The organism is Allobosea sp. 10L417, from assembly GCF_056395485.1.
In genome coordinates this window covers 1-113262 of the sequence record NZ_JBFTJP010000014.1, presented here as the reverse complement: position 1 = coordinate 113262, position 113262 = coordinate 1, and the positions used below count along the sequence as shown (strand labels likewise).

Here is a 113262-nt window from a genome sequence, read left to right as displayed (position 1 = left end):
AGCCCGAACCTGCTGGCGCAGCCGGGCGAGCAGATGGCCGCGCCATTCGTCGAGATTGACGATGAACGGCGCAAGCCCATCCGGGTGCAGCGACAGGCGCAGAACATTGACGGGTGGCTGCAATAGCGCCGCATCGGCGACGAGGCCGAGCAGCCGGGTCACCGCGCCATTGGCGGCGAGCAGCGTCCAGTGCCGGTCGACGGCGAGCGCCGGGTAGGGTTCGTGCCCCTTGAGGATCAAGTCGATCGCGCCCCTGGCGGCGTTCAGCGACGGATCTTCCAGGGAACGCTCGGGATAGACCGGCGCATAGCCGGCCGCCAGCAGCAGGGCGTTGCGCTCGCGCAGCGGCACCGTGAGATGCTCGGCGAGCAGCAGCACCATCTCGCGGCTCGGGCGCGAGCGTCCGCTTTCGACGAAGCTCAGATGCTTCTGCGAGATCTCGGCTTCGAGCGCGAGGTCGAGCTGGCTGAAGCGGCGCAGCTGGCGCCAGTCGCGCAGCAGCGTGCCGAAGGAGGGGGCGTGATGCTTGTTCATGGCAGGCAAGCTAGCGATCCCTGCGGGCCGTTCCAATTACCTCCCGCTTAATCGACGGGCTCTCCCGAAATCGGCAGCATTCCCCGCATCGAAACGGGCTGCCTGCCCATGAAACGGAAGGAGAATGCCATGTCGCTCATCCAACCCTCACCACTGCTTCGCAACGCCCTCGCGCTCGATGCCGCGGCCTGCGCCGGCATGGGCCTGCTGCTCGCTACGGCCGCCGGCCCGCTCGCCGTGCCCCTCGGCCTGCCGGAGGGGTTGCTGCGCGGAGCGGGCATCGTGCTGCTGCCTTGCGCGGCGCTGCTGGGCTTCCTCGCCAGCCGCACGATTCTGCCGCGCCTCGCCGTCTATGCGGTCATCGGCATCAACCTGCTCTGGATCGTCGACAGCATCGCGATCCTGCTGACGGGCTGGCTGGCGCCGACCGGGCTCGGCATCGCCTTCGTGCTCGCCCAGGCTGCGGCCGTCGCCATCGTCACCGAGCTGGAGGTGATCGGCTTCCGGCGCTCGCCGGCCCACGATAATGCCGCATTGGGCGCAAGTCTTGGCTGACGCTGTCACGCGGCTGTCGCATGGGCTCTCTAGCCGCGGATATCCTTTTCCGTCAGCGGGTCCGTTCCATGCGCCAGCCTTTCGTCCTCGCGGCTCTCGCCTCCCTCCTCCTCGCGGGCACCGCCGGCGCGGAGCCGATGTTCAATCGCATCGCCACCTTCTCCGTGCCGCAGAACCTGCCGGCCGACCGCGATCCCGCCAAGAAGACCGTCTCCGAGATCATCGCAGCCAGCGAGGACGGCATGCTGCTGGCCTATACCGATGGCGAGCAGAAGGCGCTCGGCATCATCGACATCGCCGACCCGGCCAATCCGAAGCCGGCCGGCTTCGTGCCGCTCGACGGTGAATCCACCTCGGTCACCATCCTCGGCGACAAGGCCTTCGTTGCCGTCGTCACCTCTGGCGACAATTTCAAGGAGCCGGCCGGCCACCTCGCCACGGTCGACCTAAAGACCAGGCAGGTCGTGGCGAAATGCGATCTCGGCGGCCAGCCGGACTCGGTGACGCTCACCAAGGACAAGGGCAAGGTCGCGATCGCGATCGAGAACGAGCGCGACGAGAAGCTCAACAAGGGCGCCTTGCCGCAGCTCCCCGCCGGCAACCTCACCCTGATCGGCATCAAGGATGGCGCCATCGACTGCGCCACCCGCCAGGTCGTCGACCTGACCGGCCTCGCAACCGTCGAGCCGACCGATCCGGAGCCGGAATTCGTCGACGTCAATCAGGACGGGCTCGTCGTGGTGACGCTGCAGGAGAACAACCACCTCATCGTCGTCGATTCGAAGACGGGCAAGGTGGTGACCCATTTCTCGGCGGGCAGCGTCGATCTCAAGAACATCGACAAGACCCGCGACGGCAAGATCAGCCCGACCGAGGAGCTGAAGGGCGTTGCGCGCGAGCCGGACGCCGTGCGCTGGATCGACAACGACCGCTTCGTCACCGCCAATGAGGGCGATTGGAAGGGCGGCTCGCGCGGCTTCACGATCTTCCGCAAGGACGGCACCGTCGAGTTCGATTCCGCTTCGGAGGTCGACCACATCGCCATGCGCCTCGGCCATTACCCCGAGAAGCGCTCGGCCGCCAAGGGCAGCGAGCCCGAGGGCATCGAGGTCGCGACCTATGGCAACGACCGGCTGATCTTCGTCGGGCTGGAGCGGGCGTCGCTGGTGCTGGTCTACAAGGACGAAGGACCCGGCAAGGCGCCGCGCTACCTGCAGGCCCTGCCGACCGGCATCGGTCCGGAGGGGCTTCTCGCCATCCCGCAGCGCGACCTTTTCGTTTCGGCTTCGGAAACCGATGCCGGCGAGAAGGGCGGCGCGCGTTCGGCGGTGATGATCTATCGCCGCGCCGAGCAGGCCGCGGCTTACCCGACCATCCAGTCGCAGAACGAGAACGGCCTGCCGATCGGCTGGGGTGCGCTCTCCGGCCTTGCAGCGGACCGCACCGCGCCGGGCAAGCTCTTCTTGATCACCGACAGCGCCTACACGCCCTCGCGCATCCTCGAGATCGACGGGACGCAGAAGCCCGCCCGCATCATCGGCGCGATTACCGTGACCAGGGACGGCAAGCCCGCTTCCTATGATCTCGAAGGCATTGCGACCCGCGAGGGCGGTGGCTTCTGGCTGGCCTCCGAGGGCAATCCCGAGAAGAAGGATGCGCCGCTCGCCGACATCCTGCTGCGCGTCTCGGCCAAGGGCGAGGTCGAGGAAGAGATCGTCCTGCCTGAGGCTTTGGCGAAGCATGCGGTCCGCTTTGGCTTCGAGGGCGTGGCGGTGACCGGTACGGGCCCTGAGGAGACCGTCTGGCTCGCGGTGCAGCGCGAGTGGAAGGACGATCCGAAGGGCAAGACCAAGATCCTCTCCTACAAGCCGGCGACCAAGGAATGGGGCGTGCTGCACTACCCGCTCTCCCAGCCGGCTGCCGGCTTCTGGATGGGCCTCTCCGAGCTGGTTGCCCTTGGCGACGACCGTTTCGCCGTGATCGAGCGGGACAACGGCTTCGGCGCCAAGGCGGCGAAGACGCTCCAGACCTTCTCGGTGAAGGGCCTGAAGCCCGCCGCCATCGGCGCGGCGGACATCCCGACCGTCACGAAGACCTTGCTGCGCGACCTGACGCCCGATCTGATGAAGGCCGGCGGCTACGGTCTCGACAAGGTCGAGGGCATGGCCGTCGACAAGGCCGGGCACCTCTTTGTCATCACCGACAATGACGGCGTCGACGATTCCTCCGGCGAGACCCAGTTCTTCGCCTTCGGCAAGATCGGCAACTGACGAGCCGCCCGCTCATTCCCGGGCGAAGCGAAGCGCAGACCCGAGAAACCTCATGACCGGAGGACGCTGGTTTCCAAGATGGTCGGGTCAGGCCCGACCATGACGCATGATAAAAAAAGCCCCGGATGCGATGCATCCGGGGCAAGGCGCCTGGCCCATGAAGAAGCCAGGTGGGAGGAGACGGTCACCAGCCGGCGAGCACGGCGCCCTTGTAGCGCTCGGCGATGAAGCTCTTGATCTCCGGGCTCTGATAGACTTCGACCAGCGTCTTGACCCAGGGCTTGTCCTTGTCGGCGGCGCGGACTGCGATCAGGTTGACATAGGGGCCTTTGGCATCCTCGCGCAGGATGGCCGAGGCGGGGTCGATCTTGGCGTCGACGGCGTAGTTGGTGTTGATCGCGGCGGCGGCGACGTCGGCCAGCGAACGCGGCGTCTGGGCGGCCTCGAGCTCGATGATCTTGAACTTCTTCGGGTTGCCGGTGATGTCGGCCACGGTCGGCTTGAATCCGACCCCGTCCTTCAACTTGATCACGCCCTTGTCCTGCAGCAGCAGCAGCACGCGCCCGCCATTGGTCGGGTCGTTCGGGATGGCGATGGTGGCGCCGTCGGGGAGCTCGGCCCAGCTCTTGTACTTCGACGAGTAGATGCCGATCGGGAAGTTCACGGTGAGGCCGACCTTGACGATTTTGTAGCCGCGATCCTTCACCTGATTGTCGAGATAGGGTTCGTGCTGGAAGGAGTTGGCGTCCAGCTCACCGGCGTCGAGCGCCTGGTTCGGCACGACATAATCGGAGAACTCGGTGATCTTGAGGTCGAGGCCCTTTTGCGCCGCCAGCGGCTTCACCTTCTCGAGGATCTCGGCATGGGGGCCGGGCGTGACGCCGATCCGAAGCACCTGGTTTTGCTGGGCGAAGGCGGGGCCGGCTGCGAGCGCCAGGGCGAGACCGGCTGCGAGCGCGGCGCGGCGGCTGAAAGAGGTCGTCATGATCGTGGTTTCCTTCGGTATGAAGCGGGTGAAAATGATCAGGCGTGGCGCAGGCGCTTGTTCAGGCGGCGCGCCAGGCGGTCGCCGAAGCTCTGCACGAGCTGGACGAGAACGATGAGTACGGCGACGACGGTCGCCATCACGTCGGGCATGAAGCGCTGGTAGCCGTAGCGGATGCCGAGATCGCCGAGTCCGCCGCCGCCGACCGCGCCGACCATCGCCGAGAAGCCGATAAGGCTGACCACGGCGAGGGTGAGGCCGAGCACGATGGCCGGCAGCGCCTCGGGCACCAGCACCTTGCGGACGATCTGGATGGGTGTTGCCCCCATGGCGCGCGCGGCCTCGACCAGACCCTGATCGACCTCGCGCACGGCGCCTTCGATCAGCCGGGCGATGAAGGGCGTCGAGGCAACGGTCAGCGGCACGATCGCCGCGGCGGTGCCGATCGACGTCCCGGCGAGCAGCCGCGTGAACGGGATGATCGCGACGACGAGGATGATGAAGGGCGTCGAGCGGGTGGCGTTGACCAGCACGCCGAGCAAGGCATTGGCGGCGGGTGCGGCGAACAGCTCGCCGCGCTTGCTGGTGGCGAGGAAGACCCCGAGCGGCAGGCCGAGCAGCGTGCCGATGCCGGCCGAGACGGCGACCATGGCGAGCGTGTCGAGCGTCGACTGCCAGATCAGGCGGATGAGTTCAGGAGACATGGCCGATAACCTCCGCCTTGAGCCCGAGGCTCTTCAGGGCGCCGAGCACCGCGTCGCTTTCCGGCGCGCGCGAGGGCACCGAGACGAGCAGGCTGCCGAAGGGCTGGCCGGCGATGGCGTCGATCCGCCCGGCCAGGATGTTGACGTCGACGCCGACGACCGCGCTGAGCCGGCTGATCACCGGTGCCGTCGCGTTCTCGCCGATGAAGGTGATGCGCAGCACGAGATTGTCGCCCGGGCGCGCCTGCGTGCGGATGCGGCCGGCGAGATGCTCGGGCACCTCGACGCCGGTGACGGCCTCGACGAAGCGCGCCGTGGTCGGGTGCTGCGGGTTGGTGAAGACGGAGAAGGTTTCGCCCTGCTCGACGATGCGTCCGCCCTCGATCACCGCGACGCGGTCGCAGATCTCCTTGATGACGGGGATTTCGTGGGTGATCAGCAGGATCGTGATCCCGAGCTCTCGATTGACTTGGCGCAGCAGCGCCAGGATCGAGCGGGTCGTCTCCGGGTCGAGCGCCGAGGTCGCCTCGTCGCAGAGCAGCACCTTCGGATCGGTGGCGAGCGCGCGGGCGATGCCGACGCGCTGCTTCTGCCCGCCCGAGAGTTCCGCCGGATAGCGCGCGCTCTTGTCGGCAAGACCGACGAGCTCGAGCAGCCGCTCGACCTTGGCGGTGATCTCGGCGCGCGGCGTGCCGGCAATCTCCAACGGCAGCGCGACATTGTCGAAGACGGTGCGCGAAGACAAGAGGTTGAAGTGCTGGAAGATCATACCGATGCGGCGGCGCTGCGCCCGCCAGCCGGCCTCGGTCAGGTTGGTGACATCCTGCCCTTCGATCAAGATGCGGCCGGCGGTGGCGCGCTCCAACCCGTTGACGAGGCGGATCAGGGTCGACTTGCCGGCACCGGAGCGGCCGATCACGCCGAGGATGCTGCCGGCGGGCACGTCGAGATCGATGCCGGCGAGCGCGCTCACGGGCTGCTGGCCGCTGCGTGCCGCATAGGTCTTGCCGACCTGCTCGAAACGGATCGCGGGCTCGGCCATGGCGACTGGCAGGGCGCCGGCGCTCAACGCGCCAGGGCTGACGGGGGCGTTCATCATGTCCTCAGAAATGGGTGTGGCAGGACCAGTGTGCGATACCGAGCTGCTCGATGGTAACGTCATGGATCGAGCGGCGCCGATCGTCCGAGCGCGCGGCGTCGAGCGGGTCGAAGGTTGCCGGCACCGCCCGGTTGAACCAGGCGGCGACGGCGTTCCAGAGCGATGACAGGACTTGCATCACCGCCTCACGAGGCCAGCCGGAGCGGGCTGTGGCGGGGCCGCCGGGCGAGGCGGCGCGCCGCGCTCTCTGCCGCGCCGGGCGTGGCGAAGCGCTGCCCCTCCAGGGCTCGGAAGGCCGAGGAGGCGGCGATGAAGGTGAAGTCGCGCTCATCGGCGCGCCGGCTGACGAGGCCGATCTGGTCCTCGCCAAGCTCGATGACATAGGCTTGCAGCGCCGGGCTAGGCCGGCTGGAAACGGAATGAAACTGGGACATGGCTCTGCCTTTTGCCGCATCTGGCGGCGTGTTCGTCGAAGCGATCGGGTGAAAGCGGCCTATCGGCCTTGCGATCTCAGCGTCGACAACAGCAGGGGGCGGGGTGGAAGCGCGTTTGGCTTCGGCTCATTCTCGCAACGGTCATGTCAGTCTCCTCAATCTGGAGCCCACGACCCAGTCGTGGCGCTTTAGCGTTTGGTGACGCGGCGCAAGCTGCTGCTCAAATCTCCGCGGTATCCGGATCGCTCCGGAGACAATGTGCAATCTGGCGGCGATCGTCCTCTTTGTCAATCGCTTCGTTCTTTTAAAGAAACCGCAGGCCAGAGAAGAATATTCTCCGGCGCTCGTTACCCGTCGGCGATGATGCGGCAATGAGCTGCTTGACGGAGCCCTGGAAGGGGCGCCATCTGCGGCCCATGCCGGCTCGTGCCACCTTTCTCGATCGCCTGCGCCGCTCCGGCCTCGGAGTCTGGCTTGCGGTCGCCTATGGCTGGGGCGCGCTTGTTCTGGCAATCGCGCCGGCTTCGGCGCTGGCGCCCTTTTCGGCAAGAGACGGCGCCGTCCTCTGTTCCGGCGCTCCGGTGCCCGCGGAAGGTGCGCCGGCCCCGGCCGGCGATCTCGCCCATTGCAAGGGCTGTCCGCTCAATCCCGTGCTGGCCGGTCCGCCATGGGGCGATCTGTTCTTCGCCGCGCGTTCCATCGCCAGGCTGGCCTCGCTGCACCCGGTCGCCGAAGGTGTGGCGCATGGTTTCGCTGTCGGCCTTGCGGATTCGCGCGCTCCGCCCGCAGCCTGACGCTTCCCACCGCCTGCCGATATCCCGCCGGCCATCGACGCCGGCGCATTTGCCATTCGGGCTGCTCAGCAGTCCTTTCCGCTCAGGACACAAGCCATGAAGCTTTCCCTTTTGCTCGCGACGGCCGTGCTCGCGCTTTCGGCCACCATGGCCTCCGCCCACGACTTCAAGGCGGGCGCGCTGAAGATCGGCCATCCCTGGTCGCGGGCGACCCCGGCCGGCGCCAAGGTCGGCGGCGGCTATCTCAGCATCGAAAACACCGGAACCACGCCCGATCGGCTGGTCTCGATCTCCGTTCCCTTCGCCGCTCGCGCGGAAATCCATGAGATGGCGACCAAGGACGGCATCATGACCATGCGCCCGCTCGAGCAGGGCGTTGAGGTTCCGCCCGGCGCCAAGGTCGAGTTCAAGCCCGGCGGCTACCACATCATGTTCATGGAGCTGAAGCAGCCGCTGAAGCAGGGCGAGATGATGAAGGGCACGCTGACCTTCGAGAAGGCAGGCTCGGTCGATGTCGAGTTCAAGGTGGATTCGATAGCCGCCAAGGGCGGCGAAGGCGAGCACAAGGGCCACTGAGCGCTGTTTCCCGCGCATCATGCTCGGGCGTGACCCGGGCATCTCTTGCGGGCGATTCCCGGGTCGCCGCCCTGCGGCGCCCGGGAATGACGGTCTGGCCGCTCAGAGCTTCGCGCGCGGATCGTGCTTCGCGATCCGGGACAGCAAATAATCGACCTCGGCCTTGGCAACTGCGCTCAAGGCGGCGCCCGGCTTGCGCTGGGCGTCATGGCTGAGGATGCCGCGCTTCATCATCGTGTATTTGCGCACGGCGAGCCCGACGCCCTGCTGCTGCTCGTAGCGCATCAGCGGCAGATGAGCGTCGAAGATGTCATGGGCCTCGTCGCGCTTGCCGGCCTTCTGCAGCTTGACCACGTCGATCAGGAGTTCCGGGAAGGCATAGCCGGTATTGGCGCCGTCGGCGCCACGTTCCATCTCGAAATCGAGGAAGAGCCCGCCATTGCCGGTCACGATCGAGATTGGGCGCAGCGAGCCCTCTTTCTGGAACTTGCGCAGCGCCGAAATCTTCTCCAGCCCCGGCCAGTCCTCGTGCTTCAGCATCACGCAGGAGGGGTTGTCCATGACGATCTTGCGGATCACCGCCGGCGTCATCACCACCGAGAGCGTCAGCGGATAATCCTGGATGACGAAGGGGATGTCGGTGCCGATCGCCTCGACAGCCTGGGCGTAGTAGCCGGTGATCTGGTCGTCGGTGCGCAGCGCGGGCGGCGGGGCGATCATCACGCCGCCGGCGCTGAGGTCCATCACCTGCCGCGCGAGCGAGCGCATCGCCGCGAAACCGGGCGCGGAGACCCCGACGATGATCGGCTTGCCGCCCATCTTGGCGACGGCGCGCTTGACCAGCTCGACCGACTCCTCGGGCTCGAGCTTGGGCGCCTCGCCCATGATGCCGAGCACGGTGACGCCGTCGGAGCCGATGCCCTGGTAGAATTCGAAGAGCCGGTCGGCCGAGGTCCAGTCGATGCTGCCGTCCGGGTTGAACGGCGTCGGCGCGATCGGGAAGACGCCGCTGGCGTCGGAGGTCAGGCGCATGGTTTCTGCTCTCGGTCTTGTCGGGGAGGAAGGCTGGAACCTCGTCATGGTCGGGCTTGACCCGACCATCTCGGAAACCAGCGGGGCTGGTCATGAGATTCTCGGGGCGAGCCCGAGAATGACGCCTCAGACGATGCGGGTTCGGACCGTGCCGACGCCGGCGATCTCGCCTTCGAGCACGTCGCCCTTGCCGACGGCGGCAACGCCTTCCGGCGTACCGGTGAAGATCAGGTCCCCGGGCTTGAGCTCGACCAGGCCCGAGAGATAGGAGATCGTCTCCTCGACGTTCCAGATCTGCTTGGCGAGGTCGGAGCTCTGGCGCACGACGCCGTTGACGGTGAGTTCGATCTTGCCGGCGCTCGGATGGCCGGCCTGGCTCGCGGGAACGATCTCGCCGATTGGCCCGGAGAGGTCGAAGCCCTTCGACATGTCCCAGGGGCGCCCGGCCTTCTTGGCGGCGGCCTGCAGGTCGCGGCGGGTCATGTCGAGCCCGGCCGCGTAGCCATAGACATGGGCGAGCGCCTCGGCTTCGGGGATGTCCTTGCCGCCTGTGCCGATGGCGACGACCAGTTCCATCTCATGATGGAGATCCTTCGTCTTCGTCGGATAGGGCATGTCGGCGCCGTTGACGAGCAGCGCGTCGGCCGGCTTGGTGAAGAAGAAGGGCTCTTCGCGGTCGGGATCGCCGCCCATCTCGCGGGTGTGCTCGGCGTAGTTGCGGCCGACGCAGAAGACGCGCCGCACCGGGAAGGAGCCGCCCCCAGCGACCGGAACGGCCGTGATGGCCTGCGGATCGATCACATAGTTGCTCATCGGACGGTTCCCTCGGTCGTTAAAGTTCAGAACATTGCTGCGGCAAAAAACCGGCATCCACCTTTGCGCGCAATGCCCTGGCACCTGCTTGCGCTGTTCATGCGGGAGGCGCGCGCCGTCCGCAAGCAGCTTGCACCGTCACCGGGCCTGCGTGAGCGGCATTGCAGGCGCTCTTCGCATGCGCGGAATGGTTTGTGCGGCGCGCCATTGCAACCACCGCGATTTGCCTCCTACACTGCCGTGCCGGGCTGGTCCGGCAAGTCTCAAGGAAGGAGCGGCATGTGAGTACGGGAACCGTGAAATGGTTCAACGAGACCAAGGGCTACGGCTTCATTACGCCCGACGAGGGCGGCGGCGACATCTTCGTGCATGTCAGCGCAGTGACGCGCGCGGGGCTGCGTGGCCTGAACGAAGGCCAGAAGGTCAGCTACGACCTCGAGCCTGATCGCAAGACCGGCAAGAGCGCTGCGGTGAATCTGAAGGTCGCTTAGGGCAGGCAGCGACAGCGGGAAGGCGATGGCGGCGCCGTTCCCGAGCCACGGCGAATCTCTTTCGCTCGCGAGCGGACTGAAGGCGATTCCAGGCATGCCCGTCGCCGTTGGCGACGGATTCGAAAGAGAGCCGCTCAGGCGCGGCCCGGCGCCGGATGGAACAGCCGGCCCTTTTCCACGATCAGCACGATGACGAGCGCGGCGATGCCGCAGAGTGCGAAGCCCAGCGTCAGCGGGATGACCGTGCCGTTGAAGTGCTGGCCGATATAGAAGCCCAGAAGCGCGCCGATCACTGTGGTGACGAAGCCCTGCACCGAGGATGCCGTCCCCGCGACATGGCCGAGTGGCTCCATCGCCATGGCTCCGAAATTCGGGCCGAGCAGGCCGAAGCAGAACATGGCGCCGCCCTGCAGGATCGCGAAGCTCCACAGCGACTCATGGCCCGCCAGGGCGAGGAGCGCATGCAGGCTTGTCAGCGCGATGTAGCCCAGCAGCGCGGTATGCGAGACCCGGCGCATGCCCAGCCGCCCGACGATGCGCGAGTTCAGCAGCGAGGATGCCGCCATGAACATCGCGATCAGCGCGAAGACGGTGGTGAACAGTTCGGGTGTATGGAAGACGTCGACGAAGACCTGCTGCGCCGAATTGATGAAGCCGAACAGCCCGCCGAGCACGAAGGCCATCGCCAGCATGTAGCCGACGCCGATGCGGCTCGTCAGCGTGGTGCGAAAGGCGGCGGCGACGCTCCGGGGGGCGATCGGCTTGCGGTCTTCCGGATGCTGGGTTTCGGGCAGCTTCACCGCGACCCAGACGAGCACGGTGGCGCCGAAGGCGGTCAGCACGCCGAAGATCCAGCGCCAGGGCGCCACCCACAGGATCGCCTGGCCGATCGACGGGGCGAGGATCGGCACGGCCAGGAAAACGATCATGGCGAGCGACATCACCCGCGCCATGTCGCGCCCGGAATAACAATCGCGCACGATCGAGACGACGAGCACGCGCGTCGCCGCGGCGCCGACCCCTTGCACCACGCGCGCCGCCATCATCGCCTCGAACGAGCCGGCGAATGCCGCGGCGATGCTGGCGAAGACGTAGACGATCAGGCCGGCGAGCAGCACCGGCCTGCGGCCGTAGCGGTCGGAAATCGTGCCGTAGAAGATCTGCGAGACGCCGAAGCCGAGCAGATAGGCCGTGATGATCCACTGCCGCTGGTTGGCCTCGGCGATGCCCAGCGCCTCGGCCATTTGCGGCAAAGCCGGCAGCATGGAGTCGATCGCCAGCGCGTTGGTGGCCATCAGCGCGGCGGTGAGGCCTACGAAGGGATAGAAGCCCATGCCGTGGCGCGGCCGGGCGATGGCGGACATGTCGTTCATGGCGATCGCGAAAGCTGGCCCGGCGGCTGCGAGCGGAGGGCAGCGGCAGGCAATGATCAGGCGGCAGCATTAGACCTCCCGACAGGGGGGCGGCAACCCGCCCTGCCAGCCATGCGCCATGCGCCGGGCGCGCTTCCCGCTTCAGCCGGCCTTTTGCATCTCGGCCATCAGCGCGTTGTCGATGTCGTCGGCCCGCTTGGCGGCTGGCCTGCCAGCCAGTCTTGCGCCATAGGCCTCAAAAGCCGGCCGCTTCTCGATCGTGCCGAACTGCAGCCCCCACTGGACCTGCGAGCCGACATAGACGTCGGCGGCGCTGAAGCGCTCGCCGAGCAGGTATGGCCCCTGGCTGACGGCCTGTTCGAGCGTGTCCATCACATCCGCATAGGTGCCGTAGCCGATCGCACGGGCCCGATCGGGCGGCACTTCGAGGCCGAAGGCCTTGTTGCTGACGGCGGCCTCGACCGGGCCGGCCGTAAAGAACAGCCAGCGATAGTAAGGGCCGCGCAGCCGGCTGGTCGGCTCCGGCGCCAGCCCCGCCTGCGGGAAGGCATCGGCGAGGTAGGCGCAGATCGCCGCGCATTCGGTGACCACGGTGTCGCCATGGACGAGCGTCGGCACCTTCCCCATCGGGTTGAGCGCCTTGTATTGCGCGCTCTTCATCGGCGCGCCGAAGCCGAGGATCTCGGTCCGGTAGGGTTGGCCGACCTCTTCCACCATCCAGCGCGCGATCCGGCCGCGCGACATGGGATTCGTGTACAGCACGAGTTCGTCTGTCATGGATATTGCCTCCTTGCGGTGCGGTGTCGCTCTAGCGCTGTCGCGATGCTGTCAGGATACATCGCCTGACGGCGCCGGTTTGAACTGCTATCCTTGCTGCGAAACAGGACGGGAGCATGAACGAATCATCGCCATTGCGCAGCGTCTCCGTGAGTGAAGGGCGGATGGCGATCGAGGGCTCGTTGGCCCGCTACGTCCAGGGCTCGGCCCGGCGCTTTCGGCTGCAGGCCGCGGCGCTTCGCATCGTCGGCGGCTTCGAGAGTCGCGAGGGGCGCCTCGAGGACGCGCGGCGCATCCTTGCCGAGGCCCATGTGGCGGATGGCGTGCTGCGGCGCGCCGGCTTCGACGGCGAGGCCGAGGCGATTGCCCTCACCTTGCGCCCGCTTGCCGCGTCGAGCGAACAGCCGCGCCTCCTGCTGATGCTCGGCTATCGCGAAGAAGGCGGGGCCGAGATGCCCTTTGCCGATGTGTTTCTGGCTCCCTTGGTGTTCGAGGCGCTCAAGGCCGACATGCTCGAAGGGCTTGCGCAGGAGCTCTCGCTCAGCGCCACGACGAGCCTCTGGGTACGGGAGGAGGATCGCGAGCTGCCCGCAGGGAGCCCGGTCGGCTGGTATCTCGCGCCTGGGAGCGATGGAAAGGCCGCTGTCCCGGCCCGTGGCTTCATCGATAGCATCGAATGGATGCCGAAGGCCCGTCCCGAGCCGTTGGCGGAGGCTGTGCCGGTGCACCGGGTTGCAGCCGAGCACGGTCACGAACCCGATGAGGATTGGCAGGAGAGCAGTGCCGAGCAGCTGCGCAAGATTAACTGGAGCTTCAGGCAGCTCCTGCTTCTCCTTGCCTTCCTGATGATCATCATCGCCCTGAAATAGCCGTGCGCCTCACGGCTCGTGGCGGCGGATCCGGCGGATGATCTCGTTCAGCGCCAGCATGGCCAGCGCCAGGATGAAGGGCAGGACGTAGTAGATCACCCGGAACATCAGCAGCGCTCCGAGCACCTGCTCGTAGGGAAGCCGGTTGAGCGCGACCAGCATCGTCGCCTCGAAGACCCCGAGGCCGCCGGGCGCGTGACTGGCGATGCCGATCAGGCAGGCGAAGATGTAGGCGGCCAGGAAGGTCGGGTAGTCGAGATTGTAGCCGCCCGGCAGCAGCACGAAGAGCACGGCTGCGGCGGCGCTGACTTCGCAGGCGCCGAGCGCCATCTGGCCGAGCGTGGTGCCCAGCCCCGGCAGATGAAGGTTCCATCCCCGCACGCGCAAGCTGCGCTCGTCCGTTGCGATCCAGATCAGGTAGCCGATGATACCGAGCCCGACGAGGCCGCCGACGATCTGGACGACGAGTGGTGAGGTCCGCGCGAGCATGGCGACCGAATCGGCCGAATAGACCAGGCTGGCGCAGAGGATGGCGCCGAGCCCGAGCCAGAAGGTGATGCCCGCGATCACTGTCAGGCTCGCGACCTCCGAAGCCCGCACGCCTTTCGGCGAATAGATCCAGTAGCGCACCGTGCCGCCGGTCACGATCGGGAAGCCGAGCGTGAAGGACACCGAATAGCTGGTGAAGGAGGCGAGCGCTGTGGTGCGGTAGGGGATCGAGAGTCCGAGCCGGCGCAGCGCCAGCGCATCGTATCCCGTGAGCAGCAGATAGCTCAGGGCCGTGAAACCGCAGGCAAGTCCGAGCTGGCGCAGGCTGGCATTGGCGAAGGCGCCGGCGAGCTGGCCCGGCTCCATCTGGCTGATGATGTGCCAGAGCACGACGAGCGAAGCGCCGAAGATGACCATGCTCGCCAGCGGGCCGAGCCACCACCAGCGGCTGCGCTTGCGCAGGTGCATTCCTGGCTCATGCGGGCCGAAAGACATGCGCTCTCTGGGTTGCGCGCCACAGCCGGATCGCGGCAGCACGGGGGGATGGGAGGGCGCGGCCGCGCCCCGGCCCGAGAGATAGCGCGTTGGCAGCGATGCACAAGCCGCTGCGGCGAATGAGCCCCATGAGGAGGCTGGTCGCGACAGCCGCCTCGGGCCGAGCCCCCGTGCCCGAGCGTCAGCGATGCGGGCCGGCAAGGTTGGAATGGGGGGAACAGCCGCTGCTCGCCGGCGTTCAACGCTCGACTCCAGCAAGGGAGGCTCATCATGCCGCGTGGCGACAAATCGGCCTATACGGACAAGCAGAAGCGCAAGGCGGAGCATATCGAGGAAGGCTACCAGGAGCGCGGCGTCTCGCACGAGGAAGCCGAGCGCCGGGCCTGGGCTACCGTGAACAAGGAAAGCGGCGGTGGCAACAAGTCGGGCTCCGGCCGGGGCAAGCCCGACACCAATGTCTCCGCCAAGCGTGGCGGTCGGATCGGCGGCGAGGCCGCGGCCGCGCGCCCGAAGTCCGAGCGCTCGGCCTCGGCGAAGAAGGCGGCCGAGACGCGGAAGAAAAAGGCGTCCTGAACCGGGGCGGCTTGCCGCCCCGGAGTTGCCTGCCTCAGCCGCCGATGTTGAAGGAGGCCAGCGCCGCCATGTTGACGATGTCGGAATCCTTCGCGCCGAGCGGCACGATCTGCACGGGCTTGTCGAGGCCGACGATCAGCGGGCCGATCACGGTTGCGCCGCCGAGTTCCTGCAGCAGCTTTGTCGAGATCGAGGCCGAGTGGAAGGCCGGCATCACCAGCACGTTCGCCGGTCCTGACAGGCGGCAGAACGGATACTGGGTCATGATCTCGCGGTTGAGCGCGACATCTGCCGCCATCTCGCCGTCATACTCGAAATCGACGCGCTGGCCGTCGAGGATCGCCACCGCCTCGCGCACCTTTTCGGAGCGCTCGCCGGCTGGATGTCCGAAGGTCGAGAAGGCGAGCATCGCCACCTTCGGCTCGTAGCCGAGCCTGCGGCCGACGCCGGCTGCCTCGATCGCGATCTCGGAAAGCGCCAGAGCTGTCGGCATCTCGGTGATTGCGGTGTCGGCGACGAGGACGGTGCGGTCGCGCGAGATCACGATCGAGACGCCGATCACGCGATGGCCGGGCTTCTCGTCGATGACGCGGCGAACCTCCTCCAGCGCGATCGAATAGTTGCGGGTCACGCCCGTCACCATCGCGTCGGCATCGCCGAGCGCCACCATCGCCGCGGCGAAATGGTTGCGGTCCTGGTTGATCAGGCGCTGGCAGTCGCGGAAGAGATAGCCCTGCCGCTGCAGCCGCTCGTAGAGATACTGCGCATAGGCGCTGTTGCGGTGGGAGAGCCGGGCGTTCTGGATCGAGATGCCCTTGGCTTCGAGATCGACGCCGAGGAAGGTCGCGGTCTCGTAAATGCGCTCCTCGCGGCCGACGAGAATGGCCTGGCCCAGCTCCTGATTGACGAAGGACGCTGCGGCGCGGATGACCTGCTCCTCCTCGCCTTCGGCAAAGACGACGCGCTTCGGATAGCGCTTTACCCGCTCGAAGATGCGGTTGAGCGTGCCGGCGACCGGGTCGCGGCGGGCGGAGAGCTGCGCCTTATAGGCGGTCATGTCGACGATCGGCTTGCCGGCGACGCCGGATTCCATTGCCGCCTTCGCCACCGCCGCCGGCACGACCTGGATCAGGCGCGGATCGAACGGCACGGGGATGATGTAGTCCTTGCCGTAGCGCGGCCGCGCGCCTTGATAGGCTGCGGCAACCTCGTCGGGCACGTCCTCGCGGGCGAGCATCGCCAGCGACTCCGCTGCAGCGATCTTCATCTCCATGTTGATCGTGGTCGCCCGCACGTCGAGCGCGCCGCGGAAGATGAAGGGGAAGCCGAGGACGTTGTTGACCTGATTGGGATAGTCCGAGCGGCCGGTCGCCATGATGGCGTCGTCGCGGATCGCATGGACCTCCTCCGGCGTGATTTCCGGATCGGGATTGGCCATGGCGAAGATGATCGGGTTCGGCGCCATCGCGGCGACCATCTCCGGCGTCACCGCGCCCTTTTGCGACAGGCCGAAGAAGGCGTCGGCCCCCTCCAGCGCCTGCGCCAGCGTCCGCCTGTCGGTGATGGCGGCATGGGCCGACTTCCACTGGTTCATGCCCTCGGTGCGGCCCTGGTAGATCACGCCCTTGGTGTCGCAGAGGATGACGTTGTCGGGCTTGAAGCCCATCGCCTTCAGGAGCTCGATGCAGGCGATGGCGGCGGCGCCGGCGCCGTTGATGACGAGCTTGGTCGATGTGATGTCGCGTCCGGTCAGATCGAGTGCGTTGACCAGGCCGGCGGCGGCGATGATCGCGGTGCCGTGCTGGTCGTCGTGGAAGACCGGGATGTCCATCAATTCGCGCAGGCGCTGCTCGATGATGAAGCACTCGGGCGCCTTGATGTCCTCGAGGTTGATGCCGCCGAAGGACGGGCCGAGATACCGCACCGCGTCGATGAACTTGTCCGGGTCCTCCGTGTCGACCTCGAGGTCGATCGAGTCGACGTCGGCGAAGCGCTTGAACAGGACGGATTTGCCCTCCATCACCGGCTTGGAGGCGAGTGCGCCGAGATTGCCGAGGCCGAGGATGGCGGTGCCGTTCGAGATCACCGCGACGAGGTTCGAACGGGTCGTGTAGTCATAGGCGCGCGACGGGTCCTCAGCGATCGCCAGCACCGGCACGGCCACGCCCGGCGAATAGGCCAGCGAGAGGTCCCGCTGCGTCGCCATCGGCTTCGTCGGGACGATCTCCAGCTTGCCGGGACGGCCCTGCGAGTGGAACAGCAGGGCTTCCTGGTCCGTGAAGGTCGGGCGCGTTCTCTTGGTCGTCGGGCGGTCGTTCATCGAAGAGTCTTTTCTTGAGCGTTTCCTCGGGGGAAGCGACCATACGGCCGCGCCCCACGGGACCACAAGCCGTTATAGGCCCACAGAACTCTTGCCGGGCAACGGTGGAATTGCGGCGGCGTCGGAAGGCTACAGCCGGTTGCGCACGCTGCGGACGAAATCACCGACATAGCGGTCGAGCGCTTCCGCCTGCTCGTCGACCCTGCGGGCGGCATCCGCCACGCCGACGGCGGCATCCCCGGTGACGCGCACCTCGGTGCCGACCGTGCTGACATTTGCGGTGACGGCGTCGGCGCTGAGAGCGACGGCCTGCGCATCGGCGGCAATGGTCGAGACGATGTCGGCCTGCCGGCTGACGACGGAGGCGATCGCGCCGGACGTCTGCTCGATCATGGTCATCGTGCCTTCGATATGGGCCACGGCCTGGACGGCGGCCGCGGCAGCACCGCGGATGCCGGAGAGAGTTTCGGCGATGTCGCGCGTCGCCTTCTGCGTCTGTTCTGCGAGCGTCTTGACCTCGCCCGCCACGACGGCGAAGCCACGCCCTGCGACACCCGCCCGCGCGGCCTCGATCGTGGCGTTCAGCGCCAGCAAATTGGTGCGGGCCGCGATCTCCTCGATGAAATCGAGCACCGCGCGTACCTTGTCGGCCGCCTCCGTCAACCCGGTGACGTCGCTTCGCGTGCTGCGGACATAGCTGGCGGCCGCGCGCACCGTCTCGTCGGCATGGCTGGTCTGGCGGGTGAGTTCCCGGATCGAGGCTTCGATCTCTTCCGCCGCGGTTGCGACGCTGCCGACCCGCTGCGATGCGCTTTCCGCCTCCCGGGTCACGCCTTCGGCACGCAGGGTCGTCGCGCTCGCGCTCTGCACCATCTGGCCGGCGGCGGCGCGCATGTCGCGCATCGAAACCCCGACATCGGCGAGCGCCTTGCCGACGGTGCGTTCCAGATTGCCGGCCAGTTCGTCGAGCGCGGTCTTGCGGAGCGTCTCGATTTCGGCACGGCGCGCCTCCAGCGTCTTCTCGGCGGTGATGTCGAGCAGGATGCCGTCCCAGATGAATGTTCCATCTGCAAGCCGGCGCCGCGTCGACTCGCTGCGAAGCCAGACCGTGCCGCCATCTGGAGCATGATAGCGCCCCTCGAAACGCCAGACATGGTCGTCGCCCGGCGTCTCGCGGCGCCGATCCTCGAAGCGCGCGCGATCCTCGGCGAACATCTTGCCGAGCCAGACTTCCGGATCCTTTTCGGCATCCTTCCGCGCGATGCCCAGCGCCTTGTCGATGGAGAATGACGCGAACTGGTAGGACAGTTTGCCGTCCGGCCTCAAAAGACATTGATAGAGCGTGCCGGGCGCCCGCTGGATCAGGGTCCGCAAGCGATAAGCCGTTTCGCGGCGGTCGTTGTCGTGGATGACGACGATGCCGGTGAGGATGATGCCGATCGTGCCCACCAGTATCATGGCTGGCACTGCCTCGCGCAGGAAGAGCTCTCCCGCATCGCCCGGAATGAAAGGGGCCGAGGCCAGCAGGCAGAGGGCATCGAGAGAACTCAGCAGGATAAGGTCGCGTGGCATCAGCGGGCGTCGGCGCCGCGCCAGCCAGGCCGAGAAGGCGATTCCGATCAGCATGCGCAGCACGATGCCGCCGATTCCGGTCGCCATGCCGACGCCGCCTGCCAGGAAGCGCGCGACGACCAGCGGAGTGGCCGTCAGGAGGGCCGCCCAGGGCCCACCGATAGGCCCGGCCAGGATGGCGAAGGTATTGCGTGAATCGATCAGCAGGCCGGGCTGGATCTCGACGGGGTTCGCCATGCTGACAAGCGCGCCGCCTGCGAACAACAGGCTCACGGCGCAGGGCCGTAGCCAGCCCCGTCCGCTGAACCTGGGGGCGATCACCGTCAGCACGAGCCCGGCGAAGAGCAGGAAGAACAGGCTCTGGACGAGATTGATCAGCAGCAATGTCGAGACCTTCGGCCGATTCGGCCGATGGACCTTGCTTTCAATTGTTGAAAGCCGTCCTAACGGATGGTCTTGGCGCCGCTTTTTGCTAGCGTGCCGGCCGATGCGTCACAGTTCCCCCAGCGAAGCCACCCTTTCCGCCGCGCCGGCCGCTGCCGCCGAACGCGTCACGCCGATGATGGCGCAGTACGTCGAGATCAAGGCTGCCAATCCGGACTGCCTGCTCTTCTATCGCATGGGCGATTTCTACGAGCTCTTCTTCAAGGACGCCGAGATCGCCTCGCGCACCCTCGGCATCGTGCTGACCAAGCGCGGCAAGCATCAGGGCGACGACATCCCGATGTGCGGCGTCCCCGTGGAGCGCGCCGACGACTATCTCCAGCGCCTGATCGCCGCCGGCCATCGTGTCGCCGTCTGCGAGCAGACCGAGGACCCGGCCGAGGCCAAGAAGCGCGGCGCCAAATCGGTTGTGAAGCGCGATGTGGTGCGCCTCGTCACCCCCGGCACCATCACCGAGGAGCGGCTGCTCGAGCCCGGCCGCGCGAGCCTGCTTGTCGCGGTCGCGCGCCGCAAGACGGGCGAGGCGGCCTCGCTCTACGGTCTCGCGGCGATCGACATCTCGACCGGTCGCTTCACGGTGATGGAGACGCCGCAGGAACGGCTCGCCATCGAGTTCTCGCGGCTGGAGCCGCGCGAGATCGTCTGCCCCGACGCGATCCATGATGATCCCGAACTCAAGGAGTTCTGGCGCGAGATCGCGGTGCCGGTGACGCCGCTCGCCCGCGACGGACTCGATGCGGCCTCGGCCGAGCGGCGCCTGAAGGAGTTCTTCGGCGTCGCCACGCTCGACGCCTTCGGCGCCTTCAGCCGCGCCGAGATCGCGGCGGCCGGTGCAGCGCTCGCCTATGTCGAGCGCACCCAGCTCGGAGCGCGCCCACCCCTTTCCGCCCCGGTGCGCGATTCCGGTTCGGCGACAATGCTGATCGACGCCGCCACCCGCGCCAACCTCGAATTGACGCGCACCCTCGGCGGCGAGCGGCAGGGCAGCCTGCTCGCTACGATCGACCGCACGGTGACGCCGGGCGGCGCGCGCCTGCTGGCCGAGCGCCTCGCCGGCCCGTTGACCGATGCGGCGGCGATCGCGGCGCGTCACGACGCGGTTGAATTCCTGGTGGCGGACGGCGCCCTGCGCGAGGATCTGCAGCAGGCGCTGGAGAAGGTGCCGGACGTCGCGCGTGCGCTGGCGCGGCTCTCGCTCGATCGCGGCGGCCCGCGCGACCTCGCTGCGCTCGGCGCCGGGCTCGACACCGCCCGCGCGATCGCCGCCTTGCTCGTCCGGCGCGGCGAGCTACCGGCGGAGCTCTCCGGCGCGATGCAGGCGCTGGGCGAGAGCAATCCCGATCTGGCGGTTCGCCTAAACGCGACACTGGCCGACGAGTTGCCGCTCAACCGCCGCGACGGCCGCTTCGTGCGCGAGGGGCATGATCCGGCGCTCGACGAGCTGCGCCTCCTCCAGATCGATTCGCGCAAGGTCATCGCGCAACTGCAGGCCCGCTACGCGAGCGAAACCGGCTGCCGCACGCTGCGCATCAAGCACAACGCCATGCTCGGCTACTTCGTCGAAGTGCCGCAGGCGATGGGCGAAGAGTTCCTCAGGGAGCCCTGGCGCGCGACCTTTGTGCATCGCCAGACCATGTCCGATGCGATGCGCTTCTCTTCGGTCGAGCTCGGCGAGCTCGAGGCCAAGATCGCCTCCGCGGCCGACCGGGCGCTCAAGCTCGAACTCGCCATCTTCGCCGGGCTCGGCGAAGCCGTGCTGGCTCAGGCCGAGCCGATCAAGGCCGCCGCGCTGGCATTGGCCGAACTCGACGTCGCCGCTGCCCTTGCCGATCTCGCCGCTCGCGAGGGCTGGAGCCGCCCGCTGATCGATGATGGCGTCGCCTTCACCATCGAGCGCGGCCGCCATCCGGTCGTCGAAGCCGCGCTCAAGCGGGACGGAAAGCCCTTCGTCGCCAACGATACCGAATTGTCGCCGCCCGGCACCGAGGCCAAGGGCGGGCGCATCTGCCTGATCACCGGCCCGAACATGGCCGGTAAATCGACTTTCCTGCGCCAGAACGCGCTGGTCGCGGTTCTCGCTCAGATGGGCTCCTTCGTGCCGGCGGCACGCGCCCATGTCGGCATCGTCGACCGGCTATTCTCGCGCGTCGGCGCGGCCGACGATCTCGCCCGCGGCCGCTCGACCTTCATGGTCGAGATGGTCGAGACCGCCGCGATCCTGAATCAAGCCGGCCCGCGCGCGCTCGTCATCCTCGACGAGATCGGGCGGGGCACCGCGACCTTCGACGGCCTCTCCATCGCCTGGGCGGCGATCGAGCATCTGCACGAGATCAACCGCTGCCGCAGCCTGTTCGCCACGCACTACCATGAATTGACCGCGCTCGGAGACCGGCTCGACCGGGTCGCCAACGCGACCGTCCGCGTCACCGAATGGAAGGGCGAGGTCGTCTTCCTGCACGAGGTCGTGCCGGGGGCGGCCGACCGCTCCTACGGCATCCAGGTCGCCAAACTCGCCGGCCTGCCGCCGGCCGTGGTCGAGCGAGCCCGCGCCATCCTCGGCGAATTGGAGAAGACCGAGCGCGAGAAGCCGGTTGCCTCGCTGGTCGATGATCTCCCGCTCTTCGCCGCGCCGCAGCGTCGTCCCGCACCAGTCGTCGCTGAGGACGAGCCCGACGGATTGCGTGATGCCCTGGCCGGGATCGATCCGGACGAGATGACACCGCGCGAGGCGCTGGAAGCGCTCTACCGGCTGAAAGGTTTGGCCTGAGTTTCTGTTCTAGCCCAGCCGCTTGATGCTTGTGATCGCGCCGAAGCTCTTCGTCAGGATGCGGTCGCGCGCTTCCCGCAGCGGCTCGCGATGGACCGTCATCGTGTAGCCGTTGGCATGCAGCAGCGTATCCGGGTCAGTCAGGATGCCGACATGGCCCTTCCAGAAGACCAGGTCGCCGCGTCTAAGCCCGGATAGGCTCTCATCGAAGGGAACGGGGCTGCCGAGTGCGGCTTCCAGCATGTCTGAATCGCGCGGCGAGGCGATGCCGGCAGCAGTGAGCGCAAGCTGTGTCAGCCCCGAGCAGTCGAGGCCCAGGCTCGTCTTGCCACCCCAGAGATAGGGTACGCCGAGGAAACGTTCGGCGACCGCGACGAAGTCGGCTTCGAAGCGGTCGGCCGGGACGAGGTGCTTCAGGAAGACGTGCCCGCCATCGGCGAGGATGGCGAAGTCGCCCTTGGTCTCCAGCACGGCGACGCCTGCATTCAGCGAAAGCGATGCAAGCGGCGGCAGTTTGATCGAGGGGCCGGGATAGACGAAGGTCCTGAGCGCCGCGACACGATGCGTCGGCGCCGGCTGGTCGGGGCGCAGCGCGTCGTCGGGCAGGTAGCCGACATAGCCGTCCGTGGCGAGCTGGACCCAGGCCCATCCCTCTTCGCGCTCGTAGACATCAACCAGCTCGCCCGCGAGCGCCTCGGTATCGAGCGCGGCGTCAGGGCGCGGCTCACGTCGCAGCGGCGCCGAGGGAACAACGACGCGCATTGACTGCGCATCGGCGAAGCGAGCGGTCTCGACCTTCCCCGCGAGCTGGCGGGCGGCGAGATCGGGGCGGAAGGCATGGATGCGGCGGTCGAGAATCGTCATGGGTGCAATCTAGAGCATCGTGCCGAAAAGTGGATCCGGTTTTCGGCGGAAAACGATGCGGCAACAAAGGGCTGCGGTATCGGACCGGATTCCTGAAGCAGGTCTGATGCTGTAGCGGCGGCGAGGCCAGTGCTGGGAGAGCCGTCAGCTTCCGCCGATCTCCTTGGCATGTTCGGTGACGAGGTCGGCCAGTCTTTCGACCGCGAGCGCACCGGCGACAGTGCGTTGGATTACGACGTTGCGGCGGTCAGCCTCGTCGCGCTTGCGCGTCAGCAGCCCGAGCTTGCCGAGCGTATCGAGCGCGCGGGTGATGACCGGCTTGGTCACGCCGAGTTGTTTCGCCAGCCCCCGCACCGTATGCGGCGGCAGCTCGAGATAGACCGTCAGCAGGATCGCCGTCTGGCGCGCCGAGAGGTCGGCTTCGCTGTCCCGTACCAGATCGAGATGGACCTGCCGCCACAGTTTGAGCGCCTGCGAAGGCTTGATCTCGAGGGGCATGAAGGCACGGTTCCCGATCGTTACGGAGCCGTATCATTATCCCACGGTCGTGATGGCGCAATCGCCTTTGGCGATCAGCCTTAACCGGTTGGATAGAGCTGCTGCACCAGCGCATGGATCAGCCGCGCACCCTGGCATTCACCGCCCTCGGGCCGTCCCGGCTTGGGCGAGGGGTTCCAGCCGTAGATGTCGAAATGCGCGTAGGATTCCGTCTTCTCGACGAAGCGGTTGAGGAAGAGCGCTGCCGTCACCGAGCCGGCCATGCCGCCGCTGGAAACGTGATTGACGTCAGCGATCTTGGAATCGAGCAGGCCGTCATAGGGCCGCCAGAGCGGCATGCGCCAGACCGGGTCGTTTACGGCCATACCGATCCGCGCGATTTCCGCGGCGAGCCCTTCATCATGGGTGTAGAAGGGTGGCAGCTCGGGGCCGAGCGCAGTGCGCGCCGCGCCGGTCAGCGTGGCGAAATCGATCAGCAGCTCCGGCATCTCCTCGTCGGCGAGCGTCAGCGCATCGGCCAGGATCAGCCGGCCTTCGGCGTCGGTATTGCCGATCTCGACCGAGAGGCCCTTGCGGCTCGCCAGCACATCGCCGGGCCGGAAGGCATTGCCTGAAACGGCGTTCTCGACCGCGGGAACCAGCAGCCGCAGCCGCACCGGCAGTTTCGCCAGCATGATCATCCGCGCCGCTGCGATCGCGGCTGCCGCCCCGCCCATGTCCTTCTTCATCAGCAGCATCGAGGCGTCGGGCTTGAGGTTGAGCCCACCCGTGTCGAAGGCGACGCCCTTGCCGACCAGCGTGACCTTGGGATGGGCCGGATCACCCCAGACCAGATCAACGAGCCGCGGTGCCCGCGTCGAGGCACGGCCGACCGCATGGATCATCGGGAAGTTCCGGGTGATCAGGTCGTCCCCGACGATACTGGTGATCGTTGCGCCGCATTCGGCGGCGAGCCCGCGGATCGCCGCCTCGATTTCGCCCGGCCCCAGCGCATTGGCCGGCGTGTTGATGAGATCGCGCGCCAGTGCGGCCGATTCAGCGATCAGGCTGATCTCCTGGCCGTGGACGCCGTCCGGCAGAGACAGGCGCGCCCGCGGCGGCTTCGGCTTGCGGTAGCGGTCGAAGCGATAGCCCTGCAGCAGCCAGCCGAGCGTGGCGAGCCCGGGATCGTCGATCTCGCCTTCCAGCGCATAGTCGCCCGCCGGCAGCAGGGCTGCCAGCCGCGCCGGCCCGAAAGGATCGCGCTGCCGCCGCGCGGTTTCGACACCAAGGAGGACGGCCGCGAGTGTCCCTTGCGAATCCGGAAGGAGGCAATGCTGGCCGGCACCGGCCGCGAAGCCCTGGGCGAGCGCGAAATTGCGGTGGGTGGGGGAAAGCCGCGTCTGTAAGGCCGGCCAGCTCTCGGCAGAAACCACGTGAATCGGAACGGCGGTGTCGGAGGTGGGGATCAGAAGACTGTTCACGGGGCGGTCGATCGGTTCTGGGACAGCGGCGGCTGCCGGAATTAAGGATGCATTAGGGTTAACGTTTTATCACCGAACCACCAGAGGAACCCAGTCAGACGACGTTGTCGCGAGGCGATCCGGCCCATGATTCGAACGAAGCTCGCCTCCGACCTGCCGGCCTTCCGTGCTCGCCGACTTGGATTGACGATCGCGGTCTGCCTCGGGGCGCTGGCCCTGGCGGGTTGCCAGAGCCGTGGCGGCCTCGGGGATGTCACGGGGTCCATCTCCCGCAGCCCGGCGGCGCAGCCACGCACCGCGGCCGAATGGCAGGCCGAGCGCGAGAACTGGGCGAAACGCTATGAAGCCAATCCGAAGGATCGCAACGCCGCCTTCGCCTATGCCCGGGCGCTCCGGGCGCTCGATCAGAATGCGCAGGCGCTGGCTGTGCTCCAGAGCGCCGTCCTGACTTTCCAGGACGATCGCGAGCTGCTGGGCGCCTATGGCCGCTCGCTCGCCGATAACGGGCGGTTTCGGGAGGCGGACGACGTGCTCTCGCGTGCCCATTCGCCGGAGCGGCCAGATTGGCGCATTCTCTCGGCGCAGGGCACGGTCGCCGACCAGCTGGGGGATCATGAGAGGGCCCAGCAGATCTATCAGGCGGCTCTGAAGCTCGCCCCGGGCGAGCCGACGGTCATGTCCAATTACGGCCTGTCGCTCGCCTTGTCCCGACATCTGCCGGAAGCGGAGCGCGTTCTCGCCGAGGCGGCGGCCTCGCAGGGCGCCGATGCGCGCGTGCGTCAGAACCTCGTGCTCGTGCTCGGGCTTCAGGGCCGCTTTGCCGAGGCCGAAGCCATGGCCCGGCGCGACCAGAGTCCGGCGGAAGCCGCCGCGACGATCGCCTATCTCAAGCGCAGCGTCAGCCAGCAGAACAGCTGGGACCTGCTCAAGGGCGCGAAGGGCAAGCAGCAACCCGCCGCCAAGCCTCCGCTGGCCCGGGCGCCCGATGGCTCGGCCGATACGGATCGCCGTAGCTGAGGCCGAGCTGAAGAAGCTTCCCCCGGTTCCCCTCGGCCGTATCGGCAAGCGTCGTGCATTGTCCCGGCTGGCCGGAAGCGGGCATTGGCGTCCCGGCAAAGCAGGCATTCAGGCCAACTGCCGAGGCGAGACGCGCAGATGCGCCAGGCGACGCCGACGAACAGCGTTCGCAGGGGCGGGGGCGGCTTGTGGACCCGATGCCCATGTGGGAAGCTGGCTGAACGACGCCCCCACCGAACGCCCATGAACATCACGCTGAAGCAGATCAGGGCGTTCCTCGAGATTGCCAGGCTAAACAGCTTCACGCGCGCCAGCGATCGGCTGAATACGACGCAATCGTCGCTTTCCGTGCTGATCCGCGAATTGGAGGCCGAACTCGGGACGCGTCTCCTGGATCGCACCACCCGCAAGGTCGAGATTACTGAGGCCGGCCGCGAATTCGCTCCCTTCGCGGAACGGATGCTGATGGAGCTTGAGAATGGCTTCACTGCGACCCGCGAACTTGCTGCTCGCAAGAAGGGGCGGTTGAGCCTCGCTGCCTCTCCGCTGGCGGCGGCTGCGCTGCTTCCGAAGATCATCGCGAGCTTCCGTAGCCTCTATCCGGGGATCAGCGTCGCCATCGAGGAGATTTCGCCCGAATTGCTGTCGTCCCGGGTGGCCGGCGGCCTGTTCGACTGCGGCATCGGCGTTTTCGACACGATGGATGACGGTTTGACCGCCATCTCCGCCTTCAGCGAGCGCCTGATGCTGATGTGCCCCCGCAATCACCCTCTGGCGGCGGAGCAGGAGGTCGAATGGCGGCAATTGGCCGATCACGACTTCATCTCGGTCAACCCGGACAACGCGGCGCGCCGGCGCATCGATCGCTATCTCGCGCTCGCCGGAGTCGAAATTCGCCCGGCCTTCGAGGTCAGGAACATGACCACGACGCTCGGCCTCGTGGCGGCCCAGATGGGCGTGGCGACCTGGCCGTCCTGGGCGGCGACGCTGGCAAGCGCCTATGATCTGGTGCTTCGCCCGCTGGTGCGGCCCGAGGCCTTTCATACGGTCTCGATCGTGATGTCGAAGGAACGGGCGCCCTCGCCGGCGGTCGAGGCCTTCATCGATGTCGTCAGGGAGCAAGGCAAAGCCCTGATCGACCCGTCCTGAGGCGCCGCCGGCGTGCCGCAGGCCGTCAAGGCGCGTTCGCACCCGGGAACCCGACATGGAACGCCACTCCGGGAACGGGATGGGTTGAGCCGCGGGGGGCGGGATGGCGTCACGTCCGCGCGGGATGAGGCGCCCCGAGCCGGCTCCAGGCCGGCGCACGACAGGCGTGGGTCGGTAACGCAGAGCCGTATGCCCGCGATCGCCAGAGCTCCATCCCATCCGGCGATTGATCGTGGAAGCCGATGCATTGAGCTGAAATCAGTATTTCCCCTGGCGGCCGGCCGCTGAGCATAATGCCCCCAAGAATAAAGATTTTGAGCGGCCGATACCGGGCATAGACCCGTCTCAATTCGCTGTTCTGGAATGATGTCGGCTCTTCTACTGGGTCCTAAAAACAACGCCGAGGGTGAAGAAGATGAAATTTCGGGATCACGTCAGGCCTGCATCCGTAGTCCTGGCATTTGCGGCCGCCATCTCTGCTTGCTGCGGCGTCTATGCACGGGAGTATTTGCCGCTCCCCAAGGAATTTGCCGGAAGAAGCTATTCCCCCGGCGTCGTCACGCATGGCGGCAAGCAGGTCTGGCTGGCGGGCGTGACCACGCTGCAGGACGAGCAGGGCAAGTCCCTGGCCGGTGATGTCGAGGGCCAGACCCGCTTCATCTTCCGCGAGATCGAGCGCCAGCTCGCAAAAGCGGGTGGCAAGCTCGAGGATGTCGTCACGATGACGGTCTACCTCACCGATGCGCGCAACGGCGCCCAGTTCCAAGCGGTTCGCAAGGAAGTGTTCCCGAAGAATCCTCCGGCTAGCGCGCAGATCACCGTGTCGGCCCTGGCTGTTCCCGGCTTCCTGATCGAGGTCCAGTGCGTCGCGGTGGTCGGCGACGAGAAGTAGCCGCCTCACGCCGGTGGGCGAGGGCTCAGCTTGTCGTCGCCCACCGGCCTCCTCTTGGCGGCAGGCGCCTTGCCGGCCTCTGCCGGCCTGCATTCACGCCGCCCGGCAAGCCGTCGTTCCGGCCGCGACGACGGTCCTCTGATCCATCACGCATCGGCCGTTCGATAGGCGGCCGGCAGGAGACCCAAAATGGGGCATGACGCCGTCCACGAACTGATGTGCAAGGCCGAGATCAACCGGCTGATCCACACCTATCCGCGCGGGCTCGACCGGCTCGACCGGGAGCTCCTGCTCTCGATGGCGCATGAAACCGCGACCGTGGATTTCCCGCCGCTCTTCTCCGGAAGCTGGGCCGACTATGTCGCCTTCCTGATGAAGGCGCATACGAGCATGCTCTACAACCGGCACAGCATGAGCAACATCCTCGTCGCGCTGAAGGGCGAGGGGGCGGTCAGCGAGACCTCGGCGACCGCGCATCTGATCGTCAAGCGTGACGACGGCGACATCGAGGAACGCACCGTTCACACTCGCTATCTCGACCGCTGGCGCTGCGATGGCGGGCGCTGGTCGCTGGCGCACCGCCGCACCATCCGCGACTACCGCCAGGTCAGGGTCCTCACCGCCGCGGAACTCGCCGCCACGACCGAGTACGCCAATGCCGGCGCGATCGGACGGCAGGATCCGTCCTACGCCCATTTCGGCGAATAGCCGGGCGCTGCACTGCGATCTCGAGGATTTACGGAGCGCCATCATGGGCAGGAAGCTGATCAGGAACGGGCAGGTCGTCACGATGGATCGGGCCATCGGCGATTTCGCCATCGCCGACGTTCTGCTGGAGGACGATCGCATCGCCGCGGTGGCGCCGGGAATCGAGGCCGATGCCGACGAGGTGATTGATGCCAGCGGCATGATCGTGATGCCCGGCCTCGTCAACGCCCATCTCCACACCTGGCAGACGGGTCTGCGCTCGATCGGAGCGGACTGGACCGGCCCGGACTACCACCGGATCATGCATGGCAACATGGCCACCCGCTTCCGGCCCGAGGACAACTATATCGGCACACTGGCCGGCGCCCTCGAGCAGCTCAATGCCGGCGTCACCACGCTCTTCGACTGGTGCCACAACATCACCTCGTTCGAGCATGCCGAGCGTTCGGTCGACGCGCTGGAAGAAAGCGGGCTCAGGGCCGTCTTCGGCCACGGCACTGCCAAACCGCTCAAGACCGTGTCCGACATCCCATTCACCCATGAGCCCCATCCGCGCGAGCGGCTGGTAAGGCTGCGGCGTGAGCGCTTCTCCTCCGACGACCGCCGCGTCACCCTCGCGGCGGCGATCCTCGGCCCGCAATTCTCGGTCCCCGAGGTGGTCGAGCAGGATTTCAGGCTGGTGCGCGAGCTTGGCCTGTTGTCGAGCTCCCATGCCGCGCGCCGGCCGGCCGATCAGGTCTCGCCGGAAGGGTATCGGATCCCGGCCCGGCTGGGCTTGCTCGACGAGAACCACAACGTCGTCCACGGCAATTACATCGACGACGAGCAGCTCAAGTTGATCGTCGATTCCGGCGCATCCTTCACGGTGACGTCGATGATCGAATTGCATGTCCACCCTGCCGATCCGGTGACCGGACGCATCCGTGCCCTCGGCGCGCTGCCCTCACTCGGGGTCGACAGCATTCCGGCGGCGAATAGCGACATGTTCAACGAGATGCGCTTCGCTATGCTCTACCAGCGGGCGCTCGAGCATCGCGCCAACTATGCGCAGGGGCTGCCGCCTTTGACGCAATTGCCGGTGCTCTCACGCGTTGCGCTCGAATGGGCGACGATCGGCGGCGCCAGGGCGATACGGCTAGAGCATCTGATCGGGAGCCTAACGCCCGGCAAGAAGGCGGATGTGATCCTGCTCAAGGCCACGGATTTCAACCTGTTTCCGGTGCACGACCCGGTCGGGACGGTCGTGCAGCAGGGCTGCGCGCATAATGTCGATACCGTCATCGTCGACGGGCAGGTCCTCAAGCGTGGCGGCGTGCTCGGGTATGATGCGGCTCTTCTGCGCCGCAAGGCCGGGGAGCTGGAAGCCTCCGCCGCCCGGATCATCCGGGAATCCGGCTATGTGCCGATGGCCGCATAACAAGAGCAAAAGCTCGATTTCATCACGGGAGAGATTGAGATGTCGGTGCGTACGCAATCGCAACGGTCGTCGGTTCGCGTCGTCGTCGCAGCCGCGCTGGGAAACGCCCTGGAGTGGTTCGATTTCATCATCTACGGCTATCTGGCCGTGATCCTGTCGCGGCTGTTCTTTCCCGCCGATGATCCGAATGTCGCCCTGATGCTGACGCTCGCGACCTTCGCCGTCGGCTTCGTGATGCGGCCGGTCGGCGCTCTTGTGATGGGCTACTACGCCGATCGGAAAGGCCGCCGCCGCGCCCTGACGATCACCATCTGGATCATGGCGCTGGCCACCGCCATGATCGGCTTCGCGCCGACCTATGCCACCGTCGGTCTGCTCGCCCCGGTGATCGTGCTGACGGCCCGCCTCATGCAGGGCTTCGCCGCCTCCGGCGAATATGGCAGCGCGGTCTCGCTCCTGGCGGAATCGGCGCCGCCGAACCGCAAGGCCACTTTCGTCGCCTGGCAGATGGCGAGCACGCTGCTCGCCGTCGTCTTCGCCGGCCTTGTCGGCTTCCTGCTGTTCAACACGCTGACGCCTCAGCAGATGGGCGATTGGGGCTGGCGGCTGCCCTTCATCTTCGGGCTGCTGATCGCCCCGGTCGGCTATTACATCCGGCGCCATGTCGATGAGACGCTCGACGTTGCGAGTGTTGCCAGGACGTCCTGGTCGGACGACATCCGCCAGATCTGGACGAAGCAGCGCCGCGCCTTCCTGGCGTCCTTCGCCCTGCTCGCCTTCGGCGGCGGCAATTTCTACATCATGTTCATCTACATGCCGACCTTCGCGGTCCGCGAGCTCAATCTCGGCCTGAATGCGCCCTTCATCAGCACGCTGGTGGCGGGTCTCCTCTCGGCCGCGGGCGCGATCTTCTGGGCCGGCCGCGTCGATCGCGGCGCCTCGCCGCGGCTGCTCTACGGTATCGCCACGGTCGCGATCCTGCTGATCGTCTACCCGCTTTATGCCTGGATCATCCAGGCGCCGACGCTCTGGGGACTTGTGGCCCTGCAGGTGGCGCTGGCGATTCCCGGCAGCGTGATCGTCGGGCTGGGAATCGTCATGAACGCCGCGCTGTTCGAACCGCGCATCCGCGCCTCGATCCTGGGCTTCAACTTCAACGTCTCGAACAGCATCTTCGGCGGCGCCGCGCCGCTGATGGTGAGCTACGCCGTCGCCACCACCGGCGACAAGGCGGCAGCGGCCTATTACGTCATCCTCGTCGGGCTGATCGGGCTCATCGGCGTCTGCTGCCTGCCCGGCAAGGCCCACACCCCGCGGCAGCATGAGGGGCTGGGCGAGCCCAACGGCGCTCCTGCCTGACCATGAGCAGGCGCCGGTTTCGACCGGCAACGACAACAATACCAAAAGGGGAATTTCGAAATGACCACCTCTGACGAAACCATGTCCCGCCGTGCCATGCTGCTGGGAACCGTCGCAGCATTCGCGGCGACGGCGACAGCGGGCGCCGGACTCGCGCAGGCGCAGCCGGAAGGCCGCTTCCGGATCGATACCCATCACCACATCTTCCCGCCGAAATACCTCGATGAGGTGCGCGAGCGGATCATCGCCCAGGCTCAGGGATTGCCGACCGAGACCATGATCGGCTGGACGCCTCAGCGCTCGCTCGACGAGATGGAGCGCAGCCGGGTCGACCAGGCGATCGTCTCCGTGGCGGCGCCGGGCATCTTCTTCGGGGATGTCGAGCAGGGCCGGCGGCTCGCCAGGGTCTGCGTCGACTACGGGGCGGAGATGATGCAGAAATATCCGGGCCGCTTCGGCATGTTCGCGCCGATCCCGCTGCCGGATATCGAAGGCAGCCTGAAAGCCATCGCATATGCGCTCGACGTGCTGAAGCTCGACGGCATCGGCATCCTGACGAGCTATGGCACGCGCTGGCCGGGAGACCCTGCCTTCGCGCCGGTCTTCGACGAGTTGAACCGGCGCAAGGCGACGGTATTCGTCCATCCGCTGGCGCCGGATTGCTGCAGCAATCTGCAGGAAGGCGTATCCTCGGCGCTGATCGAGTTCCCCACGGACACGACGCGCTGCATCACCAGCCTCCTGTTCAGCGGGACGCTGACCCGGTGCCCGGACATCAACTTCATCTTCGCCCAAGGCGGGGGAACGCTGCCCTTCCTGGCCGGGCGCCTGAACGCGGCGATGTTCTTCACGCCGGGACTGCCGGAGAAATTGCCGAAGGGCATGCTCTATGAACTGAAGCGGCTCAACTACGACGTCGTGTCGATGGCGAACCCGATTTCGGTCGCAGCGCTTCTCCAGCTGGTGCCTAGCCAGCAGCTCTTCTTCGGCAGCGACTTTCCCTATCTCTCCGGCAAGGTCGTCGCCGATGGCCTCCAGAAGATCAGCTTGCTGTCCCCTGCCGACCTCACGCAGATCGAGCGCGAGAATGCGCTTCGGCTACTCAAAAGGGCATGATGATCGCGATCCGGCACCGGCAGTCCCTCTGGCGGGAATATATCCACGCGGAGCGGTCATCCGCCCCATCAGTCGGTGCCGGAGCCGTTTCATAAGGTCAGGCCCTCGCAAGACGTCGACAGGCCGCGAAGTCGGTGTGGCGTGGCGTGGCAATTCGCGATACTGTGCCGGATACTTGCCATGAGGAGATTTGGGCTTTTTCTCAGGCAAAGCGGAGAAGTTATGGTTCGATAACGCCGTCAATGCAGGCGTCCTTTACATGCGCCACGCGATCGAGACCGCACCGAAAGACGGGCATTGCGTCGTCATCGAGGACGATGCAAGTGCTGATTGCGACGTCGGCGGCAGGTCGCCGGAAGCGGGCGATTGGGCCGACGGGAAGGACGATGGCCCTATCAGGCTCACGCGGACGCATAGGCATCCGGTCGCCCGCGGAGTTCATTTCCAGCCACACGGCGCAGGATCGGTTGACGCTGATCCTGCCGTAAAGCGGATGTGGCGAGGCTTCTTTACGCCCGTCGTCACTGTCATCGCTGCGGCGACGCTGCTGCTGTGCTGTGTAAAGCAAGTCGCTGCCGAGCCGCCTGCGGGCGATGGCGTGGTCGCTCAGGATGCGGGCTTGCCGAGCAGGGACTCGAAGACCGCCGTCCCTGAAGTCCTCCGAACCGTCGACAGGCAGCCCGGCCCGCCCGCGTCGGAGACGCCGACTATGCGGGAGCAACGAGCTGCGGCGGCGCCCGGGCCGGATGAGCCGCAACCAACGGGCCGGAACCCGCCGGAAGGTCTGGCGCGAGAGGCGGCCCTGGCGCAGGAGCTGGATCGAGCTCGGCGTACCATCGAGCGCTTGGAAGCGCAGTTGCAAGCGGGGCCGGCGGCCGAGCAGGTGCTGAAGCAGGAGCGCGAGCGGGCCGCGATCCTGGCGGACCACGCGGCGGCTGCGCGGCAGGAGTTGCTCGCAAGCACCGCGCAGCACCTCCGGGCCCTCGACGAGGAGCGCGCCCACAGCGCCGCATTGGCGAGCGAGCTGGCGATGGCGCGGCGTGAGATCGAGGCGCAGACGGCGCAATCGCACCAAGCCGACCCCGATACGGCGCCGCTCAAGCAAGCGGACACCGCCAACGCCGCGCAATCACTCGAACAGCAACGCCAGCAAATGGCTGCTGCCCTCGCGGATGCGGCGGCTGCGCGGCAGGAACTGACGGCTAACACGGCGCAGCTCCGTCAGGCGCTCGACGAAGAGCGAGCCCGGAATGGCGCCATGGCGAGCGAGTTGGCAACGGCGCAGCAGGTGAACCAAAAGCTGGCCGTGCAGTTCCGGCTGATCGGCGAACAGACGGAACTCCGCAGGCGAGCCTATGAGAAAGACGTGGCGGCGCTTCAACAGGCACTCAGCCAGGAGCGCGACAAGGCGGCAGCCGGGGCCGCCGATCTCGATGCCGCGCGAAGCGCGGCTGCCGCGCGCATTCAGCCGGAAGCGACGACAGGCAGTCCCGTTGCCCGGCAGGTCGCATCTGCCACCGGCACGGCCATCGCGTCGCCCGCTGCCCCGGACGTGCCGGGCGGCAGCGAGGCGGTGAGGATGATTGCGCGCGCTGCCGCGCTGCTCGGCCAAGGCGACATCGGTGCAGCGCGGATCGTGCTTGAGCGTGCCGCGGAGATGGGCAGTCCGCGCGCGGTCTTCATGCTGGCCGAGACATACGACCCCAACGTTCTCTCGACCTGGAAAACGTTTGGAACGCAGGGCGAGGTGGCGAGGGCGCGCGAGCTCTACGCGAAGGCGCATGCGGGCGGCATTCGGGAGGCGAAGGAGAGGTTCGAGACTTTGAGCCGATGATGCGCCTGCCAGGCCGTGCGGCTTCGGTTCATCGTCCGATTAGTGCGCTCGCGAGGGAGTTCGAGGATGACGAGGTTTGCCAGACGAAGCCTGCTCCTGCTGACTGCCTTGATAGCGCTTATGCCGGGGCTTCAGCCGGCTGATTTGTTCGCGCAGACAGCCAAGGTCGAGGCCCAGGCCACTCCCTCGTCGCGTCGCATCCCGGCGCAGGCGACGGAACAGGAGAAGATGAACGCCTGGACCGTCGGTCTTGCCGGCGGTTTGATTGAAGGAGCGCCCCTTCGTCTCGCGGCGGAGATGGCGCGCGTCGTCGATGACGGGCCGAATTTGCTTGTCCTGCCGATCGTTACGCGGGGCGCCACCGAGAACCTGAACTCGTTGCTCTACCTGCGCGGCGTCGATACGGCCATCATCAATTCCGACGCTCTGGACGAATACAAGGCGCAGCTGCCCCAGATCCGGCGTCGGATTACCTATGTCCTCAACCTCTTCCCGTCGGAGCTGCATATCTTCGTTCGGCCAGAGATCCAGAGCCTGGAGGATCTCGCCGGCAAGAAGGTGAACTTCAACACGCAGGGCACCGCTGCCGCCTATTCGGGGCCGCTGATCTTCAGCCGGCTCGGCATCAACGTCGACAAGACGTTCATCCCTCATCAGGTGGCGCTCGAGCAGATGCGCAAAGGTGAGATGGCCGGGGTCGTTTTCATCACCTCGAAGCCGGTCGACGCATTCGTGCGCGGGCGCTTCGAGCCCGGCTTCAAGTTCCTTCCGGTCAAATACGACAGCAAGTTCGAGGATTACTATCTTCCGGCCGTGCTGGAGGCGGGCGAGTATCCGGGGCTGATCAAGCCGGGAGAGCGCGTGCAGACGATTGCGGTGCCGACCGCGCTCGTCGCGTTCAACTGGGCGGCGCAAACGAACCGCTATCAGCGCGTAGCCCGTTTTGTGGATGTGCTGTTCTCCCGCATCGACAGGCTTCAGGGTCCCGGCTTCGACGCGAAATGGAAGTCAATCAACCTGGCCGCGACCGTCCCGGGCCTCGACCGCTTTCCGGCCGCCCAGGAGTGGTTGGACCGCCAAACGCGAGCACCGCGGGCTCTGCGATGAAGGCGGCCATGCTGTCCATCGTCTTCGAGATCGCTTGCGGAGCCGCGCTGGCGCAGGATGTGGTCGATCCGGTGATGCATCTTCGCGCTTGCGCCGTGCTGGAGCCCGCTGCGCGGCTGGAGTGCCTCGACAAGCTGTCGCGTAGCATCGCGCCGACCGATCGCCCGGCGCCTGGCGAAGACAACTGGATCGTCAGCGAGACCACCTCGCCGATCGACTATGCTCCCATCGTCACCGCGACGACGCTTGCGAGCGGCGGATCAGAAGGCGCGTTGACGCGGCTGTCCATCTATTGCCGTGGCGGCCGAACCGAATTGGCGGTTTCAGGGCCGGCCGTGGCCGGTGGCAGCGCCGACGGTATCATCATCTACCGCATCAACGGCGCTCAGCCACTGCAGGTCGCAGCCGGGGCGTCGTCATTCGGTTCCGGCACCGCATTCAGGGCCGATGTCGTGCATCTGTTGTATTCCTTGCCCGACGAAGGCGGCCTCAATATCCGCCTCGTGGCCCGAGCCGGCACCTATGAGGGGCAGTTTGCGCTGGCCGGGCTGAAGGTCGTGCGAGCCAAGGTCGCCGCAGCGTGCAAGTGGCCGAACGTCGTTGCCAGGCCAAACAGTCGATAATCCTCGAACCGACAAGGGAGAAGCAGTGATGACTGGCTATGTGAAAATCGCGCGGGCTGCACTGGCCGGCGTCGCTGCGCTCCTGATCGCCATGCCGCCGTCAGTGGCGCAGGAAAGGAAGCAGGCCACTGCGCAGGCATCAAAGCGAAACGCGTCGGAAACAAAAACGCACCGCCTTATCCTGCAGGTCAACTCCAACGAGCCTGCAACGATGAATCTGGCGCTCAACAACGCGACGAACGTTGCGCAATACTACAAGGATCTTGGAGAGCCGGTGGAAATAGAGATTGTCACTTTCGGCCCAGGCTTGCACATGCTTCGCGATGACACCTCCCCGGTCAAGGCACGGATCAAGGCGATCGCGGCGAGCACCCCGGCAATTTCCTTCAAGGCCTGCGGCAATACGCAGGAGAATATGGCCAAGGCTGAGAACAAGGAAATTGCTCTCGTGCCCGAGGCGTCGCTGGTGAAATCTGGCGTGGTGCGCGTGATGGAGTTGCAGGAGCGAGGCTGGACCTATGTCAGGCCGTGACATCCGTCATTGAAATCGATCGTAGATTTGCGTTGTTTCGTGTCGCGATGCGGTCGATCCGATGGATGAGATCTGCGAATTTCCAAGCGAGTCGGTGGCGAAGCCGATATCGAGGATGATCCGGCCAGCGTTTCCGAATGGAGGGAAGCGGAAGATTCGACAGCCATGCTCTGGAGCGAACGCCGAACGCTCGGTCGAAAGGTTGGCGAAAGGTTGGCGGGCTACTGGCCGATAACCCGGCGACAAGCCTCCTCATAAAGTGGGGCGAACCGGGTAGGAAACCAGACAAGGAGCCTCGCCATGCGCATGCGCGCTGCCATTCGTTCTATCGCCATCGTTTCGCTCTTCGCCGCCACCTCGGCTTTCGCCGCCGACAAGGTCACCATCATGGTCGGCGGCTACGAGAAGCAGATCTACCTGCCCGCGAAGCTTGCCGAGAGCCTGGGCTACTTCAAGGATGAAGGTCTCGATGTCGAGCTTCTCAATGAAGCCGCCGGTGTCGATGCCGAGAATGAGATGCTCGCCGGCGTGGTCCAGGGGGTCGTCGGCTTCTACGATCATTGCGTCGACCTGCAGGCCAAGGGCAAATTCGTTCAGTCGGTGGTCCAGTTCAGCCAGGCCCCGGGCGAGGTCGAGCTGGTTTCATCGAAATACCCCGACGTCAAGTCGATGGCCGATCTCAAGGGCAAGACCCTCGGCGTCACCGGCCTCGGCTCCTCGACCAATTTCCTGACCCAATATCTGATGGTTAAGTCCGGCGTGCAGCTCAGCGACTTCACCTCGTTGCCGGTCGGCGCGGGCGCCACCTTCATCGCCGCCATGCAGCAGGACAAGATCCAGGCCGGCATGACCACCGAGCCCACGATCTCGCGCCTGCTGAAGACCGGCGAGGCGCGCATTCTCGTGGACATGCGCACGATCGAGCAAACCAAGGCCGCGCTCGGCGGCACCTATCCTGCCGCTTCGCTCTACATGCCGACCGCCTGGGTGGAGAAAAACAAGCCGATCGTCCAGAAGCTGGCGAACGCCTTCGTCAAGACGCTGAAATACATCAACACCCACAGCGCCGCGGATATCGCCGACAAGATGCCGAAGGACTATTATGTCGGTGACAAGGACGGCTATGTGAAGGCGCTCGCCGACGGCAAGGCGATGTTCACCGCCGACGGCGTGATGCCGCAGGGCGGCCCCGAGACCGTTCTCGCCGTGCTTTCCGGCTTCTCGAAGAACATCAAGGGCAAGCAGATCGACCTGTCGAAGACCTATACGACCGAGTTCGTGAAGGCTGCGAAGTAAGCTTCGGCGCGGAGAGCGGCCGGAACAGGCCGGCCGCATCTCACCGCCCCCTCTGATCAAGCGCAATCGAGCGACGCCGCCTCGCGGCGAAGGAGGCCTCATGCCTGCAACCGACACGGCCAATAGCCCGGTCATCGAGCTCATCAACGTCTCGCGCCGCTTCATCACGCCGGATGGCAAGTCGATGACCGCGATCCGGGACTTCAACATGAGCGTGGCGCGCGGCGAATTCGTCGCCGTCGTCGGCCCGACGGGCTGCGGCAAATCCACGACGCTCAACCTGGTCACCGGCCTCGCGCGGCCATCGAGCGGCGAAGTTCGGCTGTTCGGCCAGCCGGTCACCGATATCGACCCGCGTATCGGCTTCGCCTTCCAGACGGACGCGCTGTTTCCCTGGCGCAGCGTCATCGACAATGTCGTCGCCGGCCCGCTTTTCCGCGGCAAGCCGCGCGACGAAGCCTACGCCAAGGCGCGTGAGTGGCTCGCCCGCGTGCATCTGAGCGGCCATGAGACCAAGTATCCGCACCAGCTCTCCGGCGGCATGAGGAAGCGCGTCTCGTTGGCGCAGACCTTCATCAACGAACCGCAAGTGCTGCTGATGGACGAGCCGTTTTCGGCGCTCGACGTGCAGACGCGCGTGGTCATGCACGAGGTGTTGCTCAACCTCTGGTCGGAGGCCAAGGCCTCGGTGATCTTCGTCACTCACGACCTTGAGGAGGCCATCGCGCTCGCCGACAAGGTCTATGTGCTGACATCCGGCCCCGGCACGGTGAAGGCGATCTACCCCGTCGAGCTGCCGCGGCCGCGCATTGTGAGCGAGATCCGCTACCAGGACGATTTCATCGCGCTGTCCCGCCGGATCTGGGACGATMTTCGCGCCGAAGTCGAGCGCGGCGCTGCCCGCGACGAAGCCCGCGCAGCCTGAGGAGGGCGCCATGACCGACGCAGTTCTCACCACTTCTACCGGCTTCCGCCCCGGAACGTCCGACGCCGAAATCGAAGCCGCCGCGGCCAAGGCTGCCCGCCTTCGCCGTCACAAGGTGCTGTTCTGGCGCTGGGCCATCCTGCTCGCCATCCTCGGCGGCTGGGAACTCGGGGCCCGTACCGGTATCATCGACGAGTTCTTCTTTTCGAGCCCCAGCGCGATCTGGAGCAGGCTCGTCGAATGGACGATCGAGGGCACTTCGGAAGGCTCCCTCTGGCTGCACCTCTACGTCACGATGGAAGAGGCGACGTTGGGCTTCGTCTTCGGCTCCGTCGCCGGCATCGTCGTCGGCATCGCGCTTGGCCGCAACCAGATGCTGGCGGACATCTTCTCGATCTATATCAAGGTGTTCAATTCGATCCCGCGCGTGGTGCTGGCGCCGATCTTCATCATGATCTTCGGGCTGGGCATCGGCTCGAAAGTGGCGCTCGCCTTCGTAATGGTCTTTTTCGTCGTCTTCGCCAACGCCTTCCAGGGCGTGCGCGAGGCCGACCGCAACCTGATGGCCAACGCCCAGATCCTCGGCGCGCGCGGCTGGCAGCTCACCCGCTCGGTGGTGATCCCCTCGGCGATGAGCTGGATCTTCGCCTCGCTGCATGTGAGCTTCGGCTTCGCCATCATCGGCGCGATCGTCGGCGAATTCGTCGGCTCGCGCCACGGCATCGGCCTGCTCATCAACATCGCCAAGGGCACCTTCGACTCCGCCGGCATGTATGCGGCGATCGTGGTGATCATGATCGTGGCGCTCGTAGCCGAGTATCTGATGACCTGGGTCGAGGGCCGGCTCGCGACCTGGCGCCCGAAGCCACTGCAGGATCAGCAGTGAGGCTCAAACCGAAGGTGACGGCTGGTCCTCGGCCATCGGTAGCCTGACTTCGACACGCAGCCCCGGCGGGGGCTGCGTTTCCGTGAGCGCGATCGTCCCGTCATGGGCCGCAACGATCTCCTTCACGATCGCGAGCCCAAGCCCGGTGCCCTCGACCGTCGAGGGGGCAAGGCGGTGAAACCGCTCGAAAACCCGCTCGCGATCGGCCTCTGGAATACCCGGGCCGTTGTCCTCGACGACGAGCAGAATCGCGGCGTTTGACGATGCCAGCCTCACGGCGACGCTGCCCCCTTCAGGGATGTGACGCAGGGCGTTGTCGACGAGGTTGGTCACCAGCTCGCGCAGCAAGGTGACGTGGCCGTTGATGGGCAGGGCGGCATCGGGAGCCTCGAAGGAAAGGTCGATGTCCTTATCGAAGGCAATGGCTCCAAGGCCTACGAGCACGTCGCGCGCGATTGCGCCGAAATCGAGCCGTTCCTTCCGCAGCGCCGCGCCGCCCGGTTCCGCCCGCGCCAGGGTCAGGAGCTGGTTCACGACCCGGCCCATGTTGTCGACGCCGCGCTCGATGGCTGAGAGCGCCTCGTGCCGCAACTGCGGATCGTCGTCGCGGCGCGCCATCGCAACCTGCGTTTTCAGGACGGCCAGCGGCGTGCGCAATTGGTGTGAAGCATCGGCCACGAAGCGCCTTTGGAGAAGGATGTAGACGCGCACGCGTTCGAGCGCATGGTTGAGCGCATCGATGACCGGCCTGAGCTCGCCTTGCACGCGATTGCGGTCCAGCGCTGTCAACGATTCCGGGTCGCGATTGCGCAGTTCGTCGCGCAGCCGGAGCAAGGGCGCCAGGCCGCGCCGCAACCCCAGCAGGGCCAGCAGGGCGGCGATGCCGACCAGCACGAGCTGGTCTCGCAGCGAGCTCTGCCAGATCTCGTTCACCAGCCGGTCACGGCCATGCAGGGTCGTCGCGACGATGACGAGCGCGTTGCCGCCTTCCACCTTCGAGATCACGGGTTGAGCCAGGGCGACCGCGCGCACGGGCTCTGTGCGGAATTGGCCCTCGTAATAGGCGGGCTCCAACCCTTGGGGCGGCGCTGGCGGCTCCACCACATCAGGAAAACCCGCAATGAGTTCCCCGGACGGCGATAGCACCCGGTAGATCACCTTTTCGCGGTCGGGCGAGGCGAACATTTCCAGCGCCGAGGGCGGGATCAGCGACTCGACCCGCCCATCGCTCTCCTTGACCTGCTCCGCGATGACGCGCGCCGAAGCGAGCAGGGTTCGATCGGTGATCAGATCTGCCGTCCGCGTCGCGTCCCGGCGCAGGGTCCAGCCGTTGAAGGCGACGACGGCGGCCAATGGCAGCAGCAGCCAAGCCAGAAGCTCGGCGCGCAGGCTCCTACTCACCTTTCAGCCTCAGGGCGTAGCCCAGGCCGCGCAAGGTGCCGATCGAGACCCCTCCGCCGCCGAGCTTCTTGCGAACGCGGTGAACATAGATTTCGAGCGCATTGTCGGTCGCATCATCGTCGAGGCCGAAAACGGTATCGATCAGGCTCGCCTTGGGGACGATGCGACCACCCGCTAGAACCAGCGCTTCAAGCACGCTGTACTCGCGCGCCGTCAGGTCAAGGGGAGCACCACCGAGCATGAAGCGGCGCGCATCCGTTTCCAGGACCAGGGGCCCGAAGCTGACATGTGCGGTGCGGCTATTCTGACGCCTGCGGAGCTGAGCCCGAATCCGTGCCTCCAGCTCATCCGGCTCGAAGGGCTTGACGAGATAATCGTCGGCGCCAGCATCGAGCCCTGCGACCCGGCTCGATACGGCATCGTTGGCTGTCAGGATGATCACCGGGGCCAATCCGCGCCGCTGACGGAAGCGGCGCAGCAGCTCAAGCCCGGTCATATTCGGCAGGCCGATATCGAGGATAATGAGATCGTAGCTGTGCGTCGCGAGAGCCGCATCGGCGTCGAGCCCGTCATGGACGCAATCAACCACGTAGCGGCTCTTCCGGAGCAGGCGCGAGAGCCAGTCCGCAAGCTCACGATTGTCCTCGACCAACAGGATGCGCACGTGCTCGGCAAACTCTTTCGCTGCGCGTCGGATTGACGCCTACCGTTGCCGGTCGGATGCCTCAAGGAACGCGATTGTCGCCGCGATGGCAAGGGACCGAACGGCAGCAGTCCTTCCGCCGCCAAGGGAGGCGATTTGAAGACAGCATCTGAAGCGGGCCTCGTCTCAGACCGAGCGAGTGCGGTATCGATCATGGCCCTCCCGCCGCGTAGCAGTTCAATCGCGCGGAACAGGCGCAGCCGACGCCCCCATGAACGGTGCAGCACAGCAATCTCTATTTCAAAATTTTGGCGGCCCGATCTCCAGCAGGTCGGCGGGAGGCGCAATCTCGCGCAGGCGGCGTGTGGCGTCGGCTTCGGAAGGAGCCGCAACGGCCTGCTCAGGCGTCCTCCCCAAATGCGCCAGGTTCGGCCAGCAAACGACCGCCGCCGTCACGCATAGCTGCACCAGGATGAAGGGAGCGAGCGACGCCATAGCGGCCCGCAACGGCGCACGCCGGGTCGAGGCCGCCCGGGTCATCGTCAGCGCATAGCCGAGAGGCGGAAGCAAGAAGCTCGTCTGGAGGATGAGCAGGGTCAGGACCGCGACCCATTGCGCATCCTCGACCCGCATCAAGATCGGCGGCAGCAGGATCGGAATCAGCACGAAGATGATCTCGAAGGCATCGAGAACGAAGGCCGCCAGGAAGATCAGGCCGAGACCCGCCCCCAGAATTCCCAGAGGGCCGCCTGGCACCGCCTCCATCCAGCCAGCGACGAGCCGGTCGCTTCCGAGCACGCGAAAGACGAGTGTGAAAGTCGTCGCCGCAACCAGCAGCGCCATCAATGCACCGGTCATCGCCAGCGTGTCGTCGAGGACCGCCTTGAGCCGCACAAGATCCAGCTGACGGCTCAACACTCCCGCGACCAGCAGGCCGACCGCGCCCATCGCCGCGGCTTCGACCGCGTAGAAATAGCCGAGCGCGACGCCGACGAGCAGGCCGCCGATGAAGCCGACGGTGAGGAGCGCGAGAGCGGTCTCCCCCAGCGTCGGCACCGGCAGGCGCCGGCCGGGTTCCCGGCGCAGAAACGTCAGGGCGAGACAGGCCGCGAGAAACAACCCGGCCGGCAACATGGCGCCGCGGAAAACGTCCTGCGTGTTGACGATGCGATCTACCCGCCCGGTCGCATTGAGCGCGATCGTATGAGCTGTCATCATCGCATCGCCGAGCAAGATCAGGACGAGCGAAGGCGGAACCAGCACGCCGAGCGTGCTGGCAACCGTCAACAATGCAACGCTCTCGGCGGGCGGGACCTCATGCTCGGCCAGTGCCGGATCGATCGCTCGTGTCAGGGCAATCGCATTGGCGCTGACGGAACCGTTCATCGGTCCCAGAATGGCGCCGAGCGCCAGCGTCGCTCCGCATGCGCCACCGAAGGGACGCAGCGCCGCGTGGAACAGAATGCGAGCGAGCGGCAAGCGGTTCAGCAGCGCTCCCATGAAGACGAACAGCGGCAACGCCTGCAGCAGATCGGATTCCAGCAGGCCGACGAGACGGCTCGGCAGCGCCGCAAAGAGCGCGATGCTGGAAGCATCGAGCACGGCCGACACGGCGGCACCTACCGCCGCGAGGCAAATCAGAACGCCCCAGACGGGCAGCCCGGTCGCGATCGCGCCCAGCGCGACGCCGCCGAGCATGGCAAGGCCGACCCACTGGCTCACGCGCGCCTCCGCAGCAAACCGAGCAAGCCGGACGCGAAGACGAGCGCAGCCAGAATGAAGCCCGAGGCGCGAATGAGGAAATAACCGGGATTGCCGGTATCCGGGAACGATTCGAGGACCCGAAGGCTGGCCAGCAACGCCGGCCACCCGACGATCAGCAGGAACAGGGACCAGGGCAGAAGCCCAAGCACGATGAGCCCGATCTCCAGCGCCCGCCGCAGCCTCTCCCCGTGCCGATGCGCCAGGGCATCGCTCGCCAGGTGGGCACCGGAGCGTGTGGTTGCCGTCAGTGATACCGCGACATAGAGGGCGAACACGCATTGTCCGAGATCGTTGGCTTCACGCGACCAACCTTTGAACAGATCGCGCAATGGCCATTGCAGGAACAGCAGAAGGATCAGCGGCAAGGCGAGCCATCGGGCCGCCAGACAGATCGCACCCAGGCCCCGATCGAGCCCGTCAACGATGACTTGCATGGAATCGCTCCGGAAGGGGCATCTTTCAAATATTTTCCGTCATGTCGGTAGGCCTGCGGCGCAGGGCTGTCGGCAACTGGCGCGTCGAGCGGCCTTTTCGCAGGCCGGGACGAGCCAGCTGACGGCCTGGCGCTCAGGGAGCGGGCTTCCAGTCGAGTTCGACCGCACTGCGGCCTTGCCTGGCATTGTAGCGAATGGCGGATTTGACGGAGGCCTCGACCTCGGAAGGATCGGCTCCGCGCGGACATCCGGTCGTATCGTATCGCAGCGCCTGCCGACCCAACCAGACGACCCATTTCCGCTCAAGGGTTTCCAAAGGTTCGGTCGTCGGAAAGGGCTGCGAAACGTAGAAATGACGGTCTTGCTCCGAGCCTGCATAGCAGAAGCGCCAGCCAGCCGCCGGGCCAGCTAGCGCAGGCAGGGCCGGCGCATACATCAGAAGAAGCGCAAACATCGCGAATCGGTGCTCGCCTCTCCCAAGCAAGTGCTTCATCCGGACGCTCCTGCTGATTGCGTTTTGCCTCGCACGGCAGGATCTAGACGAACAGTCCGGTCGCGACGGCCCACAGCAGGAAGATGCCCATCCCAGCCCGATAGATCACGAAGACCCAGCTCGACATCCGCTCCAGATACCGCATCAAGCCCCAGATCGCGGCGAAGGAAGCCAGCGAGCCCGCGATCAGGCCGACCGCCAGCAATGCTACGGCATGGGCGTCTATGCCGACCTTGGCGATCTCCCAGGCTTCCTTGAGCCCGGCCAGGGCAATGGCCGGCAGGCCGAGCAGGAAGGACAGCCGCGCGGCCTCGTCGCGCTTGAAGCCGAGCGCCAGCGCCGCCGTCAGGGTCGAGCCGGATCGAGAGACGCCCGGGATCAGGGCTCCGACCTGGGCCAAACCGACCAGCAGGAAATCCGGCCAGCGCGCCTGCTCCACCGAGCGGCGGTGGCTAGCGAACCATTCCGTCGCCGCCAGTAGCAATGCCATCACCAGCGATGTCGCGCCGATCACTTCCAGCGAACGCAAAGGCGAGCCGCAGCGGTTGAGCATGGGCGCGAGCGCGACACCAGCCAGGACGATCGGGACCGTCGCGACCACGATGCCGAGCGCCAGCCGGCCCGGGCCCGTGTCGAACTTGCGGGTCCTGAGCGCCGCGAGCCCCCCGACGGCGATGCTGCCGACATCGCGCCTGAAATAGCTGATCACGGCCGCCAGTGCGGCCAGCTGCATGAGCGCCGAGAAGGCGGAGCCGGGATCGGGCCAGCCGAGCAGGGCCGGCACGACCCGCATATGGGCCGTCGAGGAGATCGGCAACAACTCACTGACACCCTGGACCAGCCCGAGCACGGCGACCTGCCCGAAGTCGAGGGCGGCGAATCCGGTGTCGAGTCCGGCGGAACAAGCGGCGGCGGCCATCGTGATGGGTCTCGTGCGAAAAACGCCATGCGCTAAGCACGATCCGTTCCACGAACGGACGACTGGCTCGAGATGCCGAATGTGCCCGCGATCGGCCCCTTAATGCTTCTGACGGTACGCTTGCCCAATCCTGAGAGACCGGACGTCGATCTTGGCGAGTCTTGTTCTAGCTCCAAATTTTGCAGATTCACCTAATCTATGGGGCAAGCCGCGTCTCGGGCGCTATCCTCAGAGATCGACAAGAACCCACAGCACCACGGCGTTGGCGACCCCTTTTGAAGTCCAGGTGTGTTCCGTCGTGGCGTCGTAATACACGGAATCGCCCTTGTTCAGCTCAAGCGGCTCGTAGAGTCGGCTGTGCACGACGAGCGTGCCTTCCAGCACCATCACGAAGATCTCCGCTTCGGACTTCGCCCAGGCAGGATATTCATCCGGAGAACGCGCCGTCACTGTCGTCAGTATCGGCGTGGCGCGCTTGTTCTTGAGATCGGCGCAGAGCAGGACGTTGTTGCACGTGCCGGTCGTATGCTTGCTGCCGCTGCCGGCCCGGCTGATGGCGCGGCGTCCGGCGAAGCTCACCGTGCCGTTGTCCTGACCGCTCGACAGCAGTGTCACCAGCTCGACATCGAGCCCGTGAGCGATGCGTTGCATCGTCGAGATCGTCGGCGATAGCTCGTTGCGTTCGATCTTGGAGAAGGCCGAGGCGGAAACTCCCGTCATCGCGCTGACGTCCTGAAGCGTCAGCCCCCGGCTTTTGCGCAGCTTGAGCAGCCGGACACCGATATCGACGCCACCGCGCGACTCGTCGCCGGCCTGCCAAGCCTCAGGTGGTTCGATATCCCCGCGTTCCGCCGCCGAGATTTCCGGCATCCCGATTCTCCTCGCCCCCCTGATGGGGATCGTCCTGTCATAATCTCTGGTTGCGAGGAGGGAAAGAGAATCACGTCCCGCATGATCCAATAATTGTCGTATCCGACATTTATGTATTTTTGTGTTGACACTTTCCCGCCCCTGAAAGAGGCTCCATTCCCAACGATGCGCCGGCAAGAAACTGAGCGCGGTTGGCGAGGGGCCGACACGCGGGGAACCGGCAGCATCACTGCGGGGATGCTTAGATGACGCTTACGCACGACTCCCTCGGCGGTCTGTACACCGCGATCGTCACGCCGCTCGCCGCCGATGGGGCGGTCGATATCAAGGGGCTCCAGGCGCTGGTGCGCTTCCAGCTCGACGCCGGCGCCGCCGGCATCGTGCCGATCGGCGGCACGGGCGAATATCCAGTCTTCTCGCGTGCCGAACGCCGGGACATCGTCGCTGCCTGCGTCGACGCCGCGGACGGCAAGCCGGTGATCCCCGGCGTGCTCGCGACCGGCTATGAGGATGCGCTGGAGGCGGGCCGCGACTTCGCCAAGGTCGGCGCCTCGGCGGTGATGACGGTGACACCCTATTACGCGCCCGGCACCCAGGAGGGCATGCGCGCCTGGTTCGCCCGCTATCGCGATGCGCTGGATCTGCCGGTGATGCTCTACCAGATCCCGCGCCGCACCACGGTCGCCGCCTTCGCCGAGACCGTGCAGGCCATGGCCGAGGATGGTTCGATCATCGGCATGAAGTATTCGTCCTACGACATGCCGGACTTCATCCGCACGATGAAGCTCGCGGGCGATAAGATCGCGATCCTCTCGGGGGAGGAGCCGCTTTTCGCCACCCATGTCGCGCTCGGCGCGCGCGGCGGCGTGCTCGCTTCGGCGACGATCTATCCGCGAATCTGGATCGAGATCTTCGAACTTGCCCGTCAGGGCAAGCTGAAGGAGGCACTCAAGCTTCAGGACAAGATCGATCCGGTGGTCGACGCCATCTATGTCGAAACGAACCCGGGGCCCCTGAAGGAATATATGGCGCTAGCCGGCCGGCCGGTCGGCGGAGTCCGCCTGCCGCTGCTGGGGCCGAGCCCGGACACGCTGGCGAAGCTCAAGCTGGCCGCCGAGCGGGCCAAAGCCGTCAGCCTCGCCTGAGCGGAGACGGTGTCGTGATCGAGACGCTTCGTGGCATCGTTGGCGACAAGGGGCTGATCACCGATCCGGCGGAGATGGAGCCCTGGCTCACCGACTGGCGCCAGCGCCGTCGCGGCCGCGCGCTCGCCGTCGTCCAGCCGGCTTCGACCAAGGAAGTCTCCGCCGTGGTCGCGCTCTGCGCGGCCGAGGGGCAACCGGTCTTCCCGGTCGGCGGCAATACCGGGCTGTGCTTCGGGGCCGTGCCGGAAAGCGACCGCAGCGACAAGCCGGGTATCGTGCTCTCGCTGCGCCGCCTGAACCGCATCCGCGCCATCGACCGGGCGACCGGCATCGCCACGGTCGATGCCGGTGTCGTCCTCGGCGACCTGCACAACGCCGCCGCCGAGGCGGGGCGACAGTTCCCGCTGCATCTCGGCAGCGAGGGCAGCGCCCAGATCGGCGGGCTGATCTCGACCAATGCCGGCGGCACCGGCGTCGTCCGCTACGGCCCGATGCGCGATCTCGTCGCGGGGCTGGAAGTGGTGCTGCCGGACGGGCGGGTGCTCGCGGACCTCGCGGCGCTGCGCAAGGACAATACCGGCTACATGCTGCGCCATCTCTTCATCGGCGCGGAAGGCTCGCTAGGTATCATCACCGGTGCGGCACTCCGGCTGCATCCGCAGACCCCGAACACCGCCCATGCCTGGGTCGCTGCTCCAGATCCCGCTGCTGCAGTCGCCTTGCTCGCCTCCCTGCAGGATCGCGCCGGCTCGTACATCCAGGCCTTCGAGCTGGTCTCGGCCTCGCAATTCGAGCTGGTGCGTAAGCATGCGGAGCGAGCGCGGTTCCCCTTCGCGGAGATTCCGGCTTGGTCGGTGCTCATCGAGCTCGGCAGCGAGGACGCGACGGCGGCACTGTCGACGATCCTCGAAGAGGTCCTCGGTGCGGCGCTGGAGAAGGGCGATGTGCTCGATGCGGTGGTTGCGACCTCCGCGCAGCAGGCCGCCGATTTCTGGCACATCCGCCACTCCGTCTCCGAAGCGAACAAGAAGGAGGGCATGAGCATCACGCATGACGTCGCCGTGCGCTCCTCGGATGTCGCGCCCTTCATCGCGGCGGCCGACGAGGTCGCGGCGAAGCTGTTTCCGGAAGCTTACAGCGAGGTGGTCTGCCATCTCGGCGACGGCAACGTGCACTACATCCTGATGTTCACGCACGCATTCTGGGCGGCGCTGCCTGATGCGGAGGCCTTCGCGCTGGAGGTCGAGCGGGCGATCCATGACGTCGCGGCGCGCTTCGGCGGCACCTTCAGCGCCGAACACGGTGTCGGCCGCAAGCTGACGGAGGAGCTGGAACGCCTCGCCGATCCGCTGCGCTACGAGTTGATGAACAAGGTCAAGACGCTGTTCGACCCGCAGAACCTGATGAATCCGGGTGTTCTGCTCGCGCCGAAAGCGGTTTGAAAACGACGGAAAAATCCGCTGCCGCCTCCGGTGAGGGGCGGAAGATCACGGAAAGCCCGCGGGGGAAGCGGGAGCCTGCCTCACCAGACAGAACGGGGTTCGCCTCACAACGCCGGGAGAGAGAAAAATGACGACACGCAGGGATCTGGCCGGCCTTATCGGCGCTGGCGCGGTTGCTGCCGGCGCGCTGACGCTGGCTTCCAACGGAGCACGCGCACAGGCTGCCGGGCAGAACACATTCGACCGCATCATCGCCAACAAGAAGATGCGGCTGGGCGCTGTGACCTCGAGCGCCCCCTGGTTCACCAAGGACCCCGCCTCGGGCAAATGGAGCGGCCACTTCTATGCGATCGGCTCGGCGCTGGCCAAGGACATGGACGTCGAGCTCGAGCTGGTCGAGACGACCTGGGGCAACGCGGTGCTCGATCTGCAGGCCGACAAGATCGACATCATGTTCGGCCTCAATCCGACGCCGAAGCGCGCCATGGTCGTCGATTTCTCGAATGGCGTCTATGACAGCGCGCTGGTCGTCATCGCCAAGCCGGGCTTCGAGCCGAAGAGCTGGGCCGATCTGAACAAGCCGGAGGTCAAGATTTCGGTCGACGTCGGCTCGGCGCATGACCAGATCGCTACGCTCCTGTGCCCCAAGGCCCAGATCACGCGCTTCAAGACCATCAACGAGGCGATGCTGGCGCTGCGCAGCGGCCGCGTCGATGCGCAGTGCATCTTCTGGATGGGCGGCGTGCGTGCCGTGAAGGCGGACCCCAGCCTCGGCAAGGTGGTCGTGCCCCAGCCGTTCTTCGGATCGACATCGAATGCGGCGGTGCGCCGCGAGGCGGACAAGACCTGGCTCTTCTTCGTCAACACTTGGGTCGGCTATGCGCGCGGCCTCGGCCTCGTCCGCAGTGCCGTCGTCGAGAGCCTGGACCAGGTCGGCGTCAAGCCCGAGGACATCCCCGCGGGGATCACCCTCTAACGCTTCCTCGGCTTCCCGCGCTCGCCCGCGGGAAGCCCATCCATTCTTGTGAACGGCTTCGGTCCGCGAGGCCGCGCTGGGCGCGGGCAGGGTTGGCATGTCCTATACTTGGAACTTCGACATCGTCTGGAGTTACCGCTGGATCTTCCTCACCGGAACCGGCGTCACGATCGGGATCACGATCGCGGTCGTGATCCTCGGCCTGATCGTGGGTTTGGTCGCCGGCATCGCGCAGCTCTCGCGTTCCCCGGCGCTACGATGGTTGTCCTGGGCCTATATCGAAATGTTCCGGCTGACGCCGCTGCTCGTGCTGTTGCTGTGGTTCTACTACGCGCTGCCGATCCTGACCGGGATCAAGCTGGACGCGATCACCGCCGCGATCGTGACGCTGACGCTGTATGGCGGCTCCTTCTACGCGGAGGTCATTCGCGGCGGGATCGTCTCGATCGATCCCGGTCAAAGCGAGGCGGGGCTGGCTTTGGGCATGACGCCGGCGCGCGTGATGCGCCGCATCGTGCTGCCGCAGGCGATCAAGCGGATGATCCCGCCGCTCATGAACCAGTCGATCATCCAGTTCAAGAACACCTCGCTCGTCTCGGTCCTCGCTGTCCCGGACCTGCTCTATCAGGGCCAGGTGGCGGCGATGGACACCTACCGCGCGCTCGAAGTCTACACGGTGGTCGCTGCGATCTATGTGATCGTGCTGCTGCCGCTGACCGCGATCGTCAAGCAAGCCGAGAAGCGGCTTGCCCAGAGCAATTGAGGGCGCAGCGATGAGCTACAAGATCGAGGTCTCCGGCCTGCGCAAGAGCTTCGGCTCGCTCACAGTGCTGCGCGACATCAACCTCAGGGTAGAGGAAGCGCAGGTCGTCGCGTTGATCGGCCCCTCCGGCTCCGGCAAGTCGACGCTGCTGCGCTGCCTCAACCTGCTGGTCATGCCCGAGGGCGGCCGCATCCGCATCGGCGAGGACAGCTTCGCCTTCGGCGACGGCTCGAAGCTGCCCGGCACCCGCGAGCAGGCCCGCTTCCGCTCGAATACGGGCATGGTCTTCCAGCACTTCAACCTGTTTCCGCACATGACGGTGGTCCAGAACGTCATGGAAGGTCCGGTCTCCGTGAAGGCGATGCGGAAGCCGCAGGCCGAGGAACTGGCCCGCAAGCTCCTGGCCAAGGTCGGCCTGAGCGACAAGGTCGACGTCTTCCCCAACAAGCTCTCCGGCGGCCAGAAGCAGCGCGTTGCCATCGCACGCGCCCTCGCCATGGAGCCTGAGGTCATGCTCTTCGACGAGGCGACCTCGGCGCTCGACCCCGAGCTCGTGGGTGAGGTCCTCGGCGTGATGCGCGATCTCGCCGCCGAGGGCATGACGATGATCATCGTGACCCATGAAATGGGTTTTGCTCGCGAGGTCGCCGACAAGGTCGTCTTCATGCGCGATGGCGTGATCGTCGAGGAAGGCCCGGCACGCGATGTCATCGAGCAGCCTCAGCACGAAGCAACGCGGATCTTCCTCAGCCATTTCCACAATCGCGGCTGAGGCGGGCAGATGGAGAAGGATGCGCCCCTGACCGTCGCCGTGATCGGCGCCGGAATCGTGGGCTTGTGCGCGGCGCTGGAAATCCAGCGCGCCGGTCATCATGTGATCCTCATCGAACCAGGCGATCCCGGTGGCCGGCAGGCAGCCTCCTACGGCAATGCGACCTGGATCAACCCCGGCGCGATCGCGCCGATTTCCCTGCCCGGACTGTGGCGCAAGGTACCCGGCTTCCTGCTTGACCGGACCGGACCGTTCACCGTGCGATGGCGGGACTTGCCGCGGCATGCGGGCTGGCTCGCMCGCTTCATCGCGGCTGGCCGGGACTGGGATCGCATCGCGACGATCGCGCGCCGGCGCTACCCGCTTTGCAAGGATACGGTGACCGATCATCAGTCCTATGCGGCCGAGGCCGGCGTCGGCCACCTGATCCGGCAGCAAGGCCTGGTCTATGTCTATCCGGATCGGTCAGCCTTCGCTGCCGAGAGCCGGATCTGGACGATGCGGCAGGAATTGGGCGTGCGCTTCAGCGAGGTCGAGGAAGCCGAACTGCGCCGCCTCCAGCCGGAGCTGTCGCCGCGTTACCGTTTCGGCGCGCGGCTCGACGATGCCGGCCAGATCGCCGATCCCGGCGCTTATTGCGCCGCCCTTGCTCGGCTCCTGGAGGCGCGCGGAGCGCAGCGCGTCGGCGCGCGCGCGGCCAGCTTTGTTCTCGACGACGGCAAGCTGCGCGCCGTCATGACCGACCAAGGGCCGGTCGCCTGCCAGCGCGCCGTCCTTGCAGCGGGCATCGGCTCTGCCGGCCTGGCCCGGCTCGCCGGAGACCGCGTGCCGCTGATCTCCGAACGTGGCTATCACATCGTCATCCCCGAGCCGGGCGTCGAGCTGGGCGCCGGGCTGATGCCGTCGGATGGCCAGATGGGCGTCGTCTCGACGCCACAGGGGCTGCGGCTCGCCGGGCAGGTCGAACTCGCCGATCCTGCCGCCGAACCGGACTGGCGCCGCGCCGAGATCCTGCTCGGCTTTGCCCGCAAGATGTTTCCCGGACAGGCCGATCGATTCGGGACCCCCGCAATCGATCGCTGGATGGGCAACCGCCCCTCCACGCCCGATGGCCTGCCCTGTATTGGCTTTGCGTCCCGCTCGCCCGATATCCTGCACGCATTCGGCCATGCCCATACCGGGCTCACCCAGGCGCCGGCGACCGGCAAGCTCGTCGCTGCGCTGATCGACGGCCGCGAGCCGCCCTTCGATCCTGCTCCCTATTCCGCCCGGAGATTCGGCCGATGAGCGAGCGCCTGCTCTATCTTTCGCGTAACGATGTGAAGAGCCTCGCCGTCGCCCCCGGCGAAGCGCGCGAGGCCGTGCTCCGCGCCTTTCGCGACCATGCAGCCGGCCTCAACCGCAGCCTGCCCAAGAGCGCGCTGGGGCTCGGTCCCGGCCATGGCTTCCAGGCGATGACGGCCGCCTCGCAGGCGGACGGGATCGCCACGCTGAAATGGGTCGCGATGGCGCCGGTCGGCGCGGGCAGCGCGGTGCCCGGCATCAACGCCCTGATCTGCGTCAGCGACTACGCCAGCGGCGCGCCGCTGGCCGTGCTCGACGGCGACGAGATCACGCTGATCCGCACCGCAGCGCTCTCGGCCGCCGCCGCCGCGCGCATGGCGCCAGCCGCGCCCAAGACCATCGGCTTCGTCGGCTGCGGTCTACAGGCCCATGCCCATCTCGCCGCCTTCCTCGACCTTTATCCCGGCCTGACCACGGTGCTGGCCTTGAGCCGCAGCCGCTCCTCGGCGGAACGCCTGGCAGAGGCTGCCTCGGAACGAGGGCTCGCCACCGAAATCGTCGCGGAGGCCGACACGCTGCTCGCCCGCAGCGACATCGTTATCTCGATGGTGCCGGGCGCGCCGGGTTTGAAGCCCTTCCTCGATGTCCGGCTGATGAAGCCGAGCGCCTTTGCCGCCGCCGTCGATATCGGCCGCAGCTGGATGCCCGAGAACCTGCCGGCCTTCGACGTGCTGGTCACGGACAGCCTGGCGCAGTCGAAGGCGCCCTACGACATCGATGGCAACCCGGTGACGACGGTCCGCTTCGGCCACGATCTGGTCGAGCTTGCGAACGCAGCCCATCCCACGGCGCCGGGCAGCCGTTCCTTCTTCTGCTTCCGCGGCTTTGCCCTTGCCGATCTGGCGCTTGCGCATCTCGTCGTCGGCCAAGCGCGCGAACGCGGCATCGGGACGATGCTGCCGCGATGAATGCCAGGCCCGCCTTCGCCCATATCCTCAACGTTGCCGATGCGCGCCGCGCCGCTTCGCGGCGGCTGCCCCGCGGTCTGTTCGAATATGTCGATCGCGGCAGCGAAGACGAGGTCTCGATCGCGACCAATCGCAGCCAGCTCGATGCGATCAGGCTTTCTCCCGCCGTGTTGGTCAATGTCTCGCAACGTTCGACCGAGGCCGAGATCCTCGGCCGCCGCCAGCCGCTTCCCCTGGTCATCGCGCCAACCGCCGTCGCCGGCCTCGTCTGGCACGATGGCGAGATCGCGATCGCCAAAGCGGCGGCGGCCGCGGGCGTTCCGTTCTGCGTCTCGACCCAGTCGATCACCGCGATCGAACGCATCGCGGCGGAGTCAGGCGCCCGGCTCTGGTTCCAGCTCTATGTCTGGAAGAACCGGCAGCGCATGCTCGCTTTGCTCGACCGGGCCTGGGCTGCCGGCGCCGAGACGCTTGTCCTGACCGTCGACACCGCCGTCGGCCCGAACCGCGAATACAACCTCCGCAACGGCTTCGGCATCCCTCTCAAGGCCTCGTGGCGGGCCGGCCTCGACCTCGCGCTGCACCCGCGCTGGACCGCCTCTGTCATGCTGCGCGCGCTGGCGACGGGCGGCGTGCCGACTTATGCGCATTATCCCGATGAGTTCCGCACGAAGCTCGGGCGCGCCTCGCTTTCCGACGAACTCAGCCTGGCGACCGACGTGACCTGGAAGGACATCGAGCTGTTGCGCCGGCACTGGCGCGGCAAGCTCGTGCTCAAGGGCATCCTGCGGGTGGACGATGCGCAGGCGGCGGCGGCTCACGGCGTCGACGCCATCGTCGTATCGAACCATGGCGCGCGCAATCTCGACTGCGCCCCCGGCCCGACGCAGGTGCTGCCGGCGATCGCCGATGCGGTCGCCGGCCGGCTGGAGATCCTGGCCGATAGCGGCGTGCGCCGCGGCGCCGACATCGCCCGCTTCCTCGCGCTGGGCGCAAGCGGCGTCCTCATTGGGCGCGCGCCGCTCTATGGCGTGGCGATCGGGGGAGCGGAGGGAGCGGGCCGCATCCTCGACATCCTCGCCAACGAACTCGGGATCACCATGGGAATGCTGGGGGCGCCTGCCCTCGCCGATTTGCGTCGAGCGGCCGATCAGGCCTGAGAACCGGAGAGTGCGCAATGAACGTTGCCCAGGCCATGACCGCCATCCTCAAGAAGGAAGGGGTGGAACTGCTGTTCTGCTACCCGACGAACAAGCTGATCGACGAGGCCGCCCTCGTCGGCATCCGGCCGATCGTCGTGCGCCAGGAACGCACCGGCATGCATATGGCCGATGCCTATTCGCGGCTGTCTTCAGGCCGGAAGTTCGGCGTCTTCGCCATGCAGCACGGGCCGGGCATCGAGAACTCCTACGGCTCCGTCGCGCAGGCCTATGCCGATTCGGTGCCTGTTCTCGTGATCCCGCAGGGCTATCCGCAGCGGGTCTCCGGCATCAAGCCCAACTTCAACGCCGTCCAGAGCATGCGCGACATCACCAAGTCGGCGGAGCAGCTCAATCTCCCCGGCGAGGTCGTCAATGTGATGCGCCGTGCCCTGAGCCAGCTTCGCAACGGCCGCGGTGGGCCCGTGCTCGTCGAGGTGCCGAACGATCTCTGGACCGCCGAGCTGGCGCAGCCGGAGGACTACGTCCCGGTCCGCGGCCACCGCACGGCGCCCGATCCCGACGACATCATCCGCGCTGCCGAGTTGATCGGCGCGGCCCGCAACCTCGTGATCCACGCCGGCCAGGGCGTGCACTACGCCGAAGCCTGGGACGAGCTGCGCGCATTGGCCGAGCGCCTCGCCTGCCCGGTCGTCACCACGCTGCCCGGCAAGAGCGCGTTCCCCGAGGATCACCCCCTCTCGCTCGGCTCCGGCGGCCTGACCTATCCCATGCCGGTGAAGGCCTTCCTCGACGAGGCCGACGTCATCCTCGGCATTGGCTGCAGCTTCACCGAGACGCTGTTCGCCGTGCCGGTGCCGAAGGGCAAGCGCATCATCCACATGACGCTCGATTCGGGGCATCTCAACAAGGATGTGCCCGCCGACATCGGCCTCGTCGGCGATGCGAAACTGGCGTTGCAGGGGCTGCTCGCCGAGCTGGAGCGGCGCGGCGTACACTCCGACAAGGGCGAGGCCGTTGCCGCCCGCATCCGCGGGGCCCGCGAAGCCTGGCTCGCCGAATGGATGCCGAAGCTGACCTCGGCCGAGACGCCGATCAATCCCTACCGCGTCGTCTGGGAGCTGATGGCGGCGACGCGCAACGAGCCAACGATCATCACCAACGACGCCGGGCGCCCGCGCGACCAGCTCACGCCCTTCTGGGTCGCGCGCGACCCGCTGAGCTTCGTCGGTTGGGGCAAGACCACCCAGCTCGGCTATGGCCTCGGCATCGCCATGGGCGCAAAGCTCGCACGGCCGGACAAGCTCTGCATCAATGTCTGGGGCGACGCGGCGATCGGCTTTACCGGCATGGATATCGAGACGGCGGCGCGCGAGCGCATCCCGATCCTCTCGATCCTGTTCAACAACGGCGGCATGGCCACTGAGCTGAACAGCATCCCCAATGCGATACGCCTCTACGCCGCCAATCGCATCACCGGCAATTACTGCGAGATGGCGCGCGCCTTTGGCGCCTATGCGGAGCGCATCACCGACCCGTCCGAGATCCGCGGCGCGATCGAGCGCGGTATCGCCAGGACGAAGGAAGGCCAGCCGGTCCTGCTCGAGTTCATCACGGCGCAGGAAACCGCGATGTCGAAAGCCTGAGGCGATGGCGCTCGCGCGCTGCTTCGATGTCGAGGATGTGCGCCGCCTCGCAAAGCGGCGGCTGCCGAAGGGCCTGTTCAACTTCATCGACCGGGCAACCGAAGACGATCTGGCGCGGGACCGCAATCGCGCCGCGTTCCGCGCGCTGACGTTTCTGCCGCGCACGCTCGTCGACGTCGCGGAACGCTCGACCGAATGCGTGCTGTTCGGCCGGCGCCATGCCATGCCGCTCGCGGTCGCGCCAGCCGGGCCGGCCGGCCTGTTGTGGTATCGCGGCGAGCTTGCGCTGGCCAAGGCCGCGCAACGCGCCAATCTGCCTTTCACCCTCTCGACCTACTCCACCGTCGCCATGGCCGATGTCGCGGCGACGGGGGCGACCGTCTGGCAACAACTCTATTTCTGGAGCGACCGCTCGCTCACCGACGCCATCGTCGACCGGGCGCGCGATCTGGACTTTCGCGTCCTTGTCGTGACGGTCGACACGCCCGTGCTCGGCCGGCGCGAATATCTCCGGCGCGACCGGTTGCTACCGCCCTATGGCCCCTCGCTGGCATCCTGCGTGGAGATGCTGCGCCATCCCCGCTGGCTCGCCGGCGTTGCCCTGCGCTATCTCGCAACCGGCGGCTTGCCGCGCGTTGTCAATCGTCCACCGCCGGCTTCCGGCCTCGGAGCCGAGGAGATTGCCCGACGCACCTCGCTCTGCCCATCCGTGACCTGGGACGACATCGCCAGGCTTCGCCAGCGCTGGCCGCACAAGCTGCTGCTGAAGGGCATCATGCGCGAGGAGGAGGCGGGGCGCGCTTTCGCCCTCGGCTGCGACGGCGTCGTCGTCTCCAACCACGGCGGACGCAATCTCGACGGTGCCGCCAGCACGCTCGACGCTCTGCCCCGCATCGTCGCCGCGGCCGGCGGCAGCGGCTCCGTCCTGGTCGATGGCGGCATCCGCCGCGGCAGCGACATCGCGAAGGCGCTCGCGCTGGGCGCCCGAGCGGTGCTCGCCGGCAGCGCCCCGCTCTACGGCGTCGCGGCCGCGGGCGAGGCGGGCGCGAGTCACGTGCTCGGCCTGCTGCAAGCCGAACTGGACCGCACGATGGCGCTGACCGGAAGTCGCACCATAGGCGAGCTCACGCGGGATCTGCTCGGACCCGGCCAAACGGAGGACTGCCATGGCGCCTGAGAAGGGCAAGGACGCCGATGTCATCGTCGTCGGCGCAGGCGTGGCCGGCGCCAGCGCCTTCTTCGAAGCGGCGATGGCCGGTGCCGTCGTCATCGGCATCGACGCGGCTCCCGGTTTCGGCGGCACCGCCCGGCTCGCTGGCGGCGGCATGTGCGTGCCGGGGACATCGCTTCAGGCCGCGCGCGGCATCGTCGACTCGGCCGATCTCGCCCTCGCGGACCTCGAAGCCGGTGGTCATGAGTTCGACCGCGATTGGGCTCGCTGCTATTTCGAGCGTGGTTCCGCGGAACTGATCGATTGGCTCACCGGGCTCGGCGTGAGCTTTCCGGACATCAGGCATTTCGAAGGCGACAGCGTTCCGCGCTTCCACCGTCCGCTGGACGGGGGTGCCGGGCTCATGGACGTGCTCTGGCAGCGCATCAGGGAATGCGGCTCGCCATCGGCCTGGCGCTTCGGCTGGCGGCTGACCGAACTCATTATCGCCGATGGCAGGGTTGGCGGCGTGATCTGCCATGACGGAGAGGGGCGCGAGCAGCGGCTGCGCGCCCCGGCGGTCGTGATCGCCATCGGCGGCTTCGCTGGCAGCCTGGCGATGATCCGCCGCCATGCCCGCCGGCTCGCGGGCGTGCCGCAGGTTCTGGCGGGCGGCGGCCCCGGCGCCCAGGGCGAGGCGATCAGCATCCTGCAACGCCATGGCGTTCGCTTCGACCATCTCGACGAACTCTACTGCTACGCGACGGGCGTTCCGGATTATCGCGACCCGGCCGGCGAGCGCGGCGTCGTCTTCAGGGGCAATACCGGTTGGCTCTGGCTCAATCGGGTCGGCGCGCGCTTCCACGACGAAAGCCAGTCGACCAGCGGCAACCTCGCCGTGCCGCGCCTGCTGGCCCAGCCCGGTGCGACGGCATGGGCGATCTTCGACGAAGCCATGCTGCCTGCGATCACCGTCGACGACCATCATGTCCCGCCTGGCTCGGAAACCGGCAACGAGGCTGCGAGGCGCCATCTCGCACATTCCCCTTGGGCGTGGCAGGCCGATACGCTCGACGAACTCTTCCGCCGCGCCGGCATCGATGCGGATGGCGCCAGACATACCGTCGCGCAATGGAACGCCGCGCTTGCCGCAGGGCTGGCACGCGACCCCGCGACGCATCGGCCGCTCGCCGGCCTTTCGCCGCTGGCCGAACCGCCCTTCCACGCGGTCCGCTTCGTGCCGATCGGCCGCAAGGTGATGGGCGGGGTGCAGACCGACCGGCAATGCCGCGCCCTGCTGGAGCTCGGCGGAACTCTGCCCGGCCTCTATGCTGCGGGCGAGGTGGCGGGGATGGCCGGCGGCCATATCGGCGGCATCAAGCCGCTCGAAGGGATGATGGTCGGCCCCAGCTGCTTCAGCGGCCGCATCGCCGGACGGGAAGCGGCGGCTTTCGCCCGCTTCGCCTGAGTGCCCCCCGCCAACGACGAGGCGGACACTGGCGTAAGAATCGGAGTATGGCCTTGATGGCCGGTGGACGAGTGACAGCCTGATGCATGCGAGCGTTTCGAGCCACGAGAATGAGGCGCCCGTCGTGGATTCGGCCTCGGCGGACCCGCGCTCCCTGCGCCGCTTCGAGGATGAGCGCTTCCTGACGGGGCGAGGCCATTACGTCGACGACGAGCTCGTCCCCGATGTGCTGCATGCGATGGTGCTGCGCTCGCCGCACGCCCATGCCGCGATCCTCTCCGTCGATGCCTCGGCCGCCCGCGAGCTTCCGGGTGTCCATGCGATCTACACCGCGGCGGATATCGCCGGCCTCGGCGCGCTGCCCTGCTCGCTGGCGATTGCCGGTGACGCGCCGTTGATCGTGCCAACCAGGGAGGCTCTCGCGCGTGATTGCGCCCGGCATGTCGGCGATCCCGTCGCCCTCGTCGTGGCCGAGACGCTCGATCACGCTCGCGAAGCCTGCGAGCTCATCGCAGTCGACTACGATATCCTGCCGGCCGTCACCGACCTCGCTGCCGCCGCCGAGCCCGGCGCACCGGCAATCTGGCCGCAGGCGCCCGGCAATCTGGCGCTGCGCTATCGCCTCGGGGACGAAGCCGTCGTGGCTGCCGCCTTCGAGCGGGCTGCTCACATCGTGAGCTGCCGGGTCGTGAACAACAGGATCGTGGCGGCCGCTCTCGAGCCGCGCGCTGCGCTGGGACGTTTCGATCCGGCCAGCGGCCGCTACCGGCTGTCGCTCAGCGGCGCTTCGGTCCACGACATCCGCCGCGAGCTTGCGGCAGTGCTGTGCATCGCGCCCGAACGACTCGATGTCGCCTGCCCCGATGTCGGTGGCGGATTCGGCATGAAGAATGTCACCTATCCGGAATATGCGCTGGTGCTCGTCGCGGCCGAACGCCTCGGCAGGCCGGTGCGCTGGTTGGCCGAGCGCATCGAGGATTTTTCGGGCGGTGTCCACGCCCGGGACAATCTGACGACGGGGCGGCTTGCCCTGGACCAAAAGGGGCGCTTCCTGGCGCTTCAAGTCGAAACCATCGCTAATCTCGGCGCCTATGTCTCCTCGCTTGGCCCGGGCAGCGCTACGACGGCGCCCACTCCGGCCATGGGAGGACTCTACGACATCCCGGCGATGACGATGGATGTCCGCTGCATCTTCACCAATACCGTTCCGATCGACGCCTATAGAGGCGCCGGCAAGCCGGAGGCCAACTATCTGATCGAAAGGCTGGTGGACGAAGCGGCCCATCGCTTGGGCATCGACCCCGCCACCTTGCGCAAGCGCAATTTCATTCGTCGCTTCCCCTATCGGAAGCCCTTCGGCGCCGTGCTCGACTGCGGCAGCTTCGGCGGCAATCTCGACCGCGTGCTGGCCGCGGCCGACCGCCCCGGCTTTCGCAGCCGCAAGGCGCAATCGCGTCGGCGCGGCAAGCTGCGCGGCTTTGGCATCGGCTGCTTCCTGGAAACCTCGCGCGGCGCCCCGAACGAAGACGCCTGGTTGTCGTTGCGCGTCGATGGCGGTGTCGACATGGCGGTCGGTACCCAGTCGAACGGCCAGGGTCACGAGACAAGCTTCGCTCAACTGCTCTCGCGCGAGTTGGGCCTGCCGCTGGAGCACTTTCATCTCGTCCAGGGCGATACGGCGCGCGTGCCCAGCGGAGGCGGCCATGGCGGCGCGCGTTCCCTGCATATGGGCGGCGGCGCGCTGGTCCTCGCGGCGAGGGCGCTGGTCGAGGCCGGCAAGCTCGCTGCGGGCCAACTCCTCCAGAGCGATCCCGGCGCGGTCACCTTCGAGGGGGGCCGCTTTCGTGCTCCAGGAGCCGGCGAAGTCGGTCTCGCCGGTGTTGCGCGCCACGTCGCGGAGACGACAGGCCGGCCGCTCGCCAGCCATGGCGCGCGGCGCGACGCTCCATTGACCTTTCCGAACGGCGCGCAGGCGGCCGAGGTCGAGGTTGATCCCGATACCGGAGAAGTCGCCCTGCGGCGCTATGTCGCCGTCGACGACTACGGCTCCTTGATCAATCCCCTGCTGACCGAAGCGCAGGTGCATGGCGGGCTGGCGCAAGGCATCGGGCAGGCACTGATGGAGGAAGCCCGCTACGATCCAGATGGCGGCCAGCTCCTGAGCGCAACCTTCATGGATTATGCGATGCCGCGCGCGGTGGACCTGCCTTCATTCGAGCTATCCATGGTGGAATTGGCGACCGAGGCCAATCCGATCGGCGCGAAGGGAGCGGGGCAGGCCGGCTGTATCGGCGCTCCCCAAACCGTCATTCACGCCATCCTCGACGCGCTTCGGCCTCTCGGCGTCACGCATCTGGACATGCCCGCTACACCGGCCCGGATCTGGCGCGCGATCCAGGATGCGCGCGAGGCGAGCGCAAACGGCTAGCCGCCCGGCCGCAGAGAATTGCCGGCTAACTCGTCGCCGGTGGCCCGGCCGCGATCGTCTGTGCGCGCTTGTTGCGAAGCACGTCCGCGATGAAAAGGCGGGAAAGCGCGTGATACAGCGATTCACGCGAAATCAGGCGCGCGGTCCCATAGCCCAGCATCGAAGCTGCCATCAGTGCCAACACATTGTCGTGGTTCCCCGTCATCTCCAGAATGATGACGAAGGCGGTCATCGGAGCCTGGACGACGCCCGAGAAATATCCCGCCATGCCGAGCACTGCGGCAAGGCCGACCGGAGAGCCGAGGACAGTGCCCAAAGTGCTGCCGAGGCCGGCGCCGACGGATAGCGACGGCGCGAACAGCCCGCCTGGAATGCCTGAGACGGACGAGGCCAGGCTCGCGAAGAACTTCGCTAGAAAAAACGAAAACGGCAGCGGTGTTCCCTCGATCGCGCTTCGTGCCTGTGCATAGCCGGTGCCGAAGGTCATCCCGTCGGAGGCGATGCCGATGACGGCCACCAGCAATCCGGTCAAGGCCGCAACAATGAGCGTGCGGACCAGGGGCGTGAAACCTCGCCAGCGCCGAATGCGTCGCGTCAGCGCGATCAAGCCCATACTGAAGCAGGCTCCGAAGCCGCCCCCGACGACACCGCAGGCGACGACCAGCAACCAGTCCCGCCGGAGATCCGCGGTTGCATCCGTGATGCCGAAATAGGTGTAATTGCCGACGATGGCGAGGGAGGCGAGGCCGGCGATGATGACCGCCGAGAGGACGATGCCGTTCGTTCGGGCCTGGTATGTCTTGCTCATCTCCTCGATGGCGAAGACGATGCCCGCGAGCGGCGTGTTGAAGGCGGCGGCGATGCCGGCGGCGGAGCCTGCGAGGATCAGGCCCCGCGCCCGGGCCATCCCGCCCCACCGGGCCACTTGCAGCATGATCGACGCTCCGACCTGCACGGTCGGCCCCTCGCGGCCGATGGACGCGCCGCAGAGCAAGCCCATGACCGTCAAGACGATCTTGCCCGCGGCGATCCGCAAGGACAGAAAGCCGGAGCGGTCGCTATCCTCACGCAGGTGACGCGCGGCGATGGCCTGGGGGATGCCGCTCCCCTGCGAACCCTGCACGAAGCGAGCCGCCACGAAGGCGCAGGACAAGAACCCAAGCGGCGTGACCAACAGAGGCAGGAAGCGCAGGCCGCCCTCCCGGCCGGAGACCAGTTCGAACAGGAGCTGCGCCTTGTCGGCCAGCATGGCAAACGCTGCGCTGACGACGCCGATGGCCAGCGCGCCGAGCCAGAAGACCAGCCGTTGGCGCCAGTAGCGCGGCGTCACCGCCAAGGCGCGGGAGCGCCGGATAATTCGTATTCTGCCAGGGGAATACGGCAAGCGATCCGCCCTCTCGATAGACGTCTCTGGGCTTACTAGGTCCCCCGGTCAGGATGTCCAGCAAAATGCCCATGCCGGCGTGCCGGCCGGCTATCGCATGAAGGACCCGTGATCAAATAAGCGGTTCGGTATAACCATCTGAAATAATTAGCGTTCGACTCGCGCGATTGTTAGCAGCTAGGCGCGGGGCCTCGAAACGTCCAATAGACCGGCTTCGCTGAGAATGGCGAAGGACAAGGTTCCGGGCGGCTCTTCGGCAGCATCTGGGCTGCGACGGCGCGGGCACGGTTAGAATCCGCCGTCCCGGCTCTCGGCTTTCAGGCTACATCTGCGGACGGTCCGTCAGTGCAGCCCGCGCCGCCTGCAGGTCTCAGCCGCGTTTGTTTCGATCGTGCATGGCGTGTCGCAGGTCGGAACTTCGCTGCCGGGCAAGGGTTGTTAGTTTACGGCTTCCACAAAGCTCGACAGATCATCCACGCCGTATCCTCGCTGGAGGATGACGATGCTTATCGTGACAGAAAATCGCCCATTCATTGCCCCTAATCCGATCGAAACGCCCGAACAATTTCGAGACGCACTGGAGCGGCTGCGGTGTCTTGAATTCGAGGCCGGCGATGCTCCCAGAGGACGAGAGCGGGCCGAACTGGAACTCAGCATCTGCCGCTATCTCGCCAACTGCGGGCAGCGCATTCGTTGATTTTCTCAAGCTGCACATGACGGCGGACTGCGCCGTGTTAGCGCGAGACATCGGACCCCAGAACGCATCGCCGTGACAGTCGGTCGGTGCCGGGCCGGGACCCTCGTCCTCTTAGCCGCCCAGACAATCTGTCCTTGGACGAGATCCGACACCTATCCGCCCGGGCCCGGTCACTTCCAGCCGAAAACCTGTACCAGCGCCGGAAACATGATGATGACGAAGAGCACCGGCAGGAAGAACAGGATCATCGGCACGGTCAGTTTCGGCGGCAGGGACGCGGCTTTCTTCTCGGCGGCGTTCATGCGCTGATCGCGGCTCTCCTGCGCCAGGGTGCGCAGCGCCGTGCCGAGCGGAGTTCCGTAGCGTTCCGCCTGGATCAGGGCCGTCGAGACCGACTTGACGCCTTCGAGCCCGGTCCGCATCGCAAGGTTCTCATAGGCGATCCTGCGGTCGGTCAGATAGGAAAGCTCCGCCGTGCAGAGAGCGAACTCCTCGGCCAACGGCACGGACTGGCCGCCGATCTCGTTCGCGACCTTGCGGAAGGCCTGCTCGATCGACATGCCTGATTCCACGCAGATCAGCAGCAGGTCGAGCGCGTCCGGAAAAGCCAGGCGCATCGAGAGCTGCCGCTTGCTGATCTGGTTGGACAGGAAGACCTCCGGCGCCTTGATGCCGAGATAGGCGCCGCCGATCGCGATCGCGATTTTCATCGGCAGCGATTGACCGAAACCGTTGATGAGGAAGAGATAGAACAGCGCGAACAGGAAAAAGCCGACGGGGACGGCCAGCCGGAAGAACAGGAAGGTGATTTCCGACTGCGGCCCACGATAGCCTGCCATGGTGAGCTGCCTCCTGGCGCTCTCGGTTCCGAGCCAGTCGCCGAGCTTGAACTGCTCGACGATGCGCCTCATATAGGCCTTCGGCTCCTGGCGCAGGCTCACTCTCTCGTTCTGGCGATTGAGCCGCTCGCGCTCGCGGGCTCGGATCTTTTCGCGCTCCGTCGCGACGTTCTTCATGCGCTTCTGGAGGGTGTTGCCCTCCGTCAGTGGGATGGCGACGGTCAGCACCGTGGCGGCCGCGGCGACGGCGGCCAGCAGCGCGAGCATGAATTGCGGATCGGTGAGCCTGTCGACGATCTGKGAAATCACGCTTCCACCTCAGATCTCGAAATTGATCATCTTGCGCATGATCAAGACGCCTATCAGCATCCAAATCCCGCAGCCGACGAGCGCGAGCTTGCCCATCTGGGTAAGCCATAGGAGCTCGATATATCGCGGGGTGGTGATATAGACGAGCAGAGCCACGGTCGGCGGCAGGGCGCCGATGATCCCGGCGGACGCCTTGGCCTCCATCGAGACCGCCTGGATCTTGTCGCGCATCTTGCGCCGCTCGCGCAGGACGCGCGAGAGATTAGCCAGGGTCTCGGACAGGTTGCCGCCGGTTCTCTGCTGGATGGCGATCACGATGCCGAAGAAATTGGCTTCCGCGCAGGGCATCCGCTCGTAGAGCTTTCCCGCAGCCTCGGCGAGCGGCAAGCCGAGCGTCTGGGCCTCGATGATCTGCCGGAATTCCCCCCTGACGGGCTCAGTGGCTTCCGATGCAATGATGCGCAGACAATCATTGACGGGAAGACCGGCTTTGATGCCACGGACGATAACGTCGAGCGCGTTGGGGAACTCGATGGCGAACCGCTTCAGACGTTTCGTTTTGCAGTGCTTCAGGAACCAGGCCGGCAGGCCCAGCCCCCCGATGAAAAGACCGACGGCCGCCATGATCATATTGCCGCTCAAGATCAGCAGGACGAGGCCTGTGACGATGGCGGTCACCGCGCAAGTCATGTAGTATTTCCGGCGGGTCCAGCCCAGACCCGCTTGGCCGATACGTTGTTCAAGCGTCAGTTTGTTGCGCGCATTTTCGCGGTTTTCGATCTCTTTGAGGCTTTGCGCGACCTGCCCGCGTTTCGCCCTGGCCTGCGCTTCCCGGTCGATGCTGCGCATCGTGCTCGGGCCGGCGAATTCCTTCCGCCGCTTCTCGGCTCGCTTCTCGCCGCTCAGCGTGGGGTACAGCAGCGCATAGACGACTCCGCCGACGGCGAACATGGCGAGGACGGCAATGGCGAGCGTGCTCGAATTCATGGGCTGACTCCCGACAAGGGCCTCCGCTCAGGCTGCAAAGCCTTCATTGACCTGCTCGAGCTGGTCGATGGCGGTGGCAAGCCGATGCTCCTCGCCGAAATAACGAGCCCGTTCCCAGAAGCGTGGACGGCCGATGCCGGTCGAACGGTGGCGGCCGATGAGCTTGCCCGCGGCGTCCTCGCCGAGCACGTCGTAGAGCATCAGGTCCTGCGTCGTGATGACCTCGCCTTCCATCCCCATCACCTCCGTGATGTGGGTGATGCGGCGCGAGCCGTCGCGCAGGCGCTGCGCCTGGATGATGACATCGACCGAGGAGCAGATCATCTCGCGCAGGGTCTTCGACGGCAGCGAGAAGCCTCCCATGGTGATCATCGACTCGATACGACTGAGACATTCGCGCGGCGAGTTGGCGTGGAGTGTGCCCATCGAGCCGTCATGGCCGGTGTTCATCGCCTGGAGAAGGTCGAAGGCCTCCGGTCCGCGCACCTCGCCGACGATGATCCGCTCGGGACGCATGCGCAGGCAGTTCTTGACGAGATCGCGCATCGTCACCGCGCCGGTGCCCTCGAGATTGGGCGGGCGCGTCTCGAGGCGCACCACATGCGGCTGCTGGAGCTGGAGCTCGGCGGCGTCCTCGCAGGTGATGACGCGTTCGTCATGGTCGATGAAGTTGGTCAGGCAGTTCAGCAGCGTCGTTTTGCCGGAACCGGTGCCGCCGGAGATGACGATGTTGCAGCGGACGCGGCCGATGATCTTCAGGATCTCGGCGGCCGGCGGCGAGACCGCGCCGAACTTGACGAGCTGGTCGAGCGTCAGCTTGTCCTTCCTGAATTTGCGGATCGTGAGCGCGGGTCCGTCGATCGCGAGCGGCGGCGCGATGACGTTGACGCGCGAGCCGTCGGCCAGGCGCGCGTCGCAGATCGGCGAGCTTTCGTCGACCCGCCGGCCGACCTGGCTGACGATGCGCTGGCAGATGTTCATCAGCTGCGCATTGTCGCGGAAGCGGATGTTGGTGAGCTGGATCTTGCCGCCCGTCTCGATGAAGGTGCGGTTCGAGCCGTTGACCATGATGTCGGCGATGTCGTCGCGCGCCAGCAGCGGCTCGAGCGGGCCGTAGCCGAGGACGTCGTTGCAGATGTCGTCGAGCAGTTCTTCCTGCTCGGCGATGGAAAGCACGACATTCTTCAGCGAGATGATCTCGTTGATGATGTCGCGGATTTCCTCGCGCGCCGATTCGGAGTCGAGCTTCGCGAGCTGCGACAGATCGATCGCCTCGATCAGCGCCCCGAAGATCATGCTCTTCATCTGATAATATTCTTCGGAGCGCGTCGCCGCCTCGACCGGCGCCAGCTTGCGCTCCTCGGCCGAGGGCTGGACCTGCTCCGGCATGCGCGCCGGCTGAAGGGCCGCGAGGCTCCTTGGGCTCAGGTTCGGCGCGACGGTCGCGCCCGCGGATCGCTTCCCGAACATCTCAACACACTCCCGCGCGTGCCGCGTGCGCACGCACATTCCTGCTTGCCCGGCCCGATCCTCCGACAGACTGTCCGTCCGGCCCGTTTCGCGTCATCAGGAAGCCTTGCGACGCTTCAGCTTTGCGACCAGGGGCTCGAACAGGCTGCGTCGGCCGCGCTTGGCCTCGCCGCGGCCGGTCAGCGCGCTGGCGACCTGGGTGAACGCCTCGCTCGCCTTGCTGCCGGCCTGGACCTCGGCGATCATCTGCCCGTTGTTGGCAGCCGTGCCGAAGAGCTGCGCGTCGAAGGGGATCGTGCAGAGGACGTCGATGCCAAGCGCCTTGGAGAACTCGCCGGCACTGATCTCCGGCCGTTTGGGCACGCCGACCTTGTTCAGTACGAGACGGGCGACCGCGTCGTTGGGCCGGGTCGCGCGCGACAGATCGACGATGTTCTTGGCATTGCGAAGGGAAGCCAGCTCCGGCTCGGCGACCACCACGATCTCGTCCGCACCGACGAGCGTCCGCTTGACCCAGCTGCTCCACTGATGCGGCACGTCGAGGACGATGCAGGGCACACTGGCGCGCAGCAACTCCAGCAACTGCTCCAGCGCGTCCTCGTCGAGATCGATGGTCCGGTCGAGAACTGCTGGCGCCGCGAGCAGGGCCAGATTGTCGCTGCAACGCGAAAGAAGCCTGTCCAGCATGTTCGAGTCGAGGCGCTCCGGGGCGAAGACCGCTTCCGCGATGCCCTGGGGCGGATCCTGGTTGAAGTTGAGGCCTGCGGTGCCCCAGGCGATGTCGAGATCGACGATCACGGTGGAGGCGTCGAGATTCCGCGCGATCGCCCAGGACATGTTGTGTGCGATGGTGGAGGCGCCGACACCGCCCTTCGCGCCCACGACTGCGATGACGCGGCCGAGATGGCGGGCTTCCGGAGCGACGTAGAGTTCCGACAGGGTGCGCAGCAGGTCGAGCGTCTCAAGCGGCGCGATCAGATATTCGCTGACCCCGCGGCGCAGCAGCTCCCGATAGAGCTGCACGTCGTTGACATGGCCGATCACCACCACCTTCGTGCCGGGGTCGCAGCTTTCCGACAGCGCGTCGAGATGCCCGACCAGGGTCGCTGCGTCGGACATGGTCTCGAGCACGATGACGTTCGGCGTAGGCGCCGTCCGGAATGCTTCCACGGCAGCGGCCGCTCCGCCCATCTGGATGCGGGCATGGGTCTTGTCCATGCGCCGGTCGGCAACCGCCGCCTGCATCGTCGCGGCGACGGCAGGAGTCTCGCAGAAGGCCTGCAGCGTGATGCGCGGCAGCGGCGCGATGATCGCGTCGCCGGCCGCCTCGACCGAGGGTGTTTCGCTTGTCGCGGGCTGCATCAGTTGCTGCCTCCGACCGTCGAATTGATCTGCGGCGTCTGCTGGCGATACTGGGTCGACGGGTCCTTTCCGTCGCGGATCTTCGCGATGGCGCCCATCCGCTTGACGATGTCGGGGCGGCCTTCGTCGCGCGCTCTCACCAGATCGATCGGATCGGCAACCTGCGCGGCCAGCGTGGCCTGGGAGGCGCAGCCGAAATTCCAGTATGGCTCGTTCGATGCCGAGAACTTCAAATCGGAAACGCCGAGATCGGTGGGCCACTGGCCGCACTGATGTGGCACGACGGCTTGCAGCGAAGCGAAGCTCAGCCGGATCGGCGAGGCAAGGCCGGGATCCTGGATCGGGTAGCTGCGGATGCTGAGGGCGCCCGCCGGCACGCCGTTGCGGGCGAGCGCCGCGCGGATTCCATTGAGGGTGTCGTGGGTGGCCCGCTCGCGCCGGGAACCGGTCGGCACCTCCGCGACGAGGCCGCCTTTGCCGGATTTGCGATAGGCCTCGGCGAAATCGGCGACATCTTCCGCCTGGCGGCTGTCGAGCGCGGCGCCGGCCCGGCCTACGAAGACGTCGAGCGAACGCGGCGCGTCGCGCAGAACGATCGGATGCCGCTCCCGGACATCAACGGGGGCTAGGGCGGCTGGATCTGCGTTCGGACCCTTGCCGGCGCAGCCGCCGACAAGGGCGCCGAGAGCCAGAGCGAGGGTCAGCAGGCGCGGTGCTATGGCCTTCTCCCGGAGGGGGACCGTCGTGGTCGGGACATCCATCATGATGCTATCCATCCGGTTCGGTCAGTCTGCGATGAAGCCGACGCGGCCTTTGTAGGCCTGTGGGATCGGGCCGCCGCCACTGCCGTAGAGCTTGTTGAGGCGGCCGAGCAGGTAGGCCTGGGCGTCGTGGGACTCGACGAAGCCATCATCGGGCCGCTGGACCTCGTTGGGCTGCATCGGCTTGGCGATATAGGGGGTGACCGCGATCATCAGCTCGGTCTCCTCGCGTTGATAGTCGCGCGAGCGGAACAGCACGCCGATGATCGGCAGGTTCATCAGCCCGGGCAGGCCGTTGATCGATGTCTTGGAAACACGTTGGATCAAACCGGCGGTGGCCAGCGTGCCGCCGGAAGGCAATTCGACCGTCGTATCGGATTTGCGCACGCGGAAGGCGGGGACGGTGACGGTGGGTTGGTTTCGGTCGCCCTGGAGCACGATCTGGTTCTCGAAGTCGAGTTCGGTGACCTCGGTCGCGATGCGAAGGCTGATCTTGTTGGCCGAAAGCACGATCGGCGTGAAGTTGAGAGCGACGCCGATCGGCTTGTACTGGATACCGAGCGAGCAGACGGCCTTTGCCGGGTCGCAGGTGTAGCCGGTGGGGATGGGAACTTCGCCTCCTGCCGTGAACTTGGCGCTCTCTCCCGAGATCGCGGTGACGTTCGGCTCGGCCAGAACGCGGGCGAGGCCTGCGCGCTCGAGGGCGCGCAGGCTGAAATTCTGCGAATTGCCGATGCCGGCCTTGATCGCCGTGGCGGACAGGGCCTGGGGGGACAGAGAGAAGGGGTTGTCGATCGTGGGCGTCACCGAGAAGTTACCGAGCTTCCACTCGCCGGTGGAATTGATGCCGAGCTGCTTGATTGCCTTGCGCGAGACTTCCGACACCGTCACCTTGACCATTACCTGATCGCGGTCGCGGATCGTCAGCGAGTTGATCACTGCGCCCTTGGCATTGCTCTTGTCGGACACGCCGACGAAGGCGTTGGCGATGTCGACGGCCTGCGTCGCCTCCGAGGCGTTGGGAACGGTCCCGACCAGGAGGATCGAATCGCCGGCCGGCTTGATCTCGATCTGCGAATTCGGCAGCGCAGTGCGCAGGGTCTGCCGCAGGACATTGAGGTCTCGCCCGACATTGATTTCGAGCGCGGTGATCTGGCGTCCCTCGCCGTCCATCACGAACATCGAAGTCGCGCCGTCGGCGATGCCGATGACGAAGAGTTTGCGCGCCGTCCGTACAACCGCATTGGCGACCTTCGGATTCGCGACGAACACCTCCTTGGCGTCACGTGGCAGTTCGACGATGAGCGAGCGCCCGATCGAGAGGTCGAGCTTGCGCGAGATCGCGTGCTCGCTCGTTCCGACATTGAGCACCGGAGCGGCGTCCCGGGCGGGCGACTGCGCACGGACGCCGCCGGCGATCAGGACGAGCGCGGCAGCCGTTGCGAGGCGAAACGAGCATCTGGTCATGGCTTCACGCTCTTCGAGATGACACCGTAGCGCACCAGGGTCACCGAATTGTCGGCAGAGGGCGGGGGAGCCGGCTGGTTGACGTCCTTCAGGCTGCGCAGCGCCAGCGAGAGTGTCCCGCTCTTCTGCGCCTGGATCAGGACTTCGACCTGGCCGGGATCGACCTCGAGCGTCGCGGTTTCGCCGACCACGACCTTCTCGCCGTTGCGCTCTTGCACGTTCTGGCCGATCGCCAGAACGCGGATATTGCGGAGGATGGTTTCGCTGACCTGTGCTTCGCCGCGGCCGGAGGTCGACTCCCCGCGCCAGGTGCAGATCACGTCGACACGATCATTGGGCAGGATGAAGCCACCGGCGGTATTGGCGCCGCGGCTGTCGGTGCTGATCGCCACGGCGCGCATGCCGGAGGGCAGCACGGCTGAGAGGAAGCCGGTTCCGTCGGTCCTGATCAGCTTCTCGCGCCGGATCGGCTCGGCGCCGAGAATGGCGTAGCGGGCGACCTGGCCGATGATCTCCTTCTCGGCTTCAGGAGCCTCGTCCTTGCGGATGACGCCGCCCGGCACGCCGGCGATCGGCCAGTTCAGCCAGCGCAGGTCGTTGGCCGTTACGGTGTTGCCGATCGGGATGTCGCTGGCGGCGACGAGCACGGGTACGGTCGGCGCCTGCTCCACCTTGGCGACCGGAGCCGGTGCCTGCGATGGCCGCTGCACGAGCACTGCGGCGGCTAAGCCTGCCGCCAGGGCGACCACGAGAATGATGATGCGTGCGGGACTCATCGACGAACGATCCTCAGCCAGGCGGAGCTGGCCCTCATCCCGGATCGTCGCCGCGAAACGTCAACTTATGGTTAATCGGACGTATATTGTTTGACGTGAGGTGACGTTAGGTCGCCGTGCTCTCTCAGAGACCGATCGCAGCGCGCCAGATGGCGGTGTCAGGCAGGACGAGCAGGGCGGCGAATGCCAGGGCGATGCCGTAGGGAACGCCCTCCTTGGCCGCGTGCAGGCGCCGCGCCCAGCCCCAATCGGCGGCAGGCAAGGGGAGGGGATATGCGCGCAGGCGCAGGATCAACAGCGTCAGCAACCCTCCCAAGATGCCGGCGATCATCAAATAGGGGATGAGCTGGTCGAAGCCGAACCACAAGGCAGTGGCCGCCGCCAGCTTGGCGTCGCCGCCGCCGATCCAGCCGGCGGCAAATAGCCCGAAGGATACGGCCAGGACGATCAAGCCGGCCGCAACATGCCACGCTACGTCGCTGAGGCTGAGCCCCAGCAAGGCGGCGCAGAGGACGAAGGCGGCGATGAGGGAAAGGCAGAGGCGGTTCGAGATCGTCATCGAGATGAGGTCGCTCGCCGCGGCATAGGCCATGGCGAAGGGGAACACACCGAGCATGATGATCAGCGGGAGCGACATAGGCACTGGTTCCGGTCCACTATCCCTCGCATTGTCCCAGGCAGGTCTCACCAAAGCCTTACGGCAACGGCGGAAATCGTCGGAACGTGCCCTAAACGGCAGAACGCCCCGGCAGAGCCGGAGCGTTCCCTGATACGCTTGGCGGTTTGTAGACCGCTGTGGCGAAACCTCAGGACTTCTTATCCAGGCCGGTGGCGACTTCTTGGAAGCGCGCGATCAGGTTGGTGCCGACGGTCGTCCAGACGCTGATGCAGACGACGGCGATCAGGGCGGCGATCAGGCCGTACTCGATGGCGGTGGCGCCCGACTCGTCCTTAACGAAGCGCTTGAAAACGTTGGTCATGATGGAACTCCTTTGCACCACGGTTTGACGGCTGCCTTCGCTCTGAAGCGGCTTCGGTCAGCGACAGGAACCAATTTAGCTCGCTCGTCTTGCTGATCAGTTAAGGCGATCAAAGAATTGAACGTTCCATTGCGATGTTTTCGTCGTGGTTAACGTGTCATTTAACGAATATATAGAACAAATATTGTATGGTATCTAAGATTTAATCTATGAAAGTATCGGTAAATTATTTATTGAACTAACGTCATACGTTCGTTGCATTTGGATTGATGGAGCGAATGTGCTGCGTTCGCGGCGCGGGTTCCGCTTCTTCGACTGCGATGACGGCAGTGAATTTCCTTGCCGCCAACGGTTTTAAGGTTCGGTTTATCATTTTGCGCTTGTCTGACGGTATCGCAGAGCTTGAGGCATTGCCATGTCGACCCATCACACGCCGGAAAGGTGCCGTCTGCCCGCGCCTTGGGCGGTCGCCATGATCCTGGCCCTTGCCGGCTCAGCCACCGATTCAGCGGTCGCCGCGCCTCAGGAAACGCAGGCTGAGAGCGTGCTCGTCCTGGTCGATCACGCCAAGGTCGTGCGCCTGCCGGAGAAGGCTCAGACCGTCATCGTCGGCAACCCGGCCATCGCCGATGTGTCCGTTCAGCGCAACGGCGTCATGGTGGTTACCGGCAAGAGCTTCGGTGTGACCAATCTGATTGCGCTCGACGGGACCGGCGTGTTGCTTGCGGAATCGCTGGTCCGTGTAGGTGCGGCGTCGGATAACGTTCTGACAGTGCAGCGTGGTATGGAGCGCGAGAGCTATTCCTGCACCCCCACATGCCAGCCTTCGGCCCAGCTAGGTGACGGCCAGAAATATTTCGGCGAGGTTGAGGCGCAGGCGACGAGCCGCAATGCCCAGGCGACCGGTTCGTCCAAGTAGAGACCCGGCAAACAGCCTGCGGCGCGCGCGAGCTGCCGGAATCTCCGGCTCGGCGGCGGCAGCCGACGTCGTCCACTGCGGATTTGCATGCTTGAGCGCGCCGGCCGTTCGACGCGCAAGGTAAATAAGATCTTTGCCGTTCCGCCTGTGCCAGCGAATTGGCCCTAACCGATCGGAAATCGTTTTGCCGTACATATCGGCCGGTCGGAGTGACGGGCTCGGCGAGGTCAGCGAATGCTTCACCCTATTGCGCGAGCGGAGAAAGCGAACGGAACAGCCGGACGGAAGCCGCGAGGCATGCGTTCGGTCATCGGGCGCTTCCGGCGCTCCGAGAATGGAGCGACAGCGGTCGAGTTCGGCTTCATTGCGTTGCCCTTCTTCATGTTGATCTGGGCGATCATCGAGACCGGGCTGATGTTCTGGACTACTCAGGTTCTCGAGGAATCGCTGTCGCAGGCGTCGCGCCTCCTGCTGACCGGTGAATCGCGTAGCCGCTACACATCCACAACCGCATCCGTCAATGCTGCCGCATTCCGCGACGATGTCTGCGCGCGCGCAGCGATGAAGCTGATCGACTGCAGCAAGCTAGCTATTGACGTCCGCACCTATGGCGACTTTTCAGCGGCCAGTTCCGGGACGTCCAGCAGCAACCCTCTGGCTGGTGGCAATCTCGATACCAGCAGCTTTTCCTACCGCCAGCCGGATACCAACCAGATCGTCGTTGTCAGGGCCGTGCTCGACTATAAGCTGTTTCTCACGAACTGGGCGTCGAGCAATCTTGCCAACATAGGCTCTGGCCGACGCGGGATCGTCGCGAGCGTGGCCTTTCGCGCGGAGCCGTTCGTCCCATGATGCGCTTCGGAGCAAAGACGAGCTCGGCTGAATCTTTAAGCCTATGGCGCCGCTTCTGTGGCAACCATGGTGGCGTGGCTGCCGTCGAGTTCGCGATGGTGCTGCCCGTTATTCTGGTGGCCTATGTTGGGATGGTCAACATCGCCCAGATGGTCATGGTCAATCGCAAGATGACGCAGCTGACATCGACCTTGAGCGATTTGACGGCACGTCTTCCGACGGTGTCGACATCAGAGATCAGCAATATCTTCAATGCAGCGATGACGGTCCTGCTCCCCTACGATGGGCAAAAGGCCAAGATGGTCATAGCCAGCATCGTCATTGACGCCAACAGCGTCGCCAAGGTCTGCTGGGCCAGCAGCTATCCGCTCGGCACATCGATGCCGGCGCGCGGAGACACGGTGACTGTTCCCGCCAGCGCCCGCGTCGCCAACACCTCCGTGATCATGGCCCAGGCCAGCTACGCATTCGCGCTTCCTGTGAGCGACAAGGTTTTCGAGTTCTTTGGCGGCAAAGCGACAAACGGCGCTGTCACGCTCGGCGGCAACCCGATCTACACGCGTCCCCGCAACGGCAGGCCCGCCGGCGACAACAGCATCGAGCAGATCGTGCGCGGCGACGTGACCGGGTGTCCCAAGTTCAACTGAAGCGGACAGGTCGGTCGAAACGGATCGCAAACGCAGCGGGGTTGTCCGGGGCGACCTGTTTCAGCCGCGCAGCACCATTCGCCCCGTCTGCACCTCGTAGCCCTGCAGCTTGCTCAGAAATGAATTGCCGAGCAGGCTCATCGAAAGGGCGCCCGCGGGCAGCACGACGGCGTCGACATTGCGCACGACGATGGCGCCGAGGCGGACTTCACGCAGCACAGTACGATAGCCGGTGACCGTGCCATTGGCCGTGCTGAGCATCATCTTGCGCGCATTGGTATCTGACCTGATGCCGAGCGCCTGGGCGTCGGCCGCGGTCAGCGCGACGATGCTGGCGCCGGTGTCGACCATCATCTTGATCCGATAGTTGTCGACGCTCGGATGGACGATGTAGTGCCCGCGATAATCGGCTGCGACGGCGAGCGTGACGGGCTGGCGCGGCCCCGGAGGGGCCGGCTCGGTGGAGGCGAGCGCCAGCGAAGGCGCCTGGTTCCCGGGGCGAGGGGCGAGCCACTGCGCGTAGCCGAGAGAGCCGACGACGGCGAAGCCGGCCACGCCCAAGGCCCAAGCTATCGAGTGCGATGTCACGGTCTTCCCCAACCTTATCCAGGCGACACCGTTGCACGCCGTGCCTGAGGAAGGGTGAAGAGGTTAGACGGGATTCTCCGCAATGGCCGGTGCCGGGGCGCGGATTATCCGTAGACTTAATCGGCGCTTACCGGCCGAGCTTTCGGCAGTTGGCATAGCTGCGCCGGGACGTCGGCGACGCCTATCCGGCGATATCGCCCGCGAGCCGCCGGATGCCCGCGACAAAGGCGGCCTCGGGCGTGACCACGGTCACTGCGAGCCCCGCAGCATCCAGCGCACCGCCATAGCTGTCGGCCAGAGCGCCGTCAGCGACGAGGTGTACGTGGTTCTGCCGTCCGAACATGGCTTGGGCACCGGCGATCTCCTGTGCGACCAGAAGCGAGGACAGATACGGGCCGACCTCGCCGCCGCGCATCCGGCCGGCGAGAACCTCGGTGCGCGCGGCGAAGGCCGTATTGAGCAGGCCGCCGGGGCGTTGTGCGCCGGCCTGTCCGCGCGCGGCGCCGCTGGCGGCGTCGCCTTCGGCAGGCTCTTCCGCCAGCCGGCCCAGGATCGAGCCGTTGCGCAGCAGCCCGTAGATCTCGCCCGTCATGAAGCTGGTGAAGCGCGTGATCCGTCCGCCCTTGATCTCGGCCCATTTCGAGTGAGTGCCGGGCAGGCAGGCGATGCCATCCTCGAGGCCGAGCCCGACGATCAGCGTCTCCTCGCCGCGCATCACGTCGAAGGCGCCATCGTCGCAGCTCAGGCCGGGGACAATGGTTGCCGTGGTCCCCCTGTCGAGCTCGACCCGGATCGCAGAGGCGGAGATCGCGGCCGGCGAGGCCGGGCAGGCAACATAGGGGGCTTCGATCCAGCCATTGCGGCTGCCCACCATGCCGGCGAGCACGATGGCGGCGTCCGGAGCGGCGCGCCGGAAATCGCCGGCAAGAGCCTCGAAGGCGGCGGGGTAGCCGCCGGCCGGTACGGACTGGATGCCTTGATCGGCGATGCGCCGCTGCACAACCTCGCCTGTCTCCGCGATCAGGAAGGCGCGCGCGCGGGTGGTGCCCCAGTCGAGCGCGATCAGAGGTTTGGGCATGGCAGGCTCCGGTTAAGCCGTGCGACTGTCACTGCGGTGCCGGGCCGGGTCAAGGCGGGTCGGCTTGTGCCCGCCCTGCAATCGCGGCAACGCTGCGCCCTCGGATAACGGACGAATCGGACAAATTCGATGCTGGAGCTGCAAGCTGGCGGTCTGGAGGCCGTGGTCATTCCCGAGATCGGCGGCATCGTCTCGCGCCTGATCTGGACCGGGCCCGACGGACGCCGGCACGACATTCTGCGCCCGCCGGCGAGCGAGCCCTCGATCGCCTCCCCCAATTTCTTCGGCAGCTGGGCCATGCTCCCCTTTGCCAACCGGGCCTTCGGCAGCGTCATCGATGACGGCGAGCGCCGCTTCGAGGTTCCGGCCAATGATCCGGCCGGCACCATCCATGGCTTCGGCTGGCAGTCGGTCTGGGAGGTGCTGCGGTATGACCGCGGTCATACCCTCCTCGAGCATCGACGCGCGGAGGGGCCTGACCCCTATCGTTACCGCGCCCGCCAGGAGATTGTCCTGGACGAAGCCGGGATGACCATCCGCCTCTCGATCGAGAACGCGGCTGAAACGGCACTACCCTTCGGGATCGGTCACCATCCCTGGTTCCCCTGCGCGGCCGATACGCGACTGGCGATGCGGGCCTCCGGCGCGCTGATCTTCGGCGAAGCCTTTCGCGCCACGGGGCAGGAGGCTTTTATGCAGGGCGGTCCCTTTGTCGATCCGCACCCGTTCCGTTCCGGGTCCGTAACGGCTTGGAGCTTCCTCGGCTGGGACGGCCTTGCCCGGATCGAGACGCCCTCTACCGGGCTCGCCGTGACGCTGACGGCGAGCGAAAGCCTGAACTGCCCTGTCGTCTGGGCGCCGGCCGGAGCGGATTTCCTCTGTGTCGAGCCGCAGAGCCATGCCATCGGCGCGCCGAGCGAGCCGGCGGCACGGGCGGCTGCGCCGTTAAAGCGCCTTGCGCCCGGCGAGGCCTTGGAGGGTTGGCTCAGGATCGTGCCGGAAGCGCTCTAGCTTTCGGCGCCGGCTCAGCGCCAGCCATAGCCGCTGGGATAGTAGGGCTGATAGCCATAGGCATTGGCGGGCAGGGCGGGCCGCAGCAGGATCTGGCCGCGCGCCGCCTCCCAGCCATTGCCCTGGCGCTGCTGCGCGATCGTGCTGTCCTGGCCGCGATGCTTCGCCTTGGCAAACGTCTGCCTGGAGGGCGCGGCCTTGGCGAACTTGGCCTTCGAGGTTGCGGACGCCTTGGCGAAGCGCGAGAGGTTGTCGGTCGCAGCGCCGTTCAGAGCGATCCGGGTCTGGCCGGCACCGTACTTCTTGACCAGCGCGAACAGCTTGGCGGCATTGGCGGGATGCAGCCGGATGCAGCCATGCGAAGCCGGGCGGCCAAGCGCGCCGACCGCTGTCGTGCCGTGGATGGCGTAGCCGCCGCGGAAGAACACCGCGTAGGGCATCGCTCCGCCATATTTGCGCGAATACCAGCTCCTCTCGAGGCGGGTCGGCCGATACACGCCGTTGGGCGAGCGGAAACCGCTGCGACCGGAGGAGATCTTCCAGTCATAGACCTCGCCTGCGCCGGTGGTGACCTTCATGCGCTGGCCGGCGATGTCGACCCTGACGTCGACACCGGCCTGCGCCTGTGCGGCGCCGAGCATGGACAGGAACAAGACGGCCAAGATGCCGAGAACGCGACGCATCGCCCGAACTCCGAAGACGCTACTGCTGAGCGGGCGTTCGTGAGGCTCTGGCGGCCATCGCCCTTGACCCTAGGAAAGCGCGGGCGACGGAGCCTGTAAAGTGGGAAGGCGGAACGTGGTTTCCGGCACCGATCAAATCATTGGCAGGGAATGCGGTTTGCGGCCGCGCGGAAAGGCGGCGTCGATGCGGGCGATGTCGGCCTCCGCGAGGGCAAGATGCAGCGCTCCGGCATTGTCTTCGACATGGCTGACCCTGCCCGCCTTCGGGATAGCGAAGATGCTCGATCGCTGCGTGAGGAAGGCGAGCGCGACCTGCCGTGGCGTCGCGCCATGAGCCGTGGCGATCTCGGCGAGGACCTTGCCCTGTGCGCTGCCGGAGACCGGGAAATCGTCATGGCCGAAGGGGCTGTAGGCGGTGACGGCGACGCCGTGCCGCTCGCACCATGGGATCACCGCGTGCTCGATGGCGCGCTCGCGCAGATGGTAGAGCACCTGGTTGCAGGCGATCCTGCCATTGCCGGCAGCGGCGAGTGCCTCGTCGAGATCGTCCTCGTCGAAATTGCTGACGCCCCAGGACAGGATCTTGCCTTCCTGCTTCAGCGCCTCGAAGGCGGCGAAGGTATCGGCCAATGGATGCGGACCGCGCCAGTGCAGCAGGTAGCAGTCGAGCCTGTCGGTCCTGAGATGTTTGAGCGAGCGCTCGCAGGCGGCGCGCACCCCCAGCCGCGAGGCGTTGTGGGGCAGCACCTTCGAGACCAGGAAGACCTCGTCGCGCCGGCCTTCGATGGCTTCGCCGATCAGCGCTTCGGAGCGCCCGTCGCCATACATTTCGGCGGTGTCGATATGATCGAGCCCGAGATAGAGCCCGCGCCGGAAGGCGGTGATCGCCTCGCGCCGGTCGCCCTGTTCGCTGTACCAGCTGCCCTGGCCGATGACGGAAACGGTCGGCCCCGCGGCTCCGAAGCTGCGCTTCATGACGCTCTCCCCTGATGCTGGAGCGGAATTTGAGCCTGAGTAGACCTCGACCCCAACTGCGCATGGCGGATCGAGCCGTCACTATCGCGCGCGCCGAAGCTGTCGGGCCCGCGACAGCCGGGCTTGCCGTCGCCGCACTGCTCAGGTCGGCGGGGTTCCATTGGCCGAGAGAACCTCGCCGGCGAGATAGAGCGAGCCGCAGATCAGGATGCGGGGCGGTGCCGGCCAGTCGCGCGCCGCGATCGTCCTGAGCGCCTGCTCGACGGAGCCGGAGACTTCGGCCGCGAGGCCGGCGCCACGGGCGGCATCGGCAACCTCCTCGGCCGGGCGTGCGGCCAGCGAGTTCTGGATCGGCACGGCATAGAGCGCCTGAGCCAGCCCCTTGAAATGGCCGAGCGTGGCGGTTGCGTCCTTGGTCGAGAGCAGGCCGGCGATCATCACCAGCGGCGCCGGGTTGCGGTCGGCGAGATCGGCCATGGCCTGGGCCAGCACGCGCCCGCCATCGGGGTTGTGGCCGCCGTCGAGCCAGAGTTCGGCGCGTTCCGGCACGATCTCGGCGAGGCGCCCGCGCGCCAGCCGCTGCAGCCGCGCCGGCCAGTCGGCATTGCGCATGCCTTCCTCGAAAACATGGGCAGGCAGGGCGCCATAGCCAGCCGCACGCAGCGCCGCGATCGCGGTTCCGGCATTGATGTGCTGATGCCGCCCGGCCAATCGCGGCAGCGGCAGGTCGAGCAATCCGTCCTGATCCTCATAGACCAGCCGCCCGCCGGCTTCATGGACATTGAAGTCCTGCGCGCCGATCATGATCTTGGAAGCGCCGGCCCGTTCGGCTGCGGCTTCGAGAACCGCGGTCGGCTCCGGTTCCTGCGGCGCGATCACCGCCGGCGCGCCGCGCTTGAAGATGCCGGCCTTCTCGCCTGCGATCTTGGTGACGGTGTCGCCGAGATATTCGGAATGGTCGAGCGAGACCGGCGTCACCACCGTGCAGGCCGGGTGCGCGATGACATTGGTCGCGTCGAAGCGCCCGCCGAGCCCGACCTCCAGCAGCAGCACATCGGCGGGGTTCTCGGCGAACAGCAGAAGGCCCGCCGCCGTCGTCATCTCGAAGAAGGTGATGGGGTCGCCGGCATTGATGGCCTCGCAGCGCTGCAGCGCCTCGACGAGCGTGTCCTCGTCGACGAAGCGCCCGCCACCCGGCGCGCCGAGCCGGATGCGCTCATGGAAGCGCACCAGATGCGGCGAGATGTAGACATGGACGGAGAGGCCCGCAGCCTCGAGGATCGCCCGCATGAAGGCGATGGTCGAGCCCTTGCCGTTGGTGCCGGCGACATGGATCACCGGCGGCAGGCGCTTGTGCGGATCGCCCAGCCGCTCCAGCAAGGTGAGGATGCGGCCGAGCGAGAGGTCGATCAGCTTGGGGTGCAGCGCCATGAAGCGCGCCAGCAGCGTGTCGGAAGACCCCATGATGAGACCGCTCCCGGCCTAGAGCATTTTCAAGCGAAGTGCGTACCGGTTCGCTTGAAGAGAATGCAGAAAATAAAAGGCTAAAGCAGATTCGCGGTTCGGAGAAACGCGGTTCTGCTCTGGAACCGTCAGACCGCTTCGGCCACCGGGCGTGCGGGCGCGGCCAGGGCCGGCTCGCTCTTTACGGCCGGCTGCTTCGTCAGCAGGCGGCCGAGACGGGCGAGTGTCTCCGGGATGTCGCGGCGATGCACGACCATGTCGACCATGCCGTGATCCTTGAGATATTCCGAGCGCTGGAAGCCTTCCGGCAGCTTCTCGCGGATGGTCTGCTCGATCACGCGCGGCCCGGCAAAGCCGATCAGCGCGCCGGGCTCGGCGATGTGGATGTCGCCCAGCATGGCGTAGGAGGCGGTGACGCCGCCGGTGGTCGGGTTGGTCAGCACCACGAAATAGGGCAGGCCGGCTGCGCGCAGGCGGCGCACCGCGACGGTCGTCCGCGGCAGCTGCATCAGCGAGAGGATGCCTTCCTGCATGCGCGCGCCGCCGGAGGCCGCGAAGACGACATAGGGGGTTTTCTTTTCCAGCGCGGTCTCGGCCCCTTTCACGAAGGCCTCGCCGGCGGCCATGCCGAGCGAGCCGCCCATGAAGTGGAAGTCCTGCACGGCGACCGTCATCGGCAGACCCTTGACCCGGCCATAGCCGATCTTGAAGGCGTCCTGCGCGCCGGTCTTGGCGCGCGCGTCTTTCAGCCGGTCGACATAGCGCTTCTCGTCGCGGAACTTCAGCGGATCGACGGCAACCTCGGGCAGCGCGACGTCGAGCCATTTGCCGTCGTCGAAGGTCAGCCGCAGCCGTTCCGGCGCGGTGACGCGCATATGGTGCTCGGAGCCGGGGATGACGTAGCCATTGGCCTCGACATCCTTGTGGAACACCATCTGCCCGGAATCGGGGCATTTGACCCAGAGGTTCTCCGGGGTCTCGCGCTTGAACAGCGTCTTGATGCGCGGCCGGACGACTTCGGAAATCCAGTTCATCGGATGAATCCCTGATGGGCTTTCGGCGGAGGCTTTCTGGGCCTTGGCGCCGTCACGCCGAAAAATGGGGTCGCGCCTGCCGGCGGGCAAGCGACGCGACTGTTGAACGAAACCGGCCTCAGGCCGCCTTGGCCGCCGAGCGGACGCCCTGGGCGAGTTCGCTGACCAGCGAGGTGACAGCCGAAACCGTCTTTTCCGTGGCCTTGCCCTCGCTGTCGAGCGACAGCCGGACGCGCTCCACAAGCGCCGAGCCGACGACGACGCCGTCCGCGCTCTTGGCGATGGTGGCGGCGTCAGTCGCGGTCTTCACGCCGAAGCCGACCGCGACGGGCAGGTCGGTATGGCGCTTGATGCGGGCAACGGCATCGCCGACCGCGCCGTAATCGGCAATGGCGCCGCCGGTCACGCCGGTCATTGAGACGTAGTAGACGAAGCCCGAGGTGTTCTGCAGCACCTTGGGCAGGCGCTTGTCGTCGGTCGTCGGCGTGGCCAGGCGGATGAACGAGACGCCGGCCTTGAGCGCCGGCAGGCAGAGCTCCTCGTCCTCTTCAGGCGGCAGGTCGACGACGATGAGGCCGTCGACGCCGACGCGGCGCGCCTCGGTCAGGAAGGCTTCGACGCCATAGACGTAGATCGGATTGTAGTAGCCCATCAGCACGATCGGCGTGTCGTGCCCGGCCTTGCGGAAGCTCTCGACCATTGCGAGCGTCTTCCTGAGGGTCTGACCGGCCTTGAGCGCGCGCTGCCCGGCGAGCTGGACCGGCACGCCGTCCGCCATCGGATCGGTGAAGGGCACGCCGAGCTCGATCACGTCGGCGCCGGCTCCGGGAAGCGCCCCGAGAATGGCGCTCGCCGTCGCGAAATCGGGGTCGCCGGCCGTGACGAAGGTCACGAGCGCTGCTCGCCCCTCGCGGGCGCAGGCCTGGAAGCGGTTCTGGATGCGGGTCTGGCCGGTCTCTGTCATGCGCCTGCGGTTAGCATGGGAAGGGCTGGCTGGCGAGTGGCTTGCGCGCGGCGCGAGCCTGCGCCACATCGGCCGGGCATGCGCGCCTTCGACACCGCCCTCCCGATCGATGCCGTTCTCGGCGACCTCGCAGCCGCCCTGCGGGCGCGGCCGAACGCCGTGCTCGTCGCCCCGCCCGGCGCGGGCAAGACCACGCGCGTGCCGCTCGCGCTGCTCGACGAGCCCTGGACCAGGGGCGGCAAGCTGATCGTGCTCGAGCCGCGGCGGCTGGCGGCGCGCGGTGCCGCAAACCGGATGGCGCAGACTCTGGGCGAACGGGTCGGCGATACCGTCGGCCTGCGCGTGCGTCTCGGCTCCAAGATCGGTCCGAGGACCCGCATCGAGGTCGTCACCGAGGGCGTCTTCGCCCGGATGATCCTCGACGATCCCGCGTTGGAGGGCGTCGCCGCCGTGCTCTTCGACGAGTTCCATGAGCGCTCGCTCGATGCCGACTTCGGGCTGGCGCTGGCGCTCGATGCGCAGGGCGGCCTGCGCGAAGACCTGCGTATCCTCGTCATGTCGGCGACGCTCGACGGTGCGCGTGTCGCGAGGCTGCTTGGCGATGCCCCGGTGATCGAGAGCGAAGGTCGCGCTTATCCGATCGAGACGCGCTATCGCAGCCGAGACCCGCTGAAGCGCATCGAGGATCAGGTCACCGAGACGATCCTACTCGCCCTCAACGAGCAGCCGGGCTCACAGCTCGTCTTCCTGCCCGGGCAGGGCGAGATCCGCCGCGTCGAGGAGCGCCTGCGCGAGAAATTGCGCGACCCCGCCGTCGAAATAGCGCCGCTTTATGGCGCGCTCGACCAGCGCGATCAGGACCGCGCCGTTCTGCCGCCGCCGGCCGGCATGCGCAAGATCGTGCTGGCGACGGCCATCGCGGAGACCTCATTGACTATCGAGGGCGTGCGCGTCGTCATCGATTCCGGCCTCGCTCGCGTGCCGGTCTACGAGCCCGATATCGGCGTGACCCGGCTGGAGACCCGCCGCGTCGGCCGCGCCGCCGCCGACCAGCGCCGCGGCCGCGCCGGCCGCACAGAGCCGGGTGTCTGCTACCGGCTCTGGGAGGAGGCCGCGACCGGCGCACTGGAAGCTTTCGCCCGGCCCGAAATTCTGTCTGCCGATCTGAGCCCATTGCTGCTCGACTGCGCGGCCTGGGGCGTGGCTGATCCGACGACGCTGGCTTTCCTGGATCCACCGCCCGCCACCGCCCTCAAGGAAGCGCGTTCCCTCCTGAGCAATATCGGCGCGCTCGATACCGACAGCCGCATCACGCCGGACGGGCGCGCCTTGCAGGCATTGCCATTGCCGCCACGGCTCGCCCGCATGGTCGTGGCGGCCGCCCGCTTCGGTCAGGCGGACGCCGCGGCCGATCTCGCCGCCGTGCTGGTCGAGCGCGGGCTCGGCGGCGATGCCGTCGATCTCGGTGAAAGACTGGAGCGGTTCAGTCGCGAGCGCGGCGGCCGGGCCGGGGACATGCGCCGCCTCGCCGAAGGCTGGGCACGAACCGCAGAGCGAAGCGCTGAGGACAGGGTCGAAGCAGGCGAACTGCTTTCTGCCGGTCTCCTGCTCGCCTTCGCCTATCCGGACCGCGTCGCCAAAACCCGCTCGCCGGGGTCCGGGCAATATCTCCTCGCCAATGGCCGGGGCGGCGCGCTGGAACCGTCGCAACGTCTGGCGCGCGAACTCTATATCGTCGTCGCGGAAATGACCGGTGCGGCCCAGCAGGCCCGCATCATGGCCGCCGCCGCGATCACCGAGGCCGAGATCGCGACGCTCGTTGGTCACGGGCTCGCGCCTTTCACCATCGCCGAGCGCGAGGAGGCGAATTTCGACCGGACGGCCCGGGCGCTGCGGGTTCGGGCGGTGCGGCGTTATGGCGGGCTCGCCTTGTCCGAGCGGCCGCTCTCCGTCGCGGATACGCTGGGGAATGCCGAGGCGCTGGCCAAGGGCATCGCTTCGCTCGACATCGGTCTCCTGCCCTGGACGAAAGCTCAGAACCAGCTGCGCGAGCGCGCGGCCTTCCTGCGCAAAGCGGAACCGGAGGAAGACTGGCCCGACCTGTCGGATGAGGGGCTTGCGCGAGAGCCTGAACTCTGGCTGGCGCCGCATCTCGTCGGCCGCGCCTCACTCGCTTCGATCCAGCCGTCCGATCTCGATTCGGCCCTGGCGAGCCTGCTGCCCTGGGAGTTGAAGCGCCGGCTCGATGCCGAAGCGCCGACTCATTTCACTGCGCCGACGGGTTCGTCGCTCGCGGTTGACTACGCCGCCGAGGCCGGGCCGACTATTTCAGTTCGGGTGCAGGAGCTCTACGGTCTTGCGACGCATCCTGCATTGGCCGGTGGACGGGTGCCGCTGGTGCTGGAGCTGCTCTCCCCAGCCCATCGCCCGATCCAGGTGACGCGCGACCTGCCCGGTTTCTGGCGCGGTTCCTGGGCAGCGGTGAAATCGGAGATGAAAGGCCGCTACCCCCGCCATCTCTGGCCGGACGATCCCGCCGCCGCGCTGCCGACGACGCGGGCCAAGCCCAGAGGCACCTGAGCGCCAGCGTCATTCTCGGGCGGAGCGAAGCGCGGACCCGAGAAGCTCCGGGCGGGAGGGCGCTGGTTTTCCAGATGCCCGGGTCAAGCCCGAGCATGACGGCGGGCTGCCACGGCGTCGCCTCCCCTCAATTGCCCATGCGGTCGCGCCATTGCCGCTCGCCGGCAAGGCAGGAGGCCGTGTCGCCCGCCTGAGCCCTGTGAACGGTCGCATCGGCCGGCGCCTCGGCGATCTCGCGCAGCAGCTTGGTCTTGGTCGCCTCGACGAACTGGTGCTTCTCGCGGATCGGGATGACGAAGGCGCCGATGCCGGTGACGACGCAGTCCTTGTAGTAGACGTCGAGATTGTCGATGTCGAAATAGCCGGCCTGCTTCAGCATTACCGGCAGGCCGTTGATCGCGATGCCCTTGGCGCCTGCCTCGTCGCGCGCCGCCGTCACTGGCCGCCCGTCATTGTTGGCACCATCGCCGGAGATGTCGATGACGCGCCGTATCGCCGTGACGTTGGCCTGTTCGAGCAATTGCACGCCGAGATCGATCGCGCCGGAGATCGAGGTGCGTCGTCCGCGCCGCGTCGGCGCCTCGCCCAGCTCTTCGGCAAAGGCGACGGCCGCGGCCGGGCCATCGATCACCTTCCATGGCCGCACGACGTATTGGAAGCTGGTGCCCGCCCATTCGAAATAGGTCACGGCGATCTTGCCGATCGCGCCCTTGGCGATCGCGTCATGGAGCTGCTTTGAGCGGAAGGCCTCGATATAGCCGTTGCGCTGCAGGGCAAGCTCGTCGAGGTCCATCGAATAGGAGACGTCGACCGCGAGCACGAGCGCGACATCGACCTCTTCGGGCGGAGCGCCGGCCGTCTGGGCCCGCGGCAGGGCAGGCTGCCAGAGCGCCGCCACTGCCAGACATGAGAGACCGCACAGCCAGCGCCGCATCGCCACCTCCTTCGTCCTGTCGCGGAAAGGAGTGTGCCTCCGGCTGCGATGATCGCCAAGCTGGAAAATCCGGCTGACTGCGCCCGGTTCGATGGCAAATGCGCGAGGAGGAGGGTCTCAGCCGGCGCGGCGCCCTTCGACGATGTCGATGGCGGCCGCGACGGCCTCCTCGACTGTCAGGGCCGAGGTATCGAGCGTGACGGCATCTTCCGCCGCCTTGAGCGGGGCGTCGCTGCGCCCGGAATCGCGGGCGTCGCGCCGGCGGATATCGGCGAGGATGCCGTCGAAGGTCACGGCCTCGCCGCGTCCGGCGAGTTCCTTGTGCCGGCGCGCGGCACGTACTTCGGGCGTCGCGGTGACGAAGAGCTTCGCCGGCGCCTCCGGGCAGATCACCGTGCCGATGTCGCGTCCGTCGAGCACGGCGCCGCCGGTTTGCGCCGCGAAACGCCGCTGCCTTGTGAGCAAGCCGGCGCGCACGGCCGGTACGGCCGCGACAACCGATGCCGCCTCGCCGATCTCGCGGCCACGCAGCCGGTCCTCCGGAAAGGCGGTCTCGTCGAAGCTGCCGACGACCTGCTCTGCCGCCGCGGCGTCGCGGATGTCGTGGCCGGCGTCGAGCATAGCTCGCGCCACCATCCGGTAGAGCAGGCCGGTGTCGAGATAGGGCAGGCGGTAATGGGCCGCGAGCCGGCGCGCCAGCGTGCCCTTGCCGGAGGCGGCAGGGCCGTCGACGGCGATGACGAGGTTGCGCTTGCCGGAGCTCATCCGATCCGGCCTCCGAGGCCGTTCATCAGGGAGACGAAGCTCGGGAAGCTCGTCGCGATCATCAGCCCGTCATCGACCACGACCGGCTCCTGGGTCGCGAGGCCCATGACGAGGAAGCTCATCGCGATGCGGTGGTCGAGATGGGTCGCGATCGGGCCGCCGCCACGCACGGGCGCGCCGCCCGAGCCTTCTACGATCAGATCGTCACCCTCGATGGCGCAGGTGACGCCTGCCGCCTTCAGCCCGACCTCCACCGCCGCGAGGCGATCCGATTCCTTGACGCGCAGCTCCTGCAATCCGCGCATCCGCGTGGTGCCGTGAGCGAAGGACGCGGCCACCGCCAGCACCGGGTACTCGTCGATCATCGATGGAGCGCGCTCGGGCGGCACGGTCACGCCCTTCAGGCTCGAGGCTCGCACGCGCAGGTCGGCGACCGTCTCGCCGCCCTCATTGGCCTCGCGCTCGATGGTGATTTCGGCGCCCATCTCAAGCAGCGTCGTCAGCAGGCCCGAGCGCAGCGGATTGGTCATCACGCTTTCGATCAGGATGTCGGAGCCCGGCACGATCAAGCCCGCGACCAGCGGGAAGGCGGCGGAGGAGGGATCAGCCGGCACCATGATCGGCGCCGCCTGCAGCTCGGGCTGGCCCTTCAGCACGATGCGCCGGCCATGTTCGCCCTCCGGCGTCACGATGATTTCGGCACCGAAATGAGTGAGCATCTTCTCGGTATGGTCGCGCGTCGCTTCCGCCTCGATCACGGTCGTCTCGCCCGGCGCGGCCAGGCCGGCGAGCAGCACGGCCGACTTGATCTGCGCCGAGGCGACCGGCGGGCGATAGACGATCGGGATCGTCTCCTTCGGCCCGCGCAGGGTCAGGGGCACGCGCCCGCCCTCCTGCTGCGAGACGACGACCGTGCCCATCTGCTCGAGCGGGTCGAGGATACGCCGCATCGGCCGCTTGCGCAGCGAGGCGTCGCCATCGAAGGTCGTGGTGATCGGATGCGAGCCGCAGACGCCCATCATCAGCCGCGAGCCGGTGCCGGCATTGCCGAAATCGAGCACATCAGCCGGTTCGCGCAGGCCCCCGACGCCGACACCCTGCACACGCCACGTCCCCGGGCCATCGTGATGGACGATCGCGCCGAGCGCCCGCGCTGCAGCGGCAGTGCGCATCACGTCCTCGCCTTCGAGCAGGCCGATGACCTTGGTTTCGCCGATCGCCAGCAGGCCGAAGATCATCGCCCGGTGCGAGATCGACTTGTCGCCGGGCACCCGGACCCGGCCCTTGAGCGGGCCTTCTGCGCGGGCGGTGACGGGGACGGGTTCGTGGTCGTGGGACACGGGGTCGGGGTCTCTGCGCTCCGGAAGCAACGTATGCGTGCCCGCCTCGAGCACGCGCCGATCGGATTGCCATGCAACCTGATCGGATCACGCGTTCTCTATCGGTATGTGAGAGACGGATTCACCGATCAGGTTGCTTCAACCTGACCGGATTCGGCTCTAGCACGCTGGCGCAAGCCGCGCCAATGCGCGGTCGCGCCGTCGCCTGACGGGCGGTTGAAACGGTTCCGCTCTTGCGCGCAGTTGCCGCATAGATCAAATCAGCATTTGACAGCGCGGCGCGCCCCGACTAACGGACGCGCCTGCTTTTCAGAACATGATGATTGAAGGGTCCGACGCAGTGGCGAAACCGGAACTCGGAACGAAGCGCGTTTGCCCGGTCACGGGGCGCAAGTTCTATGATTTGAACAAGGATCCCATCGTCTCGCCCTATACGGGGCAGGCGTATCCGCGGACGATGTTCGAGCCGCAGGCCAAGGCGCCTAGCAAGCCGGCGGCCGAAGAGGAGGAGGAGACCGAGGTTGCCGATGGCGCGGTCGAGATCGTCTCGCTCGACGAAGCCGATGCGGAAGCGTCGGAGAAGGACGCCGTCGTCACGACCGAGGACGACATCGAGGTCGAAGACGACATCGGCGCTGAGGACGACGACACCTTCCTCGAGGAAGATGAGGAAGGCGACGACGACGTTTCCGACCTGATCGACGGGGATATCGAGGGCGACGAGGACAACTGATCCACAGCCTCGAAAAAAGATGACGACAAGGCGACATTAAGCGCTTGTGTCTTCAGCCCGGGCCGCCTATAGACCGCTGCGTCGCTGGACGGCGGCCCGGACGGAACCACCGAGGTGGTTCGAAAGATCCGGTTTTGACGGCCGAATCCCAACTCGGTCGTCGCGTGTGGGGCCATAGCTCAGTTGGGAGAGCGCTTGAATGGCATTCAAGAGGTCGGCGGTTCGATTCCGCCTGGCTCCACCAAATCACTATTCATCAGCATTGGTAGATGACCGAAGCCAGCCCTTATCCGGCTGGCTTTTGCGTTCTTGAGGCCGCGGCCATGTCGCAGTCCTGTCCGAAGCCGACCTCATCCAGAGAGCGGCAAACGTGGCACGACGGTCACACCAGCCGTGATCCGGTCGTCGCTCCTCGAAAGCCGTCTCGTGATCGCCGCGATGCTCGCCGCGTCCGCCTTCGCTCAGGCAGGTGCCGCCCGACGCAGGAAACGCGATCCAATCTGATGCAGCCGGGCAGCCGGACCGATTCGCCGATCCCTTGATCGCCCTTCTCGCCATGTCGGTCTTCGCGATGGCGATGACCGTACTCTTCGCCCTCCTGCCGAGATTGGAACCGCGTGCCAGCAATCTCGCTCGCTCCGCCTCGGCCCATGCGGCGACATGGCGGGCGGCAGAATCCGGTGCACTGAAGCGGGCTTCGGGTTGGTTAGGCAACCCTATCGAAGCACCACCACTTTCGTGCCGAGCCGGACGCGGTCGTAGAGGTCCATGACGTCGCGGTTGGTCATGCGGATGCAGCCGGAGGAGACCGCCGCGCCGATCGTGTCGGGCTCGTTGGAGCCGTGGATGCGGTAGAGGCTCGATCCGAGATAGATCGCGCGCGCGCCAAGTGGATTATCCATGCCGCCGGCCATATGGCGCGGCAGATCCGGGCGGCGCTTGAGCATCTGCGCCGGCGGCTGCCAATCCGGCCATTCGCGCTTCATCGAGACCGTCTTGGTGCCGGCCCAGCTGAAACCCTGCCGCCCGACGCCGACGCCGTAGCGCAGCGCCTGGCCTCTGCCGAGGACGTAGTAGAGACGCCGCTGGCTCGTCGAGATCACTACCGTACCGGGAGGCTGCTGGCCGCTCCACGGCACGACCTGGCGCGGAATCGGCTGTTCGCTGAAGATGTTGAGGAAATCCGCGAGGCCGCGGCTGAGTGCATTGCTATAGGCATGAGCCGGCCCTGAAAGAGCGAGAAGCCCGGCAGCGAGAATGATGGCGCGTAGCATGGTGATCCCTGCGGCGCCCCCCGCTTCGGATTTAAAGAGAAGACGGAAAACGAGGTCAAGGCTGACCGGCGGCCGGTCGGCCAGGATCACGTGTCGCGGTCTTCCCGTGCTGCGGCTGCCGCTGTTTCAGTGGATCAGCTCGATCATGCCGACGACGACGGGCCCCATCAGCGGCAGCAGCACGTTCGAGATCGCATAGGTCACGGTGTAGCCGATCACAGGCGTCGAATTGCCTGCAAGAGAGACCAGCGCGCTGATCGAAGGCGTGCTGCAATGCTGGCCGGCGATCGCCCCGAGCAGGATCGGTGCCTCGATCTTCAGGAGATGGTGGCCGATATAGAGAGAGATCAGGCCCGGTACGGCCGAAACCAGGATCGACAGCACCGGCAGCATCAGCCCGTATTGCTTGAGCAGCGCGAGGGCGTCCGGGCCGACGGAGAGGCCGATGGCCGCGATGAAGGTCGCCAGGCCGAAATCCTTCATGAACTCGGCCGCTGCGGGCGGAATGGCGCCGAGGAGTGGGCGGTGCATGTGCACCCAGCCGAAGACGAGCCCCGAGATCAGGGCGCCACCGCCTGTGCCGAGCGTCAGATTGAGCGGACCGACCTGAATCGCGAGTTCGCCCAGCAGGAGGCCGGCGACGACGCCGAGACCGAGCATGACGAAATCCGTCGCCGACGTTGTCGGCAGCATATGACCCAGTTCGGTCGCCGCGCGCGTGATCGCATCCTCGGATCCATAGAGCGTCAGGATATCGCCCTGCTCCAGCACGGTGCCGGGCAGGGCCGGGATGCTCTGGCCGAGGCGCCGCACGCGGGAAATGAAGACCCCCCGCCGCTGCTCGTCGCTGGCGAGCCGGCGCAGGTCGCGGATGCGCAGGCCGGTCACCTCGCGGCGCACAAGCACGACCTGACGCTCGACCAGGGGGACATTGTCGCCGGCCGGCATCGGCACCTCGGCGCCGAAGCGCTCGCTGACCGCGATGACCGAGCGACGACGGCCGATGATCAGAACGACGTCATCGGGCTCGATCTGGGTTTCCGGCGTCGCCTTGATGAACCCCGAGCTGCGCCCGACCTGTTCGATCGTGACGACGCCATTGACGCTGCTTTCGAAGGCGCCGACCGTGCTGCCGCTGACGGGGCCGGCACGGAAGGCACGCGAGACGATCTCGGGGACGCCGTTCTCCGTGCCGTTGTCGCCCTCCGCCCCAAGCTGCTGCGCCAGCGCCGTGGCCTCCTTGCGCAGATCGATCCCGAGCAGAAGCGGGGCGATCTGCGTCGTAAAGACCACGATGGCGACGAGCCCGAACAGATAGGTGACGCTGTAGGCGGTGGCCATATTGGCCTGCAGCCGGGAAATCTCGGCCGCTGGCAGGGCCAGGCGCGAGATTGCGTCGGAAGCCGTGCCGAGCACTGCCGATTCCGTCGCCGCGCCCGCGAACAGGCCCGAAGCCGTGCCCGCATCCAGATTGAACAGCAGCACGGCGACCGCGACCAGGGCCAGCACCGTCGCGACCTCGACGAAGGAGAGGACGCCGTAGCGCAGTCCGCCGCGGATATTGTTGAAGAACTGCGGCCCGGCGGTGAAGCCGAGCGCATAGATGAAGAGCGCGAAGGCGACGTTCTTCAGATCCGGGCTGATCGTCACCCCGAATTGCCCGAGGGCGAGGGCAACGAACAAGGTCCCGCAGACGCCGCCGACCTGGACGGGCCCCACCCTGATCTTGCCGATGAGATAGCCGAGAGCCAGCGAAATGAAGAGGGCGACGACGGGCTGTGTAACAAATGACACGGCGACACCCGGCTCGGAGGACGGAGGTTCCCAGATTATTAGCGTCGTTTGAATTCGCAAGCGGTCGCGTTGGAATGCGCGCGCCCCACTGGCGTCCGGCATCAGAGTGTGAATCATTTGGGCGCGGCGGCGCAAAATTTCTGCCGGGCACACCCTTGCAGATATTTTAAGCTTGAAACATTATGCTCCGGCGCGAGCCATAGAAGTCCAAGGGAACCCGGCCGCGCCCCCTTTTCGCTCGTTCGTCCCGGGAGGGTATCGATGACGACACTCAAATTCGCACTCGCGCTGGGTTGCGGGGCGCTGGCATTCTCTATTGCATCCGCACACGCGCAGGAGCCGATGAAGATCGGTGTGGTCAGCGTGTTGACCGGCCCCGGGGCGGCGCTCGGCCAGCAGGTCCGCGACGGCTTCCAGCTCGCGGTCGACAAGAACGGCGGCAAGCTCGGCGGCGTGCCGGTCAAGATCACGGTGATCGATGACGAGCTGAAGCCCGACGTCGCGGTCGACCGGGTGCGCAGCTATGTCGAAAGCGAGAAGCCGGCCTTCGTCGTCGGCCCGGTCTTCTCGAACATCCTTGGCGCCATCGCCAAGCCCGTGCTCGATTCCGGTGCCTTCCTGATCAGCCCGAATGCCGGCCCCTCCACCATGGCCGGCAAGGCCTGCAACAAGAATTTCTTCGTCACCTCCTACCAGAACGATCAGGTGCACGAGGTCCTCGGCAAATACGCGCAGGACCAGAAATACAAGACCGCCTACATCATCGCGCCGAACTACCAGGCCGGTAAAGACTCGCTCGCCGGCTTCAAACGCTATTTCAAGGGCGAGATCGTCGACGAGGTCTATGCGCCGCTGAACGCGCTGGATTTCTCGGCTGACCTCGCCAAGATCGCCTCGACGAAGCCCGACGTCGTCTTCGCCTTCCTCCCCGGCGGCCTCGGCGTCAACTTCGTCAAGCAGTGGTCGCAGGCCGGGCTGCAGGGCAAGATCCCCTTCCTCTCCGCCTTCACGGTCGATGAATCGACCCTGCCGGCGCAGCAGGATGCGGCGGTCGGGCTCTATGGCGGCATGACCTGGGCGCCCAATATGGACAACCCGCAGACCAAGGCGTTCGTCCAGGCCTATGAAGCCGCCTATAAGATCGTGCCGGGTTCCTACGCCCAGCAGGCCTATGATGCGGCGATGCTGATCGATTCGGCCGTGAAGGCGGCCGGCGGCACCGGAAATCCCGACAAGCTGCGCGACGCCATCAAGAAGGCTGACTTCACCTCGCTGCGCGGCAAGTTCAAGTTCAACACCAACGGCTATCCGATCCAGGACTTCTACCTCGTCAAGGTCGCCAAGCGCGCCGACGGTAAGTTCCAGACCGAGATCGCGGAAAAGGTGTTTGCCGACTATGCCGATCCGCACGCCAAGGATTGCGCGCTGAAGTGACGCGAAGCGTCATCCTCGGGCGAAGCGAAGCTTCGACCCGGGGATCTCTTCGTCACGAGATGCTCGGGTCAGGCCCGAGCATGACGTCTCATGACCGGCCCTGACGTAGGACCGCGCGATGACCACGAGCCTCCTGATCGTCCAGCTCCTGAACGGCCTCCAGTTCGGCATCCTGTTGTTCCTGGTCGCCGCCGGCCTGACGCTGGTCTTCGGCGTGATGGACTTCATCAACCTCGCCCATGGCGTCCAGTATATGCTGGGCGCCTATCTCGCCGTCACCTTCGTCGGTCTGACCGGCTCCTTCATGCTCGGGCTCGTGCTGGCGCTCGCGGCGGCGCTGCTACTAGCGTTGGCCTTCGAGTTCCTGGTCTTCCGCCACCTCTATGAACGGGACCATCTCGATCAGGTGCTGGCGACCTTCGGGCTGATCCTGCTGCTGAACCAGGCGGTGAAGATGATCTGGGGCGCGGCGCCGCTCTCGGTGCCGGTGCCGGAATTCCTCTCAGGCAACGTCCGGCTGCTCGGCGACGTCCTCTATCCCGTCTACCGCTTCGCCCTGATCGCGGCTGGCTTGGGCGTCGGCGCATTGCTCTGGTTCGTCGTCGAGAAGACCCGGACCGGCATGCTGTTGAGGGCAGGGGCCTCGAACGCGCCGATGGTCTCCGCGCTCGGCGTCGACATCCGCAAGCTGTTCATGATCGTCTTCGCCTTCGGCACAATGCTCGCCGGTTTTGCCGGGGTGATGGCGGCGCCGATCCTCTCCGTCGAGCCCGGCATGGGCGACACCGTGCTGATCCTTGCCTTCGTAGTCATCGTCGTCGGCGGCATCGGCTCGATCCGCGGTGCGTTCGTCGGGGCGCTGATCGTGGGCCTCGTCGACACGCTCGGCCGCTCCTTCATGAACGATTTGCTGCGGTTGTTCATGGCGCCGGCCTCGGCGCGGGCGACCGGGGCGGCCCTCTCCTCGATGCTGATCTATCTGGTGATGGCGGCCGTGCTGTTCGTGCGGCCGGAGGGGCTGCTGCCGGCCAAGGGGCGCTCATGAGCGCGGTTACGACGCCTTCGGCCATCGGGCCCCCGGCGCTTCCCACCGCCCGCCGGCTGGCGCCGCTCGTCATCCTCGGCCTACTGGCGCTATTGCCGATCGCGACCGCGCTCGGCCTGCCCTCGCATTGGCTGACGCTGGTGACGCGGGCGATGATCTTCGCGATCGCGGCGCTTTCGCTTGATCTCATTCTCGGCGTCGGCGGTCTCGTCTCCTTCGGCCACGCGGCCTTCATTGGCATCGGGGCCTATGGCGCGGGCATCCTAATCACCGAAGGCCAGACCGAACTGCTGGTCGCGTTGCCGCTGATCCTCATCGTCTGCGGCATCTTCGCGGCCGTCACCGGCTATGTCTCGCTGCGCACGCGCGGCGTCGCCTTCATCATGATCACGCTCGCCTTCGGTCAGATGGCCTTCTATTTCGCCCAGGCGCTTTCGGCCTATGGCGGCGATGACGGGCTGACGCTCTACGAGAAGAGCACGTTCCTGGGGCGGGAGATCTTCGCCAACCGCACCGACTTCTACTACATCGCGCTCGGCACGCTGGCGGTCTGCTACTGGCTGGCGCGCCGGCTGGTCGCCTCGCGCTTCGGCCGCGTGCTCAGGGCGTCTCGAGAGAACGCCGTGCGCGTCACGGTGACCGGCTATGATGTCGGTCATGTCCGGCTCGCCGCCTATGTGATCAGCGGCATGATGGCGGGGGTCTCCGGCTTCCTGCTCGCCAACCAGACCGATTTCGTCAGCCCGGCCTTCATGTCCTGGCAGCGCTCGGGCGAATTGATCTTCATGGTCGTGCTCGGCGGCGTCGGCTCGCTCTATGGCGCGATCGTCGGCGCCATCGCCCTTCTGGCCGTGGAGGATGTGCTGTCATCGCTGACCCAGAACTGGAAGGCGATCTACGGCCCGCTGATCGTGCTTTTCGTGCTGTTCACCCGTGGGGGCATCGCCGGCCTCATCGCCAAGCGCAAAGGGCCCGGCAATGGCTGAACCGGCGCTCGCACTGAAGGGGCTCGCCAAATCCTTCGGCGCGCTCAAGGTCACCAACGGGGTCGACCTCACCATCGCGCCGGGCGAGCTCCATGCGTTGATCGGCCCCAACGGCGCCGGCAAGACGACGCTCGTCCATCAGATCTCCGGCACGCTGCGGCCGGACAGCGGCGCTATCCTGTTCGGCGGCACGGACATCACCCGCCTGCCGCCGCAAAAGCGGGCGCAAGCGGGGCTCGCCCGCACTTTCCAGATCACCTCGACCATCGCCTCGCTCTCGGCGCTGGAGAATGTCGCGCTCGGCGTGCAAGCGCGCAGCGCTCATCCGCTCTCGCTGTTCCGCGACGCGGCGCGTGACGAGGCGCTCAACGCACCCGCCTGGGAGGCTCTGGAGGCGGTCGGTCTCGCGGGTCGCGCCCATGCGCCCGCCGGCAGCCTGTCCCATGGCGAGAAGCGCGCGCTGGAGATCGCGATGGCGCTGACGCTGGAACCGAAGCTCATCCTGCTCGACGAACCCCTGGCCGGCGTCGGCCATGAGGAGGGCGAGCGGCTGATCGCTCTTTTGAAGAGCCTCAAGGGTCGCTTCGCCATGCTGCTGGTCGAGCACGACATGAGCGCCGTCTTCGCGCTCGCCGACCGCGTCACCGTGCTGGTCTATGGCGGCGTGATCGCCTCGGGCGAGCCGGCGGCGGTCAGGGCCGACCCTGCCGTGCGGCAGGCCTATCTCGGCGAGGAGGGCTAGCGATGCTCAGCGTCGAAGGGCTCGATGCCGGCTATGGCGAAGCGCAGATCCTGTTCGGCGTCTATCTCGCTGTCGGCGAAGGCGAGGTGGTGACGCTGCTCGGCCGCAACGGCATGGGCAAGACCACGACGGTGCGCGCCATCATGGGGCTGTTGCCGGCGCGGGCCGGGCGCATCGCCTTCGGCGGCCGCGATCTGACTGGCGCCGCGCCCTTCCGCATTGCGCAGGCCGGCATCGGGCTCGTGCCAGAGGGGCGCCAGATCTTCCCGACGCTCTCGGTCGAAGAGAATTTGATTGCCACTGCGGCCGATCGCTCAGGCAAGAAGCGCTGGGATCTGGAGCGGATCTACGCCTTCTTCCCGCGCCTCAGGGAAAGGCGGGAGAACCGCGGCAATCAGCTCTCCGGCGGCGAGCAGCAAATGCTGGCGATCGGCCGCGCCCTGATGACCAACCCGAAGCTGACCATCCTCGATGAGGCGACGGAGGGGCTCGCACCCCTGATCCGCGAGGAGATCTGGAACTGCCTGACGGCGCTGAAGGCTGAAGGAGAATCGATCCTCGTCATCGACAAGAACGTCGATGCTCTCGTCCGGATCGCCGACCGCCATGTCGTCTTGGAGAAGGGGCGCGTCGTCTGGCGCGGCACCAGCGCGGAGCTACGCAGCGACAGTGCCGTGAAGGATCGCTTCCTGCATTTCTGAGGGCAGAGGACAATCGAGTTTTCGCGTCTCCGGACATCTCACTCACCCGCGCCGTCATCCCGGCCAAGCGGCGTAAGCCGCGCCGAGCCGGGATCCATCGAAGGACGCCGGCGCTCGACGATGGATCCCGGATCTCCGCTTCGCTGCGTCCGGGATGACCATGTGTTCTACGATCAACCGATCTTCAACAGAGAGGAAACACCCATGAAACCGCTGACCGCCGGCGTGACGCGCGCCAATGAGGGCCTCGACGGAATCTCCTGGAACATCCTCGGCCAGACCTATGTGCCGAAAACGCTGTCGGAGGACAGCTTCTCCTGGCACGCCACCTTCCCGCCCGGCACCTTCGTGCCGCCGCATATCCACACGACGCAGGACGAGTTCGTCTACATGCTGGAGGGCCGGCTCGATCTCGTGCTCGATGGGCAGGAGAGCTTCGCCACTGCCGGCGACCTGATCCGCCTGCCGCGCAATGTGCCGCACGGCCTGTTCAACAAGAGCGATGCGACGGTGAAGTGCCTGTTCTGGGTTTCGCCGACCGGTCGGCTCTACGATCTGTTCTGGGGCATCCATTCCATGGCCGAGCAGAAGCCGGCCGATGTCGTCGCGCTTTCGGCGAGGCACGAGGTCGACTTCCTGCCGCCCCCACCCGACGGGGCATGAGCGGGCGGCCGCGCGCGGGCGGCATCCATTCGCCACCGGCCGCTTCAGCCCCGACCGGCGCTGCCGTTAAGGATAATCCATCGTTGAGCGTGTAAAGGCGCGCAGCCTCTGCTTAATGTTTTGCAATCTAAGGTTGTGAAGCCGGGGAGGGGCAGTCACCATGGATGCCGAACGTCGCCGAGCACCGCGCCAGCGCACCCTGCTGAGCGGAGTGGCCGCCTTCAACGGCGGGCGCTCCACCCTGGATTGCACGATCCGCAATCTGTCGGAGGCCGGCGCCCTGATGGTTCTGTCGGATGCGGTCGCCTTGCCGCAGGCCTTCGAGATCGAAATCCCGTCGCGGCAGCGTCAATATTCGGCCCGCGCGGTCTGGCGTAGCGGCGAACGGATCGGCATTGTCTTCACCGAGCCGGCCGCGGCGGTGCCGCTCGACCTGATGCGCCGTCTCAAGGCTTGCGAGACGGCCAATGTCGGCCTGAAGGCTCGCATCCGCCAGTTGACCGAAGCCGGCTGATCAGCCCTTGCGGACTGCGAGTTGCTCGGCCGAAAACCCTGCTTTGCCGGCATAGGACTTCACGATCTGCTCGCGCTTGGCATAGCCCAGCACGCGCTCGACATCGTCGAAGCCGTTCGGCGCCAGCGCTTCCACCGCGTCGATGACCCGCTCCGGCCCGCCGACCCGGTTCATCGCCACCACCTCGGCCGTTGCCGGCAGGCGCTGTGCCTCATAAGCCGCGAGCGCCTGGCGCGGATGCTCGGCCTTCACCAGCCAGTCGGCGAGGCAGCGCGCATCGAGGATCGCCTGCGAGGCGCCGTTCGAGCCGACCGGATACATCGGGTGGGCGGCGTCGCCAAGCAATGTGACGCGGCCATGGGTCCAGCGGGGCAGGGGGTCGCGGTCGCACATCGGATATTCCCAGAAGGTCGAGGTCGCGCGGATCAGCCCGAGAATATCCATGTCCGGCACGCTGAAGCGGCGCGCGAAAGGCAGCACGTCCTCGAGCCGGCCGGGCTTGGACCAGGCCTCCTTCGGTGGCGGGCGTTCGGGGTCGCCGTTGCGGATATTGACGACCCAGTTGGTGAGCCGCGTGGTCGTGCTCGCTCCCTTGCCGATCGGATAGAGCACCAGCTTGCCGGCCATGCCGCCAGCGATGATCATGCTCTCGCCGTCGAGGAAGACCGGCCAATCGCAGGCGCCGCGCCACATCTGGACGCCCTGCCAGCACGGCGGTCCCTGGTTCGGGAAGTAGCAGGCCCGTACGGCAGAGTGGATGCCGTCGGCGCCGATCAGGACGTCGCCGCGGGCGGTCTCGCCGGCCTCGCCGAAGCGCGCGTCGCTGAAATGGGCGGTGACGCCGCCCTCGTCCTGGATAAAGCCGAGCAGGCGACGGCCGGTGAGGATCGCGTCGCCACCCAGACGCTCGGCGACGGCGTCGCGGATGACGCGCTGCAGCCTGCCGCGATGGATCGAGAACTGCGGCACTGGCGCCCCCGCATGCAGGCCCCGCGGCTCGCGCCAGACCGCCTGCCCGAAGCGATTCATGTAGACGAGCTCGCGCGTGCGGATGCCGGCCTCGTCGAGCGCCGGCAGCAGGCCGAGATCGGCGAGCTCCCGGATCGCATGCGGCAGGGTGTTGATGCCGACGCCGACCTCACGGATCTCGCTGGCCTGCTCGTAGACCGTCGCTGCGACCCCGCGCGCGTGAAGCATCAGCGCCAGCGTCAATCCGCCGATGCCGCCACCTACGATGATCACCCGCATATGCCCGTTCCCCTGGGTCTAATATTTTAAGTTTGAAATATAGGCGTTTGCGTTGTCAATCGCCGATGCTGGCGCCGTCTCGCCAGCCCGGCGCCAGCGCCACGCGCGATCGAAAGGTCGGGTCTTCGATCTCGAAGACGGGCCGGCCCCGGCGAGGTCTAACGCCGTGCGATCTGCCGGAAGGATTGCCGGAAAACCGCGGCTCCCCAGCGCATATGCTTACCCAAAGGGAACTTGTGCAGCGTGGTCCGCGTTATTCCGTTGCGCGGCGTATAAGCCTAGCACCGCGCCACCTGAAGGGAGCCGGCCTTAATGTTCCGGCCCCCTTCTTTTGTTTTGATTTCCCGCAAGCAATGGGTCGCCGCCAGAATATCGGCAGCGAGTACCGCTTGAAAAGCGCTGGGCGAGATCACGCCTTAAGCCAACGAGCCGGTCCCGCCGAAGCGAGGCCTGCCATTTCGCTGCCGGGAGATCGCTCGATCACTTGAACGATCTTGCGCGCCTGCCACCGAAGCACGCGGATGACGGTCTAGCCGTTGCGGCCAGCGGGTTGGCAGTCTCGGCTATCATTCCTGCCCGGCAATATCGGAGACGCCCTCTTCTGGTTGTTCGGAGGCTTTCCGCCCAACGCCGCGCATCATCGCGATCGAATCTTCATAGACCTTGATCGCATGGGAGAGCGCTTCAAACTCTTGCTCTTGTTCGCTTCCCGCTGTGGCGCCGCTCAAAGCCTGGGCGCGTTTTACCGCGGCAACGCATTCCTCCGGGTTGCGGATGATCAGCTTCGTCATGGCGATTCACCTTTCGGAGTTGGGTTCGTTCCCCTTTTCGCCGCACCGACGCGCTCATCGTGCTGAGCACATCGCCCGGCGCTGTCAGGTTCATGGAACCGCGGAGAGCACCGATATCCAAAGCAATATCGGCAGTGGCCAGATCTTCCGCCAGACCCTCCGCAGGAATGACGGCGTGGCGAACGCAGTTGTTGCACCGGGTCCCCGCTCGCCGGAATCCCATGCTCGTGCCGGGCCGACCGTCGCGGCCGGACCATCGGCCCATCCGGATCATCGGGCGCGATCGCGCTCCAATGAGAACGATACGCCCAGATTCCGCGGCGCGTAGGCCGGCCGCAAGCCCTGCCTCATCGCGTCCCAGTTCCGTCGCGGTCGGGCATTCCACGGGCGACCGGTGGTATCGGGCGCAAGCACGACGAAAACGTGCCGATCATTGCATCCGATTCCAATTCGCGGGTGCTCGTGATTACGGGAATTGGCCGAGTTGAGCGCGCAGCGCGACCGCATTCACGCCAAAGGCTGCCTCGAACTGAGCATTGAAGCGGGTGAAATTGGAGAAGCGCCAGCGGCGGGCAATTTCTCCGACGGATTCACCGGAATTGCCTTCGATCTCGCGTCGGACGCCCTCCAGCCGCACCGACCGTTCGTACTCCGAGATCGATACCCTCAGAAACTTCTGAAAGCCGTACTGCAGAGCCCGCAAGCTGACGCCTGCGACCGCAGCGAGTTCCTCGGGAGTGATCGGCCGGCGGGCATTCTCCCGGATGAATTCGATCGTCCGCTTGACGTGCTTTGGCGCGATGACATGGGAACTCCGTTCCAGCGCCTTGGTATGGTTATGGGGCAGCACCTCGAGAATGAGATCCGCCAGCAGAGCGCTCAAACGTCTCGCGCCATGCCGGGAATCCTGCAGCAATTCCACCAGCATCGACAGATCGAGCCCCATCAGGAAGCATCGCAGGGCGCCGACCGAAGGCTGCTCGAGGTCGAGCTCGGCCTCGAATCTGAGCTTGTGCATGACCGGCGCCCCTGTCAGTTCGAACAGGCGGTTGGTCAGCAGGTTTCTGTCGAGGAGGACGGAATAGTTTTCGGAGTGAGCCGAGCGATGCAGCGCCTTGGTCTCGCCGACGTCGAAAATCGCCGCCTGCAGCCTTTCGCAGCGAATGACGCGATCCTCAAGTTCGATGTTTGTCGCCCCCTTGAGCGCCAGCAGAAGCTCGTATCCACATGGGCTCTGCCGCGGCTGGATCTCGACCGGATCCTCGAAGCTCGTCCGGGTGAAGACAATGCCATCCGACGCATGATTGAGCGTGCTGATCTCAATGCGTCCCGAGGGCCTGTTCGGCTGCGAGATCGCGATGCTCGCTCCGAATGCTGCAAAGTGCTCCATCGCTTCGTTGGGGTCGTGGGTGACGAAGTGATGCAGTGCCTGCCGCCGCGCCGGTGCGCGGTGATAGTGTCGTGTCATCACGCCACTCTCGGTCTCGGCGCGCGGCCCGGACAATTAACGGCGGCAAGCTTGCTGCCGCGCGCTTGGCCGCATGGCGGCGCCGGATATCCCAGGTGTCGACCCATCCAGAAATTCCTAGGCCAGGCGGATCGCCTGAATCCGCCGTCGTTTTTTTTGCGGTAGGCGTAGCAAGGAGACAGATTGCGCAACTTGGATTCGCCGGGCGCAACCGCCTGACAAACAGCGCAACATCTGATTCGCGATTAATATATTGATCAGAATTGAACGTAAAGCTGGGCTTGTTCAAACGTTTCAGGTCTAAACTATCTCAATTGTTCGCGTGTAATTCTGCCAACTAATGGCTGAATTCCACATTAGATCGCAGATGAGATCTCGGTGACCGGAAGGAACGTGCGCCCAAGCATAAAAGGTTCGATTCGTGCTGACGTTAATGCTTCCGCGGGATTGCTCGCTCCGAACGGTGCGCCACCTGTTCGATGAGATCAGCTCTGCTGTCCAGGCGGAGGCGGAGGTCGAAATCGATTGTTCGGCCCTCAGCATGATCGACCTCGCCGGGCTTCAGCTCCTGGTTTCGGCCGGCCGCACCGCACGTGCCGCGGGCAAGCGCATCAGTCTGCGGGGGCCGTCCGAAATCTTGAACGCCGCGCTGGCGCGCGCAGGGATCTCGCCCGCGCAGCTCGGTGACTGCAATCTCACCAACAAGGCTTGAGTGGCATGGCGTCAATTCTGACTGTCGACGATTCCCCGAGCGTGCGGCAGATGATCAAGCTCGTGCTGGCGCCCTCCGGCCATAGGGTGGTGGAGGCGGGCGATGGTTCCGAAGGCTTGGCCAAGGCGAAGGCGGAGCGCTTCGAACTCGTCATCACCGATCTGAACATGCCTGTGATGAACGGCCTCGAGATGATCCGCAGCTTGCGTGCGCTCCCGTCCTTCACGGGAGTGCCGATCGTCTTCCTCACAACCGAGTCCGATGACGGGATCAAGCAGCAGGCAAAGGCCGCGGGTGCGACCGGGTGGATCACCAAGCCTTTCAAGCCGGAGCAACTGCTTGCGGTCGTCGCCAAGCTGGTGCGGACATGATGGAGCTGGACCCGGCTGAAACATTCCGGCAGGAGGCCAGCGACCTGCTGGACAGTTTGGAAGCGGCGCTGCTCGATCTCGGTCAGACGCCGCAGGACAGCGATCTGATCGATGCGGCTTTCAGGGCGCTGCACACGATCAAGGGGTCGGGGGCGATGTTCGGCTTCGACCGGGTCGCCGCCTTCACCCATGATTTCGAAACCGCCTTCGATATGATCCGCAAGGGCAAGATCTCGGCGGAGCGTGACATCATCACCGTCTCTTTGGCCGCTAAGGACTATATTCGCGCGCTGATCGACGATCCCGACTCGACCGATCCGATCATTGGCGAGGCGATCGTCGAAGAACTCCAGGCCCTGATCGCCTCGGGCACGGCAGGAGCCGTAGCATCCCCCGCCAGCGTTGCTGCCGACGAGACTCCTGCCGCGCCTGCCGCATCTGGCACGGGCTGGCTGATCGAGATCGCTTTCGAGCCGGATATCCTGCGCAACGGCACCAATCCGCTGGTGCTGCTGGACGATCTCCGTGCGCTCGGCTCATGCACGGTTGCCGCGCATCTCGACGCCCTGCCGGACCTCGGCACGCTCGATCCGGAGACGTGCATGATCGCATGGTCGGTCGAGCTCGAAAGCGGCTGCTCGCGTGAGGACATCGAGGATGTCTTCATGTTCGTCCGCGACGAGATGAAGCTTGGCATCGCGCCGCGCGGCCCGGCCGCGAGCGCGGATGCGCAGCAGCTCACGAGGATAGAGGACGAGGAGGTGGTTGCCGCCGCGGCCCCCGCTGTCGCCATTGCGAAAGAGTCGCAACCCGCGCCGGTGGAGCGTGCAACGGGTGAGCGGAGCGACGCCGTCCGCCGTGGCGAGGACAAGACCTCGACCGTCCGCGTCCAGGCCGAGCGTCTCGATGAGTTGATGGACCGCGTTGGCGAACTCGTCATTGCGCAGGCGCGGCTCAGCCAGCTCGCTCATTCCGGAACCGACCTCGCGATCAAATCGATCGCCGAGGAAATCGAGCGCTTGGCGTCGGGACTGCGCGATTCGACGATGGGGGTGCGCATGGTGCCGATGGGCTCGCTCTTCGGCCGCTTCCGCCGTCTCGTCCACGACCTCTCGCGCGATCTCGGTAAGCCCGTCGATTTCATCACCGTCGGCGAGGATACCGAACTCGACAAGACCATGATCGAGCGTCTTGCCGACCCGTTGGTCCATCTCATCCGAAACGCGATCGACCACGGCATCGAAGCGCCCGAGACACGCGCCGGCTCCACCAAATCGGCGACGGGGCGCATCGAACTCGCCGCGCGCTATGTCGGCGCTCAAGTGCTTGTCACCGTGCAGGATGACGGCGCCGGGCTCGACACAGCCCGCATCCGCGCCAAAGCCGAGGAGCAGGGGCTGATCGCGGCTGGAGCGCCCTTGAGCGAGCACGAGATCCATCAGTTCCTGTTCCATCCCGGCTTCTCCACCGCTCGGACGATCTCCGCGCTGTCAGGCCGCGGTGTCGGCATGGACGTGGTGAAGCGCACGATCGAAGCCATGCGCGGCACGATCGATCTCGCGACCGTGCCTGGCTATGGAAGCACGGTGACGCTGCGGCTGCCGCTGACGCTTGCCATCATCGAGGGGTTGCTGATCCGCGTCGGCGAGGGGCGCTACATCATTCCGCTCTCGGCGATCGAGGAATGCGTCGAACTGACCGCGGCCGACGACGCCCGGGCGCGCGGGCGCAACTTCCTGAACGTCCGCGGCGACCTCGTGCCCTTCCTGAGGCTGCGCGATCTCTTCGAGGCTGATGGCGAGGCCGACCCGCACCAGAAGGTCATCATCACCACGACGGGGGACACGCGCGCCGGCCTCGTCGTCGACCAGATCATCGGCAGCCATCAGACCGTGATCAAGTCGCTCTCCAAGCTCCATTCCGATGTCACGATGTTCTCGGGCGCGACGATCCTCGGCGACGGTTCCGCTGCGCTCATTCTTGACGTCGCTCAACTCATTTCGCTCGGCCAGAGCCGCGCCGAAACCGAAAAGACTCCTGAGGCGGCATGATGCGGATTCAGATACAGGGCAGCGCCAGCCATGGCGCGCAGCCTGCCGGGGAGATGCAGCTTCAGGTCCTGATGATTGGCCTCGGTGGCGAGATCTTCGCGATCGAAGCCGAGGCGGTGCGCGAGATCATCGACCCGGTCCCTGCGACGCGGGTTGCAGGGGCGCGCGCCTTTCTGCCGGCGCTGATCAATGTGCGCGGCAATGTCATCCCCTTGGCGGATCTGCGTCTGCGCTTCGGCATGGGACGGCAAGCCGACACGGCGGACACGCGCATCGTTGTCGTCGAGATCGAGATCGACGGTGATCCCGTCGCGCTCGGGATCATGGCGGACAAGGTCTACGAGGTGACCGAAATCTCGACGGCCCAGATTCAGCAGACGCCGCGCCTGGGAATGCACTGGCGGCCTGAATTCATCCGTTTCATCACCAAGTGGAACGACGAATTCGTGATCGTTCCCGATCTCGAGAAGATTCTGAGCTGAAGCGCTGCCAATCCAGCGCATGAAATCCTTACGTTGCTTATCGGGGACTGAGTATGAGATTGACGATCAAGACCAAACTGGCCGGTGCCTTCGGCATCGTCATCGCCTTGTCCATGGTGGCAGGCGGGCTTTCCTATCAAAAGCTGTCCGACATGTCCGAGACGCAGGGCGTGCTGATCAACTGGACCAACCGGCTGGATCAGATCAGCGACGTGCGCAGCATGATGAACAGATCGGTGCGTTCTGAAAAGAATGCCGTCATGGCGGCAACCGACAAGGAGATACTCGCTCAAGCCGCGAGTGCGGTTCAGAATCGCCTCGACGCCATGAAGCTCAAGGAGCAAATCCAGGCCCAGGCCGGCGAGGCCGGCAAACGCCGCTGGGAGGCTCTGACGCCCAAGATCAACCGCTTCTTCGCAGCGCAGGACGAGGTTATCCGCAACGCCAAGCTGAATTCGAACAACCGTGCCGCGGAACTCTGGGGCAGCGAGATGACGCCGCTCATCCAAGGCGTCACGGTCGCCTCCACGGCGGTCCTGAACGAGCTCACCAAGCCTTCCGCTTCGCCGGAGGCGCTGCGGTTGGCTCTCGATTTCCAGTCGGTGCGGCTGGAATGGCTGCGCTTGACGCGGTCGATCGGGCAGTTGTTCGGCGCGACGAGCGTGGCCGAGGTCGAGAAGCTGCAGAAATCGGCCGAGGCGCAGGCCCGCGACGTCCGCGCCGCGCTCGCCAAGGCGGCCGCCCCCTTTGCGGAGCAGGGGGTGTCGCCGGCAAACATGCTCGCTGCCTTCGACAAGGGGATCGATGCTGCCCTCCGGATCGCAGCCGTTGCGGGCGAGGCGGGGAACATCAAGGCCAGCACGGTTTCGATGGGCGAGGGCGGCGAGGCCGTCACCGACATGATGGCAGGCCTTGATGAGTATACCGACTTCATCAAGCAGTCGGCTGCCGCCGCCGCCAAGGAAGCAAGCGAACAGGCGGCCTTCGCGAAGACGCTCCTCATCGGCATCGTCCTGGGCTCGCTGTTGATCGCCATCATCGCGGCCACCTGGATTGCTCTTTCGATCAGCCGCGGCCTGTCGAGCGCGGTCGGACTGGCCAACGCGGTTGCGATCGGCGACCTCGGACAGTCGATCTCCGTGAAGAGCAAGGACGAGATCGGCGATCTGGTCACCGCGCTGAACGCGATGACGGCGAATCTCAGCGATACCGCCGCTGTCGCCAATGCGATCTCCAATGGCGACCTGACCGTCGAGGCGAAGAGGATGTCGGAGAAGGACACCCTCGGCATCGCTCTCGAGAACATGGTCGAGAAGCTGCGCGATGTCGTCGGCCAGGTGACCAGCGCCGCCGAGAACATGTCGGCGGGCAGCCAGGAGCTGTCGGCCAGCGCCGAACAGCTCTCGCAAGGCTCCACCGAGCAGGCCTCTTCGACGGAGGAAGCCTCCTCGTCGATGGAGGAGATGGCGGCCAATGTGAAGCAGAACGCCGAGAACGCCAGCCAGACGGAGAAGATGGCCACGCAGTCCGCGAAGGATGCCGAGGCGAGCGGTGTTGCGGTGGGCAAGGCGGTCGATGCGATGCAGACGATCGCCGCCAAGATCAACATCGTCCAGGAGATCGCCCGCCAGACCGATCTGCTGGCGCTGAACGCGGCGGTCGAGGCGGCCCGTGCCGGCGAGCATGGCAAGGGCTTCGCGGTGGTCGCCTCGGAAGTGCGCAAGCTCGCCGAGCGCAGCCAGGCGGCTGCAGCCGAGATCGGGACCTTGTCGTCCGATACCGTCAAGGTCGCGCAGGAGGCCGGCTCGATGCTGGCCAGGCTGGTGCCCGACATCAAGAAGACCGCCGAGCTTGTCGAGGAGATCACCTCCGCCAGCCGCGAACAGGATGTCGGCGCCGCCCAGATCAATCAGGCGATCCAGCAGCTCGACAAGGTGACGCAGCAGAACGCGGCAGCCTCCGAACAGGTCTCCGCAACCTCCGAGGAACTCTCGGCTCAGGCCGAGACGCTACAGGCCACGATTGCCTTCTTCCGGCTCGGCGAAGGCGGCGCGCGCAAGGACGGGCCGCGCCCGGCTGGGGTCGACAGGGCCGTCACCATGCTGCGCGGCAAGGCCACGGCCATGGCGAGCGCGCTGCAGCCGAAGCGGGCGCCTGCCTCCAGCACACGTCCGGCCAAGAAGGTCGTCAATGGCGGCTTCGCCTTTGACATGGATGACGGCGAGGACCAGCACGACGCCGCTTTCCACCGCGCCTGAGCGCATGCCGGCCCCGCCCAGGCGGCGGGGCCGGCCTCTCCGCGCCTCAATCCGCCTGGCTCCCCAGCCGCATCGCGAGTCTCCCATGGCCGACACCGCACAATACCTGACCCTTGGCATCGATCATGAGCTCTTCGGCATCGATATCCGCAATGTCCGCGAGATCCTCGACATGCGTCCGATCTCGAAGCTGCCGCATGCGCCGGCCTTCCTGCTCGGCATGATCGATGTTCGCGGTGCCGGCTATCCGATCGTGGATCTGCGCACGAAGCTCGGCCTGCCGCGCGCCGAGCCAACCGAGGCGACGCGCATCATCATCCTGGACGTGCCGGTCAAGGGCCGCACCCGGGGCGTCGGCTTCGTCGCCGATCGCGTCTTCGAGGTCACCGGCCTCGATGCCGACCAGACCGAGGCCGCCCCCGATGTCGGCGGCCGCTGGCAATCGAACTACATCGCCGGGATCGGCCGCAAGGGCGAAGCCTTCATCGTCATCTTCGATCTCGAGCGCCTGATGGAAGCCGATGGTCTTCCTCTGGCCGATCTCGCTGCCGGCAAGGCAGCTTGACGCCGATGAGGCCAACCATGTCGGACACCTCGGATTATCTGGCTGATAAGCATTTTTCGGCCATCGCTGCGATCATCGAGAGTCGGGTTGGCATCAAGCTGCCACCCACCAAACGCACCATGGTCGAGGGGCGGCTGCGAAAGCGCGCCCGTGCGCTTGGCCTGGCAGGGGTGTCCGGCTATGGCGCCCATCTGTTCGAACGCGGCGGGCTCGACGACGAGCTTGTACACCTGATCGATTGCGTGACCACCAACAAGACCGATTTCTTTCGCGAGCCGAGCCATTTCGAGTTTCTGCGCAATGTCGCCGTGCCGCAGTTGCTGCAGCGGCATGACTCGCTCCCGGCCGGCCTGAAGGTCTGGAGCGCCGCCTGCTCGACGGGGGCGGAAGCCTACACGGTCGCCATGGTGCTGCAGGATTTGGTGAATGCCGCCAAGCCGATCCGCTTCTCGATCCTGGGCACGGATATCTCGACGGAGGTCCTGCGCGAGGCGAGAGCGGCCATCTATCCGCGCGCCTTCGTTGCGCCGGTGCCGTCGGCCATGCAGCAGCGCTACCTCATGCGATCGAAGGATCCGCGGCAAGAAGTCGTCAGGGTCGCGCCGGAACTGCGCAGAAAAGTCCATTTCGAGCGGCTGAACCTGATGGACGAAAGCTATCCATTCGACCGGGACGTGGACGTCATCTTCTGCCGCAACGTGCTGATCTATTTCGACGGGCCGACTCAGAAGGCCGTCATCGAACGCCTGGTGTCGCATCTTCGACCCGGCGGATACCTGATGCTCGGCCATTCGGAATCGATGGCGGGCAGCGGCATCGCCGGAGTGCAGCAGATCGTCCCGACCGTCTATCAGGCCGCTCCCGCCGCGCTCAGGAGGGCAGCAGAATGACCCGTCAACCGATCCGCGTGCTCATCGTCGACGACTCAGCCTCGGTGCGCCAGGTGCTCAGCTCGATCCTGAGTGCCGATCCGGGCATCGAGGTCATGGGAACGGCAGCCGATGCCTTTGCCGCGGTGCGCCGTCTGCAGAGCGAATTGCCGGACGTCATGATCCTCGACATCGAGATGCCGGGGATGGACGGGCTCACCTTCCTGCGCAAGATCATGGCGCAGCGGCCCATTCCGGTGATCATCTGCTCGACCTTGACCGAGGCGGGGTCGCGGGCGCTGTTCGATGCGCTGGAAGCCGGGGCGGTCGACGTGCTGCCGAAGCCGCGCATCGACACGCGCAACGCGCTGATCGAGACGGCGGATCGGCTGAGGCACTCCGTCAGGGCGGCCGCTCAGGCGCGGCTGCGCCCTAGGGCGGCGCGTTCGCCGGTCGAAAAGAAGCTGACCGCGGATGTCATCATGCCGCCACCGGTTCCCGTCCGCGTCCGCAGCGAGACGGATCGTATCGTCTGCATCGGCATTTCGACCGGTGGGACCGAGACCCTTCGGGAGGTCCTGACGGCTCTGCCGGTCACATGTCCCGGCATTGCGGTGGTGCAGCACATGCCTGAGAAGTTCACGGCCGCCTTTGCCCGCCGGCTGAACGGCATTTGCGCGGTCGAGATCAAGGAAGCGGAGGACGGCGACGAGCTTCGGGCCGGCCGCGTCCTGATTGCGCCGGGAAATCGTCACATGCTTCTGCAGCGCGCCGGGACGCAGTATCGCGTTGCGATCAAGGACGGCCCGCATGTCTCGCGCCACCGTCCGTCCGTGGACGTGCTGTTCCGCTCGGCTGCCCAATATGCCGGCGCCAACGCACTCGGCCTGATCATGACTGGCATGGGCGATGACGGCGCTCGCGGGCTGCTCGAAATGCGCAAGGCAGGCGCGCACACGCTGGCGCAGGACGAGGAGAGTTGCGTCGTCTTCGGCATGCCTAAGGAGGCGATCGAGCTTGGTGCCGCCCAGCGCGTGATCGGCCTCGCGCGCGTGCCCCAAGAGATCATGGCCTGGCCGCATCACGGGCGCGGCGGGGCAGGCGAGATCGCACAAACCGCCTGAGGATGAGTAGCATTGCGTCGGGGGCAGAATGTTTCGGGATAACGAAGGACTATCGAGGCTGATCCTGTCGCTGGATGCGAATGCGCGCGCGATTGATGTGACCTTCGCCACCGCCGGGCAGCAGCTCGGCGACGGTCTGGAACTGTTTCAGGCGCTGAATGAGCGGCTTGGAGCCTTGTCGCGCGAACTGGCAGGCACCGAGATCGAACAGGCCCGCACGGCGCTGCATCGTCTCGCCGGCGAATTGCGTGTGCTGAACCACGCCCTTGCCTCCGAAACCTGCGCGCTTCAGGACCTGTCGATCCACAGCCACATCGCCTCTCAGGCTCTCGAACGGCTGCTCGAGCAGATGCGCCTCATCACCATCCTCGCACGCGGCGCACGGATCGAGGCCATATCCATTCCGATGGTGGGGAGTGATTTCGGCGACTTTGCCGGCGAGATCGGCACGCTGACCGCAGAAGCCCAGCGCACGATCACACGCTGCGCGCGCGATCAGGCGCGGCTCTGTAGCCTCCTCGATTCCGCGCTGAAGGCACAGCGAGAATTCGAAGGGCGGTACGGAAAGTCGCTGGCGGCGCTGGCAGGCAAGCTCGACCAGACGCTGGCGGAGGTCGCCGAGCGTCAGCGCCGCAGCGTCGCGCTGACCGCCGAGGCGGCCGCGATCTCGGGCCGAATCACATTGGCCACCGGTGGCGCCATTATCGCTCTCCAGGCCGGCGACAGCATACGCCAGAGGCTTGAACACGCCATTTCCGGGCTGCGTCTGGGCGAGGTGCCGGGGGGCGCGGCCGATCTGGACGGCGCGGTGCGCCTCGCCTGCGGCGATATGCTGTTGCGGCTGCAATCGGCGCAGCTCGAAGGCGCAGCCGGCGCTCTCGGTCCCGATGTCGAAGAGATCAACAGCGCGCTCGTCCTGCTTGACCGCGAGACCACGCAACTGATCGATCTCGTCAGGTCGCTCTATCGCGGTGGCGGCACCGCATCGTTCCTGGTAGAGCTGGAGGCCGATCTGGCAGAGGCTTCTGAGCTCCTCGGCCGTTGCGACATCGCCCGCGCCGGCGTCGACCGCGTCACCAAAGCTGTCGCGAGCGTTCTCGATGATTGCCAGGGCACGGTCGAGGCGCTTGCTGCGACCGCCACGAACATCGTCCTGATCGGGATGAATGCGGGACTGCGCGCGGCGCGGATCGGCACCGGCGGGCGCAGTCTCGTGGTGATCGCCCAGGAGCTGAAATTCGCGGCCGACCAGGTGGCCACCGATTCGCGGAAGCTGACTCCAGCGTTCACGCAGATGCAGGCCGCCTCGTCGGTGCTGAAGCGCGAAGGGAAGCTGGACGCTACCTATTTCGCCGCGTGCGACGAGATGATGCGCAACTCGCTCGCCATCATGCGCCACAGCGGCGATCGGCTCGGTGCGAGCCTGGACGAGTTGCTGCGGCAGGGCGAGAGGTTCGGCGCCGTGATCGAGCAGGCCGGGCTATCCTTCTCGAGCACCGGAGCTATGCGCGATCTCATCATGGGGGCGGCCCGTGAGCTGTTGCTCGCGGCCGGAGCGCAACTCCCGGAGACGCATCTGCTCGCGCAGGCGGGGGATTTCATCGCGCGAGTGATCTGGCCGAGCTACACCATGGCGGCAGAACGCCAGATCCACAATGCTGTGCTCGAACGATGCGGATTGGCGCAGGAGGCGCGTACGCCGGTTACCGTCGCGGCGGAAGCCGAGGTCGACGAGTTTCTGTTCTAGTTGGACGAAATCGCCCGGGGGACCGTCGCGACCTGCCTGATCGCGTTGATTGGGGCCATCGGGGTTCCGTGCTTGGCCACCGTCCTCGACACGCATGGCGATGCCCAGAAGCCCATTCTCGCCGATAGGATTCGCGCCATCGAGAGGAAGCGAGGAAGAATGTGCGCGCTCGAGGCGGTCGGCCAGATGCTGTTCGGCCCGGCGCCGCTCGGAGCCTGCAAAGATCAGCTGTTGCTGGGTCGGCTAAGATCCATTCGGCACCCGGCTCGCACTTCATGGTCGGGCGCAGGCACTGCCGCATCTTAGCCTGAGATTGATGCCGTTCGCCGAACCCTTCCCGCAAGGTCGCGGAGGATAGGCACCATGAATTATTCGCTGCGCCTGCGGACATGTGGCTCTCGCGATCGGCCGAGTTGGGCAGGCGTGCTCAGCTGCGGGACCGAGGTAGCGCAGGACGCCATAAGCGGAACTTGGCGCCTTGCCGGCAAGTGGACGCTGAGACCTTCGGGGAGTTGCTTCGACCCTTTGGCTACGGCAGCCGAATGGAAGCGTCTTAGGAGAGATCTTCCTGGTCGAAAAACGGTCGGCGCCGCGACTGATCCGCTTTGGGCAAAACCAGCGCCGGTGCTGCTTCGCATCAGCCCCGGCAGCTCTGCCGCCAGCGCGTCGATCGCGACACGACCTTCGGCGGCAAATGCGGCGTCTGCAACCAGAGTGCGTGCACGTCGTAGGGCAGCCGCCCCTACTGAGGCGCTGCGCAAGGCCGGCGCCGCGCGTGTCGTTGCTTCCGCCGAGGCGGATATTGAAGCCTGGCTGAAGGAGATCACCGGCGAGGTTGGCATTCGGGCCGTCTTCGACGCAGTCGGCGTCCCCGCCTTCATGCCGCTCACCGCCGCGATGATCCGAGGCGGCATCCTCATCAACTATGGCGGCAAGAGCTCCGAGGCGACGCCCTTCCCCCTCTTCAATGTGCTGAGCAAAGGTCTGCCGTTGCGCGGCTATCTGGTCCACGAAATCACAGGAGATCCGGTGCGCCCAAGGCGTTCGTCCTGGAGGGGCTGAGCGATGGCTCACTGAAGCCGATCATCGCGCGGACTTTTCCAACGCGAGTGCAGAGACCGCGAGCCAGAACGTCGCTGGTCTTGCAATTCTTGTCGGCAAGCGGTTTCAAGCTCGACTGCCGCCTTGGGTGCTCACCGATTCCAGCGCGGATCCACGAATCCGAGCGAGAGTAGCGGTCGTACAGATCCTTGTTCAATTTTCCATCAGGCTAGCGAAGGCGATCTCACCATCGGTGATGTAGTGGTTAACCTTTCCGGTCTGCAACCGTGATCCGGATTGGTGCAATGCGACCTCCCCGATCACCCGCTTTGCCTTTAACTGGGTGACGACGTAGTTGCGTTCCGCATTCGTGTCTGAATCGGTCGCATGGGTGACTTGGAGCGT

Annotated in this window: 105 protein-coding genes, 1 tRNA gene and 2 pseudogenes (1 of these 108 only partly in view); 59 read left to right on the top strand and 49 right to left on the bottom strand. The window is 66.3% G+C overall.

Annotated elements, in window-relative coordinates; translation table 11 throughout:
* Positions 1-534, bottom strand: partial view of a helix-turn-helix domain-containing protein gene (locus tag AC1DE3_RS25575; RefSeq protein ID WP_476852862.1) — the 5' portion only. It extends 288 nt beyond the left edge of the window; the window shows 534 of its 822 coding nt (coding positions 1-534); the start codon lies at positions 532-534; its stop codon lies off the left edge, out of view.
* Positions 535-663: 129 nt separating this feature from the next.
* Here AC1DE3_RS25575 and AC1DE3_RS25570 point away from each other — a divergent pair, with 129 nt between their 5' ends.
* Both AC1DE3_RS25570 and AC1DE3_RS25565 read left to right on the top strand, forming a co-directional pair.
* A complete protein-coding gene (locus AC1DE3_RS25570; protein ID WP_476780867.1) occupies positions 664-1089 on the top strand; it encodes a hypothetical protein in 426 nt (141 codons plus the stop codon).
* 68 nt (positions 1090-1157) lie between these two features.
* On the top strand, positions 1158-3359 hold the full coding sequence (locus AC1DE3_RS25565; RefSeq protein ID WP_476780866.1) for an esterase-like activity of phytase family protein: 2202 nt from the start codon (positions 1158-1160) through the stop codon (positions 3357-3359).
* A gap of 184 nt (positions 3360-3543) precedes the next feature.
* Here AC1DE3_RS25565 and AC1DE3_RS25560 read toward each other — a convergent pair whose 3' ends face one another.
* Genes AC1DE3_RS25560 through AC1DE3_RS25540 form a run of 5 tightly spaced genes read right to left on the bottom strand, consistent with a single transcriptional unit; the run spans position 3544 to position 6581 of the window.
* A complete protein-coding gene (locus AC1DE3_RS25560; RefSeq protein WP_476780865.1) occupies positions 3544-4344 on the bottom strand; it encodes a MetQ/NlpA family ABC transporter substrate-binding protein in 801 nt (266 codons plus the stop codon).
* 38 nt (positions 4345-4382) lie between these two features.
* Positions 4383-5048, bottom strand: coding sequence for a methionine ABC transporter permease (locus AC1DE3_RS25555; protein ID WP_441509826.1), 666 nt, complete (start codon positions 5046-5048; stop codon positions 4383-4385).
* Positions 5038-6144 carry a methionine ABC transporter ATP-binding protein gene (locus AC1DE3_RS25550; protein WP_476780864.1) on the bottom strand — a complete coding sequence of 369 codons (1107 nt, stop codon included), beginning with the start codon at positions 6142-6144 and terminating at the stop codon, positions 5038-5040. Before AC1DE3_RS25550 ends, AC1DE3_RS25555 begins: the two co-directional genes overlap by 11 nt.
* A 7-nt stretch (positions 6145-6151) precedes the next feature.
* On the bottom strand, positions 6152-6325 hold the full coding sequence (locus tag AC1DE3_RS25545; protein WP_476780863.1) for a hypothetical protein: 174 nt from the start codon (positions 6323-6325) through the stop codon (positions 6152-6154).
* Between the two features lie 7 nt (positions 6326-6332).
* Positions 6333-6581, bottom strand: coding sequence for a hypothetical protein (locus tag AC1DE3_RS25540; protein WP_476780862.1), 249 nt, complete (start codon positions 6579-6581; stop codon positions 6333-6335).
* A 371-nt stretch (positions 6582-6952) separates the two neighbouring features.
* Here AC1DE3_RS25540 and AC1DE3_RS25535 point away from each other — a divergent pair, with 371 nt between their 5' ends.
* Together AC1DE3_RS25535 and AC1DE3_RS25530 are read left to right on the top strand one after the other, a co-directional pair.
* On the top strand, positions 6953-7375 hold the full coding sequence (locus AC1DE3_RS25535; RefSeq protein ID WP_476780861.1) for a hypothetical protein: 423 nt from the start codon (positions 6953-6955) through the stop codon (positions 7373-7375).
* Between the two features lie 96 nt (positions 7376-7471).
* Complete coding sequence (locus AC1DE3_RS25530; protein ID WP_476780860.1) at positions 7472-7951, top strand: copper chaperone PCu(A)C; 480 nt, start codon at positions 7472-7474, stop codon at positions 7949-7951.
* Positions 7952-8053: 102 nt separating this feature from the next.
* Here AC1DE3_RS25530 and AC1DE3_RS25525 read toward each other — a convergent pair whose 3' ends face one another.
* Both AC1DE3_RS25525 and AC1DE3_RS25520 read right to left on the bottom strand, forming a co-directional pair.
* Positions 8054-8983: a dihydrodipicolinate synthase family protein gene (locus AC1DE3_RS25525; protein WP_476780859.1), complete on the bottom strand. Its 930-nt coding sequence runs from the start codon at positions 8981-8983 to the stop codon at positions 8054-8056.
* 126 nt (positions 8984-9109) lie between these two features.
* Positions 9110-9796: a fumarylacetoacetate hydrolase family protein gene (locus tag AC1DE3_RS25520; RefSeq protein ID WP_441509820.1), complete on the bottom strand. Its 687-nt coding sequence runs from the start codon at positions 9794-9796 to the stop codon at positions 9110-9112.
* Positions 9797-10077: 281 nt separating this feature from the next.
* Between AC1DE3_RS25520 and AC1DE3_RS25515 the strand changes: the two genes are divergently transcribed.
* Positions 10078-10287: a cold-shock protein gene (locus tag AC1DE3_RS25515; protein WP_149131593.1), complete on the top strand. Its 210-nt coding sequence runs from the start codon at positions 10078-10080 to the stop codon at positions 10285-10287.
* Between the two features lie 134 nt (positions 10288-10421).
* On the opposite strand, the gene AC1DE3_RS25510 is transcribed toward AC1DE3_RS25515, so the two are convergent.
* Positions 10422-11660, bottom strand: a complete 1239-nt coding sequence (locus tag AC1DE3_RS25510; RefSeq protein ID WP_441509819.1) for a multidrug effflux MFS transporter — start codon at positions 11658-11660, stop codon at positions 10422-10424.
* A gap of 141 nt (positions 11661-11801) precedes the next feature.
* Positions 11802-12437 carry a glutathione S-transferase family protein gene (locus AC1DE3_RS25505; RefSeq protein ID WP_476780858.1) on the bottom strand — a complete coding sequence of 212 codons (636 nt, stop codon included), beginning with the start codon at positions 12435-12437 and terminating at the stop codon, positions 11802-11804.
* Positions 12438-12553: 116 nt separating this feature from the next.
* Between AC1DE3_RS25505 and AC1DE3_RS25500 the strand changes: the two genes are divergently transcribed.
* A complete protein-coding gene (locus tag AC1DE3_RS25500) occupies positions 12554-13306 on the top strand; it encodes a hypothetical protein (protein WP_476780857.1) in 753 nt (250 codons plus the stop codon).
* A 9-nt stretch (positions 13307-13315) separates the two neighbouring features.
* Here the strand turns inward: AC1DE3_RS25500 and AC1DE3_RS25495 are convergent, their stop codons facing one another.
* Complete coding sequence (locus tag AC1DE3_RS25495; RefSeq protein WP_441509816.1) at positions 13316-14263, bottom strand: lysylphosphatidylglycerol synthase domain-containing protein; 948 nt, start codon at positions 14261-14263, stop codon at positions 13316-13318.
* A gap of 297 nt (positions 14264-14560) precedes the next feature.
* Here AC1DE3_RS25495 and AC1DE3_RS25490 point away from each other — a divergent pair, with 297 nt between their 5' ends.
* A complete protein-coding gene (locus tag AC1DE3_RS25490; protein ID WP_441509815.1) occupies positions 14561-14863 on the top strand; it encodes a plasmid stabilization protein in 303 nt (100 codons plus the stop codon).
* Positions 14864-14897: 34 nt separating this feature from the next.
* Here the strand turns inward: AC1DE3_RS25490 and AC1DE3_RS25485 are convergent, their stop codons facing one another.
* Together AC1DE3_RS25485 and AC1DE3_RS25480 are read right to left on the bottom strand one after the other, a co-directional pair.
* Positions 14898-17183 (bottom strand): NADP-dependent malic enzyme, encoded by a 2286-nt coding sequence (locus AC1DE3_RS25485; protein ID WP_476780856.1) that lies wholly within the window; start codon positions 17181-17183, stop codon positions 14898-14900.
* Between the two features lie 129 nt (positions 17184-17312).
* Entirely contained in the window at positions 17313-19139 is a 1827-nt protein-coding gene (locus tag AC1DE3_RS25480; RefSeq protein WP_476780855.1) for a methyl-accepting chemotaxis protein, read from the bottom strand.
* Between the two features lie 103 nt (positions 19140-19242).
* Between AC1DE3_RS25480 and mutS the strand changes: the two genes are divergently transcribed.
* Entirely contained in the window at positions 19243-21966 is a 2724-nt protein-coding gene (gene mutS / locus AC1DE3_RS25475; protein ID WP_476780854.1) for a DNA mismatch repair protein MutS, read from the top strand.
* 9 nt (positions 21967-21975) lie between these two features.
* Here mutS and AC1DE3_RS25470 read toward each other — a convergent pair whose 3' ends face one another.
* The 3 genes from AC1DE3_RS25470 to AC1DE3_RS25460 form a co-directional block, all read right to left on the bottom strand.
* Complete coding sequence (locus tag AC1DE3_RS25470; protein WP_476780853.1) at positions 21976-22830, bottom strand: C40 family peptidase; 855 nt, start codon at positions 22828-22830, stop codon at positions 21976-21978.
* Positions 22831-22974: 144 nt separating this feature from the next.
* The gene (locus AC1DE3_RS25465) at positions 22975-23328 is read right to left on the bottom strand and encodes a MarR family winged helix-turn-helix transcriptional regulator (protein WP_265051248.1); all 354 of its coding nucleotides are present in this window, start codon (positions 23326-23328) and stop codon (positions 22975-22977) included.
* A gap of 80 nt (positions 23329-23408) precedes the next feature.
* Positions 23409-24791 (bottom strand): leucyl aminopeptidase family protein, encoded by a 1383-nt coding sequence (locus AC1DE3_RS25460; RefSeq protein ID WP_476780852.1) that lies wholly within the window; start codon positions 24789-24791, stop codon positions 23409-23411.
* 126 nt (positions 24792-24917) lie between these two features.
* Between AC1DE3_RS25460 and AC1DE3_RS25455 the strand changes: the two genes are divergently transcribed.
* The 14 genes from AC1DE3_RS25455 to AC1DE3_RS25390 all read left to right on the top strand — a co-directional run bounded on the left by AC1DE3_RS25455 (position 24918) and on the right by AC1DE3_RS25390 (position 39652).
* Entirely contained in the window at positions 24918-25808 is an 891-nt protein-coding gene (locus AC1DE3_RS25455) for a tetratricopeptide repeat protein (protein WP_476780851.1), read from the top strand.
* A 243-nt stretch (positions 25809-26051) separates the two neighbouring features.
* Entirely contained in the window at positions 26052-26957 is a 906-nt protein-coding gene (locus AC1DE3_RS25450) for a LysR family transcriptional regulator (RefSeq protein WP_476780850.1), read from the top strand.
* Positions 26958-27465: 508 nt separating this feature from the next.
* Complete coding sequence (locus AC1DE3_RS25445; RefSeq protein ID WP_441509806.1) at positions 27466-27849, top strand: RidA family protein; 384 nt, start codon at positions 27466-27468, stop codon at positions 27847-27849.
* 189 nt (positions 27850-28038) lie between these two features.
* Entirely contained in the window at positions 28039-28557 is a 519-nt protein-coding gene (locus tag AC1DE3_RS25440) for a nuclear transport factor 2 family protein (protein WP_476780849.1), read from the top strand.
* A 43-nt stretch (positions 28558-28600) separates the two neighbouring features.
* Complete coding sequence (locus AC1DE3_RS25435; RefSeq protein WP_476780848.1) at positions 28601-29974, top strand: amidohydrolase family protein; 1374 nt, start codon at positions 28601-28603, stop codon at positions 29972-29974.
* A gap of 39 nt (positions 29975-30013) precedes the next feature.
* A complete protein-coding gene (locus AC1DE3_RS25430; RefSeq protein ID WP_476852861.1) occupies positions 30014-31333 on the top strand; it encodes an MFS transporter in 1320 nt (439 codons plus the stop codon).
* Between the two features lie 60 nt (positions 31334-31393).
* The gene (locus AC1DE3_RS25425) at positions 31394-32449 is read left to right on the top strand and encodes an amidohydrolase family protein (protein ID WP_476780847.1); all 1056 of its coding nucleotides are present in this window, start codon (positions 31394-31396) and stop codon (positions 32447-32449) included.
* A gap of 190 nt (positions 32450-32639) precedes the next feature.
* Positions 32640-34283, top strand: coding sequence for a hypothetical protein (locus tag AC1DE3_RS25420; protein WP_476780846.1), 1644 nt, complete (start codon positions 32640-32642; stop codon positions 34281-34283).
* A gap of 66 nt (positions 34284-34349) precedes the next feature.
* Positions 34350-35390: a TAXI family TRAP transporter solute-binding subunit gene (locus AC1DE3_RS25415; RefSeq protein WP_476780845.1), complete on the top strand. Its 1041-nt coding sequence runs from the start codon at positions 34350-34352 to the stop codon at positions 35388-35390.
* An 8-nt stretch (positions 35391-35398) separates the two neighbouring features.
* On the top strand, positions 35399-36013 hold the full coding sequence (locus tag AC1DE3_RS25410) for a hypothetical protein (RefSeq protein ID WP_476780844.1): 615 nt from the start codon (positions 35399-35401) through the stop codon (positions 36011-36013).
* 28 nt (positions 36014-36041) lie between these two features.
* Complete coding sequence (locus tag AC1DE3_RS25405; RefSeq protein WP_476780843.1) at positions 36042-36545, top strand: DsrE family protein; 504 nt, start codon at positions 36042-36044, stop codon at positions 36543-36545.
* Between the two features lie 300 nt (positions 36546-36845).
* A complete protein-coding gene (locus AC1DE3_RS25400) occupies positions 36846-37841 on the top strand; it encodes an ABC transporter substrate-binding protein (RefSeq protein WP_441509797.1) in 996 nt (331 codons plus the stop codon).
* A 100-nt stretch (positions 37842-37941) separates the two neighbouring features.
* Complete coding sequence (locus tag AC1DE3_RS25395; RefSeq protein ID WP_476852860.1) at positions 37942-38766, top strand: ABC transporter ATP-binding protein; 825 nt, start codon at positions 37942-37944, stop codon at positions 38764-38766.
* Positions 38767-38776: 10 nt separating this feature from the next.
* The gene (locus AC1DE3_RS25390) at positions 38777-39652 is read left to right on the top strand and encodes an ABC transporter permease (protein WP_476852859.1); all 876 of its coding nucleotides are present in this window, start codon (positions 38777-38779) and stop codon (positions 39650-39652) included.
* A 3-nt stretch (positions 39653-39655) separates the two neighbouring features.
* On the opposite strand, the gene AC1DE3_RS25385 is transcribed toward AC1DE3_RS25390, so the two are convergent.
* The 7 genes from AC1DE3_RS25385 to AC1DE3_RS25355 all read right to left on the bottom strand — a co-directional run bounded on the left by AC1DE3_RS25385 (position 39656) and on the right by AC1DE3_RS25355 (position 46266).
* A complete protein-coding gene (locus tag AC1DE3_RS25385) occupies positions 39656-41053 on the bottom strand; it encodes a sensor histidine kinase (protein ID WP_476780840.1) in 1398 nt (465 codons plus the stop codon).
* Positions 41046-41717: a response regulator gene (locus AC1DE3_RS25380; protein WP_476780839.1), complete on the bottom strand. Its 672-nt coding sequence runs from the start codon at positions 41715-41717 to the stop codon at positions 41046-41048. The genes AC1DE3_RS25385 and AC1DE3_RS25380 overlap by 8 nt, the downstream gene beginning before the upstream one ends.
* A gap of 279 nt (positions 41718-41996) precedes the next feature.
* Complete coding sequence (locus AC1DE3_RS25375) at positions 41997-43418, bottom strand: TRAP transporter large permease subunit (protein ID WP_476852858.1); 1422 nt, start codon at positions 43416-43418, stop codon at positions 41997-41999.
* Positions 43415-43894 (bottom strand): TRAP transporter small permease subunit, encoded by a 480-nt coding sequence (locus AC1DE3_RS25370; protein ID WP_476780837.1) that lies wholly within the window; start codon positions 43892-43894, stop codon positions 43415-43417. The genes AC1DE3_RS25375 and AC1DE3_RS25370 overlap by 4 nt, the downstream gene beginning before the upstream one ends.
* Before the next feature lie 133 nt (positions 43895-44027).
* A complete protein-coding gene (locus tag AC1DE3_RS25365) occupies positions 44028-44348 on the bottom strand; it encodes a hypothetical protein (RefSeq protein WP_476780836.1) in 321 nt (106 codons plus the stop codon).
* Positions 44349-44430: 82 nt separating this feature from the next.
* A complete protein-coding gene (locus AC1DE3_RS25360) occupies positions 44431-45306 on the bottom strand; it encodes an undecaprenyl-diphosphate phosphatase (RefSeq protein WP_476780835.1) in 876 nt (291 codons plus the stop codon).
* Between the two features lie 228 nt (positions 45307-45534).
* Entirely contained in the window at positions 45535-46266 is a 732-nt protein-coding gene (locus AC1DE3_RS25355; RefSeq protein ID WP_476780834.1) for a helix-turn-helix domain-containing protein, read from the bottom strand.
* 155 nt (positions 46267-46421) lie between these two features.
* Here AC1DE3_RS25355 and dapA point away from each other — a divergent pair, with 155 nt between their 5' ends.
* From dapA to AC1DE3_RS25295, 12 genes are all read left to right on the top strand, one after another.
* Positions 46422-47321 (top strand): 4-hydroxy-tetrahydrodipicolinate synthase, encoded by a 900-nt coding sequence (dapA, locus tag AC1DE3_RS25350; protein WP_441509788.1) that lies wholly within the window; start codon positions 46422-46424, stop codon positions 47319-47321.
* A gap of 14 nt (positions 47322-47335) precedes the next feature.
* Positions 47336-48763: an FAD-binding oxidoreductase gene (locus AC1DE3_RS25345; protein WP_476852857.1), complete on the top strand. Its 1428-nt coding sequence runs from the start codon at positions 47336-47338 to the stop codon at positions 48761-48763.
* A 127-nt stretch (positions 48764-48890) separates the two neighbouring features.
* Positions 48891-49739 (top strand): transporter substrate-binding domain-containing protein, encoded by an 849-nt coding sequence (locus AC1DE3_RS25340; RefSeq protein ID WP_441509786.1) that lies wholly within the window; start codon positions 48891-48893, stop codon positions 49737-49739.
* Positions 49740-49836: 97 nt separating this feature from the next.
* Positions 49837-50502, top strand: coding sequence for an amino acid ABC transporter permease (locus AC1DE3_RS25335; RefSeq protein WP_441509785.1), 666 nt, complete (start codon positions 49837-49839; stop codon positions 50500-50502).
* 10 nt (positions 50503-50512) lie between these two features.
* Positions 50513-51274, top strand: coding sequence for an amino acid ABC transporter ATP-binding protein (locus AC1DE3_RS25330; protein ID WP_476780832.1), 762 nt, complete (start codon positions 50513-50515; stop codon positions 51272-51274).
* A 9-nt stretch (positions 51275-51283) separates the two neighbouring features.
* On the top strand, positions 51284-52561 hold the full coding sequence (locus AC1DE3_RS25325; RefSeq protein ID WP_476780831.1) for an NAD(P)/FAD-dependent oxidoreductase: 1278 nt from the start codon (positions 51284-51286) through the stop codon (positions 52559-52561).
* Positions 52558-53526: a hypothetical protein gene (locus tag AC1DE3_RS25320; protein WP_476780830.1), complete on the top strand. Its 969-nt coding sequence runs from the start codon at positions 52558-52560 to the stop codon at positions 53524-53526. The genes AC1DE3_RS25325 and AC1DE3_RS25320 overlap by 4 nt, the downstream gene beginning before the upstream one ends.
* On the top strand, positions 53523-54686 hold the full coding sequence (locus tag AC1DE3_RS25315) for an alpha-hydroxy acid oxidase (protein ID WP_476780829.1): 1164 nt from the start codon (positions 53523-53525) through the stop codon (positions 54684-54686). Before AC1DE3_RS25320 ends, AC1DE3_RS25315 begins: the two co-directional genes overlap by 4 nt.
* Before the next feature lie 17 nt (positions 54687-54703).
* Complete coding sequence (locus AC1DE3_RS25310; RefSeq protein WP_476780828.1) at positions 54704-56332, top strand: thiamine pyrophosphate-requiring protein; 1629 nt, start codon at positions 54704-54706, stop codon at positions 56330-56332.
* A 4-nt stretch (positions 56333-56336) separates the two neighbouring features.
* Positions 56337-57509 carry an alpha-hydroxy acid oxidase gene (locus tag AC1DE3_RS25305; RefSeq protein ID WP_476852856.1) on the top strand — a complete coding sequence of 391 codons (1173 nt, stop codon included), beginning with the start codon at positions 56337-56339 and terminating at the stop codon, positions 57507-57509.
* On the top strand, positions 57499-58950 hold the full coding sequence (locus AC1DE3_RS25300; RefSeq protein ID WP_476780826.1) for an FAD-dependent oxidoreductase: 1452 nt from the start codon (positions 57499-57501) through the stop codon (positions 58948-58950). Before AC1DE3_RS25305 ends, AC1DE3_RS25300 begins: the two co-directional genes overlap by 11 nt.
* Before the next feature lie 82 nt (positions 58951-59032).
* Positions 59033-61378, top strand: coding sequence for a xanthine dehydrogenase family protein molybdopterin-binding subunit (locus AC1DE3_RS25295; protein ID WP_476780825.1), 2346 nt, complete (start codon positions 59033-59035; stop codon positions 61376-61378).
* A 25-nt stretch (positions 61379-61403) separates the two neighbouring features.
* On the opposite strand, the gene AC1DE3_RS25290 is transcribed toward AC1DE3_RS25295, so the two are convergent.
* Entirely contained in the window at positions 61404-62762 is a 1359-nt protein-coding gene (locus tag AC1DE3_RS25290; protein ID WP_476852855.1) for a chloride channel protein, read from the bottom strand.
* A 502-nt stretch (positions 62763-63264) separates the two neighbouring features.
* Between AC1DE3_RS25290 and AC1DE3_RS25285 the strand changes: the two genes are divergently transcribed.
* Entirely contained in the window at positions 63265-63459 is a 195-nt protein-coding gene (locus AC1DE3_RS25285) for a hypothetical protein (protein WP_441509775.1), read from the top strand.
* A 170-nt stretch (positions 63460-63629) separates the two neighbouring features.
* Here AC1DE3_RS25285 and AC1DE3_RS25280 read toward each other — a convergent pair whose 3' ends face one another.
* From AC1DE3_RS25280 to AC1DE3_RS25240, 9 genes are all read right to left on the bottom strand, one after another.
* Entirely contained in the window at positions 63630-64607 is a 978-nt protein-coding gene (locus tag AC1DE3_RS25280) for a type II secretion system F family protein (RefSeq protein ID WP_441509774.1), read from the bottom strand.
* 9 nt (positions 64608-64616) lie between these two features.
* Complete coding sequence (locus tag AC1DE3_RS25275) at positions 64617-65594, bottom strand: type II secretion system F family protein (RefSeq protein ID WP_441509773.1); 978 nt, start codon at positions 65592-65594, stop codon at positions 64617-64619.
* A gap of 27 nt (positions 65595-65621) precedes the next feature.
* Positions 65622-67064, bottom strand: a complete 1443-nt coding sequence (locus AC1DE3_RS25270) for a CpaF family protein (RefSeq protein ID WP_476780823.1) — start codon at positions 67062-67064, stop codon at positions 65622-65624.
* Between the two features lie 96 nt (positions 67065-67160).
* Positions 67161-68426, bottom strand: a complete 1266-nt coding sequence (locus tag AC1DE3_RS25265) for a CpaE/TadZ family protein (protein WP_476780822.1) — start codon at positions 68424-68426, stop codon at positions 67161-67163.
* Positions 68426-69190, bottom strand: a complete 765-nt coding sequence (locus tag AC1DE3_RS25260) for a CpaD family pilus assembly protein (protein ID WP_476780821.1) — start codon at positions 69188-69190, stop codon at positions 68426-68428. The genes AC1DE3_RS25265 and AC1DE3_RS25260 overlap by 1 nt, the downstream gene beginning before the upstream one ends.
* A gap of 21 nt (positions 69191-69211) precedes the next feature.
* On the bottom strand, positions 69212-70654 hold the full coding sequence (locus AC1DE3_RS25255) for a type II and III secretion system protein family protein (RefSeq protein WP_476780820.1): 1443 nt from the start codon (positions 70652-70654) through the stop codon (positions 69212-69214).
* Complete coding sequence (gene cpaB, locus AC1DE3_RS25250; protein ID WP_476780819.1) at positions 70651-71430, bottom strand: Flp pilus assembly protein CpaB; 780 nt, start codon at positions 71428-71430, stop codon at positions 70651-70653. Before cpaB ends, AC1DE3_RS25255 begins: the two co-directional genes overlap by 4 nt.
* Before the next feature lie 124 nt (positions 71431-71554).
* On the bottom strand, positions 71555-72067 hold the full coding sequence (locus tag AC1DE3_RS25245; protein ID WP_441509767.1) for an A24 family peptidase: 513 nt from the start codon (positions 72065-72067) through the stop codon (positions 71555-71557).
* Positions 72068-72236: 169 nt separating this feature from the next.
* Positions 72237-72410: a Flp family type IVb pilin gene (locus AC1DE3_RS25240; RefSeq protein ID WP_441509766.1), complete on the bottom strand. Its 174-nt coding sequence runs from the start codon at positions 72408-72410 to the stop codon at positions 72237-72239.
* Between the two features lie 472 nt (positions 72411-72882).
* On the opposite strand from AC1DE3_RS25240, the gene AC1DE3_RS25235 reads away from it, so the two are divergent.
* The 3 genes from AC1DE3_RS25235 (at position 72883) to AC1DE3_RS25225 (ending at position 74828) form a co-directional block, all read left to right on the top strand.
* Positions 72883-73329 carry a pilus assembly protein N-terminal domain-containing protein gene (locus AC1DE3_RS25235; RefSeq protein WP_476852854.1) on the top strand — a complete coding sequence of 149 codons (447 nt, stop codon included), beginning with the start codon at positions 72883-72885 and terminating at the stop codon, positions 73327-73329.
* Positions 73330-73626: 297 nt separating this feature from the next.
* Positions 73627-74181 (top strand): TadE/TadG family type IV pilus assembly protein, encoded by a 555-nt coding sequence (locus tag AC1DE3_RS25230; RefSeq protein ID WP_476780817.1) that lies wholly within the window; start codon positions 73627-73629, stop codon positions 74179-74181.
* The gene (locus AC1DE3_RS25225; RefSeq protein ID WP_476780816.1) at positions 74178-74828 is read left to right on the top strand and encodes a TadE/TadG family type IV pilus assembly protein; all 651 of its coding nucleotides are present in this window, start codon (positions 74178-74180) and stop codon (positions 74826-74828) included. Before AC1DE3_RS25230 ends, AC1DE3_RS25225 begins: the two co-directional genes overlap by 4 nt.
* A gap of 60 nt (positions 74829-74888) precedes the next feature.
* On the opposite strand, the gene AC1DE3_RS25220 is transcribed toward AC1DE3_RS25225, so the two are convergent.
* Together AC1DE3_RS25220 and AC1DE3_RS25215 are read right to left on the bottom strand one after the other, a co-directional pair.
* Positions 74889-75416 carry a retropepsin-like aspartic protease family protein gene (locus tag AC1DE3_RS25220; protein WP_476852853.1) on the bottom strand — a complete coding sequence of 176 codons (528 nt, stop codon included), beginning with the start codon at positions 75414-75416 and terminating at the stop codon, positions 74889-74891.
* Positions 75417-75597: 181 nt separating this feature from the next.
* Positions 75598-76494: a 2-dehydro-3-deoxygalactonokinase gene (locus AC1DE3_RS25215; RefSeq protein WP_476780814.1), complete on the bottom strand. Its 897-nt coding sequence runs from the start codon at positions 76492-76494 to the stop codon at positions 75598-75600.
* 129 nt (positions 76495-76623) lie between these two features.
* Between AC1DE3_RS25215 and AC1DE3_RS25210 the strand changes: the two genes are divergently transcribed.
* The gene (locus AC1DE3_RS25210; protein WP_476780813.1) at positions 76624-77505 is read left to right on the top strand and encodes an aldose epimerase family protein; all 882 of its coding nucleotides are present in this window, start codon (positions 76624-76626) and stop codon (positions 77503-77505) included.
* Between the two features lie 14 nt (positions 77506-77519).
* Here the strand turns inward: AC1DE3_RS25210 and AC1DE3_RS25205 are convergent, their stop codons facing one another.
* The 5 genes from AC1DE3_RS25205 to trpA all read right to left on the bottom strand — a co-directional run bounded on the left by AC1DE3_RS25205 (position 77520) and on the right by trpA (position 82625).
* On the bottom strand, positions 77520-78188 hold the full coding sequence (locus AC1DE3_RS25205) for a L,D-transpeptidase (RefSeq protein ID WP_476780812.1): 669 nt from the start codon (positions 78186-78188) through the stop codon (positions 77520-77522).
* A gap of 132 nt (positions 78189-78320) precedes the next feature.
* Positions 78321-79163 (bottom strand): aldo/keto reductase, encoded by an 843-nt coding sequence (locus AC1DE3_RS25200; RefSeq protein WP_476780811.1) that lies wholly within the window; start codon positions 79161-79163, stop codon positions 78321-78323.
* A gap of 141 nt (positions 79164-79304) precedes the next feature.
* The gene (locus AC1DE3_RS25195) at positions 79305-80627 is read right to left on the bottom strand and encodes a bifunctional folylpolyglutamate synthase/dihydrofolate synthase (RefSeq protein WP_476780810.1); all 1323 of its coding nucleotides are present in this window, start codon (positions 80625-80627) and stop codon (positions 79305-79307) included.
* A 128-nt stretch (positions 80628-80755) separates the two neighbouring features.
* Positions 80756-81661, bottom strand: coding sequence for an acetyl-CoA carboxylase, carboxyltransferase subunit beta (gene accD, locus AC1DE3_RS25190; protein ID WP_476780809.1), 906 nt, complete (start codon positions 81659-81661; stop codon positions 80756-80758).
* A gap of 118 nt (positions 81662-81779) precedes the next feature.
* Positions 81780-82625, bottom strand: a complete 846-nt coding sequence (trpA, locus tag AC1DE3_RS25185) for a tryptophan synthase subunit alpha (RefSeq protein ID WP_476852852.1) — start codon at positions 82623-82625, stop codon at positions 81780-81782.
* Between the two features lie 78 nt (positions 82626-82703).
* Between trpA and hrpB the strand changes: the two genes are divergently transcribed.
* Positions 82704-85205, top strand: coding sequence for an ATP-dependent helicase HrpB (gene hrpB / locus AC1DE3_RS25180; protein WP_476780807.1), 2502 nt, complete (start codon positions 82704-82706; stop codon positions 85203-85205).
* Between the two features lie 127 nt (positions 85206-85332).
* Here the strand turns inward: hrpB and AC1DE3_RS25175 are convergent, their stop codons facing one another.
* From AC1DE3_RS25175 to aroA, 3 genes are all read right to left on the bottom strand, one after another.
* Positions 85333-86139 carry a DUF1194 domain-containing protein gene (locus AC1DE3_RS25175; protein ID WP_476780806.1) on the bottom strand — a complete coding sequence of 269 codons (807 nt, stop codon included), beginning with the start codon at positions 86137-86139 and terminating at the stop codon, positions 85333-85335.
* A 117-nt stretch (positions 86140-86256) separates the two neighbouring features.
* Positions 86257-86904, bottom strand: coding sequence for a (d)CMP kinase (gene cmk, locus AC1DE3_RS25170; protein WP_476780805.1), 648 nt, complete (start codon positions 86902-86904; stop codon positions 86257-86259).
* Entirely contained in the window at positions 86901-88244 is a 1344-nt protein-coding gene (aroA, locus tag AC1DE3_RS25165) for a 3-phosphoshikimate 1-carboxyvinyltransferase (RefSeq protein WP_476780804.1), read from the bottom strand. Before aroA ends, cmk begins: the two co-directional genes overlap by 4 nt.
* 340 nt (positions 88245-88584) lie before the next feature.
* Between aroA and AC1DE3_RS25160 the strand changes: the two genes are divergently transcribed.
* The gene (locus AC1DE3_RS25160; protein WP_441509750.1) at positions 88585-88977 is read left to right on the top strand and encodes a TIGR02300 family protein; all 393 of its coding nucleotides are present in this window, start codon (positions 88585-88587) and stop codon (positions 88975-88977) included.
* Between the two features lie 168 nt (positions 88978-89145).
* A tRNA-Ala gene (locus AC1DE3_RS25155) sits at positions 89146-89221 on the top strand.
* A 472-nt stretch (positions 89222-89693) separates the two neighbouring features.
* On the opposite strand, the gene AC1DE3_RS25150 is transcribed toward AC1DE3_RS25155, so the two are convergent.
* Together AC1DE3_RS25150 and aspT are read right to left on the bottom strand one after the other, a co-directional pair.
* Complete coding sequence (locus tag AC1DE3_RS25150) at positions 89694-90251, bottom strand: L,D-transpeptidase (RefSeq protein ID WP_476780785.1); 558 nt, start codon at positions 90249-90251, stop codon at positions 89694-89696.
* Positions 90252-90377: 126 nt separating this feature from the next.
* Positions 90378-92045, bottom strand: a complete 1668-nt coding sequence (gene aspT / locus AC1DE3_RS25145; protein WP_476780784.1) for an aspartate-alanine antiporter — start codon at positions 92043-92045, stop codon at positions 90378-90380.
* 261 nt (positions 92046-92306) lie between these two features.
* On the opposite strand from aspT, the gene AC1DE3_RS25140 reads away from it, so the two are divergent.
* The 7 genes from AC1DE3_RS25140 to AC1DE3_RS25110 all read left to right on the top strand — a co-directional run bounded on the left by AC1DE3_RS25140 (position 92307) and on the right by AC1DE3_RS25110 (position 98130).
* The gene (locus AC1DE3_RS25140; RefSeq protein WP_476780783.1) at positions 92307-93479 is read left to right on the top strand and encodes an ABC transporter substrate-binding protein; all 1173 of its coding nucleotides are present in this window, start codon (positions 92307-92309) and stop codon (positions 93477-93479) included.
* A 118-nt stretch (positions 93480-93597) separates the two neighbouring features.
* Positions 93598-94524, top strand: coding sequence for a branched-chain amino acid ABC transporter permease (locus AC1DE3_RS25135; RefSeq protein WP_476780782.1), 927 nt, complete (start codon positions 93598-93600; stop codon positions 94522-94524).
* Positions 94521-95510, top strand: coding sequence for a branched-chain amino acid ABC transporter permease (locus AC1DE3_RS25130; RefSeq protein ID WP_476852851.1), 990 nt, complete (start codon positions 94521-94523; stop codon positions 95508-95510). The genes AC1DE3_RS25135 and AC1DE3_RS25130 overlap by 4 nt, the downstream gene beginning before the upstream one ends.
* On the top strand, positions 95503-96252 hold the full coding sequence (locus tag AC1DE3_RS25125; protein ID WP_476780780.1) for an ABC transporter ATP-binding protein: 750 nt from the start codon (positions 95503-95505) through the stop codon (positions 96250-96252). Before AC1DE3_RS25130 ends, AC1DE3_RS25125 begins: the two co-directional genes overlap by 8 nt.
* Before the next feature lie 2 nt (positions 96253-96254).
* On the top strand, positions 96255-96953 hold the full coding sequence (locus AC1DE3_RS25120) for an ABC transporter ATP-binding protein (protein ID WP_476780779.1): 699 nt from the start codon (positions 96255-96257) through the stop codon (positions 96951-96953).
* Positions 96954-97157: 204 nt separating this feature from the next.
* Entirely contained in the window at positions 97158-97616 is a 459-nt protein-coding gene (locus AC1DE3_RS25115) for a cupin domain-containing protein (RefSeq protein WP_476780778.1), read from the top strand.
* 160 nt (positions 97617-97776) lie between these two features.
* Positions 97777-98130 carry a PilZ domain-containing protein gene (locus AC1DE3_RS25110; protein ID WP_441509741.1) on the top strand — a complete coding sequence of 118 codons (354 nt, stop codon included), beginning with the start codon at positions 97777-97779 and terminating at the stop codon, positions 98128-98130.
* On the opposite strand, the gene AC1DE3_RS25105 is transcribed toward AC1DE3_RS25110, so the two are convergent.
* From AC1DE3_RS25105 to AC1DE3_RS25095, 3 genes are all read right to left on the bottom strand, one after another.
* Positions 98131-99378: a flavin-dependent oxidoreductase gene (locus tag AC1DE3_RS25105; RefSeq protein WP_476780777.1), complete on the bottom strand. Its 1248-nt coding sequence runs from the start codon at positions 99376-99378 to the stop codon at positions 98131-98133.
* Positions 99379-99944: 566 nt separating this feature from the next.
* A complete protein-coding gene (locus AC1DE3_RS25100; protein WP_441509739.1) occupies positions 99945-100169 on the bottom strand; it encodes a hypothetical protein in 225 nt (74 codons plus the stop codon).
* A gap of 466 nt (positions 100170-100635) precedes the next feature.
* Positions 100636-101637 (bottom strand): helix-turn-helix transcriptional regulator, encoded by a 1002-nt coding sequence (locus AC1DE3_RS25095; protein WP_441509737.1) that lies wholly within the window; start codon positions 101635-101637, stop codon positions 100636-100638.
* A gap of 433 nt (positions 101638-102070) precedes the next feature.
* Here AC1DE3_RS25095 and AC1DE3_RS25090 point away from each other — a divergent pair, with 433 nt between their 5' ends.
* From AC1DE3_RS25090 to AC1DE3_RS25045, 10 genes and pseudogenes are all read left to right on the top strand, one after another.
* A complete protein-coding gene (locus AC1DE3_RS25090) occupies positions 102071-102349 on the top strand; it encodes an STAS domain-containing protein (RefSeq protein WP_441510112.1) in 279 nt (92 codons plus the stop codon).
* Between the two features lie 5 nt (positions 102350-102354).
* Positions 102355-102720, top strand: coding sequence for a response regulator (locus AC1DE3_RS25085; protein WP_441509736.1), 366 nt, complete (start codon positions 102355-102357; stop codon positions 102718-102720).
* On the top strand, positions 102717-104771 hold the full coding sequence (locus AC1DE3_RS25080) for a chemotaxis protein CheA (protein WP_476780775.1): 2055 nt from the start codon (positions 102717-102719) through the stop codon (positions 104769-104771). The genes AC1DE3_RS25085 and AC1DE3_RS25080 overlap by 4 nt, the downstream gene beginning before the upstream one ends.
* Positions 104771-105253 (top strand): chemotaxis protein CheW, encoded by a 483-nt coding sequence (locus AC1DE3_RS25075; RefSeq protein ID WP_476780878.1) that lies wholly within the window; start codon positions 104771-104773, stop codon positions 105251-105253. The genes AC1DE3_RS25080 and AC1DE3_RS25075 overlap by 1 nt, the downstream gene beginning before the upstream one ends.
* Positions 105254-105306: 53 nt before the next feature.
* Positions 105307-107511: a HAMP domain-containing methyl-accepting chemotaxis protein gene (locus tag AC1DE3_RS25070; protein ID WP_441509734.1), complete on the top strand. Its 2205-nt coding sequence runs from the start codon at positions 105307-105309 to the stop codon at positions 107509-107511.
* Positions 107512-107596: 85 nt separating this feature from the next.
* The gene (locus AC1DE3_RS25065; protein WP_441509733.1) at positions 107597-108076 is read left to right on the top strand and encodes a chemotaxis protein CheW; all 480 of its coding nucleotides are present in this window, start codon (positions 107597-107599) and stop codon (positions 108074-108076) included.
* Positions 108077-108081: 5 nt separating this feature from the next.
* Positions 108082-108966, top strand: a complete 885-nt coding sequence (locus AC1DE3_RS25060; RefSeq protein ID WP_441509732.1) for a CheR family methyltransferase — start codon at positions 108082-108084, stop codon at positions 108964-108966.
* Positions 108963-110069 carry a protein-glutamate methylesterase/protein-glutamine glutaminase gene (locus AC1DE3_RS25055; protein ID WP_476780773.1) on the top strand — a complete coding sequence of 369 codons (1107 nt, stop codon included), beginning with the start codon at positions 108963-108965 and terminating at the stop codon, positions 110067-110069. The genes AC1DE3_RS25060 and AC1DE3_RS25055 overlap by 4 nt, the downstream gene beginning before the upstream one ends.
* A gap of 28 nt (positions 110070-110097) precedes the next feature.
* The gene (locus AC1DE3_RS25050; RefSeq protein WP_476780772.1) at positions 110098-111816 is read left to right on the top strand and encodes a coiled-coil domain-containing protein; all 1719 of its coding nucleotides are present in this window, start codon (positions 110098-110100) and stop codon (positions 111814-111816) included.
* A 651-nt stretch (positions 111817-112467) separates the two neighbouring features.
* Positions 112468-112919: pseudogene (locus AC1DE3_RS25045) on the top strand (zinc-binding dehydrogenase); the annotation flags it as partial.
* Between the two features lie 151 nt (positions 112920-113070).
* On the opposite strand, the pseudogene AC1DE3_RS25040 reads toward AC1DE3_RS25045, so the two are convergent.
* Positions 113071-113262, bottom strand: a pseudogene (locus tag AC1DE3_RS25040) (LssY C-terminal domain-containing protein); the annotation flags it as partial.

Coding starts and splice junctions, on each gene's coding strand:
- AC1DE3_RS25440 (WP_476780849.1), top strand. CDS start 28,039: ATGGGGCATGACGCCGTCCACGAACTGATGTGCAAGGCCGAGATCAAC.
- AC1DE3_RS25240 (WP_441509766.1), bottom strand. CDS start 72,410: ATGACCAACGTTTTCAAGCGCTTCGTTAAGGACGAGTCGGGCGCCACC.
- AC1DE3_RS25410 (WP_476780844.1), top strand. CDS start 35,399: ATGCTGTCCATCGTCTTCGAGATCGCTTGCGGAGCCGCGCTGGCGCAG.
- AC1DE3_RS25360 (WP_476780835.1), bottom strand. CDS start 45,306: ATGGCCGCCGCCGCTTGTTCCGCCGGACTCGACACCGGATTCGCCGCC.
- AC1DE3_RS25105 (WP_476780777.1), bottom strand. CDS start 99,378: ATGCGGGTGATCATCGTAGGTGGCGGCATCGGCGGATTGACGCTGGCG.
- AC1DE3_RS25085 (WP_441509736.1), top strand. CDS start 102,355: ATGGCGTCAATTCTGACTGTCGACGATTCCCCGAGCGTGCGGCAGATG.
- AC1DE3_RS25525 (WP_476780859.1), bottom strand. CDS start 8,983: ATGCGCCTGACCTCCGACGCCAGCGGCGTCTTCCCGATCGCGCCGACG.
- AC1DE3_RS25080 (WP_476780775.1), top strand. CDS start 102,717: ATGATGGAGCTGGACCCGGCTGAAACATTCCGGCAGGAGGCCAGCGAC.
- AC1DE3_RS25150 (WP_476780785.1), bottom strand. CDS start 90,251: ATGCTACGCGCCATCATTCTCGCTGCCGGGCTTCTCGCTCTTTCAGGG.
- AC1DE3_RS25235 (WP_476852854.1), top strand. CDS start 72,883: ATGATCCTGGCCCTTGCCGGCTCAGCCACCGATTCAGCGGTCGCCGCG.
- AC1DE3_RS25230 (WP_476780817.1), top strand. CDS start 73,627: ATGCGTTCGGTCATCGGGCGCTTCCGGCGCTCCGAGAATGGAGCGACA.
- cpaB (WP_476780819.1), bottom strand. CDS start 71,430: ATGAGTCCCGCACGCATCATCATTCTCGTGGTCGCCCTGGCGGCAGGC.
- AC1DE3_RS25390 (WP_476852859.1), top strand. CDS start 38,777: ATGACCGACGCAGTTCTCACCACTTCTACCGGCTTCCGCCCCGGAACG.
- AC1DE3_RS25370 (WP_476780837.1), bottom strand. CDS start 43,894: ATGCAAGTCATCGTTGACGGGCTCGATCGGGGCCTGGGTGCGATCTGT.
- AC1DE3_RS25450 (WP_476780850.1), top strand. CDS start 26,052: ATGAACATCACGCTGAAGCAGATCAGGGCGTTCCTCGAGATTGCCAGG.
- AC1DE3_RS25100 (WP_441509739.1), bottom strand. CDS start 100,169: ATGACGAAGCTGATCATCCGCAACCCGGAGGAATGCGTTGCCGCGGTA.
- hrpB (WP_476780807.1), top strand. CDS start 82,704: ATGCGCGCCTTCGACACCGCCCTCCCGATCGATGCCGTTCTCGGCGAC.
- AC1DE3_RS25550 (WP_476780864.1), bottom strand. CDS start 6,144: ATGAACGCCCCCGTCAGCCCTGGCGCGTTGAGCGCCGGCGCCCTGCCA.
- AC1DE3_RS25255 (WP_476780820.1), bottom strand. CDS start 70,654: ATGACCAGATGCTCGTTTCGCCTCGCAACGGCTGCCGCGCTCGTCCTG.
- AC1DE3_RS25300 (WP_476780826.1), top strand. CDS start 57,499: ATGGCGCCTGAGAAGGGCAAGGACGCCGATGTCATCGTCGTCGGCGCA.
- AC1DE3_RS25265 (WP_476780822.1), bottom strand. CDS start 68,426: ATGCAGCCCGCGACAAGCGAAACACCCTCGGTCGAGGCGGCCGGCGAC.
- AC1DE3_RS25095 (WP_441509737.1), bottom strand. CDS start 101,637: ATGACACGACACTATCACCGCGCACCGGCGCGGCGGCAGGCACTGCAT.
- dapA (WP_441509788.1), top strand. CDS start 46,422: ATGACGCTTACGCACGACTCCCTCGGCGGTCTGTACACCGCGATCGTC.
- AC1DE3_RS25285 (WP_441509775.1), top strand. CDS start 63,265: ATGCTTATCGTGACAGAAAATCGCCCATTCATTGCCCCTAATCCGATC.
- accD (WP_476780809.1), bottom strand. CDS start 81,661: ATGAACTGGATTTCCGAAGTCGTCCGGCCGCGCATCAAGACGCTGTTC.
- AC1DE3_RS25130 (WP_476852851.1), top strand. CDS start 94,521: ATGAGCGCGGTTACGACGCCTTCGGCCATCGGGCCCCCGGCGCTTCCC.
- AC1DE3_RS25270 (WP_476780823.1), bottom strand. CDS start 67,064: ATGTTCGGGAAGCGATCCGCGGGCGCGACCGTCGCGCCGAACCTGAGC.
- AC1DE3_RS25500 (WP_476780857.1), top strand. CDS start 12,554: ATGAACGAATCATCGCCATTGCGCAGCGTCTCCGTGAGTGAAGGGCGG.
- AC1DE3_RS25075 (WP_476780878.1), top strand. CDS start 104,771: ATGCGGATTCAGATACAGGGCAGCGCCAGCCATGGCGCGCAGCCTGCC.
- AC1DE3_RS25125 (WP_476780780.1), top strand. CDS start 95,503: ATGGCTGAACCGGCGCTCGCACTGAAGGGGCTCGCCAAATCCTTCGGC.
- AC1DE3_RS25545 (WP_476780863.1), bottom strand. CDS start 6,325: ATGCAAGTCCTGTCATCGCTCTGGAACGCCGTCGCCGCCTGGTTCAAC.
- AC1DE3_RS25540 (WP_476780862.1), bottom strand. CDS start 6,581: ATGTCCCAGTTTCATTCCGTTTCCAGCCGGCCTAGCCCGGCGCTGCAA.
- AC1DE3_RS25430 (WP_476852861.1), top strand. CDS start 30,014: ATGTCGGTGCGTACGCAATCGCAACGGTCGTCGGTTCGCGTCGTCGTC.
- AC1DE3_RS25295 (WP_476780825.1), top strand. CDS start 59,033: ATGCATGCGAGCGTTTCGAGCCACGAGAATGAGGCGCCCGTCGTGGAT.
- AC1DE3_RS25115 (WP_476780778.1), top strand. CDS start 97,158: ATGAAACCGCTGACCGCCGGCGTGACGCGCGCCAATGAGGGCCTCGAC.
- AC1DE3_RS25275 (WP_441509773.1), bottom strand. CDS start 65,594: ATGAATTCGAGCACGCTCGCCATTGCCGTCCTCGCCATGTTCGCCGTC.
- AC1DE3_RS25485 (WP_476780856.1), bottom strand. CDS start 17,183: ATGAACGACCGCCCGACGACCAAGAGAACGCGCCCGACCTTCACGGAC.
- AC1DE3_RS25425 (WP_476780847.1), top strand. CDS start 31,394: ATGACCACCTCTGACGAAACCATGTCCCGCCGTGCCATGCTGCTGGGA.
- AC1DE3_RS25495 (WP_441509816.1), bottom strand. CDS start 14,263: ATGCACCTGCGCAAGCGCAGCCGCTGGTGGTGGCTCGGCCCGCTGGCG.
- AC1DE3_RS25555 (WP_441509826.1), bottom strand. CDS start 5,048: ATGTCTCCTGAACTCATCCGCCTGATCTGGCAGTCGACGCTCGACACG.
- AC1DE3_RS25365 (WP_476780836.1), bottom strand. CDS start 44,348: ATGTTTGCGCTTCTTCTGATGTATGCGCCGGCCCTGCCTGCGCTAGCT.
- AC1DE3_RS25510 (WP_441509819.1), bottom strand. CDS start 11,660: ATGAACGACATGTCCGCCATCGCCCGGCCGCGCCACGGCATGGGCTTC.
- AC1DE3_RS25570 (WP_476780867.1), top strand. CDS start 664: ATGTCGCTCATCCAACCCTCACCACTGCTTCGCAACGCCCTCGCGCTC.
- mutS (WP_476780854.1), top strand. CDS start 19,243: ATGCGTCACAGTTCCCCCAGCGAAGCCACCCTTTCCGCCGCGCCGGCC.
- AC1DE3_RS25455 (WP_476780851.1), top strand. CDS start 24,918: ATGATTCGAACGAAGCTCGCCTCCGACCTGCCGGCCTTCCGTGCTCGC.
- AC1DE3_RS25205 (WP_476780812.1), bottom strand. CDS start 78,188: ATGCGTCGCGTTCTCGGCATCTTGGCCGTCTTGTTCCTGTCCATGCTC.
- AC1DE3_RS25530 (WP_476780860.1), top strand. CDS start 7,472: ATGAAGCTTTCCCTTTTGCTCGCGACGGCCGTGCTCGCGCTTTCGGCC.
- AC1DE3_RS25335 (WP_441509785.1), top strand. CDS start 49,837: ATGTCCTATACTTGGAACTTCGACATCGTCTGGAGTTACCGCTGGATC.
- AC1DE3_RS25060 (WP_441509732.1), top strand. CDS start 108,082: ATGAGGCCAACCATGTCGGACACCTCGGATTATCTGGCTGATAAGCAT.
- AC1DE3_RS25120 (WP_476780779.1), top strand. CDS start 96,255: ATGCTCAGCGTCGAAGGGCTCGATGCCGGCTATGGCGAAGCGCAGATC.
- AC1DE3_RS25535 (WP_476780861.1), top strand. CDS start 6,953: ATGAGCTGCTTGACGGAGCCCTGGAAGGGGCGCCATCTGCGGCCCATG.
- AC1DE3_RS25200 (WP_476780811.1), bottom strand. CDS start 79,163: ATGAAGCGCAGCTTCGGAGCCGCGGGGCCGACCGTTTCCGTCATCGGC.
- AC1DE3_RS25560 (WP_476780865.1), bottom strand. CDS start 4,344: ATGACGACCTCTTTCAGCCGCCGCGCCGCGCTCGCAGCCGGTCTCGCC.
- AC1DE3_RS25405 (WP_476780843.1), top strand. CDS start 36,042: ATGACTGGCTATGTGAAAATCGCGCGGGCTGCACTGGCCGGCGTCGCT.
- AC1DE3_RS25260 (WP_476780821.1), bottom strand. CDS start 69,190: ATGATGGATGTCCCGACCACGACGGTCCCCCTCCGGGAGAAGGCCATA.
- AC1DE3_RS25135 (WP_476780782.1), top strand. CDS start 93,598: ATGACCACGAGCCTCCTGATCGTCCAGCTCCTGAACGGCCTCCAGTTC.
- AC1DE3_RS25065 (WP_441509733.1), top strand. CDS start 107,597: ATGGCCGACACCGCACAATACCTGACCCTTGGCATCGATCATGAGCTC.
- AC1DE3_RS25195 (WP_476780810.1), bottom strand. CDS start 80,627: ATGGGGTCTTCCGACACGCTGCTGGCGCGCTTCATGGCGCTGCACCCC.
- AC1DE3_RS25245 (WP_441509767.1), bottom strand. CDS start 72,067: ATGTCGCTCCCGCTGATCATCATGCTCGGTGTGTTCCCCTTCGCCATG.
- AC1DE3_RS25470 (WP_476780853.1), bottom strand. CDS start 22,830: ATGACGATTCTCGACCGCCGCATCCATGCCTTCCGCCCCGATCTCGCC.
- AC1DE3_RS25490 (WP_441509815.1), top strand. CDS start 14,561: ATGCCGCGTGGCGACAAATCGGCCTATACGGACAAGCAGAAGCGCAAG.
- AC1DE3_RS25215 (WP_476780814.1), bottom strand. CDS start 76,494: ATGCCCAAACCTCTGATCGCGCTCGACTGGGGCACCACCCGCGCGCGC.
- AC1DE3_RS25320 (WP_476780830.1), top strand. CDS start 52,558: ATGAGCGAGCGCCTGCTCTATCTTTCGCGTAACGATGTGAAGAGCCTC.
- AC1DE3_RS25565 (WP_476780866.1), top strand. CDS start 1,158: ATGCGCCAGCCTTTCGTCCTCGCGGCTCTCGCCTCCCTCCTCCTCGCG.
- AC1DE3_RS25110 (WP_441509741.1), top strand. CDS start 97,777: ATGGATGCCGAACGTCGCCGAGCACCGCGCCAGCGCACCCTGCTGAGC.
- AC1DE3_RS25050 (WP_476780772.1), top strand. CDS start 110,098: ATGTTTCGGGATAACGAAGGACTATCGAGGCTGATCCTGTCGCTGGAT.
- AC1DE3_RS25465 (WP_265051248.1), bottom strand. CDS start 23,328: ATGCCCCTCGAGATCAAGCCTTCGCAGGCGCTCAAACTGTGGCGGCAG.
- AC1DE3_RS25330 (WP_476780832.1), top strand. CDS start 50,513: ATGAGCTACAAGATCGAGGTCTCCGGCCTGCGCAAGAGCTTCGGCTCG.
- trpA (WP_476852852.1), bottom strand. CDS start 82,625: ATGACAGAGACCGGCCAGACCCGCATCCAGAACCGCTTCCAGGCCTGC.
- AC1DE3_RS25520 (WP_441509820.1), bottom strand. CDS start 9,796: ATGAGCAACTATGTGATCGATCCGCAGGCCATCACGGCCGTTCCGGTC.
- AC1DE3_RS25055 (WP_476780773.1), top strand. CDS start 108,963: ATGACCCGTCAACCGATCCGCGTGCTCATCGTCGACGACTCAGCCTCG.
- AC1DE3_RS25210 (WP_476780813.1), top strand. CDS start 76,624: ATGCTGGAGCTGCAAGCTGGCGGTCTGGAGGCCGTGGTCATTCCCGAG.
- AC1DE3_RS25315 (WP_476780829.1), top strand. CDS start 53,523: ATGAATGCCAGGCCCGCCTTCGCCCATATCCTCAACGTTGCCGATGCG.
- AC1DE3_RS25090 (WP_441510112.1), top strand. CDS start 102,071: ATGCTTCCGCGGGATTGCTCGCTCCGAACGGTGCGCCACCTGTTCGAT.
- AC1DE3_RS25415 (WP_476780845.1), top strand. CDS start 34,350: ATGACGAGGTTTGCCAGACGAAGCCTGCTCCTGCTGACTGCCTTGATA.
- AC1DE3_RS25140 (WP_476780783.1), top strand. CDS start 92,307: ATGACGACACTCAAATTCGCACTCGCGCTGGGTTGCGGGGCGCTGGCA.
- AC1DE3_RS25310 (WP_476780828.1), top strand. CDS start 54,704: ATGAACGTTGCCCAGGCCATGACCGCCATCCTCAAGAAGGAAGGGGTG.
- AC1DE3_RS25400 (WP_441509797.1), top strand. CDS start 36,846: ATGCGCATGCGCGCTGCCATTCGTTCTATCGCCATCGTTTCGCTCTTC.
- AC1DE3_RS25435 (WP_476780848.1), top strand. CDS start 28,601: ATGGGCAGGAAGCTGATCAGGAACGGGCAGGTCGTCACGATGGATCGG.
- cmk (WP_476780805.1), bottom strand. CDS start 86,904: ATGAGCTCCGGCAAGCGCAACCTCGTCATCGCCGTCGACGGCCCTGCC.
- AC1DE3_RS25175 (WP_476780806.1), bottom strand. CDS start 86,139: ATGCGGCGCTGGCTGTGCGGTCTCTCATGTCTGGCAGTGGCGGCGCTC.
- AC1DE3_RS25340 (WP_441509786.1), top strand. CDS start 48,891: ATGACGACACGCAGGGATCTGGCCGGCCTTATCGGCGCTGGCGCGGTT.
- AC1DE3_RS25305 (WP_476852856.1), top strand. CDS start 56,337: ATGGCGCTCGCGCGCTGCTTCGATGTCGAGGATGTGCGCCGCCTCGCA.
- AC1DE3_RS25070 (WP_441509734.1), top strand. CDS start 105,307: ATGAGATTGACGATCAAGACCAAACTGGCCGGTGCCTTCGGCATCGTC.
- AC1DE3_RS25225 (WP_476780816.1), top strand. CDS start 74,178: ATGATGCGCTTCGGAGCAAAGACGAGCTCGGCTGAATCTTTAAGCCTA.
- AC1DE3_RS25505 (WP_476780858.1), bottom strand. CDS start 12,437: ATGACAGACGAACTCGTGCTGTACACGAATCCCATGTCGCGCGGCCGG.